The 115,343-nt window shown below is 24.8% G+C and carries 94 protein-coding genes, 1 tRNA gene and 2 other RNA genes (2 of these 97 cut by a window edge); 35 read left to right on the top strand and 62 right to left on the bottom strand.

Annotated elements, in window-relative coordinates; all coding sequences use genetic code 11:
• From dapD to erpA, 7 genes are all read left to right on the top strand, one after another.
• Nucleotides 1-160, top strand: the end of a protein-coding gene (gene dapD / locus EAO23_RS00735; protein WP_158349033.1) for a 2,3,4,5-tetrahydropyridine-2,6-dicarboxylate N-succinyltransferase. It extends 668 nt beyond the left edge of the window; only the last 160 of its 828 coding nucleotides appear in the window; its start codon lies beyond the left edge, outside the window; its stop codon occupies nt 158-160.
• A 154-nt stretch (nt 161-314) separates the two neighbouring features.
• On the top strand, nt 315-2,045 hold the full coding sequence (gene ilvB, locus EAO23_RS00730) for a biosynthetic-type acetolactate synthase large subunit (RefSeq protein WP_158349032.1): 1,731 nt from the start codon (nt 315-317) through the stop codon (nt 2,043-2,045).
• A gap of 3 nt (nt 2,046-2,048) precedes the next feature.
• Nucleotides 2,049-2,528 (top strand): acetolactate synthase small subunit, encoded by a 480-nt coding sequence (ilvN, locus tag EAO23_RS00725; RefSeq protein ID WP_158349031.1) that lies wholly within the window; start codon nt 2,049-2,051, stop codon nt 2,526-2,528.
• 163 nt (nt 2,529-2,691) lie between these two features.
• Entirely contained in the window at nt 2,692-3,615 is a 924-nt protein-coding gene (gene rsmH / locus EAO23_RS00720) for a 16S rRNA (cytosine(1402)-N(4))-methyltransferase RsmH (protein ID WP_158349030.1), read from the top strand.
• Between the two features lie 1,813 nt (nt 3,616-5,428).
• Complete coding sequence (gene ftsA / locus EAO23_RS00715; RefSeq protein ID WP_158349029.1) at nt 5,429-6,685, top strand: cell division protein FtsA; 1,257 nt, start codon at nt 5,429-5,431, stop codon at nt 6,683-6,685.
• Nucleotides 6,686-6,748: 63 nt separating this feature from the next.
• Nucleotides 6,749-7,912 carry a cell division protein FtsZ gene (gene ftsZ, locus EAO23_RS00710; RefSeq protein WP_158349028.1) on the top strand — a complete coding sequence of 388 codons (1,164 nt, stop codon included), beginning with the start codon at nt 6,749-6,751 and terminating at the stop codon, nt 7,910-7,912.
• Between the two features lie 199 nt (nt 7,913-8,111).
• Entirely contained in the window at nt 8,112-8,435 is a 324-nt protein-coding gene (gene erpA, locus EAO23_RS00705; RefSeq protein ID WP_158349027.1) for an iron-sulfur cluster insertion protein ErpA, read from the top strand.
• 445 nt (nt 8,436-8,880) lie between these two features.
• On the opposite strand, the gene lpdA is transcribed toward erpA, so the two are convergent.
• From lpdA to truA, 5 genes are all read right to left on the bottom strand, one after another.
• Nucleotides 8,881-10,302 (bottom strand): dihydrolipoyl dehydrogenase, encoded by a 1,422-nt coding sequence (gene lpdA / locus EAO23_RS00700; protein ID WP_158349026.1) that lies wholly within the window; start codon nt 10,300-10,302, stop codon nt 8,881-8,883.
• 89 nt (nt 10,303-10,391) lie between these two features.
• Nucleotides 10,392-11,645 carry a 2-oxo acid dehydrogenase subunit E2 gene (locus EAO23_RS00695; RefSeq protein ID WP_172575448.1) on the bottom strand — a complete coding sequence of 418 codons (1,254 nt, stop codon included), beginning with the start codon at nt 11,643-11,645 and terminating at the stop codon, nt 10,392-10,394.
• Between the two features lie 16 nt (nt 11,646-11,661).
• On the bottom strand, nt 11,662-14,322 hold the full coding sequence (gene aceE / locus EAO23_RS00690) for a pyruvate dehydrogenase (acetyl-transferring), homodimeric type (RefSeq protein ID WP_158349025.1): 2,661 nt from the start codon (nt 14,320-14,322) through the stop codon (nt 11,662-11,664).
• A gap of 500 nt (nt 14,323-14,822) precedes the next feature.
• Nucleotides 14,823-17,414 carry a preprotein translocase subunit SecA gene (gene secA, locus EAO23_RS00685; protein WP_158349024.1) on the bottom strand — a complete coding sequence of 864 codons (2,592 nt, stop codon included), beginning with the start codon at nt 17,412-17,414 and terminating at the stop codon, nt 14,823-14,825.
• 559 nt (nt 17,415-17,973) lie between these two features.
• On the bottom strand, nt 17,974-18,726 hold the full coding sequence (gene truA, locus EAO23_RS00680) for a tRNA pseudouridine(38-40) synthase TruA (protein ID WP_158349023.1): 753 nt from the start codon (nt 18,724-18,726) through the stop codon (nt 17,974-17,976).
• Nucleotides 18,727-19,698: 972 nt separating this feature from the next.
• Here truA and pcnB point away from each other — a divergent pair.
• From pcnB to thrC, 4 genes are all read left to right on the top strand, one after another.
• Nucleotides 19,699-20,904: a polynucleotide adenylyltransferase PcnB gene (pcnB, locus tag EAO23_RS00675; RefSeq protein ID WP_158349022.1), complete on the top strand. Its 1,206-nt coding sequence runs from the start codon at nt 19,699-19,701 to the stop codon at nt 20,902-20,904.
• 458 nt (nt 20,905-21,362) lie between these two features.
• Complete coding sequence (gene thrA, locus EAO23_RS00670; RefSeq protein WP_158349021.1) at nt 21,363-23,816, top strand: bifunctional aspartate kinase/homoserine dehydrogenase I; 2,454 nt, start codon at nt 21,363-21,365, stop codon at nt 23,814-23,816.
• Between the two features lie 21 nt (nt 23,817-23,837).
• Nucleotides 23,838-24,764, top strand: coding sequence for a homoserine kinase (gene thrB, locus EAO23_RS00665; RefSeq protein WP_158349020.1), 927 nt, complete (start codon nt 23,838-23,840; stop codon nt 24,762-24,764).
• A gap of 8 nt (nt 24,765-24,772) precedes the next feature.
• Nucleotides 24,773-26,065 carry a threonine synthase gene (gene thrC, locus EAO23_RS00660; protein WP_158349019.1) on the top strand — a complete coding sequence of 431 codons (1,293 nt, stop codon included), beginning with the start codon at nt 24,773-24,775 and terminating at the stop codon, nt 26,063-26,065.
• Between the two features lie 84 nt (nt 26,066-26,149).
• Here the strand turns inward: thrC and ychF are convergent, their stop codons facing one another.
• Complete coding sequence (gene ychF / locus EAO23_RS00655; RefSeq protein WP_158349018.1) at nt 26,150-27,238, bottom strand: redox-regulated ATPase YchF; 1,089 nt, start codon at nt 27,236-27,238, stop codon at nt 26,150-26,152.
• 65 nt (nt 27,239-27,303) lie between these two features.
• Complete coding sequence (gene pth / locus EAO23_RS00650; RefSeq protein ID WP_158349017.1) at nt 27,304-27,876, bottom strand: aminoacyl-tRNA hydrolase; 573 nt, start codon at nt 27,874-27,876, stop codon at nt 27,304-27,306.
• Nucleotides 27,877-28,415: 539 nt separating this feature from the next.
• On the opposite strand from pth, the gene rnt reads away from it, so the two are divergent.
• On the top strand, nt 28,416-29,081 hold the full coding sequence (gene rnt, locus EAO23_RS00645) for a ribonuclease T (protein ID WP_158349016.1): 666 nt from the start codon (nt 28,416-28,418) through the stop codon (nt 29,079-29,081).
• A 33-nt stretch (nt 29,082-29,114) separates the two neighbouring features.
• Here rnt and grxD read toward each other — a convergent pair whose 3' ends face one another.
• Nucleotides 29,115-29,444: a Grx4 family monothiol glutaredoxin gene (gene grxD / locus EAO23_RS00640; protein WP_158349015.1), complete on the bottom strand. Its 330-nt coding sequence runs from the start codon at nt 29,442-29,444 to the stop codon at nt 29,115-29,117.
• A 240-nt stretch (nt 29,445-29,684) separates the two neighbouring features.
• Here grxD and ssrA point away from each other — a divergent pair.
• Together ssrA and grpE are read left to right on the top strand one after the other, a co-directional pair.
• Nucleotides 29,685-30,061: a transfer-messenger RNA gene (ssrA, locus tag EAO23_RS00635) on the top strand.
• Nucleotides 30,062-30,334: 273 nt separating this feature from the next.
• A complete protein-coding gene (grpE, locus tag EAO23_RS00630; RefSeq protein WP_158349014.1) occupies nt 30,335-30,859 on the top strand; it encodes a nucleotide exchange factor GrpE in 525 nt (174 codons plus the stop codon).
• Between the two features lie 41 nt (nt 30,860-30,900).
• Here grpE and ung read toward each other — a convergent pair whose 3' ends face one another.
• On the bottom strand, nt 30,901-31,578 hold the full coding sequence (gene ung / locus EAO23_RS00625; RefSeq protein WP_420021824.1) for a uracil-DNA glycosylase: 678 nt from the start codon (nt 31,576-31,578) through the stop codon (nt 30,901-30,903).
• Between the two features lie 220 nt (nt 31,579-31,798).
• On the opposite strand from ung, the gene EAO23_RS00620 reads away from it, so the two are divergent.
• Nucleotides 31,799-32,401 (top strand): peroxiredoxin, encoded by a 603-nt coding sequence (locus EAO23_RS00620; RefSeq protein WP_158349012.1) that lies wholly within the window; start codon nt 31,799-31,801, stop codon nt 32,399-32,401.
• A gap of 232 nt (nt 32,402-32,633) precedes the next feature.
• On the top strand, nt 32,634-35,132 hold the full coding sequence (gyrA, locus tag EAO23_RS00615) for a DNA gyrase subunit A (protein ID WP_158349011.1): 2,499 nt from the start codon (nt 32,634-32,636) through the stop codon (nt 35,130-35,132).
• Between the two features lie 92 nt (nt 35,133-35,224).
• Here the strand turns inward: gyrA and pta are convergent, their stop codons facing one another.
• The 5 genes from pta to prfA all read right to left on the bottom strand — a co-directional run bounded on the left by pta (nt 35,225) and on the right by prfA (nt 40,423).
• Entirely contained in the window at nt 35,225-36,211 is a 987-nt protein-coding gene (gene pta, locus EAO23_RS00610) for a phosphate acetyltransferase (RefSeq protein WP_158349010.1), read from the bottom strand.
• A 79-nt stretch (nt 36,212-36,290) separates the two neighbouring features.
• On the bottom strand, nt 36,291-37,499 hold the full coding sequence (locus EAO23_RS00605; protein ID WP_158349009.1) for an acetate kinase: 1,209 nt from the start codon (nt 37,497-37,499) through the stop codon (nt 36,291-36,293).
• 121 nt (nt 37,500-37,620) lie between these two features.
• Entirely contained in the window at nt 37,621-38,430 is an 810-nt protein-coding gene (locus EAO23_RS00600; RefSeq protein ID WP_158349008.1) for a tetratricopeptide repeat protein, read from the bottom strand.
• A 63-nt stretch (nt 38,431-38,493) separates the two neighbouring features.
• On the bottom strand, nt 38,494-39,330 hold the full coding sequence (prmC, locus tag EAO23_RS00595) for a peptide chain release factor N(5)-glutamine methyltransferase (protein ID WP_158349007.1): 837 nt from the start codon (nt 39,328-39,330) through the stop codon (nt 38,494-38,496).
• A 13-nt stretch (nt 39,331-39,343) separates the two neighbouring features.
• Nucleotides 39,344-40,423, bottom strand: coding sequence for a peptide chain release factor 1 (gene prfA / locus EAO23_RS00590; RefSeq protein ID WP_158349006.1), 1,080 nt, complete (start codon nt 40,421-40,423; stop codon nt 39,344-39,346).
• 212 nt (nt 40,424-40,635) lie between these two features.
• On the opposite strand from prfA, the gene EAO23_RS00585 reads away from it, so the two are divergent.
• Nucleotides 40,636-41,574 (top strand): ribose-phosphate pyrophosphokinase, encoded by a 939-nt coding sequence (locus EAO23_RS00585; protein ID WP_269460655.1) that lies wholly within the window; start codon nt 40,636-40,638, stop codon nt 41,572-41,574.
• Nucleotides 41,575-41,754: 180 nt separating this feature from the next.
• On the opposite strand, the gene EAO23_RS00580 is transcribed toward EAO23_RS00585, so the two are convergent.
• The 13 genes from EAO23_RS00580 to EAO23_RS00520 all read right to left on the bottom strand — a co-directional run bounded on the left by EAO23_RS00580 (nt 41,755) and on the right by EAO23_RS00520 (nt 56,805).
• Entirely contained in the window at nt 41,755-43,218 is a 1,464-nt protein-coding gene (locus EAO23_RS00580) for an NADH-quinone oxidoreductase subunit N (RefSeq protein ID WP_158349004.1), read from the bottom strand.
• A gap of 8 nt (nt 43,219-43,226) precedes the next feature.
• Entirely contained in the window at nt 43,227-44,738 is a 1,512-nt protein-coding gene (locus EAO23_RS00575; protein ID WP_158349003.1) for a complex I subunit 4 family protein, read from the bottom strand.
• Between the two features lie 74 nt (nt 44,739-44,812).
• Nucleotides 44,813-46,696 (bottom strand): NADH-quinone oxidoreductase subunit L, encoded by a 1,884-nt coding sequence (locus EAO23_RS00570; protein ID WP_158349002.1) that lies wholly within the window; start codon nt 46,694-46,696, stop codon nt 44,813-44,815.
• Entirely contained in the window at nt 46,693-46,995 is a 303-nt protein-coding gene (nuoK, locus tag EAO23_RS00565) for an NADH-quinone oxidoreductase subunit NuoK (protein ID WP_158349001.1), read from the bottom strand. Before nuoK ends, EAO23_RS00570 begins: the two co-directional genes overlap by 4 nt.
• Nucleotides 46,996-47,013: 18 nt before the next feature.
• A complete protein-coding gene (locus tag EAO23_RS00560; protein WP_158349000.1) occupies nt 47,014-47,523 on the bottom strand; it encodes an NADH-quinone oxidoreductase subunit J in 510 nt (169 codons plus the stop codon).
• Between the two features lie 11 nt (nt 47,524-47,534).
• Nucleotides 47,535-48,080, bottom strand: coding sequence for an NADH-quinone oxidoreductase subunit NuoI (gene nuoI, locus EAO23_RS00555; protein ID WP_158349264.1), 546 nt, complete (start codon nt 48,078-48,080; stop codon nt 47,535-47,537).
• Nucleotides 48,081-48,096: 16 nt separating this feature from the next.
• Nucleotides 48,097-49,041: an NADH-quinone oxidoreductase subunit NuoH gene (gene nuoH, locus EAO23_RS00550; protein ID WP_158348999.1), complete on the bottom strand. Its 945-nt coding sequence runs from the start codon at nt 49,039-49,041 to the stop codon at nt 48,097-48,099.
• A 24-nt stretch (nt 49,042-49,065) separates the two neighbouring features.
• On the bottom strand, nt 49,066-51,810 hold the full coding sequence (nuoG, locus tag EAO23_RS00545) for an NADH-quinone oxidoreductase subunit NuoG (protein WP_158348998.1): 2,745 nt from the start codon (nt 51,808-51,810) through the stop codon (nt 49,066-49,068).
• A gap of 97 nt (nt 51,811-51,907) precedes the next feature.
• Nucleotides 51,908-53,230: an NADH-quinone oxidoreductase subunit NuoF gene (gene nuoF, locus EAO23_RS00540; protein WP_158348997.1), complete on the bottom strand. Its 1,323-nt coding sequence runs from the start codon at nt 53,228-53,230 to the stop codon at nt 51,908-51,910.
• Entirely contained in the window at nt 53,205-53,696 is a 492-nt protein-coding gene (gene nuoE / locus EAO23_RS00535; RefSeq protein ID WP_158348996.1) for an NADH-quinone oxidoreductase subunit NuoE, read from the bottom strand. The genes nuoF and nuoE overlap by 26 nt, the downstream gene beginning before the upstream one ends.
• 32 nt (nt 53,697-53,728) lie before the next feature.
• On the bottom strand, nt 53,729-55,519 hold the full coding sequence (gene nuoC / locus EAO23_RS00530) for an NADH-quinone oxidoreductase subunit C/D (RefSeq protein ID WP_420021825.1): 1,791 nt from the start codon (nt 55,517-55,519) through the stop codon (nt 53,729-53,731).
• 122 nt (nt 55,520-55,641) lie between these two features.
• Nucleotides 55,642-56,319, bottom strand: a complete 678-nt coding sequence (locus EAO23_RS00525) for a NuoB/complex I 20 kDa subunit family protein (protein ID WP_158348994.1) — start codon at nt 56,317-56,319, stop codon at nt 55,642-55,644.
• 114 nt (nt 56,320-56,433) lie between these two features.
• Nucleotides 56,434-56,805: an NADH-quinone oxidoreductase subunit A gene (locus tag EAO23_RS00520; protein WP_158348993.1), complete on the bottom strand. Its 372-nt coding sequence runs from the start codon at nt 56,803-56,805 to the stop codon at nt 56,434-56,436.
• Between the two features lie 371 nt (nt 56,806-57,176).
• Here EAO23_RS00520 and dnaK point away from each other — a divergent pair, with 371 nt between their 5' ends.
• On the top strand, nt 57,177-59,093 hold the full coding sequence (gene dnaK / locus EAO23_RS00515) for a molecular chaperone DnaK (protein ID WP_158348992.1): 1,917 nt from the start codon (nt 57,177-57,179) through the stop codon (nt 59,091-59,093).
• Between the two features lie 148 nt (nt 59,094-59,241).
• Nucleotides 59,242-60,381: a molecular chaperone DnaJ gene (gene dnaJ / locus EAO23_RS00510; RefSeq protein WP_158348991.1), complete on the top strand. Its 1,140-nt coding sequence runs from the start codon at nt 59,242-59,244 to the stop codon at nt 60,379-60,381.
• A gap of 75 nt (nt 60,382-60,456) precedes the next feature.
• Here dnaJ and rpsT read toward each other — a convergent pair whose 3' ends face one another.
• Nucleotides 60,457-60,717, bottom strand: a complete 261-nt coding sequence (rpsT, locus tag EAO23_RS00505; RefSeq protein ID WP_158348990.1) for a 30S ribosomal protein S20 — start codon at nt 60,715-60,717, stop codon at nt 60,457-60,459.
• A 515-nt stretch (nt 60,718-61,232) separates the two neighbouring features.
• Here rpsT and ileS point away from each other — a divergent pair.
• The 4 genes from ileS to carB all read left to right on the top strand — a co-directional run bounded on the left by ileS (nt 61,233) and on the right by carB (nt 69,597).
• Nucleotides 61,233-64,070 carry an isoleucine--tRNA ligase gene (gene ileS, locus EAO23_RS00500; protein WP_158348989.1) on the top strand — a complete coding sequence of 946 codons (2,838 nt, stop codon included), beginning with the start codon at nt 61,233-61,235 and terminating at the stop codon, nt 64,068-64,070.
• 236 nt (nt 64,071-64,306) lie between these two features.
• Nucleotides 64,307-65,161, top strand: coding sequence for a 4-hydroxy-tetrahydrodipicolinate reductase (gene dapB, locus EAO23_RS00495; RefSeq protein WP_158348988.1), 855 nt, complete (start codon nt 64,307-64,309; stop codon nt 65,159-65,161).
• Between the two features lie 64 nt (nt 65,162-65,225).
• A complete protein-coding gene (gene carA / locus EAO23_RS00490; protein ID WP_172575458.1) occupies nt 65,226-66,365 on the top strand; it encodes a glutamine-hydrolyzing carbamoyl-phosphate synthase small subunit in 1,140 nt (379 codons plus the stop codon).
• Entirely contained in the window at nt 66,358-69,597 is a 3,240-nt protein-coding gene (carB, locus tag EAO23_RS00485; protein ID WP_158348986.1) for a carbamoyl-phosphate synthase large subunit, read from the top strand. Before carA ends, carB begins: the two co-directional genes overlap by 8 nt.
• 521 nt (nt 69,598-70,118) lie before the next feature.
• Here the strand turns inward: carB and rsmA are convergent.
• The 3 genes from rsmA to nfo all read right to left on the bottom strand — a co-directional run bounded on the left by rsmA (nt 70,119) and on the right by nfo (nt 72,720).
• Nucleotides 70,119-70,934 (bottom strand): 16S rRNA (adenine(1518)-N(6)/adenine(1519)-N(6))-dimethyltransferase RsmA, encoded by an 816-nt coding sequence (gene rsmA, locus EAO23_RS00480; RefSeq protein WP_158348985.1) that lies wholly within the window; start codon nt 70,932-70,934, stop codon nt 70,119-70,121.
• 490 nt (nt 70,935-71,424) lie between these two features.
• Nucleotides 71,425-71,721 carry a 50S ribosomal protein L25 gene (gene rplY / locus EAO23_RS00475; protein WP_158348984.1) on the bottom strand — a complete coding sequence of 99 codons (297 nt, stop codon included), beginning with the start codon at nt 71,719-71,721 and terminating at the stop codon, nt 71,425-71,427.
• A 123-nt stretch (nt 71,722-71,844) separates the two neighbouring features.
• Nucleotides 71,845-72,720, bottom strand: coding sequence for a deoxyribonuclease IV (gene nfo / locus EAO23_RS00470; RefSeq protein WP_158348983.1), 876 nt, complete (start codon nt 72,718-72,720; stop codon nt 71,845-71,847).
• A gap of 228 nt (nt 72,721-72,948) precedes the next feature.
• Here nfo and EAO23_RS00465 point away from each other — a divergent pair, with 228 nt between their 5' ends.
• Together EAO23_RS00465 and glyS are read left to right on the top strand one after the other, a co-directional pair.
• Nucleotides 72,949-73,830, top strand: coding sequence for a glycine--tRNA ligase subunit alpha (locus EAO23_RS00465; protein ID WP_158348982.1), 882 nt, complete (start codon nt 72,949-72,951; stop codon nt 73,828-73,830).
• Nucleotides 73,831-73,833: 3 nt separating this feature from the next.
• The gene (glyS, locus tag EAO23_RS00460; RefSeq protein ID WP_158348981.1) at nt 73,834-75,924 is read left to right on the top strand and encodes a glycine--tRNA ligase subunit beta; all 2,091 of its coding nucleotides are present in this window, start codon (nt 73,834-73,836) and stop codon (nt 75,922-75,924) included.
• A 313-nt stretch (nt 75,925-76,237) separates the two neighbouring features.
• Here glyS and EAO23_RS00455 read toward each other — a convergent pair whose 3' ends face one another.
• The 8 genes from EAO23_RS00455 to EAO23_RS00420 form a co-directional block, all read right to left on the bottom strand.
• On the bottom strand, nt 76,238-76,558 hold the full coding sequence (locus EAO23_RS00455) for an integration host factor subunit alpha (RefSeq protein ID WP_158348980.1): 321 nt from the start codon (nt 76,556-76,558) through the stop codon (nt 76,238-76,240).
• A 5-nt stretch (nt 76,559-76,563) separates the two neighbouring features.
• Nucleotides 76,564-78,969, bottom strand: a complete 2,406-nt coding sequence (gene pheT / locus EAO23_RS00450) for a phenylalanine--tRNA ligase subunit beta (RefSeq protein ID WP_158348979.1) — start codon at nt 78,967-78,969, stop codon at nt 76,564-76,566.
• A gap of 18 nt (nt 78,970-78,987) precedes the next feature.
• On the bottom strand, nt 78,988-80,010 hold the full coding sequence (gene pheS, locus EAO23_RS00445) for a phenylalanine--tRNA ligase subunit alpha (RefSeq protein WP_420021823.1): 1,023 nt from the start codon (nt 80,008-80,010) through the stop codon (nt 78,988-78,990).
• Nucleotides 80,011-80,108: 98 nt separating this feature from the next.
• Complete coding sequence (rplT, locus tag EAO23_RS00440; RefSeq protein WP_158348978.1) at nt 80,109-80,471, bottom strand: 50S ribosomal protein L20; 363 nt, start codon at nt 80,469-80,471, stop codon at nt 80,109-80,111.
• A gap of 50 nt (nt 80,472-80,521) precedes the next feature.
• Nucleotides 80,522-80,719 carry a 50S ribosomal protein L35 gene (rpmI, locus tag EAO23_RS00435; protein ID WP_158348977.1) on the bottom strand — a complete coding sequence of 66 codons (198 nt, stop codon included), beginning with the start codon at nt 80,717-80,719 and terminating at the stop codon, nt 80,522-80,524.
• Nucleotides 80,720-80,773: 54 nt separating this feature from the next.
• The gene (infC, locus tag EAO23_RS00430) at nt 80,774-81,310 is read right to left on the bottom strand and encodes a translation initiation factor IF-3 (protein WP_158348976.1); all 537 of its coding nucleotides are present in this window, start codon (nt 81,308-81,310) and stop codon (nt 80,774-80,776) included.
• Nucleotides 81,311-81,313: 3 nt separating this feature from the next.
• Nucleotides 81,314-83,248, bottom strand: coding sequence for a threonine--tRNA ligase (gene thrS / locus EAO23_RS00425; RefSeq protein WP_158348975.1), 1,935 nt, complete (start codon nt 83,246-83,248; stop codon nt 81,314-81,316).
• A gap of 139 nt (nt 83,249-83,387) precedes the next feature.
• Nucleotides 83,388-84,434, bottom strand: coding sequence for a 3-deoxy-7-phosphoheptulonate synthase (locus EAO23_RS00420; protein ID WP_158349262.1), 1,047 nt, complete (start codon nt 84,432-84,434; stop codon nt 83,388-83,390).
• A gap of 577 nt (nt 84,435-85,011) precedes the next feature.
• On the opposite strand from EAO23_RS00420, the gene EAO23_RS00415 reads away from it, so the two are divergent.
• The gene (locus EAO23_RS00415) at nt 85,012-85,374 is read left to right on the top strand and encodes a HesB/IscA family protein (RefSeq protein ID WP_158348974.1); all 363 of its coding nucleotides are present in this window, start codon (nt 85,012-85,014) and stop codon (nt 85,372-85,374) included.
• 37 nt (nt 85,375-85,411) lie between these two features.
• Here the strand turns inward: EAO23_RS00415 and tyrS are convergent, their stop codons facing one another.
• From tyrS to EAO23_RS00405, 3 genes are all read right to left on the bottom strand, one after another.
• The gene (gene tyrS, locus EAO23_RS00410; protein WP_158348973.1) at nt 85,412-86,698 is read right to left on the bottom strand and encodes a tyrosine--tRNA ligase; all 1,287 of its coding nucleotides are present in this window, start codon (nt 86,696-86,698) and stop codon (nt 85,412-85,414) included.
• A gap of 263 nt (nt 86,699-86,961) precedes the next feature.
• Nucleotides 86,962-87,096, bottom strand: a complete 135-nt coding sequence (locus tag EAO23_RS02085) for an endonuclease III domain-containing protein (protein WP_269460654.1) — start codon at nt 87,094-87,096, stop codon at nt 86,962-86,964.
• 48 nt (nt 87,097-87,144) lie between these two features.
• Nucleotides 87,145-87,417, bottom strand: coding sequence for an endonuclease III domain-containing protein (locus EAO23_RS00405; protein WP_158348972.1), 273 nt, complete (start codon nt 87,415-87,417; stop codon nt 87,145-87,147).
• A gap of 191 nt (nt 87,418-87,608) precedes the next feature.
• Here EAO23_RS00405 and EAO23_RS00400 point away from each other — a divergent pair.
• Together EAO23_RS00400 and tilS are read left to right on the top strand one after the other, a co-directional pair.
• Nucleotides 87,609-87,681 (top strand) — tRNA-Val (locus EAO23_RS00400).
• 20 nt (nt 87,682-87,701) lie between these two features.
• A complete protein-coding gene (tilS, locus tag EAO23_RS00395; protein ID WP_158348962.1) occupies nt 87,702-89,033 on the top strand; it encodes a tRNA lysidine(34) synthetase TilS in 1,332 nt (443 codons plus the stop codon).
• Between the two features lie 3 nt (nt 89,034-89,036).
• Here the strand turns inward: tilS and metG are convergent, their stop codons facing one another.
• From metG to smrB, 11 genes are all read right to left on the bottom strand, one after another.
• Nucleotides 89,037-90,680, bottom strand: coding sequence for a methionine--tRNA ligase (gene metG / locus EAO23_RS00390; RefSeq protein ID WP_158348956.1), 1,644 nt, complete (start codon nt 90,678-90,680; stop codon nt 89,037-89,039).
• A gap of 255 nt (nt 90,681-90,935) precedes the next feature.
• Nucleotides 90,936-92,348, bottom strand: a complete 1,413-nt coding sequence (gene gnd, locus EAO23_RS00385; RefSeq protein ID WP_158348954.1) for a decarboxylating NADP(+)-dependent phosphogluconate dehydrogenase — start codon at nt 92,346-92,348, stop codon at nt 90,936-90,938.
• Nucleotides 92,349-92,412: 64 nt separating this feature from the next.
• A complete protein-coding gene (gene hisIE, locus EAO23_RS00380; protein ID WP_158348953.1) occupies nt 92,413-93,027 on the bottom strand; it encodes a bifunctional phosphoribosyl-AMP cyclohydrolase/phosphoribosyl-ATP diphosphatase HisIE in 615 nt (204 codons plus the stop codon).
• Nucleotides 93,021-93,797 carry an imidazole glycerol phosphate synthase subunit HisF gene (gene hisF / locus EAO23_RS00375; protein WP_158348951.1) on the bottom strand — a complete coding sequence of 259 codons (777 nt, stop codon included), beginning with the start codon at nt 93,795-93,797 and terminating at the stop codon, nt 93,021-93,023. Before hisF ends, hisIE begins: the two co-directional genes overlap by 7 nt.
• The gene (locus EAO23_RS00370) at nt 93,776-94,519 is read right to left on the bottom strand and encodes a 1-(5-phosphoribosyl)-5-[(5-phosphoribosylamino)methylideneamino] imidazole-4-carboxamide isomerase (RefSeq protein WP_158348950.1); all 744 of its coding nucleotides are present in this window, start codon (nt 94,517-94,519) and stop codon (nt 93,776-93,778) included. Before EAO23_RS00370 ends, hisF begins: the two co-directional genes overlap by 22 nt.
• Nucleotides 94,520-94,523: 4 nt before the next feature.
• Nucleotides 94,524-95,114, bottom strand: a complete 591-nt coding sequence (gene hisH / locus EAO23_RS00365; protein WP_158348949.1) for an imidazole glycerol phosphate synthase subunit HisH — start codon at nt 95,112-95,114, stop codon at nt 94,524-94,526.
• Nucleotides 95,114-96,184, bottom strand: coding sequence for a bifunctional histidinol-phosphatase/imidazoleglycerol-phosphate dehydratase HisB (gene hisB / locus EAO23_RS00360; protein ID WP_158348948.1), 1,071 nt, complete (start codon nt 96,182-96,184; stop codon nt 95,114-95,116). Before hisB ends, hisH begins: the two co-directional genes overlap by 1 nt.
• Nucleotides 96,159-97,250, bottom strand: a complete 1,092-nt coding sequence (gene hisC, locus EAO23_RS00355) for a histidinol-phosphate transaminase (protein ID WP_158348947.1) — start codon at nt 97,248-97,250, stop codon at nt 96,159-96,161. The genes hisB and hisC overlap by 26 nt, the downstream gene beginning before the upstream one ends.
• A 25-nt stretch (nt 97,251-97,275) precedes the next feature.
• Nucleotides 97,276-98,580, bottom strand: a complete 1,305-nt coding sequence (hisD, locus tag EAO23_RS00350) for a histidinol dehydrogenase (protein ID WP_158348946.1) — start codon at nt 98,578-98,580, stop codon at nt 97,276-97,278.
• A 7-nt stretch (nt 98,581-98,587) separates the two neighbouring features.
• The gene (gene hisG, locus EAO23_RS00345) at nt 98,588-99,487 is read right to left on the bottom strand and encodes an ATP phosphoribosyltransferase (RefSeq protein ID WP_158348945.1); all 900 of its coding nucleotides are present in this window, start codon (nt 99,485-99,487) and stop codon (nt 98,588-98,590) included.
• A gap of 487 nt (nt 99,488-99,974) precedes the next feature.
• A complete protein-coding gene (smrB, locus tag EAO23_RS00340; protein WP_158348944.1) occupies nt 99,975-100,517 on the bottom strand; it encodes an endonuclease SmrB in 543 nt (180 codons plus the stop codon).
• Nucleotides 100,518-100,820: 303 nt separating this feature from the next.
• Between smrB and aroC the strand changes: the two genes are divergently transcribed.
• The gene (aroC, locus tag EAO23_RS00335) at nt 100,821-101,882 is read left to right on the top strand and encodes a chorismate synthase (RefSeq protein WP_158348942.1); all 1,062 of its coding nucleotides are present in this window, start codon (nt 100,821-100,823) and stop codon (nt 101,880-101,882) included.
• Between the two features lie 314 nt (nt 101,883-102,196).
• Complete coding sequence (gene dapA / locus EAO23_RS00330; RefSeq protein WP_158348941.1) at nt 102,197-103,081, top strand: 4-hydroxy-tetrahydrodipicolinate synthase; 885 nt, start codon at nt 102,197-102,199, stop codon at nt 103,079-103,081.
• Between the two features lie 247 nt (nt 103,082-103,328).
• On the opposite strand, the gene dapE is transcribed toward dapA, so the two are convergent.
• From dapE to EAO23_RS00310, 4 genes are all read right to left on the bottom strand, one after another.
• Nucleotides 103,329-104,462, bottom strand: a complete 1,134-nt coding sequence (dapE, locus tag EAO23_RS00325) for a succinyl-diaminopimelate desuccinylase (RefSeq protein ID WP_158348940.1) — start codon at nt 104,460-104,462, stop codon at nt 103,329-103,331.
• 84 nt (nt 104,463-104,546) lie between these two features.
• A complete protein-coding gene (gene tkt / locus EAO23_RS00320; protein ID WP_158348938.1) occupies nt 104,547-106,544 on the bottom strand; it encodes a transketolase in 1,998 nt (665 codons plus the stop codon).
• A 98-nt stretch (nt 106,545-106,642) separates the two neighbouring features.
• Nucleotides 106,643-107,599 (bottom strand): transaldolase, encoded by a 957-nt coding sequence (gene tal, locus EAO23_RS00315; RefSeq protein ID WP_158348937.1) that lies wholly within the window; start codon nt 107,597-107,599, stop codon nt 106,643-106,645.
• Nucleotides 107,600-107,807: 208 nt separating this feature from the next.
• The gene (locus tag EAO23_RS00310; protein WP_158348935.1) at nt 107,808-109,019 is read right to left on the bottom strand and encodes a beta-ketoacyl synthase N-terminal-like domain-containing protein; all 1,212 of its coding nucleotides are present in this window, start codon (nt 109,017-109,019) and stop codon (nt 107,808-107,810) included.
• 297 nt (nt 109,020-109,316) lie between these two features.
• On the opposite strand from EAO23_RS00310, the gene rsmI reads away from it, so the two are divergent.
• Both rsmI and rnpB read left to right on the top strand, forming a co-directional pair.
• Complete coding sequence (gene rsmI, locus EAO23_RS00305) at nt 109,317-110,144, top strand: 16S rRNA (cytidine(1402)-2'-O)-methyltransferase (protein WP_158348934.1); 828 nt, start codon at nt 109,317-109,319, stop codon at nt 110,142-110,144.
• Nucleotides 110,133-110,511, top strand: an RNA gene (gene rnpB / locus EAO23_RS00300) — RNase P RNA component class A. The genes rsmI and rnpB overlap by 12 nt, the downstream gene beginning before the upstream one ends.
• A 55-nt stretch (nt 110,512-110,566) precedes the next feature.
• On the opposite strand, the gene pmbA is transcribed toward rnpB, so the two are convergent.
• On the bottom strand, nt 110,567-111,913 hold the full coding sequence (pmbA, locus tag EAO23_RS00295; protein ID WP_158348932.1) for a metalloprotease PmbA: 1,347 nt from the start codon (nt 111,911-111,913) through the stop codon (nt 110,567-110,569).
• A 273-nt stretch (nt 111,914-112,186) separates the two neighbouring features.
• Between pmbA and ppa the strand changes: the two genes are divergently transcribed.
• The 3 genes from ppa to rpmG are packed head-to-tail and all read left to right on the top strand — an operon-like array spanning nt 112,187 to nt 113,192.
• On the top strand, nt 112,187-112,738 hold the full coding sequence (gene ppa / locus EAO23_RS00290) for an inorganic diphosphatase (RefSeq protein WP_158348930.1): 552 nt from the start codon (nt 112,187-112,189) through the stop codon (nt 112,736-112,738).
• A gap of 53 nt (nt 112,739-112,791) precedes the next feature.
• On the top strand, nt 112,792-113,013 hold the full coding sequence (gene rpmB / locus EAO23_RS00285) for a 50S ribosomal protein L28 (protein ID WP_158348928.1): 222 nt from the start codon (nt 112,792-112,794) through the stop codon (nt 113,011-113,013).
• Between the two features lie 11 nt (nt 113,014-113,024).
• On the top strand, nt 113,025-113,192 hold the full coding sequence (gene rpmG / locus EAO23_RS00280; RefSeq protein ID WP_158348926.1) for a 50S ribosomal protein L33: 168 nt from the start codon (nt 113,025-113,027) through the stop codon (nt 113,190-113,192).
• A 109-nt stretch (nt 113,193-113,301) separates the two neighbouring features.
• Here rpmG and EAO23_RS00275 read toward each other — a convergent pair whose 3' ends face one another.
• The 4 genes from EAO23_RS00275 to EAO23_RS00260 form a co-directional block, all read right to left on the bottom strand.
• Nucleotides 113,302-114,090 carry a flagellar biosynthetic protein FliR gene (locus EAO23_RS00275; RefSeq protein WP_158348924.1) on the bottom strand — a complete coding sequence of 263 codons (789 nt, stop codon included), beginning with the start codon at nt 114,088-114,090 and terminating at the stop codon, nt 113,302-113,304.
• 9 nt (nt 114,091-114,099) lie between these two features.
• Nucleotides 114,100-114,390: a flagellar biosynthetic protein FliQ gene (locus tag EAO23_RS00270; RefSeq protein WP_231996031.1), complete on the bottom strand. Its 291-nt coding sequence runs from the start codon at nt 114,388-114,390 to the stop codon at nt 114,100-114,102.
• Nucleotides 114,391-114,409: 19 nt separating this feature from the next.
• The gene (gene fliP / locus EAO23_RS00265) at nt 114,410-115,036 is read right to left on the bottom strand and encodes a flagellar type III secretion system pore protein FliP (protein ID WP_269460653.1); all 627 of its coding nucleotides are present in this window, start codon (nt 115,034-115,036) and stop codon (nt 114,410-114,412) included.
• A gap of 112 nt (nt 115,037-115,148) precedes the next feature.
• Nucleotides 115,149-115,343, bottom strand: partial view of a flagellar biosynthetic protein FliO gene (locus tag EAO23_RS00260; RefSeq protein ID WP_158348920.1) — the 3' portion only. 210 nt of this gene lie beyond the right edge of the window; the window shows 195 of its 405 coding nt (coding positions 211-405); its start codon lies beyond the right edge, outside the window; it ends in the stop codon at nt 115,149-115,151.

Below are 115,343 nucleotides of genomic sequence, written 5' to 3'. Positions count from 1 at the left end.
CTACGGGCGAATTCCTTCTAGATCTGTTGTAGTCTCTGGAACTTTACCATCTAAAAAAAATAATGTGAATCTTTATTGCGCAGTTATTGTAAAAAAAGTTGATTCAGGGACGTTAAAAAAAACCGAAATAAATACTTTACTTCGAAATATAAAAAATTAATTTTATTAAATAACCTTCAAGATTAAACTAAAAATCATTATCCGCCTAAATAGGCGGGTATTTATAAAATTTAAACTTTATAAAATGTAGTAATATATACTAAACATTAAAATTTATTTAAAAAATTAAATTATAATACAAGGATCACAATAGAATGGCATTATTATCAGGTGCTGAAATGGTTATACAATCATTAATAGATTTAAAAATAAATGTAATATTCGGTTATCCTGGAGGAGCTGTATTAGATATCTATGATGCTATTTACACTATCGGACATAAAAAAATAAAACATATACTAGTTCGACACGAACAAGCGGCAGTTCATATGGCAGATGGGTATGCACGATCTACTGGAAAAATAGGAGTAGTATTAGTAACTTCTGGTCCTGGAGCAACTAATGCAATTACAGGTATTGCAACAGCTTATATGGACTCTATACCAATCATTGTCATCTCAGGACAAGTTCCTGTAGAGTTAATTGGATTTGATGCATTTCAAGAATGCGATATGATAGGTATTTCTAGACCAATTGTTAAACATAGTTTTTTAGTTAAAAAATCTGAAGATATTCCAGTTATTTTTAAAAAATCATATTTCTTAGCATCTACAGGACGACCGGGGCCTATAGTAATCGACTTGCCTAAAAATATCCTTGATCAAAAAATAAAAAAATATTATGTTTTTCCAGATAAAATTGATATAAAGTCTTATAAATCTGAACAAAAACTTAATACTAAAAATATAAAAGATTCCGTAAATATTTTGCTTGCCTCTAAAAAACCTATCATTTATGCTGGAGGAGGTGTAATTAGCTCCAATAGTCATATAGAATTGTACAAATTAGCAACAATACTTAATATACCAGTTACAATGTCGTTAATGTCTTTAGGATCTTTTCCAGGAAATAATTCTCAAAACTTATCTATGTTAGGAATGCACGGTACATATGAAGCTAACATGGCTATGCATCATTCTGATGTAATATTAGCTATTGGAGTAAGATTTGACGATAGAACTACCAATAATGTAGAAAAATATTGCCCTAAAGCAACTATTATTCATGTTGATATTGACCCAACATCTATATCTAAGACTATCACTGCAGATATTCCTATTATCGGGGATGCAAAAGAAATAATAACTTATATGTTGAATTTAATTAAAAAAAATAAAATAAATAGATCTCCAATATATTTAAAAAAATGGTGGGATAAAATTAAAAGTTGGAGAAATATAAAAAAAAATAATCAACAAAATTATGGAGAAAAAATTAAACCTCAATACTTTATTAAAAAACTATACAAATTAACTCAAGGGAATGCATATGTCACATCAGATGTTGGACAACACCAAATGTTTACAGCTCTATATTATACCTTTATAAAACCACGCCGATGGATTAATTCTGGAGGATTAGGGACAATGGGATTTGGCCTACCTGCTGCCTTAGGTGTAAAAATTGCATTTCTAAACAAATTAGTAATATGTATTACAGGTGATGGCAGTATCCAAATGAATATACAAGAATTATCCACAGCTAAACAATATGGATTGGCAATACTAATTATTAATCTAAATAATCAATCGTTAGGAATGGTAAAACAATGGCAAGACATAATTTATTCTGGAAGACATTCTCACTCATACATGCAATCACTACCTGATTTTAAAAAACTTTCTGAATCATACGGACATATCGGATTAAAAATTAAAAAAACTAATGAAATAATTCCAAAATTAACAAAAGCTATTAAAATAGTTCAATCAGGATCATTAGTATTTGTAGATGTATACATAGATCCCCTCGAACATATTTACCCTATGCAAATTAAAAATGGCGGTATGAATGACATGTTATTAAAAAAGATAGGATCAATATAAATTATGCGCCGAATTTTATCAATTTTATTAGAAAATGAATCAGGAGCTCTATCCAGAGTTGTAGGTCTTTTTTCTCAAAGAGGGTATAATATAGATAGTCTGTCTGTAGCTCCTACTGAAAATCATAAAATATCTCGATTAACTATTCAAACTTTTGGAAATAAAAAAACTATTGAACAAATAGAAAAACAGTTACAAAAATTAATTGATGTGCATTATGTTGTAGAAATAACTAATAAAAATTATATTGAAAGAGAAATTTTATTGATAAAAATACAAATCAAAGATTATAAAAAAACTCATAAAATAAATCAATTAATAGAAATTTATCAAGGTGTTATTATCGATTGTTCTTCAGAACAATATATAATTCAAATTTCTAGTACAAATCATATAATCGATTCTTTTTTAAATATTGCAAAAAAATCTTTTGTTATACTCGAATCTTCTAGATCTGGGATTCTTTGTATTAGTTATCAATAATGATATTCAGAAAAATGTTTTTATTAAATAAAAATTTTTAACTTAATATAATTAATATCATCATTTATACATTTTCTATTCAATATTTAGAAAAATATTTTTTATTTTTTAATAAATAACATTATAGAGAATGTATAAATATTTACTCAAAGAAATATAAACTATGAAACATATACCTGTATTATTAAAAGAGTCTATTACAGCTTTAAAAATAAAAAGAACTGGAATATACGTCGATGGAACATTTGGAGCAGGGGGGCATTCATTAGAAATATTAAAAAATATAGGAAAATCTGGAAAATTATATGCTATAGATCAAGATCTGTCAGCTGTTAAATTAGGAAAAAAAATATATGATCCAAGATTTTTTATTAAACATGGAAGTTTTTCTGAAAGAATAAAAGATATATATATTAAACATTGTAATAATAAAATTAACGGGATCTTATTAGATTTAGGTGTTTCATCAATACAGCTAAATACAGCTAATAGAGGTTTTTCATTTATGAAAGACGGTCTACTAGACATGCGTATGAATACTTCAACTGGAATACCAGCTTGGTTGTGGTTAAAAAAATCTAATCAAAAAAAAATAGAATTTGTTTTAAAAAATTTCGGAGAAGAAAAATATGCAAAAAAAATTTCTTTTTCTATTATTGAAAGAAATAAACAAAAAACAATCACTCGAACACTTGATTTAGTAGACATTATCAATAAATCAATACCAAGAAAATATCAACATAAACACCCTGCTACCCGAACCTTTCAAGCAATACGAATTTATATTAATAATGAAATACAAGAACTAAAAAAAATACTAAAAATTTCAATAAAAATATTAGCAAATAAATCAAGATTAGTTATTATATGCTTTCACTCCATCGAAAATAGAATTGTAAAAAATTTTTTTAAAAAATATAGTCAATATCCCTTTTTCCCTAAAGGTTTTCCAATTACTCATAAAAAAATGCAAAAATATAAAAATAAAAAAATAAAAATCATAAAAAAAATTAAACCTAATCAAATAGAAGTTAAAAAAAATCCGCGATCTCGTAGTGCTATTCTACGCATTGCAGAAATATTATAATATAATTTAGAAAAAAATATGCAATCATAGATTCATTATTGAAATAATTTATTTAAAGATGCTATATGCAATATTCAATAAATTTTTTTAATCAATACTATAAAATATAGTAATTATTAAAAATAATAAATAATATTTAATTATGATAAAAAAAATAAAAGATATACAAGAACTATTAAATCCTTGGATTATTAATGTTCTACAAAAAAAATATATAACATGAAAGAAAACAATAAAAATAAAAAATGGAGATCTATTTGTAATTCTTTTTAGAAAAAAAAATAAAATTTTCCTTTTTAAATGATGAATAAATAAAAACAATTATTGTCAATAGACATTGATAATGTAACTAATCACTAGATAAAAAAATTAAACAATAAAAAAATAATCTCAGTGACTCTTTTAAAACAAGATAATATTTTTAATACTCAATACTAGATCAATACAATTAAAATTGTTTATAAACTCTCAATAACAAAAATTTTTTTCAATTCCGGCTGGGGTTAGGGAATTTATACATCACACTATTAAGTGATTTTAATATTACAAATATACTATTTTCTATAGCTACGATATTATCTATGAATCATTCTTTAAAACAACTCGTTCCAAATAGTCAATTCTTAAGACCTATACAGGAAAAAATGGAAAAAATTCTAATAAAAAAGAGACCTTAACTAATTTTCAATAATATTTACTCTTCACAAATATTATATCGTATATTATATTCTTTAACTACCAATTATAACTATCAAAAAATATGATATATTTTAGGGTATAAAAAAATACAAGGAATAAGTGAAAGAAAAATTATCGGGAATATTATCGAAAAATTTTGTAATTTTATTATATTAATTAATAAATATAAAAAAGAAAAAAATAAATCTATTATACAAGATATAATTCAAGATTGTAGAAAAAAAATAAATTCTTTATATTCTTTAATACTAAAACAGCTATACAATTTATTTTTTCTCAAACTAACAAATATGATATAATTATAGAATTAGGACAAGAAAAAAAAAAACTAAAACCCTTATAAAATTTACTAAAAATTTTAATTTTAAAGACAAGGACACAAGTAAGGATGCCTCTCTATTAAAATAATAATTTATTTTAAATAAACCATTAATCTTCCAATAAAATTATTTTAAGCTAACTACAACATATATATTCAAATATATGTATCTTATCAAATAAATAAAAATATATTTACTCTAAATATTTCAAACAATTTATTAATTGTTATTGATCTATATAAAGATTCTTTTTTTATTCTCTAATATATTAGTGATACAAAAATCTTATTTCCTATCTAGAAATATATAAAGTAATAATATTATATTGAAATATAAACGAATATATTAAAAATAAGTTTAATATATAGCTTAGTATTAATAAATAAAAATATCAATAATCTAACTAAAGTCACTCTAATAATTTTTAAATATAAAATTTATAATTTTTAACATTAAAAATAATTACTTAAAAATTACTGAATATTAAATTTAAAAATTATCTATTAACTATCATATAAAATTATGTTTTTAATTTAAAATATCCAAAAAAATTAATAAATTTTTAAAAAATATATTAGTATTTATTTTGAATTCCAATTTACAATTCAGTCTAATGATTATATTTTGAAGTATAAAGTCTATCTCTACAAAAAAATAAAATAAATTTAGTCCTATTTATTATATTTCATATCACAATTTATACTTTAAAGTACTATTCATTTTTAAAAAAATATGTAATATAAAATTATTACATAAAATCGCAAAAATTATAATAAAAATCTAGTATAAATAATATGAACCTTTCAATAAAAAAAAAAATAACTGTCGGATTAGAAATAGGGAGCACTAAGATAATCACATTAATAGGAGAGATTCTTAAAGATGGAGTTATTAATATCATTGGGTTCGGTAAATGTCAAACTAAGGGTATAGAGCAAGGAAATATTAATAACTTAGAATTATTAACTAAGTGTATTAATAAGTCTATTCAACAAGCGGAAAGTATGGCAAAATGCAAAATTTATTCTGTTTATCTATCTATCTCCCATCAAGATATTCACTGTTATAATGAAATTGGAATCACTCCCATTAAAAATAATGAAGTTACAAAAAAAGACATCGAGACTGTTATTAAAACCGCGAAATCTGTTAAAATAAAAAATGATCATAATATCTTACATATTGTTCCTCAAGATTTTTGTGTAGATAAACAATCAGGAATTAAAAATCCAATTGGATTATCAGGAATAAGAATACAGGCTAATGTGCACTTAATCACAGGTAACCAAAATATTCAAAAAAACATTATTAAAGCTGTTCAAAAATGTGGAATTTATGTAAAAAAAATAATATTCTCCGGATTAGCATCTGGATTATCAGTTTTAACTGAAGAAGAAAAAAATACAGGAGTATGTTTAATTGATATGGGTGGAGAAAATATGCATATCAGTGTATATATAAAAGGATTATTATATCATACTTCCGTTATCCCATATGCTGGAAATATTGTAACTAAAGATATTGCTTACGCATTTTCTTTGTCTTATTCTGATGCAGAATTTATAAAAAAAAAATACGGATATACAATAGAAGATATTTCAATTACATGTAAAAACTTAGCAATTGTTAATAAACAAGGGAAAAAGATTGCTTATTGTAATCATTCTGAATTAGTTAAAGTTATTCAACCGCGATATAATGAACTACTTCGCTTAGTAAATCAAAAAATTTTAAAATTATATGAACAATATAATACTAACAAAAACAAAAAACAAATACTATCAAATATTATACTTACCGGTGGATCTTCTAAAATAAAATATTTATCTGCATATGCAAAAAAAATATTTCATGCCAACGTTACAATAAAAAAACCATGCAGTATCTCCAAAATACCTGATTATCTCTCTAAACCAGAATACGCAACAATAATTGGATTATTAAGTTATAGGAAAAATTATCAAAATTATTCTTTTAAAAAAGAAAAAAAATATAGATTTTTAAAATATTTATTAAAAAATTTTAAAAAAGTAGTTAAAAAAATAATTTAATTAAAAATAATATATACAAAAATATATAAGATTCTTACTACTCAAATTTTATGGAGTTATTGTATGTTTGAACCTTCTGAATTAAGTAATGATGCAGTAATTAAAGTTATTGGTGTAGGTGGTGGAGGTAGTAATGCAGTAGAACATATGGTTCGTGAAAAAATAGAAGGAGTAGAATTTTTTGCTATTAATACAGATGCTCAAGCATTAAGAAAAGTGGCTGTAGGACAAACAATACAAATTGGAAATAACATTACAAAAGGATTAGGTGCTGGGGCTAATCCTGATGTAGGAAAAAATTCTGCTGAAGAAGATAAAGAAATATTAAAATCAGCATTGGATGGTGCTGATATGGTATTTATAGCTGCAGGTATGGGTGGGGGGACTGGTACTGGAGCAGCTCCAGTAGTGGCTGAAGTAGCGAAAGATCTAGGTATATTAACTGTAGCGGTAGTTACTAAACCGTTTAGTTTTGAAGGAAAAAAAAGAATGAACTTTGCTGAACAAGGTCTTAATGAACTATCTAAATATGTTGACTCATTAATAACTATTCCTAACGATAAATTATTAAAAGTATTAACTCGAGGGATATCTTTATTAGACGCTTTTGGGGCTGCAAATGATGTATTAAAGGGGGCAGTTCAAGGGATAGCTGAATTAATTACACGTCCGGGTTTAATGAATGTAGATTTTGCAGATGTAAGGACAGTTATGTCAGAAATGGGTTATGCTATGATGGGGACTGGATCAGCTTCAGGTGAAAATCGAGCAGAAGAAGCTTCTGAAATTGCTATATCTAGCCCATTACTAGAAGATATTGACCTTTCTGGAGCACGTGGGGTATTAGTAAATATTACAGCTGGATTTGATTTAAGATTAGATGAATTTGAAACTGTTGGAAATACTATTCGAGCATTTTCCTCTGATAACGCAACGGTTGTTATAGGGACATCGCTTGACCCTCAAATGGATCATGCGTTACGTGTAACTGTAGTAGCAACTGGTATTGGAATGGAAAAACAATCTGAAATCTCTTTTATGAGAAATCAGTCATCCAAGGAAATTTTAGTTAACTATAGAAATCAATCTTTGCAAAGACATAGAGTTATCAGTAATACTGAAAAAATTAAAAAAAATATCAATAATCATCAAAAAACAAATAAAATTAAAAAATACGAAAGAAATTTTTTAGACATTCCTGCTTTTTTAAGAAAAAAAGCAGATTAACAACGTTAATAATAATTACTAATATAAAAATATAAAAATAAATTTATAAAATTTAAACTTTAAAAATTAAAAAAAAATTCTGTTTATCCATTAAAGATTAATATTTATAGAAAACTTTAAGTAATTAATAATTTTTTTTTGATAAAAAGTTTTCTAAATATTATTTTTAGACAATTTTAAAAATAAGTATATATACTCTATGTATCCAATAAAGATAACAATTAATGCTATTAACCAAATTAAAAAACTGGTAAAAAAAAAAAAATTAAAATTACGTATATACATAACAGGAGGAGGTTGTAGTGGTTTTCAGTATGGGTTCAAGTTAGAAGAAAAAAGAAAAAAGGATGATATTTATTTTGTAGATAAAGGAGTAGGTGTAATTGTCGACCCTATTAGTCTTCAATACTTAACTGGAGGGAAAGTAGACTATATAGAAAATCTGGATGGATCAAAGTTTATAGTTATTAATCCAAATGCTCAAACGACATGCGGATGCGGGCTATCTTTTAGTATACAATAAGTCAGTTACCATAACCATATTTAATTGAATAATTTTATATTTTTTAAAATATATAATTTATTTTTAGAGCAGGAATCTGACCTGCTCTTTAAAACGTTATATGCATACCAGTCGGTTAATGTTGCTTTAATAAAATTAAAATACTATTTACTTCCTAAAGATTAGTAAAAATTCAATATATTATTTAATAAATATAAATATATATATATGAAAATTCATTCATATCAAATACTTAAAAAGTATATTACATATCTAATCAATAGGCTTATTTAATAACAACAAAGCATATAATACGAATAAACTTATTTATAAGATTAAATATAATAATTAATTTCAAAATTAAAAATATTGTTACTTAATATCAAAATTTTTTTAAATCAAATAAAACTTATACATAAAAATCATTTGTAATAAAAATATTTCTTTTTCGTAAAAATCTAAATCACTACTTGTTGTTTATCATGTCTGTAGTAGTTCCATTAAATAATTGAGCAGCTATATGAAGAGATTCAGATAATGTTGGATGAGCATGAATTGTCAAAGCTAAATCGTCAATATCACATCCCATTTCAATAGATAAACTAATTTGAGATAACATTTCTCCTGCATGCTTACCAACAATAACACCGCCAATAATTCGATTCGAATTAGTATCAACAATTAATTTAGTGATTCCTCTATCGAAACAGTTCGAACTAATTGCTTTACCTAAAAATTTCCACGGAACAGTTACTGATCGGCAACTTATACCACTGTTTTTAGCTTGATCTTCCATCATTCCTGTCCAAGCAATTTCAGGATCACAATAAGCAACACAAGGAATTACAATTGGTTCAAAAAAATGCGACTTACCTGAAATAACTTCAGCAGCTATATGAGATTCATGAATACCCTTATGCGCTAACATTGGCTGACCAACTACATCACCTATTGCAAAAATATTTGATACATTAGTTCGCATTTGATTATCAGATTTAATAAATCCTAAAGAATCTTGTTCTATACCAATAGCAGATAAATTCAAACTATCAGTATTTGCTCTTCTTCCTATAGAAATCAATACATTCTCATAAATCTGATCATATACAGAAGAATCATTATTATTTTTAATTCTAACGGAAACACCTGTAGGTGTAGAATTTAATTTTATCAACGAAGTATCTAATTTTATAGAAAAATACTGTTTTGTTTTATCAAGAAAAAAATTACTGATATCACGATCCATTGATGGAAAAAATATTTTTGAACTATCTATAATATCTACAGATGATCCAAAAGAGCTATATATTGTAGCCATCTCTAGACCGATAATACCAGCTCCAATAATTAAAAAATTTTTTGGAATCCTAGATAAATTTAAAGCTTTAGTAGAATCTAGAATACGATTATCTTCATAAGATATTCCAGGATATTTTATTGACTTAGACCCAGTAGCAATAATAGCATAGTTAAACTGAATGTTGTAAATAGAATCATTGTGTGTCACCTCTAATAAATTTTTATTTATAAATTTAGCCATTCCCTGTAATATTTTTACTTGTCTTGATTTGGCCATACACTTTAATCCATGAACTAGATTAGAAACAATATTTTCCTTCCAATTCATAACTTTCAAAATATCTAATTTTTTTGTGTTACCTAAATTAATATTATATCGAGAAAAATCTTGTATTTCTCTTATCAAAGAAGCTAAATGTAATAATGATTTAGATGGAATACAGCCAACATTTAAGCATGTTCCACCTAAAACTCCATACTTTTCTACAATTAAAGTCGATAACCCTAAATCAGAACATCGAAACGCAGCAGAATATCCGGCGGGCCCCCCGCCAATGACTACTACATTTATATTAATATCTTTTTTCATAAAATACTCTTTTTATTAATAAAAAAAAAATTTTATTGAAATGAATTAAAATAACATGATAAATAAAATAAAAAAATATTTTTCAAAAATTATATCAATAAATTTCTAATATCTGATAAAAGTTGACTAAAAAATGTTGTAAAACGCACACCATCTGCTCCATCAATAATACGGTGATCATATGATAAAGAAAAAGGAAGAATTAAACGAGGAGAAAATTTTTTTTTATTCCAAATAGGTTTGATACTTGCCCTAGATACACCTAAAATACTTGATTCAGGGGAATTAATTATTGGAGTAAAACCAGTACCTCCAATTCCACCTAAACTAGAGATAGTAAAACTACCATTACTCATGTCCAAAGAACTCAAAGTATTTTTTTTAGCTCTATTAACTATGGTTTGAATATCACTAGATATAGCCATAATATTCTTGTGAATTAAATTTTTTAAAACTGGAACTAATAAACCTTCAGAAGTCTCTACAGCTATACCAATATTAATGTCTTTTTTTAAAATAATTCCTTTTTTACTAGTATCTAAGATGCTATTAAATCTAGGATATTTTAATAATGTTGCAATAGCAGCTTTTACTAAAAAAGATAAAAGTGAAATTTTACAATAATTTTTATCTGTAGATTGCTTAGAATTATATAAATTTCTAAAATTTTCTAAATCAGTAATATCAGCTTCATCAAACTGAGTAACATGAGGAATATTCTTCCAGTTATTTAATAAATTCTTTCCAGAAATTTTTTGAATATTTGTTAATTCCTTATATTCATGAATATTTTTAATCATAGAAATATTATCTTTTTCTGAAGTAGATACTATCTTTTTTTGAGTATTAGTATTTTTATTTAATTTAATATAACGGTTTATGTCTTCTTTTGTAATTCGCCCTTTAGAGCCACTACCTGAAATACTCAATAAATTAATATTTAATATTCTAGCTATACGACGAATATTTGGAGAAGCATAATAATTATTCTGAATTTTTTTTCCATCAAAAATACTTTTTTTATCATAATTAATGTATTTATTATCTGAATCATGCAAACTTTTTGAAAAAAAATTATTTTCTAAAACTTCTTTTTGAGAAGCAATTATCTCGTTTTCATCTACAATTAAAATTAATTTATTAACTGATAATATATCACCAACTTTAACAAAAATTTTTTTCACAATTCCAGAAACCGGGGATGGAATTTCTAATACAGACTTATGACCTTCAACAGAAACAAGGCTATCTTCTTTTTTAATTGTATCACCTATTTTAACTAAAACTTCAATTACTTCAACATGATCTACTCCAATATCAGGAACACAAACTTCAACGTCCACTATATATATCCTCTCTTTATGCAAAACGTGGATTTAATCCATCTAAAACAATATTAAAATTCTTTAAAGCAGTAAAAAGTACTCCGGGATCTATTGTCCCTTCTTCAACTAATACATGTAACGCCGCGCTTACAATATAAAATTCATCTATTTCAAAAAACGTACGCAATTTCGCGCGGCTATCAGATCTACCATAACCGTCTGTCCCTAACACATAAAATTTCTTAGATGGAACATAAGCTCTAATTTGATCTGCAAAAACTTTCATATAATCTGTAGCAGCTACTGCTGGAGCATTATTCATAACTTCAGAGATATATGGTATTTTTTTATTTTTTAAAGGATGTAGCATATTCCATCTAACACAATCTTGACCATCACGAGCAATTTCTGTAAATGATGTAACACTATATATATCTGAACCGATATTATAATCTGAAAATAGAATTTCAGCTGCTTTTCTAACGCAGCATAAGATGGATCCTGATCCTAATAACTGTACATGACCTTGTTTTCCAGAATAAGTCTCTAACTTATATATTCCCTTACAAATCCCTTCTATCATTTTTTCATTCATTCCAGGCATAACATAATTTTCATTTAATGTAGTAATGTAATAAAAAATATTTTCTTGCTTAACTCCATACATACGCTTTAAACCAGATTGAATAATTACAGCTAACTCATAACTATAAGTAGGATCGTAAGAAATACAGTTAGGAATCGTTAAAGATAAAATATGACTATGTCCATCAGCATGTTGTAATCCTTCTCCATTTAAAGTACTTCTACCTGAAGTAGCGCCAATTAAAAAACCTCTTGCCTGTTGATCACTGCAAGACCACAATAAATCGCCAATTCTCTGAAAACCAAACATAGAATAATAAATATAAAAAGGTATCATAGGAAAGTTATTAACACTATAAGATGTAGCAGCAGCTAACCAAGATGAACCAGCGCCTAACTCATTAATTCCCTCTTGTAAAATTTGACCTTTAAAATCTTCTTTATAATAAAACAACTGATCCTGATCAGCTGGAGTATATTTTTGACCTTGATGATTATATATACCTATTTGACGAAATAAACCTTCCATCCCAAAAGTACGTGCTTCATCTGCTACAATAGGTACTATACGATCCTTTAAAGAAATATTTTTTAATAAAATATTTAGTATACGAACAAAAGCTATAGTAGTAGAAATAGGTCTTTCTTGATTAACTAGTAATGAATGAAATGTATGTAACTCTGGAATAATTAATTCACCAGAAAATCTTTTTAAACGCGTTGGCACATAACCTTTCAATTTTCTTCTTTGATTGTGAATATACTTAAATTCTGGGGAATCAATGGAAAATTTTATATATGATAATTTTCTTATGGATTCTGAATCTAATGATATATTTAATTCTCTTTTCAAGTTTTGAATATCTAAAATATCCAAATTTTTTATTTGATGAGCAATATTTTTTCCTTCTACTGAATTTCCTAAACCATAACCCTTAACTGTATGAACTAATATAACAACCGGTTTATTCTTTATTAATTTAGCAGAATAAAATGCAGAATATAATTTTTTAAAATCATGACCACCTCTTTGTAACTTCCAAATATCATCGTCTGTCATATTTTCTACTAGTTTTTTTGTTTCAACATACTTACCAAAAAAATGTTTTCGAATATATGCGCCATTTTTCGATTTAAAAGTTTGATAATCTCCATCTAGAGTTTCATTCATTAGGTTTTTTAAAAAATTACCATAATCTCGTTCTAACAAATAATCCCATTGACTACCCCAAATTACTTTAATAACATGCCATCCAGCTCCAGAAAAAATACCACTTAATTCATTGATAATCTTTCCATTTCCAGTTACAGGTCCATCTAAACGTTGCAAATTACAATTTACTACAAAAATTAAATTATCTAATTTTTCTCTTGCAGCAATAGTAATTGCTCCTTTCGATTCAGGTTCATCCATTTCTCCGTCACCTAAAAAAACATAAACAGTTTGCTTAGAAGTATCCTTTAAATCCCGATTTTTTAGATATTTTAAAAATTTTGCTTGATAAATTGCTGAAATAGCACTCAATCCCATAGAAACAGATGGAAATTGCCAAAAATCTGGCATAAGTTTAGGATGAGGATATGAAGGAAGCCCTTTTCCACCAACCTCTTGCCTAAAATTATCTATCTGCTCTTCTGTTAAACGGTTTTCTAAAAATGCTCGAGCGTAAATCCCTGGAGATACATGTCCTTGAAAATAAATTAAATCACCTCCATCAAATTCATTTCGAGCTCTAAAGAAATGATTAAAACATACTTCATATATCATGGCTGCTGATTGAAATGAAGAAATATGACCACCTAAATCTAAATTTTTTTTAGAAGCACGTAAAACTATCATAATTGCATTCCAGCGAACAGCAGAACAAATCTTGTTTTCTAAATCAATATTTCCTGGATATTGAGGTTCATTATCAACATCAATGGTATTAACATAATCTGAAACAATATATCGGTAAAAGTTAGTATTTTTTAAAATTTTTGTATTTAAAAGTTTATTTATTAAAAATAAAGCTCGTTTTACTCCATGTCTTTCTACAACTGAATTAATAGAATCTATCCATTCAGCAGTTTCAATAGGATCAAAATCACTAAAAATATTTTTTGACATTGCTTCTAATCCTTTAAGGTATAAATATTATCAAAGTTAATAAATTCATTTTTTTAATATTATCTTTAAAATCGTCACAATACACTAAAAATTCTAATTCATACGTCAAAATACTATATATATAAAAAAATATATTTTTGTATATATCAATAATAATTCATAAATAAAAAAATAACCATATTATATAAAAATATATTTTCAATTATCTAAACAAATATATATTAAAAATTAAATCAAATCTACATATCTATGTAATAAAAATTTTATTTTCTAAAAAAATTATTTCAAATATACAAGTAATGTATAAAAACTTTACTAAAAGTACATAACTAATGTATGTGGCTAAAGAATTATAAAATAATATTTATTTAAGAATAATACTTAAAATTTATTAAAGATATTTTTTTAAAAAAAATTAAATAAATAAAATTAAAAATATTTTATAAAAATTTTTAACACTTAATCTTTATTGAAAAATTTTAATAATAAAATTTCTATTATTAAGTTATATCTATTGACTTCATTACTAATAAATGAAAAGAATCGTAATCTTTTTGATCAAAAATATCAATATATATACTTTTTTTTTGCTCAAAATCTACAAAAAAAATATTAATTAAACTTTTAATTACATTATTTTTAATTGCCTCCAGCATGGATTGAAACATAAAAAATGATTCTCGTTTATATTCCTGTTGTGGGTCTTGTTGAGCATATCCACGTAAATTAACACTATACCTTAAGCATTCAACTGAATTTAAATGCTCTATCCAAAAAATATCTAATATTTGTAACATTACTGACCTTTCAATCATATTTGAATATTTTTCAGGAACTATAGAAGTATTTTGATTATAATTAAACTGTATAGTTGTAACAATTAAATCAATTAATTTATCTACATTTTCATATAAAGTAGAATCATGTTCTAAAAATTTATTTATTGATTTAATAAAATAAAAATTATTTTTTAATTCCTTTTCTAGAGCAAAAAAACTTCCGATATTTACTGAATTCCCAGACATATATTGTTTAATACAAAATCGAACTCGATCTTTCAAAATACGTAAAATATGACTATGAATATTTGACGTACTAATGAGTTTATTTCTCTCATTATATATCACAGATCGCTGTTCATTAACAACATTATCAAATTCTAATAATTGCTTTCTAGAATCAAAATTTTGATTCTCAACTTTTTTTTGAGCCCTTTCAATAGCTTTACTTAACCAAGGATGTTCAATAGACTCTCCTGACTTCATTCCAATTTTCTTCATAAAACTAACAATATTATCTGAAGAAAAAAGACGTAGCAACGAATCTTCGAGTGATAAATAAAACCTTGAAGAACCGGGATCCCCCTGCCTTCCAGATCGTCCTCGTAATTGATTATCAATTCTACGTGATTCATGTCTTTCAGTGCCTATAATTCGCAATCCACCTAATTGAATAACTAATTGATTTTTTTTTCTCCAAGATTTTTTTAGTAAATCATTTTTTTTCATTAAATATACTTTATTCGATAAATCTTTTACTAAACCTCCTAAAACAATATCAGTACCTCTTCCTGCCATATTTGTTGCAATAGTTACAGCTTTTGGTTCTCCAGCTTTTGCAATAATCTCTGCTTCTTGAAAATGATATTTTGCATTTAAAACGTTGTGTTTAATTTTTAATTTATTTAATAAAATTGAAATTTTTTCAGATTTTTCAATTGAAACTGTTCCTACTAAAACCGGTTGCTGACGAGTCACGCAATCACGTATATCTAAAATGATAGCATTAATTTTATCTTTTTCTGAAAGATAAATCAAATCAGACAGATCATTACGAATCATAGGTTTGTTAGTTGGAATGATAACAGTATCTAAATTATAAATAGAATAAAATTCACAAGCTTCTGTTGCAGCTGTACCGGTCATTCCAGATAATTTTGAGTATAAACGAAAATAATTCTGTACAGTAATAGTAGCTAGTGTTTGATTATCATTCTGTATAGAAACCTTTTCTTTAGCCTCTATTGCTTGATGTAATCCATCAGACCATCTTCTACTAGGCATAATACGTCCAGTATGCTCGTCAACAATAATAATTTTTTTATTCTGTATAATATAATCTATATTTTTAAAAAAAATATAATGAGCTTTAAGCGCTAAAAGAATATGATGGATAAAATAAATATTTTTAGATAAATACAATGACTCTTGTTTTGGTAAAAAATTATATTTTACTAACATTTTTTCTATTTTTTTTAACCCAATTTCAGTTAAATGAACTTGACGCTGCTTATAATCTATATAAAAATCTCCTACTACACAAATGGTATTTGAATATTTTTTGTTTTTTGGTATTAAATAAGGAATAAGAGAATTAATTTGATTATATAAAATATTACTGTTTTCTACAGGACCAGAAATAACCAATGGTGTACGAGCTTCATCAATTAAAATAGAGTCTACCTCGTCAATAAGAGCAAAATACAATTTTCTTTGAACTTTATGGGTACCACAAAAAACCATATTATCTCGTAAATAATCAAAACCATACTCATGATTAGTTCCATATGTAATATCTGCTAAATAAGCCTTTTTTTTATCCTCTCGTGACATACCTGAAATATTAATACCAACTGTTAATCCTAAAAATTCAAATAAAACACGATTTTCATTTGCATCTCTTTGAGCCAAATAATCATTCATTGTAACAATATGAACTCCTTTACCTAAAAGAGCATTAAGATAAGCTGGTAAAGTGGCTGTCAAAGTTTTTCCTTCCCCTGTTCGCATTTCCGCAATGCATTTTCGATGCAAAATAATTCCACCTAAAATCTGAACATCAAAATGACGCATACCAAATACTCTTTTGCTAGCTTCGCGAATTACAGAAAATGCTTCAGGAAGTAAAAAATCTAATGTTTCCCCATATTTTAATCGTAATTTAAATTCATGTGTTTTCTTTTTCAATTCTTGATCAGATAATTTTATAAGATCTTTTTCTAAAAGATTAATTTTAATTACAAGATTACTTAAATTATTTAAAATACGTTCATTACGACTAAGAAAAAACTTATTAATAAATTTTCCTAACATACTAAAATCTCATATTCGCTAATAAAGTATATTAAAAGATATATAAAATGAAACAATAATTCTAAACCTTTAAATATCTATATATTTTTTAATTGGTATATCAATACCCAGGTAAATATTTTTATATGAAAAAATATTCAAAATATAAAAAATAAACTTAACAAATACATTTATTTAAAAATAATTTAATTTAATTATTAAAATTTTTCAATCCTCAATATTAATGATACATCAGTTAAATTAGTATAATTAATTTTATATATTTTTACATATATACTATATTAATTGTAAATAATAATTTATATTTTAATCGTTTTTATTATCATAAAAATTATTATTTTAAATCATCTTAATGATAATATATATTTTAATAAATAAACAATCAATAAAAGTTTTTATATCAACATAATTAATTTCTATATCAATTTATAACTATATTATAAGATGTATCTCTTAATAAAGATTATTCATTAATATTCTATATTATATAAGTACGTATATCAAAAATAATTACTGAAAACTTTACAAATAAATTTACGTGATGTAAAAAATAAAATTTCTAAGGTAAATGATAATGTCTAGAATACTGTGCATATAAAAAATATAATCCCTGTGGGGGCGCTGTAACATATTTTTTTTTGAGATCTGCGTTATTTACAAATGTATTAGGATAACTGATAGTACCTTTAGATAAACCTATAGTAATTAAATAACCTACTATATTTCTTACCATATGATATAAAAAAGAATTTGCGGTAATATCAATAATTATAAAATTATTATTAGAATATATTTCTAATGAATACACATGCTTAATAGAAGTTTTAGACTGACATCCACTGCTTTTAAACGCAGAAAAATCATGCCAACCAATTAAAAACTTTGACATATACTTCATATTATTAATATTTAACTGATCCCTTACATGAAAGTAATAATTTTTTAAAAAACTAGATTGATATTTTTTATTTAAAATTAAATAACGATATGACCTAAATACAGTAGAAAAACGAGCATGAAATTCAAAAGAAATTTCTTGTATCCATAAAACAGTTATATCTTTAGGTAGCAAAGAATTTAATCCATTTAACCAAGATTGATTATTTCGTATTGCATGTGTATCAAAATGAATAATTTGCATAACAGCATGTACTCCCCGGTCAGTTCTTCCAGAACAAACAGTAAATACTGAATGATTAGCAATTGTAGATAACGCTAAATCCATACATTCTTGTACAGTAATAACTGATTTCTGTTTTTGCCAACCAAAATACACGGTACCATCATATTCTAACCCGCAAACAAACCTCATCAAATTTTCCTATTATAAATAATAAATAAAAAACTAATTATCACTCAAATAAATCTGTTTAATATAAAAATATTAACTAGTATTTAATTTAAAAATGTTTTTATTATCAAAATATTTCTTAAATAAGATATAAAAAATATTAAATTTTCTATATGTAAGATTTACGACATAAAAATTTTTATCAATAATATTCTTTATAGTTTAAAACTTATGGTATATCAAATACGTTCTATTCGCTAAAATATTAAAATATTAAAATTCATAATATTATATTTAATAAAAATATAACCTTCAATTTTACCAAGAGTAAATCATATAAAAACCAAAATATAAAAAATTCAATATATTAAAAATAATATAATTTAACTTTTAAACAGATAATAACAATATTATATAAAATTATATATCATATTTAAAATACATTATAAAACACTTTTTTAAAAAAATAACTCCTTAATTAAATAAATCTTAAAAACTTATAAAGTTATTATGCAAAAAAAAAAAAATAATTTATATAAATAATATAATTTTAAAAATGATTTATTAATCTAATAAAATTTATATACTCACTATCTATAAAATCTAATAATACCCCTGAAAAACTATTTTTTTATCTAAAAAAGTAAACATTCATTCAAAATAATTTATTAAATAATAAAAATTATTATATTTATCTCTTAATTTTCATTAATTTCACTAAATTTCAAATTACTCTAAACAAAGAAATATTAAAATAATAAAAATTTTTTATCTTAAGCATATTTTATAAAACATCATAAAATATATGGTGACAAGATACCCTATATGTGCCAATATAATGTTTTAAGTTATTGTATAATTTATATATTTCATATCAGTCAAATAAATAGAACAAGCGTCATGTTTTTTAAAAAATCACATTTTATTTTATTAGAGATAATTTTTATTTTTTAAAAATTGATACAAACATAACAATAACATCGATGTTAACATATGAATCTTATTATAAAAAAAAATCATAATATATCCCAAAAAAAAATTAGTAGAAATGCCATGAAAGTATTATACAGACTGAACAAGCTAGGATATGAAGCATATTTAGTAGGCGGAGGGGTTAGAGATTTATTACTAGGAAAAAAACCTAAAGATTTCGATATTGCTACTAATGCAAGGCCTAGTGAAATTAGAAAACTATTTAAAAATTGTCGATTAATAGGGCGTCGATTTATTATTGCTCATCTAATCTTTAAAAGTGAAATTATTGAAGTATCGACATTTAGAGCTCATAATCGAAATATTGAAAATAAACTTTTATATAACTATTCAAGAAAAAAAAAAAATAGAATTTTATTACTTAATAATACATTCGGAAAAATTGAAGAAGATGCCTACCGAAGAGATTTAACAGTTAATGCATTATATTATAGTATTCAAGATTTTGGAATTCGCGATTATGTTGGAGGAATTAAAGATATAAAATCAAAACAAATACGACTTATTGGTAATGCAGAAAAACGGTATAAAGAAGATCCCGTACGTATGTTACGAGTCATTAGATTTTCAGTAAGATTACGCATGAATATAGATAAAAAAACTGAAAAACCAATTATACAATTATCTCACCTTTTAAAAAAAATACCATCTGCTAGATTATTTAATGAGTCAATAAAATTGTTTTGTTTTGGACATGGCTATTTAACGTATATTCAGTTACAAAAATATTATTTAATCTCTTTCTTGTTACCTTTTTTATGTAAAACTCTTAGTAAAAAAAACTCAATATTTCTAAAAAATATTATTATATACGGACTAAAAAAAATTGATTCTTCTATGAAAATACGTTGTCCATCATTTTTATTTTCACTATTTCTATGGTATCCTTTAACTGATAATATAAAAATATTATCAACTAAAACTACACTGAATTATTTTAAAATATATTCTCTTTCTATGCACTATATTCTAAAAAAATATTCAATTTCTATAGGAATACCTAAAAATATTTCATTAAAAATTGAAAAAATCTGGAACTTACAAATAGAAATAGAAAAAATAAAAAAAAATAAAACTAAAAAAATTATAAAAAACAATATATTTTATTATTCACTCGAATTGCTATACTTGCGGTCCAAAATAGAAAATCAAATAAAACTAAAAAGAATTATACTTTCTTTGAATAAAAAATACATTTTTTCTTAAATATATATTTATATAAACTTTATTAAAAAAATAAAAATAAATTTCTATACAAATTAAGAAACATAAACCCTTTCTAAAAAAATATTTATAATCTTGAAATATCATTACAAATGAACGCTTAAAATTTCTAGATAAAATTTTTACAAATAAATACCTACCTGAAAATTAAAAAATTATTAACTCTTGCATATAAAAATTATTCTTATTTAATTATTTTAATGTAAATTTATTAAAAAAAAAGAAAAATATTAGAAAATATGATACAATTTATTAAATTTCTTAACAATATATTTATTTATCAAGAATATCATTGAAAAATAAAAATACTTTATTCTAAAATTTTCACATATCACTTAAAAAAATCAAAATACTATCACTATTATAGTAAAAATTGGTTAATTTAACATTAAAAACATTAAAAAAAAATCTAAACAATCATTTTAAATGAGATTAAATGCATGAAAACATTAAAATTTGGGGGGACATCGCTTGCAAATGCAGAAAAATTTATACAAGTATCTTCTATAATTATCAAAAAATTTAAAAATGATCAAGTATCAATTGTATTATCAGCCCCAGCAACTATTACAAATAAATTAGAAAAATCCATAAAAAAATGTATAAAAAAAATAAAAAATCCAGTTGATGAACTTATTTATATAAAAAATTTTTTTTTAAAATTAATAAAAGACATTCATAAATCATACAATCAATACCCCCTAGAAACGATATACAAAAAAATAAATAAAAAATTTCATAAACTACATGATATTTTTGATAAAATAAAATTACTTAAAAAATGTAACCAAAATATTCAAGCTCAAATAATTAGTACCGGGGAAATTATATCAGTAATTTTAATGAAAGAGTTATTAAAAACAAAAGGATATAGTATCACCGAAATTAATCCTATAACATCAATAGTAGCTACCAACGATTACCTTAATGCTATCGTCAAAATAGAAAAATCAAAAAAAATTTTTAAAAAAATAAATATTTCAAAAAAAAATATTATTCTAATGCCCGGATTTATTGCAGGAAACCAAGCAGGAGAACTAGTATTATTAGGACGAAATGGATCTGACTATTCTGCAGCAGTATTATCAGTCTGCATGAATTCTGAAGTATGTGAAATATGGACAGATGTCAATGGTATTTACACAGTTGACCCTAATATCATATTAACAGCCAAAATTATATCAGAAATAACATATAGGGAAGCTTCAGCTTTATCATGGCTAGGAGCTAAAGTCATACATCCATTTTCAATAAAACCTCTGAAAAGCAATAATATTCCATGTATTATTAAAAATACTAATAATCCAAATTATCCTGGAACCATCATTAGAAATAAAAAAATAGATAGATCGAGCGTAGTCCAGGGGATTACATATATTAAAAAAATTGTTTTAATTAAAATTTTTGGAACTAAAAATTTTAATATAAACAATATTACGTATAAAATACTTCAATGCTTATCTTCAAATAACATTATTACATATTTATTTAATAATTCTATTGCAGAAAATACTGTTAGTTTTTATATAAAAAAAAATTTTTTAATAATTACTCAAAAAAAAATAGAAAATACTCTTCAATTAGAATTAGATAAAAAACTCTTAAAACCTATTTTTACTTTAAAAGGTTTTAGTATTATATCTATAATTGGATCTAATATAAAAAAATATTACTCTAGTATTTTAAAAAAAATATGTTTAATCGTACAAAGTTTTAACACAAAGATATTTTCTATATCACAAAATGTACCTGATATATCATTATCGATAGTATTAAAAGATAAAAAAATTATTCCTATAATAGAAAAAATACATAACTTGATTATTCATAATATTAAATTAATTAATATTTTTTTAATCGGAGTTGGAGGAGTAGGGAAGGAATTATTAAAAATATTTTCAAATCAATATTATATACTTGAAAAAAAATCCATACAACTCAATATTAATCTTATAGCTAATTCAAAAAATTATATTCTAAATAAAAATACTATTGATTTAAATACATGGGAAAACAGGCTGAACCAATCTAAAAAATTTTTTAATCTAGACAAAGTTTTAACTTTTCCAAAAAAATATGGTCTGATAAACCCTATTTTAATAGACTGTACTGCTAGCCAAAACATTTCGAATCAATATAGTTACATTCTTAAATCTGGATTTCATATTATAACAGCTAATAAAAAATCTAATGCATCTATCTTTTCTAAATATCTTCAAGTTAGAGAAACAGCTAAAATATATAAAAAAAAATTTTTTTACGAAACTCACGTAGGAGCTGGATTACCGATTATTCATAATCTAAAGAATCTACTGGATTCTGGAGATAAATTAATTAAATTTCAAGGTATTCTTTCAGGATCCATGTCATATATATTTGGGCAATTAGATCATGGAAACACATTATCTGAATCAGTTCAAAAAGCTCAAAAATTAGGATTTACAGAACCTAATCCAAAAGATGATCTCATTGGGACAGATGTTGCAAGAAAACTACTGATTTTAGCAAGAGAAGCTGGATATAAATTAGAATTATCAGATATAAAAGTAGAAAAAATATTACCTGACTCTTTTAAAGAAATACGTAATAAAAAAATATTTTTATCAAAATTAAAAAAACTAAATAATTTATTTTTTGAAAAAGTCAAAAAAGCTAAAAATGAAAAAAAAGTATTACGATTCATTGGTACTATTGAAAAAAATGGAGCTTGTAGCGTTACAATACATGCTGTAAAAAAAAATAGTCCTTTATATCATATAAAAAATGGAGAAAATATATTTGTTTTTTATACAAAATATTATAACCCAATTCCTTTAATACTACGCGGATATGGAGCCGGGAATATTGTAACAGCATCTGGTATTTTCTCTGATTTATTACGTATTATATTATAATATTGCGAGTTTAAAAAAATAATGATAAAAATTTATGCACCTGCGTCTATTGGAAATGTTGGTGTTGGTTTTGATATTTTAGGGGCTGCTATTATGCCAATAGACGGTTCTTTGTTAGGAGATTGTGTATCAGTACAATCATCAAAAACTTTTAAAATAAAAAATTATGGAAATTTTTCCAATCAATTACCTATCAATATGAAAGATAATATTACCTGGAAAGCATGGAATATTTTTAATAAAAAAATAAAAATCATTAAACCTGTATTAATAACGTTAGAAAAAAATATGCCAATCGGATCGGGTTTAGGATCAAGCGCCTCTTCTATAGTAGCAAGCGTTCTAGCACTTAATAAATTTTATAAAACAAAACTAACCCAAATAGAATTAATAAATATTATGGGAAAAATAGAAGGATTTATATCAGGTGGAATTCATTATGATAATGTAGCTCCATGTTATCTAGGTGGATTACAATTAATTGCAGATGATACAACACCAGTAACGCAAAATTTGCCTATATTCAATCATTGGTTATGGGTTATTGCTTGGCCTGGAAGCACGGTATCTACTTCTATAGCAAGAAAAATTTTACCACTAAAATACAAAAAAGAAATATGTATTAAAAATAGTCGCAATTTATCTACTTTTATTCATGCGCTACATACTAATAAATCTGAATTAGCAATTCAAGTCATGATTGATGAAATTGCAGAACCGTATAGAATTCCATTAATACCAAATTTTTTAAAAATAAAAAGCGAAATAAAAAAATTAGGAGCACTTTCGTGTCATATATCAGGTTCTGGACCTACTTTATTTTCAATATGCTCAAACCTAAAAATCGCAAAAAAAATAAAAATATGGTTAGAAAAAAATTATATTAACAATAAATCTGGATTTGTATATATTTGCAAAATTGATAAATTAGGAGCTAGAAGAATCTAGGTTTAATTATGAAACTATATAATTTAAAAGAAAAAAAAGAAGAAGTTAGTTTTTTAGATGCTATTCAGTACGGGTTAGGAAAAAAACAAGGATTATTTTTTCCAAAATATTTACCAAAATTTAACTCACAGGTATTACATGATTTAATAAAAATGGATTTTATTACAAGAAGCACACATATACTATCACACTTTATATCAGATGAAATATCATTTACAAACCTTAAAAAACAAGTAAAATTAGCGTTTAATTTTAAAAAACCTACTATTATTCCTGTTACTAATAACATTTCTTGTTTAGAGTTATTTCATGGTCCAACTTTAGCTTTTAAAGATTTTGGAGCAAGATTTATGGCTCAAATGCTATCTTACTGGAAAAATAAAAACTCTACCATGACAATATTAACAGCTACTTCGGGGGACACTGGAGCAGCAGTAGCTCATGCATTTTACTGCATGAATAATATTCGTGTTGTTATTTTATATCCCAAAGGAAGAATTAGTTCATTACAAGAAAAATTATTTTGTACATTAGGAAAAAATATACATACAATTGCTATTGATGGAAGTTTTGATGACTGCCAGTGTTTAGTAAAACAATCTTTTAATGACAAGCAATTAAAAAAAAACATTGGATTAAATTCCGCTAATTCAATTAATATTAGTAGATTATTAGCCCAAATTTGTTATTATTTTGAAGCATTTGCATTAATACCTGAAAAATATCATAATAAAATTGTAATTTCTATTCCATGCGGTAATTTTGGAAATTTAACTGCAGGATTAATTGCAAAATCACTAGGATTACCCATTCAATCCTTTATTGCTGCTACAAACTCTAATGATACTGTTCCAAGATTTTTAAAAAAAGGTATCTGGGATCCGAAAAAAACAATATCTACGATTTCAAACGCTATGGATATCAGTCAACCTAATAATTGGCCGCGAGTAGAAGAACTATTTAAAAGAAAAAAATGGAATATAAGTAATTTAATATCTGATAGTGTATCTGATAAAAAAACTATTAAAACACTTAAGGAATTATATAAAATTGGATATATTTCAGAACCACATGCAGCTATAGCATATAGAATACTAAAAAAAAATATTACAAAAGAAAATTTCGGATTATTTCTAGGAACAGCACATCCCTCCAAATTTCAAGATACTGTAGAAAAAGCATTAAATATAAAGTTATCGCTTCCAGAATCCTTACAATCAAGAATTAATTTAAAAAATATTTCATACCATATGAAGCCAAATTTTTTAAAATTAAAAAACTTTCTATTAACTCAAATTTAAAAAATAACCATTTAGAGAGGTAAATATATTTACTCTCTAAATGACTACTAATGAAAATAAAATAAATTATCTTTAAATTTTATTTTAAATATTAAATAAAAAGTGAATAATATCACCGTCTTGTATAATATATTTTTTTCCTTCACTTCGCATTTTTCCACACTCTTTAATAGAGCGAATACTCTTCATTCGTATAAAATCATGATACGAAACAACCTGAGCCCTAATAAATCCTCTAAAAAAATCAGTATGAAGAAATCGAGCTCCTTGAAGAACAGTACTCCCAGACTTAAACATCCATGCTCGTACTTCTTTCTTTCCTGCTGTAAAAAAAGTCTTTAAATTTAAAAAATTACATAATTTTTTAATAATTTCATTACAATCAGTATACTTTATTATATCAATATTATTGACACGTGTTTTTTTATTCACAGTATTACAATTATTACTATCTAGACTCTCTACAAAAATAGGAAAAATAATAGATGGATCTAATTGAGCAGATTGAATAAATTTACTTATATCAAAATTACAATCTAAATTACATTCTAAATTTAAAACATAAATCATAGGCTTAAAAGTTAAGAACCGAAATTGTTTTAATATTTCCAATTCTTCTTCTGTAAACGCTATATCTTTTAGGAATATACCTCTCTGTAAATGAGATATACACAGCTGTATTAAATTAATTGTTAAATCTTTATTTTTTTGATGAGGAGCTTTATTTACTAAAAGTTTCTTAATAATCTTATTACACACAGAAAAATCAGATAATAACAATTCCGAATTAATAATCTCAACATCACGAATTGGATCAACCTTTTCATATATATGAGTAATGTTATTACTTTTAAAAAATCGTGTTACATGTATAATAGCGTGACATTCTCTAATTTTTTCTAAAAATTGATTTCCTAGCCCTTCTCCAGTAGAGGCGCCTTTAACTAAACCAGCAATATCAATTAGTTTAACTAAACTATGAACTATAGTAGTTGATGAGACACAATGTGCAATTTTCTCTAATCTATCATCTGGAACAGATATTATCCCTATATTTGGATTAATAGTACAAAAAGGAAAATTTTTTGACGGAACATTCAATTTTGTTATTTTATTAAATAATGCTGATTTTCCTACATTAGGTAATCCTATAATACCAAATTTATATACCACAATAATTTATACCTATCAAATTAATAAATAAAAACAACACAGAAAATAAAAAATTTTTGATTCTTTTATAGAACAATTTTGCTTTTTAAAAATTCTTTCTTATATATATTTTCTTTAGTAAAAAAAATAAATCTTAATATTAATCGATGAATTTTTTTTGCTTCTATATCATTAGGTTCACTTAAAACATACTTCGAAACATCTTCTTGAAATCTTGGACGACCAATTCCAAGACATAACTGAAAAAAAGAACTACCACTTTTAAGATTATTAATAATACTTTTTATACCATTGTGCCCATTATGATATCTTCCATATTTTATTTTAAAAAATCCAGGTAATATGTTTAATTCATCTCGTACTATTAAAATTTCAGATAATGAGATTTTATAAAATAAAGATACAGCTTTTACTGAATAACCACTAACATTCATAAACAAATTTGGTCGTAATAAATAAATAATTTTATTATGTAATTTAATAGAAGAAATATATCCATAAAATTTTTTTTTAAATTTTAATTCTGTTTTATAAAAATTTGCTATTGCATCAATAAACCAAAATCCAGCACTATGTCGTGTATTATAATATTGATTGGACTTATTTCCTAAACCTACAATCATTTTTATTCTTTTCAAAAAAACCTTCTCTTCAAAATAATCAAAGTAATTAATAAAATTATACATATTAAAAAATATTTTAATAAAATCATATATTCATATTATACTCATAATCTTGATTATGATCATCTTTTATTAACTTATTTTTATTTCTAATATAAAAAATCAATTAATCATCTAATAACGTTTTTAAAAATCTTTATACTAAATAGTATAAAATAAAAATAAATGATTCATAATAACAATATAATAAAAATAAAAGATATATAAAATACCTTTAAAGAATCAATGATTATTTGATTAATATATTCAAATAAATTCTTAAAAAAAAACTTTTATTAAAAATAATATTTACTATAATATTAACATAATTTAAAAAATTAAAAAAAAATCGTATTATTGAATATTTAATCCTAAAATAAAAGTTTTATTTTTCAATAAAAAATAAAAATTATTTAATCTCATAAAATTATATAAATCAAGCTAAACATATAAAATTATATTTTTAAAATACTTACAATACTTAATATTTACTATACACTGCAATTGAGATTCCCATGCCCATAAAAAAAGATACTCGTTTTACTATCAATAATCGATTTAGAGGATTTTATCCTGTAGTAATAGACATAGAAAGCGCCGGTTTTCATGCAAAAACAGATGCATTATTAGAAATTGCTATTGTTACTTTAAAAATGAATCATTTAGGGTGGCTAAAAATAGCTGATACTTTACATTTTCACATCATACCTTTTAAGGGATCAATTATAAAAAAAGAATCAGTAGAATTTAATAAAATCGATCCATTTAACCCTCTCAGAGGGGCTATTAGCGAAAAAAATGCATTGGAAAACATCTTCCGGCTAGTAAGAAAAAAAATAGATGAACATAGTTGCAAGAAAGGAATTTTAGTAGCACATAATGCAAGTTTTGATCATAATTTTTTAATGGCTGCATCCAAGCGATCTGGAATAATCAAAAATCCTTTTCATCCATTTACCACCTTTGATACAGCAACACTAAGTGGATTAATTTTCGGACAAACAGTTTTAGCAAAAGCCTGTCAAATTGCAGGTATTCCTTTTGATATATCACAAGCACATTCAGCTTTATATGATACTAAAAAAACAGCACATTTATTTTGCGAACTAGTAAACCGATGGAAAAGATTAGGAGGTTGGCCACCACAAACCTCTCACCGTAAAAAATACGATGAGATTTAAAATATTTTATGAGTATAATTTAAAAAATTATTTTTATAATGAACTATCTATATTATATTTTTGAATTAATTTTAATAATTCTCCATTATACAACATTTCCAATATAATATCACATCCACCAATTAAGCGTTTATTAATCCATAACTGCGGGAAAGTAGGCCATTGCGAATATTTAGGTAAAGCTAATCTAATATCAGAATCTTTTAAAACATCAACGTAAAAAAAATTTGATGTACAAGATGATAAGGCTTGAACAGCCTGAGAAGAAAAACCACAACTAGGATGTTCAGGAGATCCTTTCATGTATATAACAATATTATTGTCTTGTAATTGTTGCTTTATTCTTTTAATAGCATCTGTCATTAGAAATTACCTGCTTGTTAATCAACATAAATTAAAATAAATAAAAATTTTTATTTTTTATCTGTTCTATAAATTTATAAAAAATAATAATTTAGTCTAAAATTAGACTATTTATATAAAATAAAAATCATTAATTATTTTTTAGAAAAATTAATTTTTTTATAATAAAGTAATTAAATATGTATATAGTATTGTTTAAATTAAATAGATCTACTATAATTAACAGTAAAAATTACATATGGGGCTGATCATGGATTTGACAAAATTTACTATCATTATTGTTGCATGTCGAGGATTGGTTTGCCTCGTTAAAAAACCAAATTAATTAAACGCAAATAAACAAAAATACGCTTTAGCAGCTTAAAAACCTGGATAAAGCCCTTTTTTTTAGTCTATTTTACTCTCTTTTAATAGAATAAATATCTTATAAAAGGTTATATTTAAAAGAGATAACGCTGAAACGTTAATCTTGAAACATCAGAGTTATAAAAAATCAAGATAAAAAATAATACTTTGTTTATTTTAGTATTTATTTTATTAAATAAAATAAACTAAACATGTAGAGCAATACTAATAGTTATTTTTGGACGCGGGTTCAACTCCCGCCAGCTCCATTATAAAAAATGTAAATATATCTATAAATAGATTACAAGTTATTAAATATAATAAATATATTTAAAAAATATTTATTTTTTTTCATAAAATTCTATTCATACTATCCATTGATAAAATAAATATTATTAATATAATTAATTGAAATTATCGGTAAATATCTTTTAAATATAATTAAAATATATTACAATTATTTATAATAAATATGAAATTATTATAACTTTCTTTGTAATTAATACATTATAAATATAACTTTACATTTTAACATAATAAACCAAATGAATAATATAAATAAAAGTAATACTATCAAACTAAATGAAGATAAAAATAAAAAAAAAACAGATTTAATATCTAATGAAATAGAAAAAAAAATTTATTCTATAAAAAAAAAAAAAAAAAATATGCGTTTAAGGTTTTATGCAGAAATAGAAAATATAAAAAAAAATAATTCTAAAGAAGTACTGAACATTCAAAATAATATGTTTTTTAATTTTATTCAATCTATCGTTCCTATTGTTAATAAAATTGACAATTTAGTAAAAAAATCTGAAAATTTCATTGTAGAGAAACATCCTGTAATCGAAGGAATAAAACTTACAAAAAACATTTTTGAAAAAAACCTAAAAATTTGGAATATTAAGAAAATAAACAAACTCAATATACCTTTTAATTCAAACATACATTCTTTAAAAAAAACACAAAAACTAAAAAAAATTACAAACACTACAATTATTAAAAATATTATTAAAAATGGATATACTTTTAATAAGAAAGTTATAAAAAAAGCTATTGTTCAAATATAGTATATAATATTCTAAAACCGTCAATGATAAATAAAAAATACCTAGTGTTCCATTTTATTAAACCAATCAATAGGTTGTTTTTTTTGATTTTTTAATAAAATATTTGTTTTTAAAAAGTGTCTGCATCCAAAAAAACCTCGATGACTCGATAATGGTGATGGATGCGACGACCTCAATATAAAGTGTTTTTTTCGATCAATTAAATTATATTTTCTCAAAGAAAACGATCCCCATAATATAAATATCACTCCAGAACAAATATCACTAACTATTCTGATAACTTGATCAGTAAATATTTCCCAGCCTATTCCTTTATGCGATCCTGGGGAACCTTCAGAAACAGTTAAGATAGAATTTAATAATAAAACTCCCTGTTTAGCCCAAGGTTTTAAACAACCACTCATATTTTTATGAGAAATTAAAAAATTATTTTTTAATTCATAAAAAATATTTTTTAATGAAGGAGGTAAAATACATCCTCGAGGAACAGAAAAAGATAATCCGTCTGCCTGACCAAAACGGTAATAAGGATCTTGTCCTAAAATTACTACTTTAACTATTGACAATGGAGTTAAACGAAAAGCATTAAAAATATGCTCTTTAATTGGAAAAACTACTGTATTTCTTTTTATATTCGTAATCGTTTTTAATAAATTAACAAAATATTTTTTTTTTTTTTCTTCAGATAAAAAATCTGACCATAATGTATTAGAATTCATAAGCATAAATAAAAAACCTATATATAAATATAAAGATAATTATAATAAAAAATAACTGATAATCTAAAAAAATAAAATATATTTAATTTTTTAAAAAAAATTAAAATAATAATTTTGAATAAAACTAAAAAAAAAGAAGAAATATGTTATAGTTTAATATACAATTATTTAATAAGAAATGATTAAATATAAATTTTTAAAAAAAATAGAGGTATAAATAATGATATTAGTATCTAAAAAAGCACCAAATTTTACTGCTTCAGCTATTTTAAAAAACGGAGTAATCATTAATGACTTTAATTTTAAGGAATATACTCATAGAAAAACAGTAGTTTTATTCTTTTGGCCTATGGATTTTACTTTTGTATGTCCATCAGAAATAATAGCATTTAATAAATTATACGATGAATTTAAAAAAAGAAACGTATGTATAATAGGAGTTTCTATTGATTCTGTATATACACATAATGCATGGCAAAATACTAAAATTCAAGAAGGAGGAATTGGAAAAATAAAATTCCCAATGATCTCTGATATTACAAAAAAAATACAACAATCTTATGGAATTGAACATGAAGAATTAAAAATTGCACTACGAGCATCATTTGTCATAGATTCTTCTGGTATTATCAGACATCAGTCTGTTAACGATCTACCTATTGGTCGAAATATAAAAGAAATAATTAGAATCATTGATGCTTTAAAAATATATGCGAAGTATGGTGAAGTTTGTCCGGCTAACTGGGAACCCGGAAAAAAAACAATTCAAGCAAACCCTAATGGAATTAAAAAATATTTAACACAAAGCTTTCAAGAAATATAATGATTTCCCAAAACAACATATATTTTAAAAAATTTAAAACCATGTATATATAATTACATTGGTTTTAATAAACATTCTTTTTTAAAAAGAAAAACAAATATAAATAAAAATAAACAATAATAAAATATAAACTATATAAAATAAAAAACATAAAAATAATTATCAAATAATAAAATTATGATATAATTAAAAAAAATTTTAAATTTTCCATATTTTATTGAGATAAAAATTAATGAAAGACCTTAAACGAGAAATCAAACGGGTCAATATTGAAGAAGAATTAAAAAGATCTTATCTTGATTATGCCATGTCTGTAATAATTGGTCGAGCTTTACCAGATGTAAGAGATGGATTAAAACCAGTTCATCGTAGAATATTATTTGCTATGAATATATTACACAACGAATGGAATAAACCTTACAAAAAGTCTGCCCGTATTGTAGGAGATGTGATCGGGAAATACCATCCACACGGCGACTCTGCGGTATACGATGCTATTGTACGTATGGCTCAACCATTTTCTTTAAGATATACTTTAATTGACGGTCAGGGGAATTTTGGATCAATAGATGGGGATTCTGCAGCAGCTATGCGTTATACAGAAATACGTATGTCTAAAATTGCCCATGAAATGCTAAGCGACCTAAAAAAAGATACGACAAATTTTGTCCTCAATTACGACGGAACAGAAAAAATACCAGAAATTTTACCAACTAAAATTCCAAATTTACTAATTAACGGTTCATCAGGAATCGCTGTTGGAATGGCTACAAATATACCTCCACACAACTTAACAGAGGTGATAAACGGATGTATAGCATATTTAAAAAATAAATCAATTTCCTTAAAGGAATTAATGGTATATATTCCAGGACCGGATTTTCCAACTGCAGGAATTATTTATGGAAAAAAGGGTATTAAAGAAGCTTATCGTACAGGAAAAGGAAAACTATATCTTCGATCAAAGTATTCAATAGAAACAAGTTCAAAAAATAAAAAAGAATCTTTAATTATTCACGAACTACCCTATCAAGTTAATAAATCAAAATTAATTGAAAAAATTGCTATCTTAGTCAAAGATAAAAAAATTAATGGAATAAAAAATATACGTGACGAATCAGATCAAGACGGAATGCGAATTGTTATCGATATTAAAAAAGACTTTAATGCTAAAGTAATTCTTAATCAATTATATACACTCACGTCTTTACAAATATCTTTTGGTATTAACATGGTTGCATTATCATCAGACCAACCAAAAAAAATGAGCTTGAAAGATATCATCAAAGAATTTATTCAACACAGAAAAATTATTATTACTCGAAAATGTTTATTTAAATTAAAAAAATCAAAAAAACGAATACATATCCTAGAGGGATTTTCTACTGCATTAGAAAATATTGATAAAATAATTAATATTATTAAAACTGCAAACAATATTACTACTGCAAGAAAAAATTTAGAAACCATAAATTGGAAAAAAAATATTTTTCTTAATTATAATAAAAAAGATAATAGAAATAAAAAATTTTTTAATTTCAGTAAAAAACAAGCTCTTGCTATTTTAGATATTAAACTACATAAGCTAACAACATTAGAACAATGTAAAATTAATAATGAATATACTCAATTAATTAAAAAAACAAAAAAACTCAAAAAAATATTATCAGATTCAAAAAAATTAAAAAAAATTATTCAAGATGAATTAATATATATACAAAAAAATTTTTCTGATTCACGCCGAACTAAAATTATTAGTACAACATCAGAAATAAACTTAAAAGATATAGTCCTCAAAGAAAGCGTTGTAGTCACGTTGTCACGATCAGGATATGTAAAATACCAACCTATTTCTGATTATAACGCACAAAAAAGAGGAGGAAAAGGGAAGTCCGCCGCTAAAACAAAAAAGAAAGATCATATCGAAAATTTATTAGTTGTCAATTCCCATGATACTATCTTGTGTTTTTCTAGTAGAGGAATATTATACTGGATGAAAGTATATCAACTTCCAGAAACTAGTAGACATGCACGAGGAAGGCCGATTATTAACTTATTACCGTTAACTTCAAAAGAAAGAATTACTACAATTTTACCTATTTCTGTATATCAATCTTCTATTAATATATTTATGGCTACTGCATTAGGATATGTTAAAAAAACACCATTAAGTCAATTTCAAAATCCAAGAAATTCCGGTATTATTGCTATAAATTTAAGAAAGAATGATGAATTAATAGGAGTTGCATTAACAAATGGAGAAAATAATATATTAATGTTTACCTCTAAAGGAAAAGTAGTTCAATTTTCCGAAAAAAACATTAGAAAAATGGGTCGAACTGCATCTGGGATTAAAGGTATGAGTATTGATAAAAGCGATCGATTAGTTTCTCTTTTAGTTCCAAAGACAAAAGATGATATTCTTGTTGTAACTGAAAATGGATATGGTAAAAGAACTAAATTTAATCAATTTCCAGTAAAATCACGTGCCACAAAAGGAGTAATTTCTATACGAGTAACACCGAAAAACGGAGTAGTTATAGGGGCTATACAAGTCAATCATGAAAATCAAATAATGCTCATCACTGATGCTGGAACACTCGTTCGCACACGAGTATCAGAAATTACTGTTTTAAAAAGAAATACGCAAGGAGTTATTTTAATTAGAACGAAAAAGAAAGAAAAAGTAGTCGGATTACAAAAACTCTCAAACAACTCATTAAAATCATAAAATTACTATGCAAATAAAAATATTTATGATAGTAATTTTACGAATTAAAAATTATAATAAAAGCGATCTTAGTGGAATGTTAACTAAAAACCTTAAAAAGACTGAATAACAGTCATAGCTGTAGTATATACTACGTCATCAACTGATGCGCCTCGCGACAAATCATTCACTGGTTTTTTCAAACCCTGTAAAATAGGTCCAATAGATGTAATCTTAGCTGTTTGTTGTACAGCTTTATATGTAATATTTCCAGAATTTAAATCAGGAAAAATTAGCACAGTCGCTTGGCCAGCTACCTGAGATTCAGGTAATTTTATATTTGCTATCTCCTTTGAAATAGCAGCATCGTATTGTATCGGTCCATCTACTAACAATTCTGGTTTAATTTTTTTTATTATTTCTAACGAATGACTAATTCGATCTACTGAAGCACCTGAACTAGAACTTCCAGTAGAATACGATAACATAGCAACGGAAGGAAAAATACCTACAGAACTAGCTGTATTTGCAGATTGTATAGCAATTTTAGCTAATTCAGTAGAATTAGGATACCGATTGATGGCACAATCTCCATATACTAAAACTTTGTCTAAAAAAAGCATCAAGAAAACAGAGGAAACAAAAGGATCTTTACATCCATTTTGTATTATCTGAAAAGTTGGTCGTATAATTTCAGCTGTAGGACGTGTAATTCCAGCTACTACTCCATCTACATCATTTAAATATAACATCATAATAGATAATATTACATTATCATTTAACTTATTTAATGCTTGATCTCGATTAAAAATATCTTTATTTTTTCTTAATTTAAATAAATCATCCACATAATTTTTACGAATACTATCTGGATTAATAATTAAAATATTATCATTTAAAACAATATTATTCTGAACAGCCATATTTTTAATATAAGAACTATCTCCCAATAAAATACACTTAGAAATTTTCAATTTACTGCATATCGATACAGATTTTATAATTTTTAAATTATTTCCTTCAGGGAAAACAATAGTTCTAACTTTTAAACTGGCTTGTTTTTTTAAAAATAACTTAAAATCCCTTGAATAATTTTTCATAAATATTATTTACTAAAATAAAAATAAAGCAGTTTATGTAAAGATATATATAACAATATATCACCATGTATATTATAATTTATAATTTATTTACTAAATCATAAGTTTCTTGAGCAATTACTTGATTTTCATTAGCTAAAATTACTAGTATAGGAATACTATCTTGAAAGTGTATAAATTTATCTTTTTTAGATTTATTTAAATTTTTCTGTAAATCAATAAAAAAACCCAATAGAGACAATTTATCAACAATTTTTTTACGAATAAAAGAAGAATTTTCTCCAACCCCTCCAGTAAAAATAAGGGCATCTAATTGCCCATTCATTAATACAGAATATCCTCCAATATATTTAGACACTCGACGACAAAATAAATCAATTGCTAATTTAGATTTTTTATGTATGCTATATTTTTCTTCTAATTCTCTAAAATCACTAGTAATAGTACTCACGCCTAATACTCCAGAATTTGAAGTTAAAATTTTTTCTACTTCTTGAACAGACATCTTTAATTTATTAATCATATAAAAAATTATAGACGGATCAATATCTCCACATCTTGTTCCCATAGCTAATCCCTCTAATGGAGTCAAACCCATGGAAGTATCTACTGATTCACCTTTAACAATTGCTGTAATAGATGACCCGCTTCCTAAATGACAACTAATAACGTTTAATAGTCTAACTGATTTATTTAATAATAAAGCCGATCGTTTCATAACATAAAAATGATTAATCCCATGAGCACCATATCTACGAATATAATAATCTCTATAAAAATAATACGGAATTGCATATAAAAAAGATTCTTTAGGAATAGTTTGATGAAACGAAGTGTCAAATACAGCTACATTATTATTTTTCAATTTTTCAAACCTTGAAAAGGATACCTGAATAGCTAATAAATGAAAAGGGTTGTGAAGCGGAGCAAAAATGGATGATTTATTAATTTTTGATATAACATCACTATTAATAATCATAGATTTTTTTAAATATTTCCCTCCATGAACAACTCTATGTCCAATTCCAATTATTTTTTCTAAATAATTTTTATATTCATTATCTAATGTATCAAAAATCATCGAAATTAATTTTTTATATTTCTTTATTTTATCGAATCGTTTAAAAATTTTTTTTTGGTTAATTAAATTATATACATAAATTGACGTAACACTATTAATCGTCTCTACTACTCCGTTCAAATAAGTTATTTTTTTAGTTGGATTAATAATTGAAAACTTAACAGATGAACTACCACAATTTAATACTAAAATTAATTTTTCTACCATAAAATATCTCTTTTTATATATCCATTATTATTAAAAATTTATTACTTATCTATTTAAGAAAATTTTAAAAAATCAAAAAAACAATTTTTCTGTTATAATTTTATCAATAAATATAATCTTATTAATGAAAAGTAATTTTCTTTTGTTCAATAGAATGAATTTGAATTTTTATAATATCACTAATAGGATCCTCTGGACATCGCTCAACAAAATATAATAAATCTGATATAGCTGCTTTATAACAATTTAGCTGAGAAAAAATTAACCCTCGATCTCGCATTTCATAAGGATCTTTTGGTTTTAAAGTTAGTAATATATTACTAACATTTAATGCTAATTCTATATTTTTCTCTTCAATTAATGCTATTTTTAGCATATCCAGTATTTTGTGTATAATTAATAATGATTTAGATCTTTTTAAATGATTTTTATTAAGCTTAATTGATGGACTAATATTACATTTTAACCAAACATCTAAAATATGTTTAGTAAGTATATCTCCATTTAACGGATTAAAATAAAGATAATTATCTTCTGATAGTTTCATTGTTAAAATCAATTGCGTAGGAAAAATTATTGGCTCTATCAATAAATTTAATTGATGAGCAATATACATAAAAATTATTCCTAACGAAAAAGCATTACCTTGATGAGATAGCATTACTTTATCTAACCACAACATTTGAGATAACTTATATTTTTGAATAGAACAACTAAAATTCCATTTTTTATAAAATAAAATTAATAATTTCTTTAATTTGTATTTTTGAGACACTTTATTTTTAATAACTAACAAAGATTCTTCTACTTTACTATTGCATAATATCATTACATTTTCTTGAGAAAAATCACTACGAATTTTCGCCATTATGGTAATCATTGTCTCAAATAAAGAGACCTTAGAAAAATCAATATTATTTATATCTATCATATCTTTCCTTAAACAATTCAAAATAAAATAAAATATAAACAGTTTATTATAAAACAATTAGATTTATTTATTCAAATAACCAAAAGTTACCCTATTACGATTAGAATAATCCATGACAGAAGAAACTTTAGTATAAAAATTTTTTTGGAACAAAATCTTTACTTTCAAAGCTTGCTTATGACAATGTTCTATGTATAACCATCCTGAAGAAATAAAATAACGAAAAGAATTTTCTATAATATACTGTATACATTCAATTCCATGCTTTCCTGAAACTAAGGCATGACGTGGCTCAAAAAAAAGATCTCTGCTAGAAGCTAGCGATAAATCGTCTTCAGATAAGTATGGAGGATTACTTACAATTATATGAAATCTTTTAACAGGGACATTTGAAAACCAATCACTATAAATAAATTTAATATTTTTAATATTTAACTGAATAGCATTATATCTTGCTATCGATAAAGATGGTAAACTAATATCGGTTCCTGTAATTTTACATTTAGGAAATTCTGAAGCTAAAGCTAAAGATATAGCTCCACTACCAGTTCCTAATTCTAGGATATTCTTACAAACTGAAGAAACTTTTAATAATACCTGTTCTACTAAAATTTCTGTATCTGGTCGTGGAACTAAAACATGTCGGGAAACGAATAAGGGAAGTGACCAGAATTCTTTTTTTTGCAAAATATAAGCAACTGGTTCCCCTAAAATCCTTCTACGTAAAAAAGTATTTAAAATATATAGATCATTTTCATGAATTATTTTATTTTGTTTTAAAAATAGTTTTTCTTTTGATATTTTTAATACAAAACATAATAATAACTCTACATCCAGTTTAGGTGTAAAACTTCTAACTAATTTTTTTTGAGAAGTTAATAGCCATGTTAAAACATTCATTATGTATACCAGTCTATTTTTTTTCCACTGTTAATAACAAATCTGCTTGATGCTCCTGTAATAAAGGTTCTATTAATAAATCTAACTTACCAGATAAAACTTCATTTAAACGATATATCGTCAAATTAATACGATGATCTGTCACCCGATTTTGAGAAAAGTTATATGTTCTATTCCTATCTGTCCGAGATCCTGTTCCTAGTAAATTTCTTCTCATTAAAGAACTTTCTAATTCTTTTTTTGCACAATGTTCAGAATAAATTTTTGCAGATAAAACTGATAATGCTTTTTCTTTATTTTTATGTTGTGAACGTTCATCTTGACATTCTACTGTATATCCAGTAGGAATATGTGTAATACGAACGGCAGAATCTGTTGTATTAACATGCTGCCCTCCGGCACCAGAAGAACGAAAAGTATCTATTTTTAAATCTACACTATTTAAAATAATTTTTTCTGATATAGACGGCTCAGGCATAATAGCTACAGTGCACGCAGAAGTATGAACACGTCCTTGTGATTCTGTTTTTGGAACACGCTGTACTCTATGTCCTCCAGATTCAAACTTTAATCGTCCACATACTCCAGAACCAGAAACCTTTAATACAATTTCCTTATAACCGCCTTTTTCACCTATATGAAAATTAATAATTTTTACTTTCCAGGATTTTAAATCAGCATACCGCATATACATTTTACACAAATCTCCAGAAAAAATAGCAGCCTCATTTCCCCCTGTAGCTGCCCGTATTTCAATAAAACAACTATTTTTATCATATGGATCAATAGGTATCAATAAGATTTTGATCTTTTTTTCAATAATTTTTTTTTTTTTTTTCGCTAAAAATAACTCTTCTTCAGCTAATTCACCAATCACAGAATCATTTAACAATAATTTAATATTTTTTATTTCTGATTTTACTTCTAACCAAGAAACAAAAATTTTATGTAAATCAAATAAACTAGAATATTCTTTTGATAACTTTAAAAATTCTTCTTTATCAAAAACTGTATCATTACTTGATAACAATAATTCTAGTTCTTCATATCTTTTTATTAAATTTTGCATTTTCGTAATTATAGATTTTTTCATAAAAATAAATCCTTTTTCTATAAAAAAATAAGAAAATTAAAAAATCTATATCAATAAAAATATATTAATATATAATTTATAATATCATATTATAGTTAAAGATATTATATAAAATATTTTTAAAATATTTAAATTAAAAATAATATATGTATCATAAAAAACTATTTAAAAAAAATATTATATTATTCTTTATAAGAGGAACTATGAGGGGAATTAAATTATTTTCTGGAAATTCTGTTTTAAATTTAGCTAATAATATCTCTAAACATTTAAAAATTAAATTAGGTGATGCTTCTGTTAGTAAATTTAGTGACGGGGAAGTTAGCGTACAAATAAATGAAAATATAAGAGGATCAGATGTTTTTTTAATACAATCTACTTGCTCTCCTGTAAATGATAATGTTATGGAGTTAATAATTATGATTGATGCATTAAGGAGAGCTTCTGCTGGAAGAATTACAGCTGTAATTCCTTATTTTGGTTATGCTCGACAAGATAGAAGAATTAGATCTTCACGAGTACCTATTACTGCAAAAGTTATTGCTGATATCTTGTCTAGCGCTGGAGTAGATCGAATTTTAACAGTTGATTTACATTCTGAACAAATCCAAGGATTTTTTAATATTCCTATAGACAATATTTTTACTAGTTTTATTTTTCTAAAAGATCTTAAAGCAATGAATTTCTTAAATCCAGTATTTGTATCCCCAGATATTGGGGGAATTATACGAACAAGAATTATTGCAAAATTATTAAATGATTCTGAAATGGCTATTATTGACAAACGCAGGCCAAGCATAAACATTTCTCGAGTAATGCATATTATTGGAAATATAAAAAATAAAGATTGTATCTTAATAGATGATATGATTGATACCGGATCAACATTATGTAAAGCTGCTGAAGCACTAAAAAAATATGGATCACGTAATATTTATGCATATGCAACTCATCCTATTTTTTCGGGTCAGGCATACTATAACCTAAAAACATCATGTATAGATGAAGTTATTATATGTGATACTATTCCTCTCTCTCAAAAAATAAAATTTTTAAAAAATATTAGAGTAATAACTGTATCAGAAATAATAGCAGAAGCTATTCATCGAATCCATCAAGAGCAATCAATTTCAGAAATGTTTTTTAATTAAAAAAAAATAAAAAAAATTATATTATGTAATAAATTCTTATTATTTAAATAAATTTTTTTTTATAATAAATGTTGGAAAAAATTCCAACATTATATTATATATAATTTATAATTTAAATTTTTATTTTTTAAAATATAATTTTTATATCATTATATTATATCTATAATCATTAGAAATTATTTAAAAAAAATTAAAAATTACTTTAGGAAATAATCCTAAAATTACTAAAATTAAACCAATACATACAATTAAAATTTTTTGCAATTGAGTAATACAAAAATTAAATTTTTTATTTATCTGTTCATTTTGAATTTTTTTAAAGTATAAACTTCTAAGAACAAACAAGTAACTTTGAGTCCCAATTATACCGCTAGTAATAATCACTAATACTGTAAAAAAAAAATTCTTTTGAATTAAATACCTTAAGAAAAAAAATTTTCCCCAAAATCCTAAAGTAATAGGAAAACCAGATAAAGAAAACAAAATGATTGTCATTGTAATCCCTAAAACAGGATCTATCCAAAAAAGACCAATTAAAGAATTATCTGTAGTAATAAAACAATTATTTTGAGAAAAAAAACTTAAATCAACAATACTTTTAATACTAAAAAAACCAATGATGCTTAATACATAGTTAAATAAATAAATTGATAATAACTTAGTTAGTAATAAAGAATTACTATAAGAAAATGTTAATATAATTAATATTAATATTCCAAGATTAGAAATTGATAAGTAACCTATTATTTTTTGTATATTAGTTTGAATAATAGCTGCTATACTACCAAATATCACAGAAGCTAAAGCAAAAAATTTAATAATAAAATATAAGGAAGATGTTTGAAATAAAAATGGAACATATAAAAAAAGATGCATTAAAAATGACAAAATCGCAATTTTGGTTACTGTAGAAAAATAAATCAACGAACAAGAATTAACGTTTTCATATATACCAGGAGACCAGGTATGTAAAGGAAATAGGGATAACTTAAAAAAAAGAGATAAACATAATATCCCTATTCCTGACAACATAATGCTTCCTAACATTAAAGAAGGATTAAATATAAAAAAATACGAAAAATACGAAAAACATAACCGTCCAGAAACAAAGTAAATAAAAGAAAAACCTAATAATAACAAAGTAGAAGAAAAAATAGATAATATCATGTATACCATTAAGGATAATAAATTCTTTTTAGATTTAGGAAAAAACATCAAAATACCCAATAATGGTAAAAATAATAATTCTATTCCTAAGAATAAAGTAAAAAAATGAAATGATATAGAAACTATAATACCACCAATAGTAGATAAAAAAATAAAAAAATAAAATTCAATAGAACGTTGAGTTTTAAATAAAAACCATGGATGAGAAAAAATACAAGTATAAAAACTTGAAATTAATAAAATAAAAATAGAAAAATAAGAATATTGATCAACTTTAATTAAATCAGAACAATATTCTGAAATTAAATTTCTTAAATATAAGACTGTTAAAATACTAAAAAAGATGCTTAATATAGAAATTATATATCCCCAATACATACTTTTTTTTAAATAAATGCTATAAAATATAGCAACCATAGAAAAAATAAATATAAAAATTGGTAATATAGATTTAATGTTATAAAATAATCTAATCATAACTGAAGTTACCTAGTAATCAAAAAAATATAATTTTGATATAATTTCTCTGATATATCATGAGAAAATTGTAAGATAAAATTAGGATTTAACCCTAAGGCTATTAACAATATAGTGAAAAAAGTTAATAAAATTATATCAAAGACAGTTAATTCATTTTTAACTACACAATGATTAGTAGTACCGTAACAAACCCGTTGTATCATCATTAACGAATAAATAGAAGAAAAAATCAAACCAAAAATAAATAAACAACTAATAATAGGAAAAGATGAAAAAATCCCATAAAACATCATAAATTCACCACTAAAATTCCCAGTAATCGGAATATTTAAATTAGCAAACGAAAAAAATAAAAAAAATGAAGGAATAAATTGCATACACGACCACAATCCACGAATATGACGTATATTATGTGTTTTCATGTGCTTAAAAATCTTATTAATAAGAATTAATAAAGCAGTAGTAGATATCATATAAGATAATAAATATATAATCATCCCTTGATAAGCAAAGATATTTTCACTATGCAAAGCTGAAAAAATAATACCCATACTAGAAATAGAAGAAAACGCTATTAATCTTTTAAGATTACTTTGAGAAAAAGCCATTATAGATCCATACCACATAGAAAACAGTCCCCAACACATTAAAAAAAGAGAAAATTTATGTAATGAATGAGGAAAAAATACTAAATTAAATCGCAATAATCCATATATCGCTGGTTTTAGCAATATTATAATTAAGTCAACTGAATTAGAAAAAGGCAAACATTCTTGAAGATCTGGCATCCAACTATGAAAAGGAACTAATGGAATTTTTATTACAAAAGCTAATAATATACTAAACATTAAAAAAACTTCAATGCGATCTGATAAAATAATATTTTTTAAAATAAAATAATTAAACGTCCAAATTCCCGAATAATTATGATAAATACAAGATAAACTTAAAATAGAAAATAATAAAATAAAACCAGATAACTGTGAATAAATAAAAAATTTATTAGCAGAAAAATAAACATAATTTTTATTTCTATGAAAATTACCCCAAAAAAAAATTAAAAAATAAATAGGAATCAATATCATTTCCCAAAACAAAAAAAATATTATCATATCAAAGGATAAAAAAATACCAAATATACCTGCAATTACCAGCAATAAAAAGAAATAAAACATCCCTGAATGATCATGAACAGAATTCCATTCACAAAAAATTGCAACTAAACCTAGTATAGATGTTAAAAAAATCATACACCAAGATAGCTTGTCTATACCAAAATAAAAAGAAATTCCATATTCAGGAAACCAGTTACAATAAAAAATAGAGTATAAATTAACTGAAGAGGCTACAATTTTCGTAAAATAAAAATTATTAAAATAAAAAAATAAAGAAAGAACAAAACAAAAAAAAATAGAACAAAAAGCTACATAACGAGGGAATGTATTTTTAACATAGGATATTAAATATGATAATACAGCTCCAAAAACAGGTGTTAAAATAAAAATCAGAAGAATCATAAACTATGTTATCCTTATTTTATTTACTTTATCTTGAATAAAAGTCAGTCCATTATATTTTTAATAATACTTATTTATAAAAAACGCCATCTACTTACAAGTATTTTTTCTAAAAACATCAAAATTAAAACTATTTCTAAACAATAGATATACCATTTAATATGGTAAACAATATTTATTAATTCTATTTTAAATATTTCTTTTTTAGAAAAATTGATAAAATTTAGAAAATATTTTTCTATATTAAAATAATTCTTACTATTAAAATATTTTATAATATTTAAATATGATCGTACAAAAAAATAAGAATAAAAAATATCAAAAAACCAATCATTGAATACTAATGAAGTTAACGGAAAAAATATAATCTTTAAACAATGTCCTTTAAAAAAAATAGGCTGTTTTATATAAAATATGTATACACACATTAATCCAACCAATGTAACCCCAAAAGAAATATATTCTATATACCAATATTGAATCCTAATAATCTCAGGAATATAAATCATATTTAAAAAAATCTTAGAAAGAATATACCAAGTACAAGGAGTACAGCCTAAACATAAAAAGATCATGGAAAGGTAATAAAAAAAATTTTTTTGAATGGACAGTATAATAGATTTATTATAACCATGAAAAACTAAAAATATCATTCTAAATGAATATATAGAGGTTAGAAATACTCCTAAAAGACTACATAAAAAAAAAATATTTTCTTTCTTTGCGAGAAGATTTAACAAAATTTCTCCTTTACTGTAACAACTAGAACTTAAAAATGGAAATGAAGCTAGAGAGCTACATCCAATAAGAAAAACAACATATATAAACGGCATTTTCCTATATAACCCACCCATTTTTAAAATATTTCTTTCACCATTCATATGTTTAATAATTGATCCTGCAGATAAAAATAATAACGATTTAAAAAATGAATGGAATATTAAATGATAAAAAGCACCTAAAACATTATTAGTTCCTAATGCTAAAAACATATAACCAATTTGACTGATAGTAGAAAACGCTAAAATACGCTTAATGTCTTTTTCAAAAATAGCTGAAATACTGGATATTATAATAGTAATACAACCAATACTAGATAACAAACGCATTATATATAAGTTATATAAAAATAAAGCATACAATCGAATAATCAAATAAACGCCCATAGTTACTAATGTAGCTGCATGAATTAATGCAGATGCTGGTGTAGGCCCACACATAGCACTAGTTAACCAAGTATGAAAAGGAACTTGAGCAGATTTACCTACTGCAGCAAGAATCAAGAAAAAAGCAATAAAAAATATATAATATGAACAACTATTTAAATAAATTATTTCTCCTCTTAAATGATTTAAAACAAAAAAATCTAATGTACGAAATTTAAAAAAAATTAAAAAAATAGATATTAAAAAAAATACATCACCTATGCGTGTCATTAAAAATGATTTAATTGCTGCATATCCATTTTCTTCTTTTTTAAAATAAAATCCAATTAATAAGTATGAGAAAATACCAACTATTTCCCAAGTAAAAAACATACTAACCAAATTTTCAGTTAATATAAATAACATCATAAAAAAAATAAATAAATTCGTATACATAAAATATTTAGAGCATTCTAAAGAATTGTTCATATACCAAAAAGAAAAAAAATAAATACACAAACTAATTAACAATACCATTCCTAACATTGATAAAGAATATACATCTACTAAAAAATTAAATTTAATACTATAATTTTTTATAGTCATCCAATGAAAAAAGGGTATATGAAAAGTTATAGATTTATAACATAGATAGTAGTAATCATATGCAACATAAATAAATGACAATAAAGAAATAAACATAGAAATAATACTAATTATTGCAACCTGCCTATTAGAAATAAATTTTTGAAAAAAAATTAATAAAAAAAAACTAATTAAAGGGGAAAAAATAACAAAATAAATTAAATTCATTTATAAATCTCACTTAATTTATATATATCTAACGTACCATAACGTTGATATATTTTTAAAAAAATCGCCAATATAATACTTATTTCAGCTGCAGACGAAGTTACAATAAAAATATACATTACTTGGCTATCCCGTTGATTCCAATAATGTCCAATTAATACTACTGCTAATATTACTGAATGAGTTAATACCTCTAAACTAATTAATATAAATATTAAATTTTTTCGAATTAATAAAGAAAAAAGACCAATAAAAAATAAAATAATAGACAAAATAATCCCGTGATTTAATAAAAACATAATTTTATATATCATCCTTTATGAAGAATTAAAAATAAACTTTATCTTTTTAAAAAATAAACATACTAATATTATAGAAGACAACAATAATAAAGAAGATAATTCGACTAAAAAAATATATTTACCGAATAAGCATAAACCAATTTCTTTAATACAAATATTCTGAAACATTAAAAACTTCTTCTTATGAAAAACTAATTGGATAATTAAAAAAAATAAACTTATCAATAAACTAAAAATAGAAATAATATCAAAAAATTTACTAAGATTTTTCAATGGAATATTAAAATTACGTTCATTTAAATCAATTAACATTACCACCAAAACAAATAACACCATAATCGCACCAGCATAAATAATTATTTCTAATATTCCAATAAAAAAAGAACCTAAAATAAAAAAAATTCCAGAAAGAGAACATATTAATAAAATTAAAAATAACAAACAATGAATTGGATTATCTCCTACGACTATCCAAAATGAAGATAAAATAGAAAAACTACTTAATAAATAAAATATGAGAACCATAAAATTATTCCTTATGGTAATAAAGAAGTAACATCAATGCAATTTAATATTTTTTTTGAAGAAGCATCATTAAATACTTTTTTTTTATTAACCCCTGAAATAGAATAAAAATTATATTTAGGAAATTTTCCTGGACCGGAAATCAATAAATTTTTTTTTTCATAAATTAATCTATTTCTTTTAATTTCGCTTAACTCTACATCTGGAATCAATTGAATTGCTGCTGTCGGGCAAGCTTCTTCACATAAACCACAAAAAATACAACGCGAAATATTTATCCGAAAAAATTCAGAATACCAACGACCATCTTTATCTTCTGATTTTTTTAAAGAAATGCAGTTAACAGGGCAAACTACCGAACAAAGGTTACATGCTACACATCGCTCTGACCCATCAGTATTTCTAGTTAAAATAATTCGTCCACGATACCTTAAAGATAAATTCAACGGTTCTTCGGGATACATTCTTGTTTCTCTAGGGGAAAATATGTTGCAAAATATTAATATACAGGTACGTATACAGCTAAAAAACCCTAAAATAATATTCTTTATACTCATCATCTATAATTTTATCCTATAAATATAGCAATACTTTAAAAGACGTATATATCAAATTTAACAATGAAATTGGTAAACAAAACTTCCATGCAAACAACATAACGTGATCATATCTTGGCCTAGGAAGAGATGCTCTCAATAAAATAAATAAAAATATAAACAATAACACTTTTAAAATAAACCAAATTCCTGGGTAAAAAAACGGACCTAACCAGCCTCCAAAAAATAAACATACTATTAATGCTGATACTGTAATAACAGAAATATATTCACCAATAAAAAACATACCAAACTTCATTCCAGAATATTCAATATGATATCCATCTGCTAACTCTTGTTCTGCTTCAGGTTGATCAAAAGGATGTCTGTGACAAACTGCAATACAAGCAATAAAAAAAGTTATAAAACCAAAAAACTGAGGAACAATATTCCATACTTTTTCTTGCGAATAAACAATATCTACTAAATTAAAAGATCCACACTGAATAACTGGACCCATACAAGATAAACCTAAAAAAACTTCATAACTCAACATTTGAGCTACTGCACGAAGAGATCCTAATAAAGCATATTTGTTATTACTAGACCAACCAGCCAATAAAACCCCGTATACAGATAAAGAAGACATCATTAAAAAAAATAAAACTCCAATATTTAAATTAATAACCATTAAATTCGAAGTTACAGGAATCACTGAACAAACCAATAATAGCGATACAAAAGAAATAACCGGGGCCAACAAAAATAATATTTTGTCACTAAAAGGAGGAATCCAGTCTTCTTTAAAAAGTAACTTGATTCCATCAGCAAATACTTGCATACATCCCTTCCAACCCACTCTATTTGGACCATATCTATTTTGAAATAATGCTAATAACTTTCTCTCTATTAAACTTAAAATACTTGCACTAAAAATTATAAAACCTACAGAAAAAAAAGCAAAAAAAACCTTGTTTTTCATATGATAGAACCTAGTTTAAAATACTTATTTACTATATTTTATTAAATTTATAGCAAATTTATTGACAAAATCCATTGGAAACTCTATTAAACCTACTGGAATTCCAATGTGGTGTGAACTAATATTTTTAGAAAATTTTACAGAAGCGTTATAAAACTTATTATCTACTTGAAATTGTAAGATATCACCCTGATCAATTTTTATTTTTTGGGCATCTACAGGATTTAGCTTAACATATACATGACTTATTCGCATAATTTTTAAAAAATAATTTTGACTCATTTCCTCACTTCCTAATAACTTATAATACGGAATAATTTTAAATAATAAAAAACTTGACCGTTTATCTGAAAACGAATTTTTAGTAAAAAAACTTAGAAAATTTTTTTTCTGATTCAACCTAAATAATAAAATACCTTCATAAGGTATAGGTTTTTTAGAATAGGGGATTAATGATGACTTAAAAGAAGATTGATTAGAATTCCAATTAGGAGACCAAGAAAAAGGAGAATAAAAAAAATTATCATCAGTCTGCTGACTCCCTTCTGAAGAAGAAGTAAACATACTATCTACATCTACTTCAGATTTTAATTCATGTACACTTTTATCTGCATGAATAGCCGCTCTACCACTAAATCGAGAGGAACGTCTAGCAATTTTTTGCCCGTCAATCCTAAAAGATGCAGAAGGGGCTGCATTACACAATTTTTCAAAAATAGTACTCCATGAAGAGCATAATTTCATCATCTCATCTATAGTAAAATTTTTAATCATCGAAAGTGATTGAATATTATTATGCACTGCATATATCCAACGCCAACTATCCAGTTTAACTTGATCTGAGTTATTTAAATTAGGATCATAAGCTCTAAAAAATCTTTGTAAACGAGCTTCATAGTTAATAATATTTCCTGAACTTTCCAAAAAGTTTGTACTTAATAAAAATACATCAGAGCGTCTAACTGTTTTATTAATTTGATGATCTAAAACAATTACTTTTCTAATTTTTCTAAAAATATGATCAACAAAACCTGATTCATATAATCGATATAAATTATTTTCTAGGATAATTAGAACATCTATTGGTTCAGAATATATTATTTTTATAAGAGAATCTATAGAAATACTAGGAATTAAAGATACACCTACACTGTTTGCTGAAGGGGGAAATAAAGCTAAACCAACAGGTAAACCCATTTTTTTCAAAGACTGAGCAATATTAAACGATATTTTAATAATATCAACACTATAATAAGAAGTTCCAGAAATAATCAATGGTTTTTTTGCACTACATAATTTTTTTACAATAAAATGTATTTTATCTAAACTAGAAGAAGAATTTATATTTCTATTTTTAAAATTACTTTTAATACCATCTAATATTAAAGCGCTAAAATTCAATTGTTTTTTTAAGGATCCATAATAACTATAGCTACTAATATCATCTAATTTAGTTTTATCATCACAAATAATAAATAAAGTATTTTTTTTATCACAAGCAATATTTTTTATTGCATTAATATTCCAAACTGGAATATCATAATTTTTTGAAATAGAAGAATAAAATCCAGATCCTTGTATTGCCTGACGTACAGATAATGCCGCCAGGGAAGCTGTCTGTGTAATATCTTCACCTATTATTAGAATAACATCATAACTTTCAATTTCAGGAATAGAAGGAATATGGATATTACTTTTTTTTATAATCTGTGTGATAATACGCATACAAGCATCTAAACTAGATAACATTCCATTCGAAAAATTTTCAGTTCCAACTAAATTAGATAATGCCATATTACTTTCTATGCTAGCACGAGGGGAACCAATTCCTAATATTCGATAACTTGATTTTTTTAAAATCTTTTTAACTAAAATAATAGCATCTTTATAATTTAAAGGTTTACGAATATTATTCTTACGTTTAAACGAACCGATAAAATTTTTTTGATTTACATAATTACAACCAAATCGTCCTAAATCACATAGGAAATGTCTATTTACTTGAGAATTATATCTATTGTCAACACGAGATAAAATTCCTGATCTCTCACCTAATCGGATATTACAACCAATACTACAGTTATGACAAATACTAGGAGTATACTGTAAATCCCATTTACGATAGAAGTTATTAGCATTAGATTTATCAGTAAAAACTCCTGTAGGGCATACATCAATTAAATTTCCAGAATATTCGCTTTCTAATAAACCGTCTTCTAAACGACCAAAGTAAATTTTATTGTTAGACCCAAACACACCAAAATCTTTCCCCCCAGCATAATCTGAATAATATCGAACACAACGATAACATGTAATACACCTATTCATTGTATGCGAAATTAAGGGCCCCATATATTGATTCTTAAAAACTCGCTTACTAAACCTATAGCGACGAAGAGAATGTTGATTCAAAACTGTCATATCCTGTAAATGACAACTACCCCCTTCTGCACAAACAGGGCAATCATGCGGATGATTCAACATCATTAATTCAGTAATACTTTTTTGAAATATTTTTAAATCACTATCCATAACTGAAATTCTCATTCCCTCGTGGATATCCGACATACATGCCATTACTATATAACCAACATGATCTTCTTCATTTCTATATACTTTGACTGAACATTGCCTGCAAGAACCAATGCTTCCTAATGCTGGATGCCAGCAAAAAAAAGGAACATTACAACCAGAGGATAAACAAGCTTGCAATAAGTTATCCGTTGATTTTACAAAAAATATCTTATTATCAATATAAATTTTAACCATTTTAAAATTACTCACTTCAAAGTTCATTATGAAACTTATAAAAAATACATTTATAAAAATAAAACACTGAATGTAAAAGTAAAATTATTTATAAATATTATTCATGCAGCGTAAGAACATTTATATTATTTTTATTTAATTTAGTTTCACTGATACCCTCTTTAAATTCGTTTCGAAATAAATTTATCGCACTTTTTAACGGAGATATAGCCCCTGGGGCATGAGCGCAAAATGTTTTTCCAGGCCCTAAATAATCACATAATTCTTCTAATATTTTTATATCATTATAAAACCCTTCTTTTTTTTCTAAACTATTCAATATATTTACTATCCAGGGCAAGCCTTCTCGGCAAGGTGTACAAAAACCGCATGATTCTCGAGCAAAAAATATTTCAATATTAGCTAATAAGGAAACAATACTGGTTTTGTTGTCTATTGCCATAGCAAGACCCGTTCCTAATCTACTACCTCGTTCTTGTAAACTAGTAAAATCCATCTTTACATCTAAATCTCTCTCAGATAATAGACTAGTACTAGCTCCTCCTGGTTGCCAAGCTTTTAAAGTTAAATTATCTTGCATCCCCCCTGCATATCTCTCTAAAATTTCACGAGCAGTAATACCTAATGGCAACTCCCATAAACCTGGATTTTTAACTCGACCAGAAAACCCTAATAACTTAGTTCCAGAATCTACACCATAAGATAAGCTATTATACCAATCTGGACCATATAAAATAATTGAAGGAATATTTGACAATGTTTCAACATTATTTACGCAAGTGGGCTTTCCCCATAAACCGTGACAAGCTGGAAAAGGAGGTTTATATCTAGGGTTTGCGCGTCTTCCTTCCAGTGAATTAATTAAAGCCGTTTCTTCTCCACAAATATAACGACCTGCTCCGGTATGTAAAAATAAATCAAAATTAAAACCACTATTTAATATATTTTTTCCTAAAAAACCTGCCTGATACGCATCTTGAATAGATTTATTTAAAACTTTTTCAGAAATATAATAATCACCTCTAAGAAAAATATAACCACAAGAAGATTCTAAAGCAAAAGCACTTAGTATCATGCCTTCAATTAACTGATGCGGTAAATACTCCATTAAAAATCTATCCTTATATGTTCCAGGTTCCATTTCATCTGCATTGCAAATTAAATACTTGATATCTGACTTAGAGACTTTAGACATCAAACCCCATTTAATCCCGGTCGAAAAACCAGCACCCCCTCTTCCCTTTAAACCAGATTTTTGAATCAAAGAGATAATATCTCGAGGGCATAGATTTTTTAAAGATTTCTTTAAAGATTGATACCCTTTAGTATTGCAATATTCAGATATTTCTACTGTTTTTGGAAAAGAACTTAATCGCCAAGTTAATGGATGAGTTTCAGAATTTTTTTTTAATTTTTTCATTTATATTATCCAATATATCAATTATTATTTCAGAATTAAGATGAGTATATAATTTTTTATTAATTAAAATAACAGGCCCTTTATCACACGCGCCTAAACAACAAGTTGGTAATAATGTAAAAGTAAAATCCTTAGTAGTTTCACCTAAATTTATATCTAAAATAGACATTAGTTGATTCTTAATATCATTACAACCATTAATAAAACAAACCATACTATCACAATAACGAATAACATATTGACCTACTGGTTTTCGAAAAATATGACAATAAAACGTCGCTACACCTTCTACCTCACATGCTGAAATAGACAATAATTTAGAAATAGAAATAATCGCATCTCGACAAACCCATCCTCTATTTTTTTGTACAATTTTTAAAGCTTCAATACATGCAGCTCTTGAATTTATATAACATTTTTTTTTTAATAAAATTTCAGAAATCTCTGATTGACTTAAATGAAACACGCTATTTTCCTAATAATATGCATTAAATAAATTTAACGATCCACGTCAGACATAACAAAATCAATACTACCCAGATAAACTACTAAATCAGATATTGAATATCCTTTAATAACAGATGGGATTTGTTGTAAATGAGCAAAACTAGGAGTACGAATACGAGTTCGATAACTTGTAGAACCCCCATCACTAATTAAATAATAACTATTAATTCCTTTAGTTGCTTCAATCATTTGTAAACTTTCATTAAAAGGAATAACAGGGCCCCAGGACATTTGTAAAAAATGTGTAATCATACTTTCAATATGAAATAAAGATTTACTTTTTTTTGGCGGCGTTGTTAATGGGTGATCGGATTTAAATGAACCAGACGGCATATTTAATAAGCACTGATTCAGTATCTTTAAGCTTTGCCTGATTTCTTCAACTTTCAGTAAAACACGAGTATAAGCATCACTCAAATGATCGCCAATAGGAATTTCAAAATCAAAATTATGATAACCAGAATATGGTCTTTTTTTTCTTATATCAAAATTAACTCCAGTAGCTCTTAAACCAGCTCCAGTAACACCCCAGGACAACGCTTCACTTTTATTATAAGATGCTATACCTTTAGATCTCGAAATTAAAATTTTATTTTTTAATGCTACTTTAACATAAAAATTTAACCTTTTAGGCATCCAAATTAAAAATTTTTTTAATAAAAAAGACCAATTTGTAGGTAAGTCTTTAGCAACCCCTCCAATTCGAAACCAAGCTGGATGCATTCTTGCTCCAGTAATTTTTTCAATTAAATCATAAATTTTCTGACGATCTGTAAAAGCTAAAAAAACCGTACTCATGCTTCCTGTATCTTGAATAAACGTCGAAATAAATAATAAGTGACTATTAATTCTAAATAATTCTGATAATAAAATTCTAATGATCTGTGCACGATCAGGTACTAAAATTCCAGCTAATTTTTCTATAGCTAATATGTAAGGCATTTCATTTATGCACCCTCCTAAATATTCTATACGATCCGTATAAGGTATATAACTGTGCCATGATTGTCTTTCAGCAATTTTTTCTGCACCTCGATGGTGATAACCAATATCTGGAACACAATTTATTATTTTTTCTCCATATAATTGTAATATGATACGAAATGCTCCGTGCGATGAAGGATGATTCGGTCCAAAGTTTAAAAACATATACTCTAAACCATCCATACTATTATCCTTTAATCCCCATGACTCAGGGCAAAATCTCAAAGATTCCATAGCTAAAGCTTCTTTTTGTTTAGTAAAAAAAAATTCATCATGTTCGGTAGCATATGAAGAATAATCTTTTCTTAAAGGATGTCCTACCCAATTTTTAGGCAAAAGAAGGCGAGTTAAAGATGGATGTCCGATAAACTCTATGCCAAACATATCCCAGATTTCGCGTTCATACCAATTAGCATTTAAAAAAATAGTAGTAATTGTTGGTAATTGTAATTTTTGTTTTAACAATGATACTTTAATAAAAAGATCACTATTATGAGCAATAGAAACAAAATGGTAAAATACAGTAAAATCAGAACAAGGAATTTTATCCTTATTTTTACGGAAACGCTCATCAACTCCATGTAAATCAAATAACATCTCATAAGAACATATATCATTTTTTTTTAAAAATAAAACTAATTTTTTCAAAATAGAACGATTAATCCATAAAACTGGGCAAGTTAAACAAGTGTCTTGTATAAAAAAATTTTTTTCTCCAAATAAATTAAATAAAGCGTAAATAATTGGAATATTACAATCACTTTTTTTACTCTTTAAAAAAAAAATTTTTCTGTAAATATGATTCACACATAATATAATCTCTAAATAGTTAGTATTGAATAAATTCAAGAATGTAATAATCAAAATATATAGACGTATTACGGGATAAATAATAATAAAAAAATATATTACAAAAGAAATTAAAAATTATCTTCACAATCAATATTTACTACAGAAATTCGTTTATTATTTTTTTTTTTTTTTTCAGAATCAACATTAGAACGATAAACTCCTTGGTCACCTAATAACCATGACAATGGTCTACGCTCTTGAGAAATAGAATTCTGCAATAATGTTAAAGCATGTATATATGCTTCAGGTCTAGGAGGACAACCAGGTATATAAATATCTACAGGAAGAAATTTATCTATTCCTTGAACTACAGAATATACATCATACATTCCTCCAGAATTAGCGCAAGAACCCATAGAAATTACCCATTTAGGCTCTAACATTTGATCATATAAACGTTGTATAACAGGAGCCATTTTTATAAACGGCGTTCCTGCAATAACCATAAAATCAGCTTGTCTTGGAGAAGTTCTTAAAACTTCTGAACCAAATCTAGCAACATCATGAACAGAAGTAAAAGAACTGACCATTTCAACATAACAACAAGATAAACCAAAATTATATGGCCATAAAGAATTTTTTCTACCCCAATTTACAAGAGAATGCATAAATTTTGAAATAGTTCCAAAAAAAACATTATTTTTAAATTGATCTTCTATAGGATCTGATACAAAACGAGTCGAATATAAGGGATATTTATCAGATGAATGACTATTTTTATTTACATGAGTCAAAGTATATTTCATTTTTAAAATCCTTTTATTTTGAAAAAATTTTTTATTCAAAGATATCAATATATAAAAAAATTAAATAATATAATTTATTAGAAATAATAAAAAATATAATATTTACATAGACAATTATTTTAATACTATTTCCTCTAAAATATTATTCTGAATTATATAAAATAAAGTTATTAATAGAAAAAATATAAAACAAACAATTGAAAAAAAACCCATCCATCCTAGTTCTCTCACACAAACAGACCAAGTATATAAATATAAAGCTTCTACATCAAAAATGACAAATAAAATAGCAACTAAAGAAAATTTAATTGGAATATGTAATCGAGCTGTCCCTAAAGAAATAATACCCGATTCAAACGGATTAGGTGTATTCTGAAAATACGATCTACCTCCCAATAAATAACCAAACAATAACATTATAAAACAAGCAAAAAAACTAAAAAATATAAAACAAAAAAAACTTAAATATTGATCAGGTATCATCATAAATAGTTAAAACTCAAGAAGGTTAATAGATTAAAAATATCCATAAACATGAAAAAAAATAAAAAATCTTAAAAAATAAATATAAATAATTATAACATTTTATGTATAAAAAAGTCATATTTTTACTAAAACTTACTTAACTCTCTATCAAAAAAATTTCATTTAATATCATTAAATTTCAACCTAATGTTTAAAAAAAAATAATTATATTCTCTCCCCCCCTTGATGCAGAAAAAACTGACCCCATTTAATTAATATTATCTATTTTATAAAAATTTTCATAATTTTTCAAAAAATATTATTTTCTTAAAATAAAAATTTTAAAAAAAATAATAAAAATTTTTATATATTCATTATCAAAGGGGGATTCAATGGGAAGAATTATTGGAATAGATTTAGGGACTACAAATTCTTGTATTGCAATCATGGATAATAATAAAGCAAAAGTATTAGAAAATTCAGAAGGAGAACGTACTACACCTTCTGTTATTGCATATACAAAAGAAAATGAAGTATTAGTAGGGCAGCCAGCAAAAAGACAATCTATAACTAACCCTAAAAATACATTATTTGCTATAAAAAGATTAATGGGCCGAAAGTTTCAAGATGAAGAAGTACAACGTGATATTAAAATCATGCCATATGATATTATTAAATCAAAAAACGGGGACGCTTGGATAAAAATAAAAAATGAAAATATAGCTCCGCCACAAATTTCTGCAGAAATCCTAAAAAAAATGAAAAAAACAGCTGAAGATTATTTAAGTGAAAAAGTAACTGAAGCTGTTATTACAGTCCCAGCATATTTTAATGATGCTCAAAGACAAGCTACAAAAGATGCAGGAAAAATAGCTGGATTAGAAGTAAAGCGCATTATAAATGAACCTACTGCAGCAGCATTAGCATACGGTTTAGATAAAGGGCAGGGAAATCGAACAATTGCTGTATATGATTTAGGCGGTGGAACATTTGATATTTCTATTATTGAAATTGATGATGTAGATAAAGAAAAAACTTTTGAAGTGTTATCTACTAACGGGGACACTCATTTAGGAGGAGAAGACTTTGATAATCGATTAATACATTTCTTAGTATCAGAATTTAAAAAAGAACAAGGAATCGACTTAAGTCGAGATGCATTAGCTATGCAAAGATTAAAAGATGCAGCTGAAAAATCTAAAATCGAATTATCTTCTGCTCAGCAAACAGACGTTAACTTACCTTATATTACCGCTAATGAAACTGGACCTAAACATTTAAATATTAAAGTAACACGAGCAAAACTAGAATCTTTAGTAGAAGATTTAGTTATTAAATCTATTAAACCTCTAGAAATGGCATTAAAAGATGCAAAATTAAAAACATCAGATATCAATGACATCATTTTAGTTGGCGGGCAAACACGAATGCCCCTTGTTCAAAAAAAAGTAGCAGATTTTTTTGGAAAAAAACCAAGAAAAGATGTTAATCCAGATGAAGCTGTAGCAATAGGAGCTGCTGTACAAGGAGGGGTTCTATCAGGTACAGTCAAAGATGTATTATTACTAGATGTCACTCCTTTATCTTTAGGTATCGAGACAATGGGTGGGGTAATGACTCCATTAATTAATAAAAATACCACTATTCCAACCAAACATAGTCAAATATTCTCTACAGCTGAAGATAATCAATCAGCAGTCACTATACATGTATTGCAGGGAGAAAGAAAAAGAGCGATAGACAATAAATCATTAGGACAATTTAATCTTGATGGAATTCAACCATCCCCCAGAGGGATTCCTCAAATAGCAGTTACATTTGATATTGATGCTGATGGTATTTTACATGTTTCTGCTCAAGATAAAGCAACAGGAAAAGAACAAAAAATTACTATACAAGCCTCATCAGGATTAAATGAGGAAGAAATTAAAAAAATGATTGCTGAGGCTCAGGAAAATTCAGAAAAAGACTTAAAATTTGAAGAATTAATTAAAACTCGAAATCAAGGCGATCAAGTTTCTCATAATACTAAAAAACAATTAAGTTCATGCAAAGATCAGATCGATCCTGATACTAAATCGAATATCGAAAAATCTTTACAAGAATTAGATTTATCTTTAAAAGGCGAAAATAAAGAAGAAATTAATACTAATATACAAAAAGTATTGCAATTAAATTTAAAATTAACTGAAATGTTAAAAAATAATAATCCAGAAAATACATCAAATCAACAAACAAATCAAAAAGATAATAACGAAAATATAGTAGATGCTGAATTTGAAGAAGTAAAAGATAAAAATAAAAAATAAAGAATATAATTAAGTAACTATAAAATTAACTATATTTATGAAAATAAGATAAAATTATTATACTATATCTAATTCAAAATACAGGGTGTAGAATATTTCATCTACACCCTATTCAAAAAATTCATTCCAGGAATCTACATAAAAAACTATGGAAAAACAAGACTACTATCAAATTCTGGGGATCCAGAATACTGCAAATGATCGTGAAATTAAACGAGCATATAAAAAACTTGCTATGAAATTTCATCCTGACCGAAACCCAGGAAATAAAATTGCAGAAGAAAAATTTAAAGAAATAAAACAAGCTTATGAAATTTTAAGTGATAATCAAAAAAGAACAGCATATGATCAGTATGGACATGCTGCATTTGAACAAAATAATAATACAGATGGTTTTCAAAGTAGCTTTACAACATCTAGCGCAGATTTTAATGATATATTTGGTGATGTTTTTGGAGATATATTTGGAAATAATCGAAATCACAAAAAAGAAAAAGGATCAGACTTACAATATAATATCAATCTTACTTTAGAAGAAGCTATTCAAGGTGTAAAAAAAGAAATAAGAATTCCAAAATTTCAATCATGTCAATCATGCAGTGGATCTGGTTCAGCTTATGGAAAAAAACCTAATATTTGCACGGCATGTAATGGAAACGGGCAAATACATATGAGAAAAGGTTTTTTTAGTGTACAGCAAACATGCCCTACATGCAGAGGATCTGGAACTTTCATTCAAAATCCATGTAAACAATGTTATGGACAAGGAAGAGTTAAAAAATCTAAAAAATTATCCATTAAAATTCCTGCAGGAGTAGATAATAATGATCGAATTCGATTAAACAATGAAGGTGAAGCCGGAAAAAATGGAGCCGCTTCTGGAGACTTATATATTCAAATATCTGTTAAAAAACATCCTATTTTTAAACGAGATGCAAATAATTTGTATTGCGAAGTACCTATTAATTTTGTTGTAGCTGCTTTAGGTGGAGAAATAGAAATTCCAACTCTTAAAGGAAGAATTAATCTAAAAATACCCTCTGAAACACAATCTGGTAAATTATTTCGAATACGAGGGAAAGGTGTAAAATCAATTCAAAAAGGATATCCAGGAGATTTACTTTGCAAGATAATAGTCGAAACACCTGTTAACCTCAACCAGTTTCAAAAAAAATTATTACAACAACTAGGGTCTAGTTTTGGAGATTTTAAAGAAAAGAATTACAGCCCGAAATCTAAACGATTTTTTGATAGTCTAAAAAAATTCTTTGATAGTCTTACTAAATAAAATATGTAAAGAGGGTATTGCTATCTATATACCAAAAATAGAAGCAATACTTATTACGTAATATTATAAAAAATGTTAAATTTTAAAAATATCTTTCATTATTTTTGATTTGTATCTAGCAGCTTTATTAGCATGCATTACTCCTTTTAAGGAATATCTATCAATAATTGATTGTAATACATAAAAAATTTGAATAGCTTTTTCTTTTTTTTTTTCTTTAATAAATTTATATATTTTTTTCATAAATGTTTTTACTTGAGATCGTTTACTAGAATTATTTTTTCTACGTTGTTCTGATAAAATAGCATGTTTTTTAGATGAATTAATATTTGCCAAAATAATTATAACCTCCAGTATAAAATACTAAAAAATAATTTCTATAAAAATTATAGAATAATTAATAAGATGTCAAATTAAATATATCAATTATGATATATAAAATATATATAATATATAATATATTTTATATAAAAAAAGTACATAAAAAATTGATATAATCTCATCTAAATTAATTAAATATATAATTTTTTTTTAAAAAACACTTTTATATATAAAAAAATACTATATATATTGAAATATATAAATAAATATACTTGTAAAAACTAATATTTTTAAAAACCATATTCAAATTTTCTAAAAACAGAATTAGTAATTTACTAATTAATTCTATAATTTTAATTTAAAAAATCATATAAATATAATACAATATATTTTATAGAAGATTTAATAAAATAATAATTATTAAAAATTTTAATTGTAATAAAATAAAATGCTTCTTGTAAAAACTAATCATGCACAATACTTTTTTATTATGTATTAAAATACACCGTCTTATTTAAGAATAGCGACATATGAAAAATATTAAAAATTCTTTAAATTTACCTAAAACTACTTTTCCAATGAAAGCAAATCTGGCTATAAAGGAGCTGGAAATACTAAAACAGTGGAAAAAAAATAAGCTATATAATTTATTGGAAATAAAAAATAAAAAAAATAAAAATTTTTTTTTATATGATGGACCCCCATATGCTAACGGGGATATCCATATAGGGCATGCCGTTAATAAAATTTTAAAAGACATTATTTTAAAATTTAAACGTATGTCTGGTTTTTTCGCTCCATATATTCCGTGTTGGGATTGTCATGGATTACCAATTGAACAAAAATTAGAAAAAAATATTTCTAATCAAATTAGAAATATTAATAAAAAAAAATTTCGATCTCAATGTCATCAATATGTCTTACAGCAAGTTAATCAACAAAGAAAAGATTTTATCCGATTAGGGGTATTAGCAGATTGGAAAAATGCTAATTTAACAATTAATTACAATAATCAAGCAAATACAATTTTGATGTTAGCTAAAATCATTAAAAATGGTTATCTATACCGAGATTTAAAACCTATTTATTGGTGTTTTGAATGTCAATCTTCTTTAGCAGAAGCTGAAATAGAATATAAAAAAAAAAAATCTACTTCTCTATATATTTCCTTTAAAATAAAACATTACCCTAAAAAAATATTACTATGTGACAAGCAAGTAAGAAAAAAAATAAACCCTTTTAAAAAAATTTCAATCGTTATATTTACTACAACCCCTTGGACTCTTCCAACTTGTCAAGCTATCGCTGTTAATCCGAATCTAAACTATCATGTATTAAAAATACAAAAAAAATATTATATATTTGAACGAAAATTAATGTTTCAGATTATTAAAAATAATAACATACAAAAATGGAAAGTTATTGAATCTATTCAAGGAAAAGAATTAGAGCACATTCAATGTGTGCACCCTATTTTTAAAACTTCAATTCCAATCATTTTGTCCCAACATGTATCAAGTGACTTAGGAACTGGGGCGGTACATATGTCCCCTGATCACGGATACGAAGATTTTATTGCATGTAAAAAATACAATATTGCCCCTAATCAAAAAATAGATAAATTAGGGTTCTATTGTTTGAAAAAATATAAATTATTAAATAACATACATATTTTTAATAAACAAAATATAATTTTAAAATTATTACAAAAAAATAAAAAAATTCTCTTCTCAAAACAAATTAAACACTCTTATCCTCATTGTTGGCGTCATAAAAAACCAGTTATTTTTAGAGCTACCCCTCAATGGTTTATTAAAATATCTGATTCTAATTTAAAAGATAAAATAAAAGAAGAAATTAAAAATGTTTCATGGATTCCTGGGTGGGGAAAAAATAGAATGAACAAAATGCTAAAAAATAGACCCGACTGGTGTATTTCACGGCAAAGAACTTGGGGGGTCCCGCTTCCAGTTTTTATACACAAAAAAACCAAAAAACTACATCCAGATACTACTTTAATAATAAAAAAAATTGCTCAAAAAATTCAAAAACATGGATATAAAATATGGTGGGAATCTAAAATAAGCGATTGGATTAAAGATAATCCTGATATGTATCAAAAAATTGATGATATTCTTGATGTTTGGTTTGAATCAGGATCAAGTCATCAACTAAATATCTATCAATGTAATTTAGATAATAAAAAAAATCATAAAGCTGATTTATATTTAGAGGGATCTGATCAACATCGCGGATGGTTTATGTCATCATTAATTACATCTGTAATTACTAAACAGCAAGCGCCATACTTATCAGTTATCACACACGGATTTGTAGTAGATAAAAACGGTCAAAAAATGTCTAAATCCCTAAATAATATCATTAAACCACAAAAAATTATTAAAAAATGGGGGGCTGATATTTTAAGATTATGGGTAGCATATACTGATTATACTAATGATATGTCTATTTCTGATAAAAAGTTAAAACAAATTACAGATCATTATAGAAGAATAAGAAATACTATAAGATTTTTATTCTCTAATATTTTTGACTATAATTCACACACAAATAAAATAACATATAAAAAAATGTTATTATTAGATAAGTGGATTATAGATGTTACGTATAAATATCAAAAAAAAATTATCAAATATTATTCTTGTTATAATTTTCACAAAGTAGTACAAAAAATTATTAATTTTTGTTCTATCAAATTAGGGTCTTGTTATTTAGAAATAATAAAAGATCGTCAATATACTATGCATTCTAATAGTATAGAGAGACGTAGTGGGCAAACAACCATATTTTATATCTTACATTCCTTAGCAAGATGGATTGCTCCAATATTATCTTTTACTGCAGAAGAAATATGGAACCAATTAAAAGAAAAAAAAGATAAATCTATATTTACTAAAAAATGGTTTAAAAAAATCCAACCTTTTTCAAAAAATAACTCATATCATTCTATTATATGGAAAAAAATATTCAAAATAAGAAATGAAGTCAATAAAATAATTGAACAAGAAATAAAAAATAAATTCATAAATCACTCATTAGAAACAATATTAATATTGTACGTAAATAGGAAAACATTTGATTTGTTATTATCCTTTAATTCTGAATTAAAATTCGTTTTTTTAGTATCTGAAATACAGTTAAAGCGCTATTCAAGCGCACCTAAAATAGGCTATAAAAGTAAGAAAATAAAAAATTTAAAAATAATAATAAAAAAAAGTAATAAAATAAAATGTCCTCGCTGCTGGAATTATTCTAAAAAAATTAACTATCTTGAAAATAAAAGCGAAATATGTAATAGATGTATTGAAAATACAACACAAAAAAACAAAAATCATATTTTTTTATAAGATATTAATTTTGTAATATAGTTTTACCCTCTAATATCTCATTATAACTATAATATGTACTTTTATACAATTACTTGAAAAAAAGCAAAAAAAATTATCTAGATATTTAAAAATAAATTATATATAAATATTAAAATTTTCTTTCAAAATTATAATTAATTTTAAAAAATTAACAACTTGTACTCAATTATTAAAATTTTATAAATAAATAATAATCATAAAATAAACTCAAAAAAATGAAAAAAGAAAAAATGAGAATTATTATCTCCGGAGCATTTGGACAAATGGGGCAAATGCTAATAAAAGAAATAAAAAAACATGAACAAATTCAATTAGTCCATGCATTAATTAATAATATTCATAAAAACAGTCATCAATTAAAAAATTCAGCAGATTTTTTAAATAAAAAAAATTTTCTTCTTACACTAGAAGATCTAAAAAAGAATACTAATATTCTTCCATTTAATACATTTATTGATTTTAGTATACCTTTTGTTACTATGAAAATAATAAAATACTGTATTGCATACAAAAAAAAAATGATTATTGGAACGACTGGTTTTAATAAAAAACAAATGAAAGCGATTAAAGATGCTTCTTATAGCATACCAATATTATTTTCTCCTAATTTTAGTATTGGAATTAATATTTTACATCAACTATTAAAATATGTGTCATATATGTTTGATAAAACCTGTGATATTGAAATTATAGAATCTCATCATAGAAACAAAATAGATTCTCCTTCTGGGACTGCTTTACAATTAGGAAAGATAATTTGCAAAAATATGAAATGGGATTTTAATAAATCTGCTATATTTTCTAGAAAAGGTAATACTGGAATTAGAGAAAGAAAAAAAATCGGATTCTCTACTATTCGAGCTGGAAGTACAATTGGAAAACATACAGTTCTATTTGAAAATAGATATGAAAAAATTTCTATTACTCATAACGCTTCAAATCGATCTATTTTTGCCAAAGGAGCTCTTGAAGCTGCTATATGGATTCAAGATAAAAAAAATGGTCTTTATAGCATGAAAGATGTTTTAAGCGATACACTGAAAAAACGAAAAAAATATTTCAATAAATAAAATTTTATTATTAAATTCAAATAATATAGATATGTATATACATACATATATATATCAAACTAACATGCAGGAGAAAATTTTGTCTATAAAAGCAAAATTAATACTAGAAAAAGGAATTATTTTTACCGGGAAAACTATTGGTATAGAAGGAGAAATAGCTGGAGAAATTGTTTTTAATACAGCTATGACTGGTTATCAAGAAATTTTAACCGATCCGTCTTATCACAGCCAAATTATCTCATTCACTTGCCCACATATCGGGAATGTTGGTACAAACAAAAAAGATGAAGAATCTAATAAAATTCATGCCAGCGGAATTATCATAAAATCCATATCAACTATTAATAGTAATTTATATAGCACTCAAGATTTCAGTCAATATATTATAAAAAATAAAATTATTGTAATTTCAGAAATAGATACAAGAAAACTGACTCGAATTTTAAGAGAACAAGGATCACAATATGGATGCATTCAAACCAATCGTTATATAAACAAAAAAAATGCTTTCAAAAAAATTAAATCAGCTAAAGAAAAAAGTAAAAAAAATGTCCCTATGTCACAGGGAACAAAAATAATACATATATGGGATATTAAAAAAACAAAAACTACACAAATAAAAAAAATATTTCATGTTGTAGTATATGATTTCGGAATAAAAACAAGTATATTAAAAATATTACAAAAAAAAGGTTGTAAAATTACATTAGTTCCTTTTGATACTTCTGCAAAAACTATTTTATCTCTTCATCCATCTGGGATACTGTTATCTAATGGACCTGGAGATCCTCGATCATACCTAGTTTCCATAAAAAATGTTAAAAAATTATTAAATTATTCAGTACCTATTTTTGGAATTTGTTTAGGACATCAAATTTTAGCTCTATCGTTAGGGTCAAAAATTATAAAAATGAAATTTGGCCATCACGGATCTAATCATCCTGTTCAAAACGTATCAACAAAAAAAGTATTTATTACATCACAAAATCATAACTTTACAATTGATCCTGATACAATAAAAAAAAATATGTTAATCACACACATATCTTTATTTGATAAAACTATCCAAGGGATTTCCTTAAAAAATCATCCTTCCTTCAGCTTTCAGGGACATCCAGAATCTCATCCGGGTACTAATGATATCCAAGAATTATTTAATATTTTTATTAATAACATGCTAAATAGAGAAAATTTATATGCCTAAAAGAAATGATATACACTCCATATTAATTATAGGTTCAGGTCCAATTATAATTGGACAAGCCTGTGAATTTGATTATTCAGGAGTTCAATCATGTCAAGCGTTAAAAGAAGAAGGTTATAAGATTATTTTAATTAATTCAAATCCAGCTACGATTATGACAGATCCCGAAATAGCTGATATTACTTATATAGAACCTATTAACATTAAGATTGTTACTAAAATTATAGAAAAAGAAAAGCCAGATGCTATTTTACCTACTATGGGTGGACAAACAGCCCTTAATTGTGTATTACAATTATATCACACCGGAATTTTAAAAAAATATCAAATAAAACTATTAGGTACTACAATTAAATCTATTGAAAAAGCAGAAAATAGATTTTTATTTGAAAAATCTATGAAAAAAATTAATCTCAATACAGCCAAATGTGGGATTGCTCATACTATTAAAGAGGCAAACTCTATTGTTGAAACCATTGGCTTCCCTTGTATTATTCGACCATCATTTACTATGGGAGGGAGCGGAGGGGGAATCGCATATAATTATAAAGAATTTCAAAATATCTGCTTTCAGGGGCTTGAGCTGTCCCCGACATCTGAATTGCTAATTGATGAATCGTTAATCGGATGGAAGGAATATGAATTAGAAGTAATTCAAGACTCAAAAAAAAATTTTATCGTAATATGTACAATTGAAAATATAGATCCAATGGGGATACATACTGGTGATTCAATCACGATTGCACCAGCTCAAACTTTACGTGATAAAGAATATCAAAAAATGCGTAATGCTGCTATTTCTATTATGAAAGAAATCGGAGTAAAAAGCGGGGGGTCTAATGTGCAATTTGCTGTAAACCCAAAAACCGGGCGCATGATAGTTATTGAAATGAATCCAAGAGTATCGAGATCATCTGCTTTAGCCTCTAAAGCTACTGGATTTCCTATTGCTCGAATTGCTTCTAAATTATCTATCGGATACACTTTAGACGAATTAGAAAATAATATTACAGGAAAAAATACTCCAGCAGCATTTGAACCTTCAATTGACTATATTGTTACAAAAATTCCAAGATTTGATTTCAAAAAATTTCACGGATGTAATGATCGATTGACTACTCAAATGAAATCTATAGGAGAAGTGATGGCAATTGGTCGAACATTTCAAGAATCATTACAAAAAGCAATTAGGAGCCTAGAAATTGGATCAACCGGATTTGATATTGAACTTAATCCAAAAAAATTAGTAAAAAAAAATATATCTAAAGAAAAAAAAATAAAATATGAATTAAAAGAAGCTGGACCTCATCGACTATGGTATATAGGAGAAGCTTTTAGGATAAACTGGTCTATTGAAAAAATAAAAAACCTTACAAATATAGATCCATGGTTTCTAAATCAAATAAAAGATTTAATTTCTACTGAAGAAAGCGTTAAAAAAACCAAATTATCACATTTAAATTTTACTAGATTAAAAGAATTAAAAGCAAAAGGATTCTCAGATTTAAGAATTTCTCAATTAATAGGTACCAAAGAATCTGATATACGAAAAAAACGATATGCATTAAAATTACATCCTGTATATAAACGAATTGACACATGTGCTTCAGAATTTTCCACAGAGACGGCCTATATGTACTCTACCTGGGAAGATGAATGCGAATCTTTACCTACTAATAATTTAAAAAAAATAATTATATTAGGAAGCGGGCCCAACAGAATTGGACAAGGAATTGAATTTGACTATTGTTGCGTACATGCATCAAAAATATTAAAAGAAGATAAATATGAAACAATTATGATTAATTGTAATCCTGAAACTGTATCTACAGATTATGATATTTCTGATAGATTATATTTTGAGCCTATTAATTTAGAAGAAATATTAGAAATCGTAAGAATAGAAAAACCTAAAGGAATCGTTATTCAATATGGAGGACAAACTCCGTTAAAACTCGCTAGATCTCTTCAAAAAGAGGGAGTAAACATACTAGGAACTCAACCAAAGTATATCGACATTGCTGAAAACAGAAAAAAATTTCAAAATATAATTAAGAAATTACAGTTAAGGCAACCAATCAACGAAACAGCAAAAAATATAAAAGAAGCATTAAAAAAATCTAATTATATTGGATATCCTGTTATTGTTAGGCCGTCTTATGTTTTGGGCGGGAGAGAAATGGAAATCATTTACAATGATGAACATTTATGTAAATATTTTTTAAATCGTGAAAAACAATCAGTTAATCAAATAATTTTATTAGATCAATATCTAGAAAATGCTACCGAAATAGATGTAGATGCAGTATGCGATAAGAAATCAGTATTTATTGGTGGAATTATGGAGCATATAGAACAAGCGGGGATACATTCAGGGGATTCAGCATGTACCTTACCTGTTTATACTATAAATAAAAAAATACAAAAAAAAATAAAAGAACAAACAAAAATTTTAGCTCTTAAATTAAAGGTATATGGATTAATAAACATCCAATTTGCTATTAAAAATAAAAAAATATTTATTTTAGAAGTTAATCCACGTGCCTCAAGAAGCATACCATTTGTATCTAAAGCTATTGGAGCCCCACTAGCAAAAATCGCAATGCGGGTCATATGCGGGAAAAATTTATTTCAACAAAAATATACAAAAACAATAACACCCAAGCAATATTTTGTTAAAGAAGTAGTATTGCCATTTAATAAATTTCCAAATACTAGTCCCTTTTTAGGTCCTGAAATGAAATCTACTGGAGAGGTAATGGGTATAGGTAAAAATTTTTCTTTAGCCTTTTATAAAGCCATGCTTGGAATTTATATTAAATTAAAAACAAAAGGAACAATATTACTCTCAGTAAAAAATTCAGATAAAAAATCTATCATTAATTTAGCTATACAATTAAAAAAATTAAAATTCAATCTAGAAGCAACATCAGGGACATACTTAAAATTACAATCTGTAGGAATTAAAGCCAAACTAGTTAATAAAATTCATGAAGGGAAACCTAATGTTCAAGATTTTATAAAAAACAAAAAATATATTTATATTATTAATACATCTACAGACAACCATACAAACAAAGAAACACAAGAAATACGAAATAATGCACTAAAATATAGAATACATTATGACTCTACACTAAACGGAGCTTTTGCAACTATTTCTTCTTTTAGAAATATTGGAAAATATCCAATTACTTCTTTACAGGAAATTCATAGGAAAATAAAAAAATAATTTTCGTTAAAATACCTCATTTAATGAAAAATTTAATTTTTATATTAACAAAATAGTACATTATAAACATAATAACAATTATGTTTATAAAAATTCTTCTGTTTGTTATAAACATGATAACATCATCAATAAAATATCTAACTAAAAAATATATTGTATAAATATAATTAATTTTTATAAATATACTTTAAATAATCAAAAAATTATATTTATATTTTTATTTCAAATAAATAAAATTTATTTAGGTATTTGTTTTAATACAACGATATATATATTAAAAATATTTAATAAAAAAATATTTCAAAAAACTCATATTTCTATAAGCTCTTAGAATCTATTAAAAATAAAAATAAAAAAAAATAAGATTTTATTAAAATCACGTTATTAATAAATTTTAAATTTAAAAAATAAATTTATATTTTTTAAAAAAAATAATATTTTTACTAAAAATATAATTAATAATATATAAAATTTAGTTTATTTTAATAAAAATCTATTAAAAATCAAATAATTATTTAATTCTATAGTTTATTTTTAAGAAAAATTTTTGCTAACTGTATATATTGAGAAACTGGAATATTTTCTGCTCGAGCATAGGGATCTATATTTAGACTTAATAACTCTTTTTTAGAAAATAATCCAGATAAATTTTTATACAATAATTTACGTCTATGACTAAAAGATATTCTAGTTACTATTCCTAAAGAAGTATAATGACTTAATAAATCTTTAGAATCAATAAAATTATTCGGCCTAAATCTCAAAAAAATAGAATCTACTTTAGGTATTGGAAAAAAATTAAGTTTATTTACACTAAGTAACGGAACAATTCTGTAAAAACACTGAGCAATAATACTTAATCTTCCATATGATTTAGTATCAGGAGATGCTAATAATCGTTCAGCTACTTCTTTTTGAAACATAAAATGCATATCATAAATATTATAATAATATTTAGTAACTAATAAAAAAAAACTAGTAGAAATATTGTATGGTAAATTACCTACAAATCGATATATAACATTTTTTTTTAACGAAAAAAAATATTTAAAATCAAACCTCATTGCATCTGTTAAAATAATATTTAATTTATCATGAAGTAAACATTGAGATAAAAAAAATACAATTTTTTCATCTATCTCTAAAATAGTTATTTTATCTACTATATCACACATAGGAAATGTTAAAGCCCCGAACCCAGGTCCGATTTCAATAACATGATCAGTATAATTTAAATCTATTAAATTGATAATTTTACTAATAATTATTTTATTTTTTAAAAAATTTTGACCCAATTTTTTAATTGGAGTATGTTGATTAAATATAAATTTATTCATCTTATATAACCAGAATATTAATTATCACTGAATAATCAATGCAATAATAAAATTTTAAAAAATATAATATATTAATATCTAATAAAATATAAAAATTAACTCATATTTATCTATTTAAAAGAAAATATTTAGAACATATATTCTACAAATATATCATCATTAATAATGATGTATATTATTTATAATACAAAAATAATTATCTTACATAAAAACCATAAAATACCTTTAAATATTTTATTATTTAATTTTATCGAAAAATTTTACATATTTGTATTTATAATAATAAAACTTCATTATATTAATTTACAACTATATTTATGTTTAAAATTTATATCTTTTTTAAAATGTCGGCACGAAAATTTTTTCTAAACTTAAATTTTATCTATTAAATTACAGAAATAAAAATACGTGCCAACATAAATATTTTATAAAAATAAAAAATATTGACATTACTATCTAGATAAAATAAATTCCCTTTATTATAACATAATTATCCAATACATAAGAAATCTATATGTAACAAAATAGGTTTAAACGCATGATATTGAATATCTTTAACTATAACTAAAAATTTTTTATTTTCTAAAAAAATAGACATTTTTTTAGAAAAAAGTATATCTTTTTCTTGTAAGTTAAATATTTTATCATGATCTAATAAAATCAATAACTCATTTTTTAAAAATTTTTTACCATATATGATTCCAGGAACTTTTCGCTGAACTTTTCTAACATATCGACTATTATTAGTTCCTCGCTTAATTCTAAGAATTGCATTTAATATTATCATATCTTCTAATCCTATTAAAGTAAAAAAAAATACATTTCAAAAAATAAAAAAATATTTTTAACTTTTAAATATACATTTAAAAATATTAATTATCTTAATTGCTAAAAAGAAAACCGATAAAATTTATATGTTTAAGAAACTAGCTGTATATAATAACGATTCTTGTTTTAACCAACGTATTTCACTTTTCCACAAAGACTTATCTTTTGTTTCTAAAATTAAAGGTATATCTTGAAATTCTTTTGTCTGAACAATATTAGAAAAAACATATTTTTTTATTTTCCCATAACCTAAATTATGATGACGATCTAATCGACTATTAAAATTTCTTTTAGAATCATTCATATGAATTCCGTATAAATATTTTAGTCCTATCAAATTATGAAATTTTTTAAATGTGAATATAAAACTATTTATATCATTCAACTGATAACCAGAAGCAAATAAATGACAAATATCTAAACAAACTCCAATTCTTAATTTATTTTTAATATGTCGAATAATAAAAGCTAAATGTTCGAAACAATAACCAACATTACTTCCTTGACCTGCTGTATTTTCTAATACAATAATTATATGCTCTGTTTTACTTAAAATAAAATTAATAGAATCTATAATGTTTTCCAAGCATTTCTTTTCTGTAATCTTATATAAATAACTTCCAGGATGAATATTAATCATCATTAAACCTAATTGATAACAACATTTAATTTCTTGAATAAAATAATAACACGATTTTTCTCTCATGTTTTTGTCAGGATGCCCTAAATTAACTAAATAACTGCTATGTGGTAAAATACTTTTAGAATGATAATTATATTTTTTACACAATCGAACAAAATTATTTATTGTTTTTTCTTTTAAAATTGGAATACGCCATTGCAATTGATTACTTAAAAATAAAGAAAAAGCCGTTGCTTCTAATTCATGTGCACGTAGAATAGAATTTTCTAACCCGCCAGCTGAACTAACATGAGCCCCTATATATTTATGTATCATAAAAAAACTCTCAATTCAAAACATATTGATAATAATAAAAATAAGTATGGTATACAAATACTACTTTGATTATAATTATCAAAAAATTATTCTCATAATTATTTTATAACAACTGAACATTAATTATTCAAAATAATAACCTAATTAAGTTTAATAAAAATTCTGAAATATTTTTTTAAAAAAATTCTAAATAATAAAAATTCTAATAACAAACAAAGAGTTGCTGCTATGTCACAAATTACACCAACATTTTATAATATCATACAAAATTTAAAAAATTTCTGGAATAAACAAAAATGCATAATCTTGCAACCACTAGATATTTCTGTAGGTGCTGGAACATTTCACTATCATACATTCTTTAATGTTCTTAGAAAAAAACCAGTATCTATTGCTTATGTTCAACCATCTAGACGCCCATCAGACGGAAGATATACAGAACATCCTAATCGACTACAACATTATTATCAATTCCAAGTTATTATTAAACCAGCTCCTAAAAATATTCAAAAAATATATTTATCTTCTTTAAAAAAAATAGGTATTGACATAAAAAATAATGATATTAGATTTATAGAAGATAATTGGAAAAACCCTACCCTAGGAGCATCAGGTTTAGGATGGGAAATATGGTTAAATGGAATGGAAATAACACAAATTACATATTTTCAAAAAATGGGAGGTATTCATTGTAATGAATCTACTATTGAAGTAACATACGGGTTAGAGAGAATAGCCATGCATATTCAAGATTCTAAAAATATATACAATATAATTTGGGATAAATATCTAGATAAAAATATAACATATTCCGATATATTTTTAAATTATGAAAAGGAAAATTCGTCTTATAATTTTAAATTCTCTAAAACTTTAATCCTATTAAAATTATTTAAATTACATATGAAAGAATCAGATCGACTAACCAGCTTACATGTCCCGCTACCAATACCTGCATACGAACATATGTTACATTCCATTCATTACTTTAATTTATTAGATTGTAGAAAAAAATTATCTACTACTGATCGAACTGATTATATATTAACAATACGAAAAAAAATAAAAAAAATTGCTATACAATACATCCAAAAAACCAATAATGAGTAAAAAATGAATCCAAAAATCTTACTAATTGAAATACAAACAGAAGATTTACCAAGTAAGGAATTAAGCAATATAGCTAAATTTTTTTATTCTTTTATTAAAAAAGACTTAAAAAAAAATCAAATAAATTATCAATCTATTTCTTTATTTTATACTACTAAAAAAATAGCATTAAAAATTTTTTCTTTATCATATATACCAAAAATACGTTATATTAAAAAAATAGGACCATTAGTAGAAAAATCATTTAATAAAAAAAAAACCTTTACACCATTAGCTTTGAATTGGATAAAATCCAATAACATTCAAAAAGAAAAAGTAAAAAAAATTACAATAAAAAAAAAAAAATATTTACTTTATTTAAAAAAAAAAGAAAATGTTTCTCTAAAAAAAGTTTTAAAAAAAATCATACCTAATGCAATTATACATATACCATTAAAAAAATCTATGTCGTGGGGGGTTAATACAATTCGATTTTCACGCCCTATACGAAATATTATGGTTTTATTAAACGAAAAACTAATTTCGTTAAATCTAGTTAATATTTCTTCAAAAAATATTTCTTATGGTCATTTTTTACTTTCTCCTAAAAAAATTTTTTTTAATCATGCTAATGAATATAGCGTAGAGTTATTTAAAAAAAAATACATTATGATTGATTATTTTGAAAGAAAAGAAAATATATTAAATCAAATAAAAAATTTAGAAAAATCTTCTATTACATCTGTAAATATTAATGAAAAACTATTACATGAAATAACAGCATCAATAGAATGGCCAAAAGCTTATTTAGGGAAATTTAAAAAAAAATACTTAAATATACCAGAAGAAATAATTACTTATATTATAGAAGACAATCAAAAATATTTTCCATTATATGAAAAAAATACAAAAAAAATAACAAATAATTTTATTTTTATCAGTAATATTGAAACAACTAACTCAAAAAAAATTATTCAAGAAAATGAGCAAGTATTATGTTCTAAACTAGATAATATAAATTTTTTCTTAAAAAAAGATCAAAAAATATCATTTTCTAAAAGATTAATATTACTAAAAAAAATTTCTTTTCAAAAAAGAATTGGAACAATGTATGATAAAACACTCAGAATAATAGAAATTAGTGAATACATTGCAAATATTATACATGCTGATATTTTATTAACAAAACGTGCTGCACAATTATCAAAATGTGATTTAACAACAAATATAATAACAGAATGCACAGCGCTACAAGGAGTAGTAGGAATGCGCTATGCATTAATGCATCAAGAAAAAAAAATAGTAGCCATAGCCATTAAAGAACATTATTTCCCTAATTTTTCTGAATCTAAATTACCTAAAAGAAATATTTCATGTGCATTAAGTATCGCTGATAAAATAGATACAATTACTGGAATTTTTACTATAGGTAAAATTCCTAAAAAAAATAAAGATCCGTTTGCACTACGAAGAGCTGCAATTGGAATTATTCGAATAATAACTAAAAAAAAATTCAATATAAATTTACCAGATTTAATTGAAAAATCTCTGAATTTGTACAAAAATTCACAAGAAAACCCAGAACTAAAACCATTAATTTTAAATTTTATTTACTCAAGATATAAATCACTATATTTAAAAAAAAATTATGATAAACAAGTAATTGATTCTGTTTTATCGCTAAAATTAGTAAATCTTATTGATATAAACAAAAGAATTAAAACTATTAATAAATTTAAAAAAAAAAATAATATAGAAAATATTTTATCTACATATAAAAGAATTAGTAATCTTCTCTCTAAAAAAGATAAAAAAATTAAAATTATTAAAATTAATTCATTTAATTTACAGTACACTCAAGAAATAACTAAATATGAAAAAATATTAATCAAATTAATTAAAAAAATTCAAAAAAAAATTCATCCAGTAAATAAAATAGATTACTTAATTTTATTAAAAGACATACAAGAATTATGTTACCCAATAGAGAAATTCTTTAAAAACTCTTTTATTTACGATAAAAATATAAAAAAACGTTCATTTCGTATTTTTTTACTAAAAAAAATACAGAAAATATTTTTATATATAACTGATTTTTCTTATTTGTACTATTGATATGTTAATCAAAAAATTATATCAAAATATATATTGGTAAAAACTAAAATATTAAAATTTATATATAAAGAAATTTTTAAATATATTTAAGTATATATTTAAAAATTCTTTCTATAATAAGTCTATTTTAAAAATAAAAAAATTTAAAAAAACCAACATTAATATAAAGACATAAATTAAATTTTTATATAAAATTAAAATCTATTATTTTATAAATACCATAAAAGATTTATTAATACTAAAAAAATGATAAATCTATTTTCTTACTATAAATACAGCAAATAACATCTCTACTATAAAAATAATATTATGACTAATAATTATATAATATTTTTTTTTTTTTAACATATTTTAAAGATTCTACCCGATTTCTTAATTTTTGACCAGGCTTAAAAACTACTACTCTGCGAGCAGAAACCAAGATATTTTCACCAGTTTTTGGATTTCGCCCTGGTCTTTGTTTTTTATTACGAACATAAAAATTTCCAAAACCAGATAACTTTACCTCTTCACCTGCTTCTAAAGATTTTCGAACTTCTTCAAAAAAAATTTCTACTAAATTTTTTATCTTTTGTTTGCTGAGTTCTAACTTATTAAATAAGTAATCTGAAATTTCTGCTTTAGTTAATACCATATAATTTAATCTCTTAAAATCGCTCCAAATTTATCCTTAAGAGCAGTAACACATTGCGAAATGTTTAAATTAATATCAGATTCTATTAACGTATTTTTAAAACTATTGAAAGTAAAACAAATAGATATACTTTTTTTCCCAACAGGAATATTTGAACCTGTATAAACATCATATATATATATATCAGTATTTTTTATACTAATATTATTACGACAAACATCAATAATATCTTTACTAAGTATATTACTGGAAACAATTATAGAAATATCTCGTTGACTACTCGGTAGTACTGATATATATTTTATCTTAATGGACCTGCTATCACAAATTTTTTTCCACATTATTTCAAATAAAATTACTGAATCGTGTAAATTAAAAACATTATAAAAAGAAGGATCGAGAACCCCGATACGACCGATAAATTGGCCATTCAAATATATTCCAGCACTTTGTTCTGAGCATAAACCAATAAAATTTTCAGGAGAAAACTCTACACAATTCATTTTTCCACAAATATTTAAAATAGACTCAACATCTCCTTTTAAATCATAAAAATCAAATTTTCTATTTTTTAAATACCATGAACGATGACTATAAAAACCACTAATAGCTAAAGCTAAATAGTCATTTTGAAAAACTTTTTTAATCTTCCCCTTTTCTTTTTTAGAAAAAAAACATAAACCTGTTTCAAATAGTTTAATAGACTCATTTTGTCGTTTTTGATGATAAGAAACACAATTTAGAAGTCCAATCCATAATGATAACCTCATTTCAGACATATCACTAGAAATTGGATTTATAATAGATAAAGAATTAGATTGTGTTATAAAAAACTTTTGTACTACAGGATCAATAAAACTATATGAAATAATCTCAAAATATCCACGATCTATAAGAAATAACTTTATTCTCGAAAGAGAGATACGTTCTTTTGTATGCTTAAAACTTAAATTCCAATTTTTTGGAGGAGAGGATTGAATTTTCTCAAAACCATAAATTCGAATAATCTCACTAAATAAATCCTCTATAATTCGAATGTCAGTACGCCAATATGGGGGAGTAATAAAAAAATTGTCTTTTTTACTAAAAAATTTAAAATAACAAATTTTTAAAATTGATAAAATATCTTTTTTGGTAAATTTGATTCCTGATACTCTATTTATTCTATTAATATTTAAAGACAAAAGGTTAGATTCAGAATAATCTTTTTCTATCTTATATTTTTTTAATGTAGTCGTTTCCCCGCCACAAATATCTAATATTAAATTTTGAATATATTGAAAAATATTTTTTTGTGTACTTGGATATACATTATATTTTAAATATTCTATTTTTCTTTCAACACCAATAATTAAATTTCTAGATTGAATAAATTCAGCTTCAAAACAAATAGATCCTAAAAATAAATTCTTCGTAATAGAGTTAACAGAAGAATAATGAGAATATTCCATATCTTCAAAAGAAAGAATATTTTTCAGATCTGATAAAATAACTGTTCCTTTTACTAAGGAAATACTTTTGTTATTCTTATCTTGAATAACCTGTTTTTCTTGTAATTCTTTTATATATATCTCTTGTTTTAAGTAATCTAAATCAAAAACATGAAACCAATGTCCAGTTTCTATAAAAATATAATTTATAATGTTTAAAATAATATTATCACTTAATAAATTCGATACTCTTAAACGTTCTTGCATTCGAAAAGGAAAAACAGATGGTACTTTTAATGAATAAAATTCACAAAAAATATATTGTATATTAGAATTCTTTATATCAATGTTAATATTAATTCTTGGTTCACTTAATACTTTTTTTGGAATAAAGCGTGATTTATATTTTAATTTTGGTAAAGGTAAATGATTTAATACAGCAATTTCTCGAGATATCCCCCAAACAGAACGTAAATCTATTCGATTAAAAGGTATAAAAAATTTCATAATATCATTATATGAACATAAATAATGATTAAAATCAGACCCTACTTTCAATTTTTTAGAAATAATAATTACTTCTTTATTATTTTTTTCTATTCCAGCCAAATGATAGGAACAAAATACACCGCTTATCTTATTTTTATATAAATAACAAGATAATATTTTCATATCCTTTATTAAAGAAGATTGAGGTAAAATAACAGGTATTTGAACTCCTGCTGATAAATAGTTTTTTTTTTTATTTATAATATAAATTTTTTTTGTTCTTGAAATACGTACTCTATATAAAATTAATCTTTTATCAGGAAAATATTTTTTTTTTGAAACGATTCGACCAATTACTGTATTAGAAAAATATTTTTTTTTTTCTTGAATATAATTCACTTCACAACCAAATATTGTTAGTTGTTTACATAAATTTATATTTGAAATAGGTAGATCGATCCATTGACGTAACCATTCTGCTCCAATCTTCATTTACCGTATCTCGTTATATTAAACAAATTGTTTTAAAAATCGTATATCGTTTTCAAAAAAACAACGAATATCAGATATTCCATATTTTAACATAGCTATCCTTTCTACACCAACACCAAACGCACAAGCAGAATAAACGTTACAATCAATATCAAAATTCTTTAAAACATTCGGATGAACCATCCCGCATCCTAAAATTTCTAACCAATCCCCAGATTTATTTTGAATATCCATTTCAGCTGAAGGACAAGTAAAAGGAAAATATGAACTTCTAAAACGCACTTTTACATTTTTTTGTAAAATTTTAATAATAAAATTCTCTAAAATCCACTTTAAATTAGAAAAGGAAATTGATTTATCTACTATTAAACCTTCAATTTGATGAAACATTGGAGTATGTGTATTATCATAATCACGTCGATAAACTTTTCCAGGAACAATAGCTTTAATAGGATAAGAATATTTTTCTAAAATCCTAATTTGCACACTAGACGTTTGTGTCCGTAAAACAAAATTCGGGTCTAACCAAAAAGTATCATTTATACTTCTAGAAGGATGATTTTTTGGTATATTTAAAGAATCAAAATTATAATATTTATTTTCTAACTCCGGTCCAGAATATGTCAAAAATCCCCAATAATGAAAGATATCTTGAATTTGACTAATGACTAAATTAATAGGGTGTACACTTCCTCGTTCTACTCTTCTTCCTGGTAACGAAGAATCTAAAAAAAATTCATTATTTTTACTATTTAATAAATTATTTTTTATTTTTTGTTTTTTTTTAGTAATTATTTTTTGAAAGTCTCTTTTAAAACTATTTAATATTTTTCCACATTTAATTCTTTCTAAAGAATATATCGTATTTAATTTTTTAAAATAAAAAAAAACCAAACTATTTTTTCCTAAATACTTAGATTTAAAGTTATTCAATTCTGAAATATTATCTATATTTTTTATTTCTTTAATAGCAGATATAGTAATTTTTTTTAAAGATTGTTGTATTTCTTTTAGTATTTTCACTGGTGTTCCAGGATTCAATTATAGATAATTAATAAATATATTTTTTCAATTATTTTAAAATCATATCGGGGAGATTGGTTACTCCCTCTAATAAAAAACTTAACAAGTTATTCAAATCAATTATTAAATAAAACACGTTTCGAACAATCTACTAATTTACTAAATGCATTTTTATCAAAAATTGCAGTTTCCGCTAAAATTTTTCGATTAATATTAATGAATGATTTCTTTAATCCATACATAAATTGGCTATAAGATAAATTATAAATTTTAGCTGCAGCATTAATTCGTATAATCCACAATTTTCGAAAATTCCTTTTCTTATTACGTCTATCTCTATAAGAATATTGTCCTGCTTTAATTACTGCTTGCTTTGCTACTCTATATACACGAGAACGCGCTCCATAATACCCTTTAGCTAATTTAATTATTTTTTTATGACGAGCATGCGCTGTTACTCCTCGCTTTACACGAGCCATTTACAATTCTCCCTTATTAAATATAACCTATAAATACATTTATTTGCTGATCAAAGATATGGAAGAAGCTGGGATACTGAACGATAATCAGCTGATGAAATAATAACTTTTTTACGCAAAGGACGTTTATAATTAGTATTTTTTTTTGTTAAAATGTGACGTAAATTAGACTTTTTATATTTAAATAAACCAGAAGCAGTTTTTTTAAATCTTTTTGCTGCACTACGTAATGTTTTAATTTTAGGCATAAAAATTCCAAAATAAAATATTTTTTTAAAAATAAAAAATAAATAAGAGCAAATTTATTTTCTAGGAGATAAAATCATTACCATCTGACGACCTTCAATACGCATAGGGAATGACTCAATATTTGATAAATCAGACAAATCTTTTTTTAATCTATTTAACATACTTACTCCGATATGCTGATGAGCCATTTCTCGACCACGAAATCTGACAGTAATTTTTACTTTATTTCCATCTCTTAAAAATCGAATTAAATTTCTTAATTTAACTTGATAATCCCCTTCATCTGTATTAGGTCTAAATTTTATCTCTTTTATCTGAATAATTTTTTGTTTCTTTTTTTGTTTTTTAAGTGCTTTGCTTTTTTCATACAAGAACTTACCGTAATTCATGATACGACACACTGGAGGTTTAGAATTCGGACTAATTTCCACCAAATCAAATCTACAATTTTTAGCCTTCTCTAAAGCATAATTCAGATTTACTATTCCTAACGGTTCCCCTTCCAAACCCATTAATCGAACTTCAATAGAACGTATTTCATGATTAATGCGATGAGGGTGAGATAATTTGTTTTTTTTTCCAACTTTAATACTCTAGTCCTCCATATAGAAATCTTCTATACAATAATTTTGAATATTTCTAACAATATTTCTAATAAAACTATCAATATCTTGTGTATATTGTTTTTTACAAAATCGATTACGTATAGTTAAATAATTATTTTTCATTTCATTATCACCATATATTAAAATATATGGTATTTTTCTTTCAAAAAATGAACGAATTTTTAAACTAATGCTATTACTTGTAAAATCTGAAATAACTCGAATTTTATGAAATAATAGCTTTTGTACTATATTTTTTGCAGATAAGACATTTTTTTTAGAAACACTAATTATAGAAACTTGAACAGGGCATAGCCATAATGGTAGCTGACCATTATATTCCTCAATTAAAATTCCTATAAACCGTTCTATGGAACCTAAAAAAGCTCTATGAATAATAATTGGGTTTTTTTTAGAATTATTTTTATTAATATAAAATGCATTTAATTGTTTTGATAAATAAAAATCTAATTGAATAGTCCCGCATTGCCAAACTCTATTTAAACTATCCTCTAAAGAAATTTCAATTTTTGGTCCATAAAACGCACCTTCCCCCGATTGATACTGAAACGATAATTGATTTTCCTTTAAAACAGATTCTAAATCCTGTTCTGCTTGATCCCAAATATAATCTTGACCAATTCTATTACTAGGACGCGTTGAACAAAAAATATTAATTTTTTTAAATCCAAAAGTATTATATAAATCTAATAATAAAATAATACAACTATTTAATTCAGATTTTATTTGTTCTTCAGTACAAAAGATATGAGCATCATCTTGCGTAAATCCACGAACACGCATTAACCCATGTAAAGAACCAGAAGGTTCTTTTCTATAACAACTTCCAAACTCAGCCATACGTATCGGTAAATCTTTATAAGATTTTAAACCATATTTAAAAATTTGAACATGTGCCGGACAATTCATTGGCTTAATGCAATATTCTCTATTTTCAGAGCTAGTAGAAAAAATAGATGATTGATAATACTTCCAGTGACCACTGTTTTCCCATAAAGATTTATCAATAATAACAGGACTCTTAACTTCAATATAATTATGCTTATTTAATTTATTACGAACAAAATCTTCTAAAGCTCTAAAAATAACATACCCGTCGTGATGCCAAAATACCATCCCAGGGGATTCTTTTTGAATATGATATAAATTTAATGATTTTGAAATTTTTCGATGATCACGTTGTTCTAATTGATTGATTTTAAATATAAATTTAGACAATTTTTCTTTAGAAGCCCTAACAATTACATGTATTCTTTGAAGCATTTTATTAGTCTTATTATTCTTCCAATACGCTCCAGAAATATCTCTTAATAAAAAATATTTACAAAACTTAATATTAGAGACCTGAGGGTGGAAACAGAACTCAAAATATTCTTCATGGTAACAAATATTAATTTCATCTTTTCCAACAGCTTGTTTCTTAATTATTTCTAATTGATAAATATCATTATTTTTTTTTAAAATATCTAAAAAAAATTTTTTGCAAACTGTTTGACTGACTATACCATATGCAGAAGATATTTTTTGTAACATTTTTTCTGAAATATGATTGAAATCATTTTTTTTTAAAACATAATTCATATCTATATCACAATAAAAACCATATTTTGTTATATGTCCATCAGCAAATTTAACATCTGGCCATATAGATCTTAATACACGACGTAGTAACTGCATACAAGACCGTTTCAACATTTGAAGAAAAACTGAATTTCTATCATCAATCATTACAATATTTGAATTCCTAAAAACTAATTCGTTTAAACTAATCAACTGGTCATTAACAAACCCAGCAATAAAACGTGCTGTATGATTAGGATAGATATCTTTAAAAACTGTCTTTAAAGTAACCGGCCTTGTATATGTTTTTTTTAATCCATCACATGTGATAATAACATGCATATCTGATCCCTAATAAAATTTATTTTAAAAACAATATATGTATGCTAATATAAAAATTATTTATAAACAAAACTAGCCGTAAAAATTATATATTTTATATATGAATAAAACAAGAACATCTATATTTGTATTAAAAAAATTAAAAACGAATTTTTACAGCATCTACTAATTGTTTAATTATTATACAACTATCTTCTAATCCTAAACAAGAATCAGTAATAGATTTCCCAAAAACTAAATTAGGAGTATTATCTATATTTTGAGATCCTTCTTTTAAAAAGCTTTCAATCATAACCCCTGATATAGAAGTAGATCCATTATAAATTTGACGAGAAATAGAATAAGAAACATCTAATTGTCGCTTATGATTCTTTAAGGAATTAGCATGACTAAAATCAACTATTAAATGTTCTGGTAAATGAAATTTTTTCAACTCTTGAATAGCAGAATGTATATCTTGTTTATGATAATTTGGTAACTTTCCTCCACGCATAATAATATGAGCACAATTATTTCCTGTAGTATGATAAATTTTCATCCTTCCGTCTTTATTAGGAGCTAAAAATAAATGATTCGCTTGAGCAGAACGAATAGCATCAATAGCAATTAAGATATTCCCGTCAGTTCCATTTTTAAATCCTATAGGACACGATAAATAAGAAGCTAATTCTCGATGTACTTGACTTTCAGTTGTTCTAGCTCCTATAGCCCCCCAGCTGATTAAATCAGAAATAAACTGACTTACCGTAGAATCTAAAAATTCCGTTGCAGTAGGAACTCCTATTTGATTTATTTTTAATAAAAGCTTTCTTGCTATTTTTAAGCCTGAATTTACTTTTAAACTTCCATCTAAGAAAGGATCCGAAATTAAACCTGTCCAACCTAAGACTGTTCGAGGTTTTTCAAAATATGTTCTCATAATAACTTCTAGATATGAAGAATACTTTTGACGTAAAAATTGTATTTCCTTTGCATATTCTAATGCAGCTACAGGATCATGAATAGAGCAAGGGCCGATAATTACCAATAATCGTTTATCTTGACCAGACAAAATATTTCGTATATTATTTCGCGTTAATTGAATTAGATTATATACATCAGAAGTGATTGGATAACATTCTGATAAAAATTTAGGAGTTATTAATAACTTATCTTTCATACTATTCAATTGATTAATATTATTCATCTTTCTCTCTATATTATAGTTGTCAAACATTTTCGTACTTCAAAAAACAGTGATTCTGTTGGAATAAATATATATATATTTTAGTAAGGATCATAAAACATAAATAATATTTTATGGTATATGTTTTCCTTTTCATTTATGATCGATAAATATTCACTTATTTATGAGATATTAAATATCATACCATATTAAAATCACGTAATTAAAATTTAATCAAATTAAACAGTGAATATAATTAAAAATTATTTTTATAAAAATAACTTTATTATAAAATAATTTATTATTTAAAACAAAATTTTTCTATATATTAATTATTTTAATCAAGTTATTACATAATTTTTTTAAAAAAGAGAATTACAGCAATTAAGTTGAAAAATTTAAAACTTACAAACTTCATAATATTTGATATAAATAAAATCAGATTCAATAAAATTATTATATACTATAAAAAATAAAAAATTATTATAATCTCTAATAACAATGTATTCAAATAATTATATACTTACTCATAAAAAAACAATATAATATTTGAATATAAAAAATACTAATATTTTTAAATATTTATTGGAAAAATATTATGAACAATCAGAAAAAAAACAAAAAAAAAAGTGTACCAATAACCATTAAAATAACAGAAAAAGCAAAAAAGCAAATTTTATTTTTAATAAAAAAACAAAAAAAAAATAAACATATAAAAATAAAGATTAAAAAATCAGGATGTGCCGGAATAAAATATCAATTAATTTTATCTAATAAAATAAAAAACTCTGATTATATATTTTACACTGAAAATATTACCTTCATTTTTTCTAAAAAATGGATTACTCTTTTAAATAATATAAAAATAGATTTTTTAACTAAAGGATTGACATCTTCTTTTATTTTTATTAATCCAAAACACACTTCAACCTGTGGTTGCGGGGAAAGTTTTAAAATTTAAAAGATATTATTATTATAGCAATATTTTTATCAAATATTTAGTTTTCCCATTTTACCAAAACATAATTTTTCCTTCCTCTACATAATAGAGTATATTGATTAAACAATTTATCTGATGAAATAAAATTATAATTTTTTTTTGTTTGAACTATTCCATTAATCTTAATGGCTCCGGATATAATCATATTACGAGATTGAGTTAAGGAACTGGACAAACTGGATTTTACTAAAACGTTAGATAAATCAAAATAAAATTTACAAGTAATAAAAGGTATTCCATCTTGAAGCAATTGAAGAAAATCATCTTCCTTCATATTATTAATAGATCCACCGCCAAATAAAATATATACAATTCGTTTAACAGATAGAAGAGATTTCTTTCCATGAACTAATTCAGTTAAAAAATCTGCTAAAAAAATTTTTTTGTTAATACAATTTTTTATATCATCAATGTCATTAAATTGTACATGCATCATATCTGTATTCATACGAGTAAATAAAGAAATATAATTATTTACTTCTTGATCTGTTATATTTATCCAAAATTGGTAAAAAGTATAGGGACTAGTACGACTTTTATCTAACCATATTGTACAATTCTCAGTTTTTCCAAATTTTTCACCATTAGGTTTTGTTAGTAAATGAGTAGTTGCTCCAAAAACTTTTTCGTTATATAATTTTCGAACCAAGCGTATTCCAGATAAAATATTACCCCACTGGTCTGACCCACCTATCTGTAACTTTACACCATATTTTTTATATAAAATTGAAAAATCATATGCCTGTAACAGGCTATACGTAAATTCTGAAAAAGACATTCCAGTTTTTTTTTCAAATAATCGCTTTTTTACTGATTCTTTATGAATCATTTGATTAACCGGAAAATAAATTCCTACTTTTCTCAAAAAAGATAATATTGAAAGATCTTTTAACCAAGAATAATTATTTAAAATAATAACTCTATTTTTATTAGAATTATTATTTTTAAAAAAAACTAATAATTGTTTCTCTAAACACGACTGGTTGAAACGCAGGAAATCTAGTGTATGTTTTTTTCTTTCATACATTTTAAAACTAGGATCTCCTACTATACCAGTAGCCCCTCCAAGCAAAATAATAGGTCTATGACCAAAGTCCTGAAAATATTTTAAACATAAAATAGGCAATAAATGTCCAACATGCAAACTATTACTGGTAGGATCAAACCCACAATATACAGAAATATGTTTATTTTTTAAACTCATGTATAAATCTTCTCTATCGAAAACTTGAGAAAAAAAATTTTTTTTATCTAAAAAATCTAGAATATTAATATCACTCACCATTGAATTAACCTATTAAAGTAATAAATTTATAGAAATAAACTACAACACACAATAATTAAAAACTGCTATATATTTAATAAATTTTACTAATAGTTTTTACATGAATATTCACAGAAATTAATAATATTACATTTAGAACATTCTGGACGCAATTATTTACAAAAATAACGACTATGAAAGACAAACCAATGATAAACACGAGACTGAAATTGAATAGAAACATAATAAAATAATTTTTTTTCTACTATTTTTGTTACAGATCCTTAAGCAAATCCAGTTCTATTAGATACTCTAAATACATGCGTGTCTACTGCTATAAAATTTTTATTTAATGCAATATTTAAAAATAAACTAGCAGTTTTTCTACCAATACCAGGAAAAGATAATAATGTCTTCATATTCATTGGTATAACTTTATTATATACATTCGATAAAATTCTACAAGCTTACATAATAAATATAGTTTTCTTATTAAATAAGCCAATAGTACGAATAATATTTTTAAGCTTATTTAAACCCAACTTAAGTATATCAGTAGAATTAGATACCTTTAAAAATAATTTTTTAGTAACTCTATTAACCTGAATATCAGATGATTTAGCAGATAACATAATAGCAATAAATAATTCAAAATATGTATTATACTTTAAACCAATACTTAAATTTAGATAATCTTTTTCAAATTTCTTTAAAATTAAAAGTCGTATTCTATTATTCATATATATTTCAAAAATTATTGAAAATTCATTAAAATGATTTATAAATTAAAAAAAATAAAAATATTATATTATTTATTTTAAATAAAAAAAATATTACTAATATTCATTAATATTAAAAATATAAATATTTTTTTTAAAAAAAATAATATTTTTATTGATCTGCATCAATATATAATATAAAATGTTTAAACACGTTCGTAACTCAATGGTTAGAGTGCTACTATGACATAGTAGAAGTTAGTGGTTCAAATCCACTCGAACGTAAAAATTAAGTAATACAAATTATGTTGATAAAAAAATTATTTTCAAAATATCCTAATCAAAAAAAATTTTTAATTGCTTTAAGTGGTGGCGTTGATTCCACAGTATTATTACATCAATTAATTATATGGAATAACAAATATAATAATATAAAAATACGTGCAATACATATTAATCATAATTTACATCCACATGCTCTTTCAGCGCAAAAACATTGTGAAAATATTTGCAAGAAAAATAAAATTCATATTACTCTTAAACAAATACAAATATCTCAAAAAAACAAATACGGAATCGAAGGGTCTGCTAGAAAAAAAAGATTAAAAATTTTTAAAAAAAACTTATTACCAAAAGAAGTACTTTTAATGGCACATAACCTTAATGATCAATGTGAAAATCTATTTTTATCTTTAAAAAGAAAAAGAGGATCAGATGGATTATCTGGAATGAAATTTGTTTCTATTTATAAAAAAATAATTATCATCCGACCTCTGCTTCATATAAAAAAGGAAAAAATTATATCATGGGCCACAAGTAATAAAATTATTTGGATAGATGATCCATCTAATAAATACCTTCAATATGACAGAAATTTTTTAAGAAATATAATTTTATCTAAAATACATGAACGATGGCCATATTTTTTAAAAAATTGTATTCATAGTATGAAAATACTAGCTAGTAATCAAAAATCTTTGAACTTTTTTGTTCAAAATTTTATTAAAAAAAATAGTTTTTTAAATAAAGATTTATCGTTATTAAATTTTCATTCTCTACCAATAGAAGCAATATATTCTATTTTAAAAGAATGGTTAGAAAAAAGAAGTAGCAAATCTATAAAAAAAAATATAATTAAAAGATTACATCAAGAGATAATTATAAATAAAAATTATCATAATAAAAAAATAATTTTTAATAAAAAAGAGATTCGAAGATTTCAAAATACTATATATTATATACATCCTTACAAAAATATCAAAAAAACTATTTTATATTGGAAGAATATTCTTATACCTTTAAGATTACCAAATAATTTAGGAGAGTTAACTTATAAACAAGAGAATATTCTAAATAATAAAAAAAATATTTATTTACCAGCTCCTAAAAAAATAAATTCTATCAGTATTCGATTTCATATTTCAAGAAAATATATTTGTCACAAAACAAAAAAAAGAATCAATATTAAAAAAATTTGGCAAAAATATAATATCCCTCCTTGGATGAGAAATAACATCCCATTATTATTCTATGATGAAATATTTATTGCTGGAATAGGAGTATTCTCTATGTATAAGCCTCCTTTTAAAAATAAAAAATATATTAAAATAATATGGACAACAAATATTATTAAATAAAAATTATTTATATTTTTTCAAAAAATAATCAACTTTACTTCTTTCAATACGATGGTAAAGAATAGAGAAATTATTAATTTTATGACTTAATAAAGGTTGATCAATTTCACTCCATAATAATGGTTTATTCAAAAACAATTCAGTTTTTTCTGCTAATACCGGCATAATTGGTTTTAAAAAAATCATTAATACTCTAAACAAATGTATTCCAAAAGAACAGATATTGTGAACCTTGTCTTTAAATAAATGATTTTTTATTAATATCCATGGTTTTTTTTGACTAATATACTTATTAGCAAGATCAGATAAAAATCTGATTTTTTGTATAATTCTAGAAAATTTCCTTTCTTCAAATAAATCTTCAATTAATATAGCTTCACGGGTAAATTGTTGATATAAAGAAGAATTAACTAAAACATTCGATAAAGTATTAAAAAAATATTTTTTTAAAAAAGAAGCGCTCCTAGATGCTAAATTCACAATGTTGTTAACAATATCTGAATTAATTTTATTAGCATAATCATATAAATTCATTTCTAAATCTTCAATATTATTAGATAATTTAGAAGAAAAATAATACCGTAAAGAATCAGAATCAAAACATGATAACCATTTACGTCCAGAAATCATGAATCCTTTCGACTTAGATAATTTCAATCCTTGAAACGTTACATAACCATGAGCAAATATTTTAGTAGGTTTTCTATAACCGCATGCTTCTAGAATAGCCGGCCAAAATAAACCATGAAAATAAGTGATATCTTTTCCAATAAAATGATATAACTCATATTTAGAATCTATTGACCAAAAATCATTAAAATTTATTTCTTTTTTAATATCACATAGTTCTTTAAAACAACTCATATATCCAATCGAAGCATCCATCCAAACATAAAAAAATTTATCTATATATCCAGGAATTTTAAAACCAAAATAAGGATAATCTCTTGAAATATTCCAAGAACGTAAACCTAAAGATAACCATTCCTTTAATTGATTTGAAACCGGAAGTTGCAAAGATCCAGAAACAATCCAATTTTTTAAAAATGGTGAAAAATAAGATAATTTAAAGAATAAATGTTTTGATAATCGTATACAGGGAGTAGTATGTGATATTTCCGAAATAGGATTTAATAATTCTATTGCATTATAAACAGCACCGCAAGAATCACAATTATCACCATATTGACTAGAAGCTTTACATTTTGGACATGTTCCTTTAACAAAACGGTCAGATAAAAACATATCACATGATATGTCATATAACTGTGAAATATTTTTTTCTATAATGAATTTTTTTTTTTTTAAAAGATAGTATATTTTATTACATAAATTTTTGTTTTCTTTTTGGTGAGTCGATGAATAATTGTCGTAAATAATAGAAAACTTAAATAAATCATCTTGATGTCGATCCTTCATGCTAGAAATTAATTTTTCTGGATTCATGTTCATACTTTTAGCTTTTAACATAATAGCAGTCCCATGAGTATCATCAGAACAAATAAAAACAACTGAATGTCCTTTCATTCGAAGATATCTAACCCAAATATCCGCCTGAATATGTTCTAATAAATGCCCTAAATGTATATCTCCATTTGCATATGGGAAAGCGCAAGTTACTAACATTGTACGATTAGGATTATTCATAAAATGACCGCTTTTAAATAAAAATATTTGTTAAAAAGAATTTCATTTATCAAAAAGTAGCTTACTATTTATCTAAATTAATAAAAATTTATTAAGAAATAAATATTCTATCAAGTTAAAAATAAGCTATTTTTTAAAAAGTACCTATCAACTAATATAACATATGTATATAACTATATACACAAAAATCAAAATATTCAAAATATCTATAAATTTATATCGACCACTCTATATATGATATATAAAAATTTTATTCTAATAATCTATCCAGTTTGTATGAAAAGAACCAATTTTATCAATTCTTTCGTAAGTATGAGCTCCAAAATAATCTCGTTGGGCTTGTATTAAATTTGCTGGAGAATCAATAGTTCGATAAGAATCGTAATATGATAAAACACTAGAAAACAATGGAACAGCAATTCCACAACCAATAGCTGTAATTACAATATTTCGTAGAGAAATTTGATAAACATTAATAATATCTTTAAATTGAGGCGCAAATAATAAATCAATTATATTATTGTTACTCGAATAAGCTTGAACAATTTCATTTAAAAAATCTGCTCGAATAATACATCCAGCACGAAAAATTTTAGAAATATTCGAAAAATTTAAATTCCAATCGTAATATTCAGAAGCCCGCTTCATTAAAGAGAAACCTTGAGCATAAGAAATAATTTTTCCTAAATATAAAGCTTTTCGAATATCTTCAACAAATACTATTTTATTAAAATTTTTAATTTTATTTACTAAAGGCCCTGATAAAATTGTAGATGCAATCATCCGGTTTGCTTTTAAAGAAGAAAGATATCTTAAAAAAACTGATTCTGTAATCACCGAGCATGGAACATTTAAATCTAATGCGCTTTTAGCTGTCCATAGACCAGTTCCTTTACTAGAAGCTGAATCTAAAATATAATCAATAATAAAATTATTCTCAATATCTTTTTTACGTAAAATATTTCCAGTAATCTCAATAAGATAACTAGATAATTCCCCTTGATTCCACTTATCAAAAGTATTAGATAATTCAATGTTTCCCATACCAGCTATATGTTTTAACAAAAAATACGCTTCTGAAATCAACTGCATATCACTATACTCAATACCATTATGAACCATCTTAACATAATGCCCTGAACCATTTGGTCCAATATATTTTACACATGCCTCTTGATTATACTTAGCTGAAATAGTTTTTAAAATTGGAGAAATTATCTGATATGCCTTTTTATCTCCTCCAGGCATAATAGCCGGTCCTGTTAAAGCTCCTTCTTCTCCTCCTGATATCCCTACTCCTAAAAATTGAATTTGTTTTTTTTTTAAAAAATTAAATCTTTTAATAGTATCTTTATAAAAAGAATTTCCCCCATCTACAATAATATCACCTTCCTGTAAGAATGGTAATATCGTTTCTATCATGATATCAATTGGAGTACCAGATTGTATCATTAATAAAACACACCGCGGTTTTTTCAAAGAATAAATAAATTCTTTTATAGAAAGATATGGAAATAAACGATCTATCGATTTTTGAAATAATTGTTTCATTGTCTCACTATCAGATCGGTTAAATACAGAAACAAAATATCCATGATTTGCTATATTAAGAGCTAAATTTTTTCCCATCACACCCATTCCGATAATACCAACACTACTTTTAGCCATATGTTCCTCACTAAAAATTATTTTTATTGACATAATAATTTAATAAAAAGATAAAATTAAAAAATTAATCATGAGAACGATTTTTTAAATTTAAAATAATTGATTTAAAATCTATATTCATATCTTGCAATAAAATTAATACATGAAATAATAAATCAGATACTTCATTGATTACATTAACGCGATTATTTTCTAGAAAAGCAATTATTGACTCTATTGATTCTTCACCAACCTTTTGAGCAATACGGTTTCTTCCAAGAGTAAATAAATTTTTAATATAAGATTTATTTAAATAATTATTTTTTCTAATTTTAATTATCTTTTCTAATTTATATAAAAAAGAATGAGCTAGTTCAGAGGAATCAAAACAACTAAATTTATTTAAATGACAAGTTTTTCCATCCGGTTTCACTTTTACTAGAATAACGTCATTGTCACAATCAGTTGTAATGTGCTTAACATGTAAAAAATTTTTCGATTTTTCCCCTTTAATCCATAATCTGTTTTTCTTTCGAGAATATAACGTAAATAATTTATTATTGATGGTTTGTGCGCAAGCATTCTGATTCATATATCCAAACATTAATATTTCGCCAGAAATATAATGTTGCGCAATAGCTGGAATCATATTATTCATTTTATTCCAATTAAGATGATTTATATTTTTTGATATCAACATTTTCTAACTATTACTCCTTTTTGGGCTAAAAAATTCTTCAAACTAGAGATAGAAATTAATTTTTTATGAAAAACAGAAGCAGCTAAAGCACCATCAACATCGGTCAATCTAAATACATCAAAAAAATCATTTACACTACCAGCTCCTCCAGAAGCAATCAGCGGGACTGAACAAATTTTTCGTATTTCTTTTAACTGGTTAATATCATAACCTGTCTTTTTTCCATCAGTATTCATAGTGTTTAAAACAATTTCTCCAGCACCTAACTTTTGCACTTCTTTAACCCAGTCCATAGTTTTCCAAGATGAAGAACTACATTTATATTGATTACCTGTATACTTAAAAACTTGATAATTTTTATTAATTTCATCATACCATGAATCTATCCCCACAATTACACATTGAGTTCCAAAACGATTAGCTAATTTACTAATTAATGTTGGATCATTGAGTGCCGGGGAATTAATAGATATTTTATCTGCTCCTAATGATAAAATTAATCTAGCATCTTCAACAGATCTAATACCTCCAGATACAGAAAAAGGTATGTTAATTATTTCTGAAATACTAGTAATCCACTTAATATCTAAAATTTTTTTTTCAGGTGAAGCTGAAATATCATAAAAAACTAATTCATCAATACCATTATCAGAATAATATTGAGCTAGTTCAAGAATTTCGCCTACAATTTTATGATCACGAAATTGAATACCTTTAACCACTACTCCATTTTGAACGTCTAAACAAGCTATAATACGTTTTGCCAACATTGTATAGCCTCCAAAACAGTAAATTTACTTTCTAAAAGAGCGCGACCTATTATAACATGTTCTATATTATTTTTTTTTAATTTATCTAAATCTAGCAACGAACTAATTCCACCAGAAGCTTGTAATATAATGTGAGGAAAATATTTTTTTAAATATTTGTATAAATATATATTTGGTCCTGAAAAAGTACCATCCCTAGAAATATCTGTACATAATATATACTTTAATCCATACGGAAGAAATTCATTTATTATCGAATCTAATGTAATAGTAGTAATTTTTTTCCAACCATTAATTGCTATTTTATATTCTTTTTGATTATTAATATGTACATCGACTGCTAATACAAAATTTTCACAACCATATTTTTTTAACCAATACTTAAACTTATCAGGATTTAGAATTGCTAATGTTCCAATAACAATTTTTTTAGTACCTGCTCGAAACAAGTCTTCTATATCACTTTTTGAGCGAATACCTCCACCTACTTGAAAATTAACACGATCACGAAAAAAAGAAATAATTGTTAAAATTTCTTTCTGACGATTTTGAGGGCAACTAGATCCATCCAAATCAACTAAATGTATATTGTTAGCTCCTTGCTGTATATATTCATCTATTTTTTGATAGATATCAACTTTATAAAAAGTTTTTTTATTATAATTTCCTTTATATAACCGTACAATTTTACCTTTAATAAAATCTAATGAAGGAATAATCATTTGTTTATATCTCTAAAAAATTTTTAATTAATTGTTCTCCAGGACGTCCTGATTTTTCTGGATGAAACTGTACTCCAAAAAAGTTATTCACAGCTACTGCTGAACAGAAATTAATACCATGTGTAGTAAAAGAAATTGCATAATCGTTATCTGGCATATAATAACTATGTAAAAAATAAAACTGAATATCATTATCAATATTTTTAAATAAAAAATGATAATTATTATATCTTACAGAATTCCAACCAATATGAGGTACAGAACAATTAATATTCGGCAATTTTTTTATAGAACAGGGTATTTTATTTAATAAATTAAATTGATTCCCTTCATAACTATACGATCCTAATATCTGCATTCCCAAACAAATTCCTAGTATAGGTTGATTAGTATTTTTTATAAAAGATAATAAATTTTTTTTATTTAAAAAAAATAAAACTGAAGAAGCCGTTCCAATTCCAGGTAAAAAAATTTTTTCCGCTTGCTTAATATCACATAATTGATCAGTAATACTTGCTCTATAACCTAATCTTTGCACAGAATTTTTAATAGAATATAAGTTAGAACAACCTGTATTAACAATTACAATAGACATTATAATAAACCTTTTGAAGTAGGTAAAAAATGATTCCCTTTTAAAAAAATAGCCTGTCTTAAAGCACAACCAAATGCTTTGAACATACTTTCTGCACAGTGATGATCATTCTTACCATAAACATGAAGATGTAATGTAATCTTCATAGACTGGCTCAGTGAATAAAAAAAATGCTCGATCATACAAACACTTAAATCACCTACATATTTATTTTTAAAAACAGCATAAAATTCTAAAAAAGAACGACCAGAAATATCAATAATACATGAACAAATACTTTCGTCCATAGGTAAAGTAAACCCATATCTAGAGATACCTAATTTATTTACAAGAGCATTTTTTAATGCCTCACCTAAAGTAATCCCAATGTCCTCAACAGTATGATGGTCATCAATTAATAAATCCCCTTTAACATCAATATACATAAAAATACCACTATGTATTCTAATTTGATCTAACATATGATCAAAAAAATTAATACCAGTATTGATATAACTCTTTATTGGATTATCTAAGCTAACCTTAATAAATATTCTTGTTTCCTTTGTACTCCTAAATACTTCTGATGATCGGTTAGGATATTTTAATTGAGAAACAATATTTTTCCATGAAAAAGATTTAGAATTATACAAAAAACTGTTAATACCCATATTTCGAGCTAACTGAATATCTGTATTTCTATCTCCAATCACATAACTATTCTTTTTATCAATATTAATATTATTTATCCAATGTTTCACTAATTCAGTTTTAGGTTTTCGACAATTGCAGTTATCATATTCAAAATGTGGGCAAATTAAAATACTTTTAAAAAAAATATTTTGTGAAGAAAAAATACTTAACAATAATTTTTGTATTTTTCTAAATTTACTTAAAGGAAAGGAATTACTACCAAGCCCATCCTGGTTAGTGATCATAACCAATTGATAACCTAAATTTATTAATTCTAATAAAGAAACAATTACATCTTTTTCTAAAAAAAATTTGTCAATACAATCTATTTGAAATGTTTCTTTTGGTTCTCGAATTAAAGTTCCATCACGATCAATGAATAAAAATTTTTTTTTCATTGTATATTTTTTTTCCTTTAAAAAGAGATAAAACAGTAAGTAATTCTCTACATTCTTTCATAGTTCCAACAGATATTCTTAAACAATCTTTTAAACCTGACTTATGTGATTGATCACGAATAATAATCCCGTGTGATATAATATGTTCAAAAACTTTTCGTGATTGAAAAAACTTAATTAACAAAAAATTAGTTTGACTCTTAAAAATAAATTGTATAAACGAATAAAATGATAAATTTTTAATTAAAAATTTTTTATTTTTTTTGATTTTTATTATATTATTTTTTACTCTTTCAATATTTTTAAAACTTAATGCGTTTATAGCAATTTCTGATACAGGAGTAGCAATTGGATATGGTGCTATCACTTTTTTTAATATATTAATAATATTAATATTTGAAATTACAAAACCGCATCTTAATGATGCTAGTCCAAAAGCTTTAGATAATGTTCTTAAAATAACTAAATTATTAGATTTCTTTAATGCAATTAAAAAGCTATTTTTAATAGAATATTCAATATATGCTTCATCAATAACAATTAGTGTGTTTTTTGTAATAATAGAAAAAATCTTAATAATATCTTTTTTTGAAATTAAGTTTCCAGTTGGGTTATTGGGATTACAAAAAAAAATTAATTTAACATCATTAATATTTTTTTGAATCTCGGGTAAATTTAATTGAAAATTTGAAAAAAGCGGAATATTAACAACTCTTATATTAAAGATATTAGAAACTACAGAATACATATCATATGTAGGTTGAAAAAACATAACTTTATCATGAATAGGATTACAAAATGCCTTTACTAAAAGCTCAATTCCTTCATCAGCTCCTCTTGTAATCAAAATTTGATTTATTGAGACACCTGAATATTGAGAATATAACTGTAATAACTTATATGGTTGAAATTCTGGATATCGATTTAAATGATTATGTTTACATTGAATTGTATTATTCCACGGTGACTCATTAGCATTTAACTGTATGCCCCCCTTTAAGCCAATCCGCCCCGCTGACTGATAGGGTTGTAAATTATATATATACTTAGGAATTAATTTTTTCATATTACGTTAACTCATTATGTAAAATTTATTTTTTTAAAAAATCAGTCCGAATTAGTATAGATTTATTGTGAGCATCCATTCCTTCTGTTAATGATAATTCTGAAATATATTTTGATAAATTGATCAAAGATTTTTTTTTCATTTTTTGTACTGTAATGAATTTCTGAAAATCAGATACACAAAGTGTAGAATAAGTGTTAGAATATCCATATGTTGGTAAAACATGATTAACTCCAGTAATATAATCACCAGCAGCACCTGGCGTCCATTTTCCTAAAAAAACCGATCCTGCATTTTTTATATTGGGTAAAAATTTCCTTGAATTTCGAATATGCAAAATTAAATGTTCTGGAGAATAAAAATTTGATATTTTAAAACATTCTTGCAACGATTTGGCATAGATAACTCTACTATTATTCCATGAATGTAGAATAATATTTTTTTTGGATAAAGAGGAGAATTGATTTTTAATTTCATAGAGAACTGCAGATAAAAGATCTTGACTTGAACTTATTAATATTACTTGTGAATTATTATCGTGTTCACATTGAGATAATAAATCAGAAGCAACAAATACTGGATTAGCATTCTGATCAGCAATAATTAACATTTCTGAAGGACCTGCGGGCATATCAATAGAAATACATGGAATACATTGACTAACTTGACGTTTAGCTTCTGTAACAAAAATATTTCCTGGTCCAAAAATTTTATCTACTTTATGTATTGTCTTTGTTCCAATAGCTAAAGCTGCAATAGCATGTGCTCCCCCCAACTCAAGAACTCTATGAATTTGAGATATTTTTGCAATATATAATATCTCGTTACTAATAGGAGGAGGGGAACAAAGTGTAATATTTGGACATCCAGCTAACTTCGCTGGAATCGATAACATTAAAGCTGTTGAAATTAAAGGAAAAGATCCTTTTGGGACATACAATCCTACTGAATCAATAGGTCTTTTAATTAACTGACAAAAAACTCCGGGATATGTTTCAATTTCTAAGTCTGAATAAAGTTGTTTTGAATGAAATATTTCAATATTTTTTTTTGCTATTGCAACTGAATTTTTAAAAGACCTGGAAACCAAAAGAGAAGAACGATCAATTTTTTCTTGTGGAGTATAAAAATTCTCTATACTTATTTGATCAAATTTTAAACTATAATTAAGAACAGAAGAATCACCATATTTTTTAATATTATTAATAATTTTTGAAACAGATTTTTTAATTTTAGCATTAGTATTAATACTAGGTCTGGACAGTAAAACTAATTGTTCTTTTTTTGTCAATAAATGCCAATTAACAATATTTTTATTAATATTTAACATAATTATATTATTCCATCATCTTTTCTATAGGTAATACTAATATAGAACTAGCGCCTAATAATTTTAATTTCTCCATAGTTTCCCAAAAAATAGTTTCGCTGCTTACCACATGTAATGCAACTTTACTAGAATTTCCTGACAATTCTAAAATAGTCGGTTGTTCTGCACCTTTCAGTAAGTCCGTTACCTTTTTTAGTTTATTTCTTTCAATATGCAACATAATATATTTAGATTCTCGAGCTTTAATAACGCCTTGAATTCGATTTAACAGTTTCTGAATAATTTTTTTTTTTTCTGGAAACATATATTGTTCTTCACGCGATATTAAACAAGCTCGAGAATTATAAATTGTTTCTACTTCTCTTAATCCATTTGCTTCTAATGTCGCTCCTGTAGAAACTAAATCACATATTGCATCTGCCAAACCAGAATTATATGCCACTTCTACAGAACCATTTAAAACAAAAGGCTTAAAAGGAATTCCTTTTTTATCAAAATATCTTTTTAATAAATTAGGATAAGAAGTTGCAATGCGAGCATTTTTTAAACACTCTATATTAGAATATGCCATATCTAATGGAACAGATAAAGATAAACGACAAATTCCAAAATCTAAGTTTTGTAAAATAGTATAGGGAACACTAGTTTTAGAACAGAGTCTCGTTAAACATTTTTCTTCCAAAACATTCGATCCTATGATTCCCAATTCTACTACACCATCCATAATTAAACCTGGTATATCATCATCTCGAACCAACATTAAATCAATTGGCATATTTTCAGCAAAAGCGATAAGACTAGATTTTTGTAAATTAATTTTTAACCCACAGCTTTTTAATAAATTTTGCGAATCATAACTTAATCGCCCTGATTTCTGTATAGCCAAACGTACACGTTTTCTATTCAATTTTTTAATCCTATTTCGCTAAGAAAAATCTTAATAAAAAAAACTAACTGTATAAAAATATATATTTAAAAAACAATAATAATACCAATCTAATTAGATTACAATTACATAATCTCGTAAATACATCACTATTATGAACTATATGTTCTATATTAATAGATATTAATCTAAATATTTCTAAACACAATATTCTTGTTTTATTATAAAAATAATCGATATTATAATATCGACAAATAAAATTTTAAAAAATTAATTGTAATGAAGCATTAAGGTTTATATTAATAATAATTTTTATATTTCCATATAAAAAATAAAATTTTTATTAAAATAATATTATTATACAATAATAATATATATAAGCTATTTATTATAAATAAAATCACAAAAACTCTTATTTTTACTCTAAAAATAATAAACCTTTTTATAAAGTATAAATACTAATATTATAGTGTTTTTAAAAATTCCCTAAAATTTATCAATATAATTATTAAATATGATCGTTTTTTATAAAAACTAAAATTGCAGCATCATAACCAAATGTCTTTGGAGCTTGATGAAAAGCAATAATATCAGGATGTTTAGAAAGCCAAAATGGAATATGTTTTTTTAATATTTTTTTTCCATGTCCGTGCAAAATGCTAGCACAAAAAAAATTTTTTTGATGACAAATTGTAATTAACTTTCCTAACTCTGTTTTTACTTGAAATAAATTCATTCCATGTAAATCTAAAATAATCTCAGGAAGATATTCACCATTTTTTAATTTCTTTAAATCTAAATTATAACATGGATTACGAACAAAACAGGTCGGGTTATTAGTTAACAGTAACGAATTATCATCTGAAATATCTTTAAAATAAAAACTATGCGCTTCCTGTTCTAATATACCTTTATTATACAATTTCTGTCTTCTGGTATTCTCTGTTTGATTCACCGGATAAATTTTATCTTGCATTATTTTCTTTACCCCTTTCATGTAATATAGAAATATTCTTTTTGCATTTACGTTAATAAAATTATTTTTTTTCATATCTAAATCTTCCAAAATATTTACAATATTAATAAAATTGAAAAAAACTATAACCTCAAATAAAATAAATATTATTTAAAATAAGTAATACAAATAAACAAATAATTTTTCAAAAAATACTTATTTCAAATAAAATACTTTATTATACAAAAAAATAACTTTATATTCATATATAAATATATATACATATATAGCGTATATAGTTATTTATTTATTTATTTTAAATAGAGAAGATATTATAATAGAAATTGTTTTAATAAGAATAGAAACCTATATAATTTATATATAAAGGAAGATAATACGATGCCAGGAAATACTATTGGTAAAATATTTAAAGTTACAACCTGCGGGGAATCACATGGTCCATTACTAGCAGGAATTATTGATGGGGTACCACCCGGACTTCCTTTAAAAAACGATGACATACAACACGAATTAAACAAAAGAAGACCGGGGTTTTCTCCCTTCACTACACAGAGAAGAGAACTAGATACTATCGAAATTTTTTCAGGCACATTTAATGGAATAACTACAGGAACAAGTATTGGAATATACATCAAAAATACAGATATACGATCTCAAGATTATTCAAATATTAAAAATATATATCGTCCCAATCATGCAGATTTTACATACGAAAAAAAATACGGAATTAGAGATTACAGAGGAGGAGGACGATCTTCCGCTCGAGAAACTGCTATTCGAGTAGCAGCCGGGGCAATTGCAAAAAAATACTTAAAACTAACATATAATATTATTATTAGAGGATATTTATCTCAACTAGGTCCTATTCATTGTCCATTTTATTCATGGAAAGAAGTAAAAAATAATCCATTTTTCTGTAGCGATCCTAAAAAAGTCGATAAACTAAAAAAATTTATTAAAAATATAAAAAAATCTGGAAATTCTATCGGTGCTAAAATAACTATCATTGCAGAAAATGTCCCTATCGGTTTAGGGGAACCTGTCTTCGATCGACTAGATGCAGATATTGCTCATTCAATTATGAGTATTAACGCTTCTAAATCTGTAGAAATAGGTGACGGAATAAAAGTTGTAGAACAAACTGGAGATTTACATCGAGATGAAATTTTAAAAAATGGATTTTCTAGTAATCATTCTGGAGGAATTTTAGGCGGAATTAGTAATGGAGATAATATAATAGTACAAGCAGCATTTAAACCTACCTCTAGTATAAAGATTCCAGGAAAAACAATTAACAAATCAGGCGAAGAAGCTATCATTATCACTAAAGGAAGACACGATCCATGCGTAGGCATTCGAGCAGTACCTATCGCAGAAGCAATGCTAGCAATTACATTAATGGATCACGCTTTACGTTTTCGAGCTCAATGTGGAAAATAAAAATATAAATACTAACAAAATCAATAAAAAAACAAGACTTATAAAAATAAAATTAGCTTAAAAAGCTATTTGATAAAAAAATTTAAATAAATAAAACAAATAAACTAAAGATTTTAGTTTATCAGATTCTTCAATATTATTTAATATAATTCAAAAAAATTTAATAAAATTTATCCTAATAAGATAAAAATAATTTTCCGCATTATCAATATATTCAAATATATCATTATTCTAGCAAAAACAATATTTTAATCGCTATAATAGCATTATCACATTAATTATACATATTCTTGTTTTTACAAGGAATCATAAAAATGTTTAAAGGAAGTATTGTTGCTCTAATTACACCTATGGATGATAAAGGAAATCTTTGCAAAAAAAGTTTAAAAAAGATTGTTCATTACCATATTAAAAATAAAACAAATGCCATAGTTTCTGTAGGAACCACTGGGGAATCAGCTACATTGAATCAAAATGAACATACAAATGTCATTATGAATACACTAGAATTTGCTGATGAAAAAATACCAATTATAGCTGGAACAGGATCAAACGCAACAGCAGAAAGCATTATTTTAACTAAAAAACTTGAAAAATCTGGTATCGCTGCATGCTTAAATGTTACTCCATATTATAATCGCCCAACTCAAAAAGGATTATACCTTCACTTTCAAGCTATTGCGGAAAATACAGATTTACCACAAATATTATATAATGTACCTAATCGTACAGGATGCGACTTATTACCTCAAACTATTATTAAACTTTCTAAAATAGAAAATATTATTGGATTAAAAGATGCTTCAGGTGATTTATCACGAATTAATCAAATTAAAAAACTAGCAAAAAACAATTTTCTGTTAATAAGTGGCGATGATACAACTGCTTTAGATTTTATTCAATTAGGAGGGAAAGGAGTAATATCTGTTACAGCTAACATTGCGGCATATGACATGACAAAAATGTGTAAATTAGCATTAGCTGGGAATTTTGCCCAAGCAAGAAATATCAATAATAAATTAAGTATCTTGCACCATCTGTTATTTCAAGAAACTAATCCAATACCTATAAAATGGGCCGCAAAATATATTGGGTTAATAAAAACATCTTCATTAAGATTGCCTTTAACTCCGTTATCTTGTAAAAATAAAAAAATTTTAAAAGAAGTAATCAGTTCAATGAATTTATATACTCACTAATAATTAAAATTATCTTTAATGAACCATCTAATCAATAAAAAAAAATAATAAAATATTTATAGCTAAACTATTAACTATAATAAAGATTATTATATTATTTTATTTTATAGATACCTTTTCTTATGCAATGATAAAATTGTCGTATATCATTGCATAAGAATATTTTGTTCTAAAAATAACATATTAATATAATTAAAATAACTGATTAAAATATTTATTAAAAACTTTTTATAATTTTAAAATATAATTATTTGTAAAATAATTTATTTAAAATGTCATAGTAGATTTTTTGTAATCTAAATAAATCTAAAATGTTAACACACTCATTTTCTTGATGAATCGTCAAATTTAATAACCCAAATTCAGCTATCTCTTTAGCCCAATTAAAAAAAAATCTACCATCAGATGTACCTCCATTGGTCTTTTGAGTAGGTCTTATATTAACATTCTTATATATACTCTGAGTAAGTACACTACAAAGTTTACGAGGAATAGAAAAAAATGGCTTAGCATGTAATTTCCAAGAAATTAAGTATTTAAAAGAATATTTAAAAAGAATTTTTTGAACTATGTCAATAATTTCTTTATCTGTAACAGAACTACCAAAACGAATATTAAAAGAAACTTGTAACTCTCCAGGAACCATATTAGATGTATAGTTTGCCCCCGAACATATCTTTGAAATTTGTATGGTAACAGGATCAAAAAAATCGTCTTCATAACCAAAGGAAAAACTAGATAAATCTAATAAAAATGGCAAAGCTGAGTGAATTGGATTTATGACTTTATTAGGATAAGCCACATGACCTTGTTTCCCATATATTGTTAAATCTGCTGATATTGATCCTCGACGCCCAACTTTTATGCAATCTCCTAATTTTTTTTCACTAGTAGGCTCTCCAACTAAACAATAATCAATATTTTCTTTTCTTTTTTTCAAAATAGAAACAATTTTTTTTGTTCCATTTTTACCGGAAGACTCCTCGTCTGAAGTAATTAAAAAAGATATACGACCCTTATAATTAGGTTTTTGTTTAATAAAATTTTCTACAGCAATGAACATAGCGGCTATTGAACCTTTCATGTCTACAGCCCCTCTACCAAAAAGCATGCCATTTGATATGGTAGATGTAAATGGAGGGGTATTCCAATTATTTTTATTACCCGCAGGAACAACATCGGTATGACCAACAAAAGTAATGGTTCTCCCAACTCCTCGCCAAGCCCAAAAATTTTTTGTATCCTTAAAATTCATTCTTTCTATAAAAAATCCATTAGATTTTAATCTATTTATTAAAATTTCTTGACAACCTAAATCTGATGGACTAATAGAAGGTATATTAATTAACTCTTGAGTTAAATTCAAAACTGTAGTATACATATATTATCCAGGTATTACTTTATACATAATTTTAAAATTGAAATATTTTTAAAAAAATATTATTTATCAGATATATAAAAGTCTTTAATTAAAAAAACTCTCTTTAATACGTGTAATAATTTTATCTACAGTAAATCCAAATATTTCAAATAAATTTATTCCAGGACCAGATTCTCCAAAAGTATTAATTCCAATATTAACTCCATTTATTCCAATATATTTATACCAATAATCACTTATACCAGCTTCAATAGATACTCTTTTTATAATTTTTTTTGGTAATACTGATTCACGATATTCAATATCCTGAAGATCAAAACAATCAGTAGATACCATCGAAACAACACGAATTCCATAATGATATGTTTTATATAATTTCTTTGCTACACTAATAGCTAGCGGTATTTCTGATCCTGTTGCAATAATAATTAAAAATATTTTTCGACCATATTCTTTAAAAATATAACCTCCTTTAAAAACATTAACTATTTGATTTTCTGTTCTTGAAAATTGAAGAATATTTTGTCGAGATAATATCAATGCAGTCGGACCTGTTTTTCTATTAATTCCATAAAACCAAGCAACCGAAGTTTCTATAGAATCACAAGGTCTCCAAACACTTAAGTTAGGTATATATCTTAAAGTAGCAACTTGTTCAACTGGTTGATGTGTAGGTCCATCTTCACCTAACCCAATAGAATCATGTGTATATATAAAAATATGTCTAGTTTTCATTAAAGCTGACATACGTACAGCGTTACGAGCATAATCAACGAAAACTAAAAAGGTTGCAGTATATGGAATAAAACCTCCATGATGATAAATTCCATTTGCTATAGCAGTCATTCCAAATTCACGTACGCCATAATGAATATAATTTCCCTTAAAATTATCTTTAATTGATTTAGACCCGGACCACATAGTTAGATTACTAGGAGCTAAATCAGCAGATCCTCCAATCAACTCAGGTAATAGATTTCCAAAATACTCTAAAAAATTTCTAGATGCTTCCCGTGTAGAAATATTTTTTTTAGTTGCATTTAATTCTAATAAAAATTTATCTAAAGTAGAGCGTAGACGAGGGGACAGCTTTCCTTTAAGACGACGCTGGTATTCTTGAGATAAATCAGGATATTTTAACGTATATTCAGAAAACAGAGAATTCCATAATAATTCATCAGACCTACCTTTCTCACTATGATTCCAAGCGGAATAAATATTCTCTGGTATAAAAAAGGGAGGATGTTCCCATTTCAATTGTTTACGAGTCAAGAATATCTCTTCATCACCTAACGGTGCTCCATGAGAAGATGATTGACCGGACTTATTAGGGGACCCAAACCCAATTACTGTATTACATATTATCAGTGATGGTTTCAAAGTATTATTTTTAGAAATTTGAATTGCCTTTTCAATTTCTTCTGAATCATGACCATTAATTTCAATTACATGCCAGTTATATGATAAAAAACGTTCTTTTGTATTATCAGTAAACCAATTAATTACTTCACCATCAATTGAAATACCATTTTTATCATAAAAAACAATTAATTTACTTAAACCTAACGTTCCAGCTAAAGAACATGCTTCATGAGAGATTCCCTCCATTAAGCATCCATCACCAACAAAAACCCAAGTATAATGATCAACAATATTAAAATTTTTTCTATTAAAAAATTGAGCAAATAATTTTTCAGCAATAGCCATACCTATTCCTGATGCTAATCCTTGGCCTAAAGGACCTGTAGTTAACTCTACACCTGGAGTACAATATAACTCAGGATGACCGGGCGTTTTAGAATAGCATTGCCTAAAATTTTTTAAATCTTCTATAGAAAGATTATATCCTGAAAGATGTAGTAGGCTATATAACAACATAGACGCGTGTCCATTAGATAAAATAAATCTATCTCTATTAGACCAATTTGGATTATCAGGATTATATTTAAGAAAATCACGCCATAATACTTCTGCAATATCCGCCATCCCCATAGGAGCCCCAGGATGACCTGACTGTGCTTTTTGAATTGCATCTATACTTAAAATACGTAAAGCATTTGATAAATCTTTTCTAGACAACATACATCTTCCTTTTTCCTAAATATTTTTTTATAAAGATTACATTTCTAATAATGAAAATTTTTATATTTTTTATTTCCTATTAAGTTAAAATATTAAAATTATAATTTATCTGAAAAAAATAATTCTAATTTCATTTGATCCGAACTGAATTGCCTAATACCTTCAGATAATTTTTCAGTAGCCATTGCATCTTCGTTATGTAAAAATCTAAATTCAGATTCTAATATAGGAGTTGGCTTAACATTAGTTATTGAAACTTGACAACTATCTAACTTTTTAATAATTTTGTACTTGCTTATCTTAATTTGTTCTAATATATCAGGAGATATAGTTAAACGATCACATCCAACTAATTCCAGTACTTGCTCTAATGTTCGAAAACTAGCTCCCATAATAATGGTTGAATAACTATACTTTTTATAATAAAAAAATATTTTTTTAAATGCCACAATTCCGGGATCTGTAGCAACACAATAATTAGAATTATCATTAAATTTTTGATACCAATCATAAATTCGACCAATAAAGGGAGAAATAAGAAAAACACCAGCATCAGCACACGCTCGAGCTTGGGAAAATGAAAATAATAATGTTAAATTACATAAAATTCCTAATTTTTTTAACTCATAAGCAGCTTGAATACATTCCCATGTTGCTGCTAATTTAATTAATACTCTAGAGGAATCTATCCCATTATCTTTATATAATTGAATTATTTTTATGGCTCTTTTAATACATAAATCCTTATCAAACGATAAACGAGCATCAATTTCTGTAGAAATATAACCTGGTATATATTTTAGAATTTCAATACCAAACCCTACTGCAGTCATATCACAAGCATTTTGTATTTTTTTTAATCGAGATCCACCGTTTTTCTGTGCATATTGAACTGCGTTATTAATAATATAATCATATTTTTTAGATAAAACACTTTTTAAAATTAATGTAGGATTTGTAGTTGCATCATTAGGACGATATTTCTTGATACAATCTATATCCCCGCTATCTACTACCACTATGGTATGTTTCTTTAAACATTCTAGTTGATCCATAATAAATCTTTCCTTTTAAAAATAATTAATAATAAAAATTATTAGAATAATATACGAATATAAAAAATATAAATATTTATTTTAATTATAGAATTAAATAAAATTCATGACAAAAAGAATCTTAAATATTATACAGGTAATTCATCAAACTAAATAAAAATATTAAAAAATACTCATAACTTATATAACAGAGAATATTCTCCTATTATTAAGGATATCTTTTAATAACTAAACTTACATTTGTACCCCCAAAACCAAAACTATTAGACATAGCAATTTTAATATTATAATTTGTACTATTACGAACAATATTCATATTTTTAGCAATCGGATCTAAAGATTCAATATTCATACTAGGAGCAATAAAATTATATTTTAACATTAACATAATATAAATCATTTCCTGTGCCCCAGAAGCACCTAAAGAATGACCGGAAATAGATTTAGTAGACGATATATACGGGATTCCATATTTTTGAAAAACAGTTTTAATAGCAATTAATTCTTTAATATCTCCAATTTTAGTAGAGGTACCATGTGCATTAATGTAATCAACTGAACCATTAATATTTTTTATAGCTTCACTCATACAGCGAACAAATCCATCTCCAGATGGATGCACAACACTTTCTCCATCACAAGTCGATCCATAACCAATTATTTCACCATAAATATTAGCTTTTCGTGATAACGCACAGTGAAGTTCTTCTAAAACTAAAACTCCACTACCTCCAGAAATTACGAATCCATCACGATTATTATCAAAAGGACGTGAAGAAAAATTTGGCTGTTGATTAAAATTTACAGATAAAACTCTCATTACATCAAATTGATGAGCCAAATTCAAGCTTAATTCTTCCCCTCCTCCTGCAAAAATAATATCCTGCTTTCCAGATAAAATTAATTCATAGGCATTTCCAATACAATGAGCCGAAGTTGCGCAAGCTGAACTAATAGAATAATTTATTCCATAAATTTCAAAAAAAGCACCTAAACAAGCTGAAATAGATGAAGGCATACTCTTAATTAAGCTATATGGAGTCACTGGATAAAAATATTTTTTTTTTTTTATAAAAGACGAATCAATTGGAATAAAACTGCTTCCTGATCCAATAATAACTCCTACTCTAGGATTTTTCATATATATATTTTTACATAAACCACTATTACTAATAGAATCTTTCATAGCAATATACGAATACATAGACGAAAAATTCATGAATCTCAATAACCTGTAAGGTATCTCATTAAATCTATTTTTAGAAATATTTCCCCATACATGACTACGTAAACCATACTCTTTCATTTCATTAGAAAAAGATATACCTGAAATTCCTTCTTTTAATGATTTTACAATATCTGATTCTACACAACCTAAACTTGAGCAAACTCCAAATCCAGTAATCACTATTCTTCTCAATCAAATTCTTCCTATTTTAAATAAAAAAATCAATATTTATAAAAAATATGTTTTTTATAAAATATATAAAAAATTATAAAAATTTTTTATGTAAAAGTATATTAACTATATCAATAAAATAATAAAAACCTTTAAATTAAAAATCAATCATATTATATATATAAAATATACAATATAATAAAAAATATTATATACATTTTATTATAAATATATATAATATTTTTTTATATGTTTAAACAATTTAATAAAAGAAAAAATAAATATGTATAAAAAAAAAATAAAACAGGACTCTTATATATTGTTCCAACCCCAATCGGTAATCTTTTAGATATAACATACCGATCTATTGATATTTTAAAAAAAGTAGATTACATTATCACAGAAAACAAAAAACATACTTCTATATTATTAAACTATTTTTTTATTAAAAACAAATTATTAACTTTAAATATTATTAATGAAAAAAAAAAAACTCAAGATTATATTAATATACTTAAAGACGGAAATAATCTTGCACTTGTTTCTAACGCAGGAACTCCTGTTATAAATGATCCTGGATTTTTATTAATTAAATATGCATATGATAATAATATTCGTGTAGTTCCACTTCCAGGATCTTGCGCAGCTATAACAGCATTAAGCGCTTCTGGATTGCAATCTAATAAATTTTGCTACGAAGGTTTTTTATCCAAAAAAAAACAATTATGTCAAAATCAAATAAAAAAATTAAGTGAAGAAAAACGTACTATTATTTTATATGAATCACCCAAAAGATTAATTAATACTATTAAATTAATTAAAAAAATTATGGGAAAAAAAAGAAAAATATTAGTTGCAAAAGAAATAACAAAAAAATGGGAAAATATTCAAAGAGGAGCAGCAGATAAAATACTAGATAAAATTAGCAATGACGATAACTGGAAAAAAGGTGAAATAACAATCATCATTAACGGTATAAAAGAAAAAAAAATTCAATCTATACCTAAAAAAATATTTAAAATAATCAATATAATAAAAAAAGAAACTTCCGTAAGTTCAGCAATTAAAATTGTCTCAAAAATATATGGATATCCTAAAAATATTCTGTATAATGCAATTATAAATAAATTTAAAAAAGTTGATTGAACAGTCGCTATTTAATATTTTTATATTAAAAAGAGGAAAGTCCGGGCTCCGTAGGGACATAGTGCCAGGTAACACCTGGGAAGAGAAATCTTACGACTAGTACAACAGAAAATAAACTACCTATTATAAAATCATATTAATATTTACAATATTGTAGTAGGAAAAGGTGAAACGGTGCGGTAAAAGCTCACCGCAAAATTGGTAACAATTTTGGCACGGTAAACTTCCACTAGGAGCAAGGCCAGATAGAAGGATATAGTCCCTTATAATATACCCCTTCGGGTAGGCTGCTTGAATTAATGAGTGATTGTTAATCTAGATAAATGACTGTTTTAAACAGAACCCGGCTTATAGATCAACTTTATAATCTGTAAAAGATATAATCATTATCAAATTGATTATATCTTATAGATAAATTTTATTTAATTACCAGAAATTTGCATTTTATCTATTAACACAGATGAACTATGAATATTATTTTTTTTATTAACATCATTAGACATTAAGGAAATATTATTCCACATATCTAATAAGTTACCAGATATAGTAATTTCATGAACAGGATATTTTATTTTTCCTCCTTCTATCCAGAAGCCACAGGCTCCTCGAGAATAATTTCCTGTAACAATATTAACTCCATCACCTAATAATTCAGTAACTAATAAACCACGATTCATTGTTATTAAAAGCTCGCTAAATGAACAGTTCTCTTGAAAACCAGATACGATCCAATTACAAATTCCACCAGAATGACCAGTACTATTCATTTTTAATTGATTTGCTGTATATGTATCTAATAACCATGTTTTTAAAATACCTTTTTCTACAATTTTTCTTCTAACTGTAGCTACACCCTCGCCATCAAATAAACGAGATGATAGACCTTTTTCTAAAAAGGGATTTTCAGAAATATCTAACCAACTAGGAAAAATTTTCTTATTTAAAAAATTTAATAAAAATGTTGATTTTTTATATACGGAATAACCTTGAATAGCGCTAACTAAATAACTAAATAACTTGTATGCTATATCTGAAATAAATATTACTGGAGAAATTTGAGTGTGTATTTTTCTAGAGTGTAATTTAGATAAACTCTTTTTAGCACTAGAACAACCAACACGTTCTGGGTCATCTAAATCATAAAAATCTCTAGAGACAGTATAAAAAAAATCTCTTTCCATAGATTCATTATGACCCGCAACAACACAACTTGATAAACAATAATATGTTGATAAATATGTACCAATCCATCCAAAACTATTCCCTAAAACTCGCACATTAATAAAATATTCAAAAGTAGATCCTTCTGTATTAATTATTTTAGAATCAAATCTTAAAGCAGATGAATCAACTTTATTTACTAAATCCTTAATTTCATCTAAATTAAATACATGTGGAAAAAATAAATTTATTTTTTTTTTATTTTTAAATAATAAATCATAATGAGGTAATCCAAAATTTTTATCAATTTGTGTATATTTAACTATATTAACTGATTGATTAATAGATTTTTGAATTCCGTTAATAGAAATATCGCTAGAAGAAACAATAGATTGACGCCCATTATCATAAGTAGTGACTAAACTATTTACATAATTATATAATTCTATATTATCAATAATTCCATATCGACTTGATAAAATAAAACAATATGTTTTTTTTATTTCAATCATTCCACTGGATACAATTTTATTTAAATATAATAACATATCTTGAATATTGTTTTTTATAACAATTAAATCTTGTTGCGCATGATAAGAAGATAACATTGATAAACCCCTATAAATTCATATATTTCAAAATAAAAATATAAATAAAGTAATCCATATAAAATTATAAGACATATAATACTTATATATGACATGGAATAAAAAAATACTTTTTATAAAAATAAAAACATATTTTTAAAGATAATTTTTATCATTATGACTATACTGTAGTATAGTACTATAAAATAGTAATACGAAAAAAATATATTTTTAATAAACTGAGTATAAAAATATAGTTATTATAATATTCAGAACGGAAAAAATAAAAACAAAATGAATAACATAAATAATATACCATCTGGAAAAAATGCTCCACATGAAATATATGTAATTATTGAAATTCCAGCTTTCTCTTATCCTATTAAATATGAAATAAATAAATCATTCAAAGCTCTATATGTAGATAGATTTATACCAACAAATATGTTTTATCCTTGTAATTATGGATTTATTAATCAAACTCTCGCTTTAGATGGAGATCCATTAGATGTTTTAATACCTACTCCATACCCTATACAGTCTACATCTGTAATTAGATGTATCCCTGTAGGGGTTTTAGAGATGGAAGATGAATCAGGAAATGACGAAAAAATACTTGCCGTCCCGCATAAAAAAATTACAAAAGAATATAAAAAAATTCATGATATTGATCAAATATCAAAATCACTAAAACAACAAATTATATACTTTTTTGAAAACTATAAAAATCTAGAAAAAAATAAGTGGACTAAGGTAAAAGGTTGGAAAAATTTTGAAGAAGCTAAATATATAATCACAAAAGCAATAAATAGATATCATATAAAAAATAATAATAAAAAATATTAATAAAATTCAAAAATATCTCTTAAAAAATAAAAAATACAAGTCATAGGAAAAATATGTCAAAAATATGTCAAATTACCAAAAAAAAAACTATGTTAGGAAATAATAGATCACATGCAATGAATGCTACTAAAAGAAAATTTTCCTTAAATATACAATACCATACATTTTGGCTACCACAAGAGAAAAAAAAAATAAAAATACGAATATCAGCTAAAGGATTACGTATGATTAATAAATTTGGAATTTCAGAAATATATAAAAAATATATATTATAAGAAGATAAAATATGGCAAAAAGTAATAGAGTTAAAATAAAATTAATATCATCTAGTGGAAGTCATCATTATTACACCACTACTAAAAATAAAATTAATCAAAGTAATAAATTAAAATTAAAAAAATATGATCCTATCATAAAAAAACATGTTTTATACGAAGAAAAAAAAATTAAATAAAAAATAGATAAACAAAATAGTATTAATTTTAAGTACTGGAGATCTATCATAAGATCTCCAATTAAATATATTTTTAAAAATACTGAAAATTTAAAAAATAATATGGTTATTAATTCAATTTCGTTTTAAAAAATAAAATACTTAAATAATTAAGTAAATTATTTATTAATAAACTACTGAAAAAATATAAATTATAAATAAAATATCTTAAAATAAATATCCCTACTAATAAAACAAAAATAGAAAAAGAAGAAAATAAAGAAGTATTAGGATCTAAACGATTAAATATCATAAATGCTATATACAAAATTAAAAACAAAAATAATACTGGTATAGAAAAATGTACTGCATTTAAAAAAATAATGTTTGAAAAATTTATTAAAGATAAAAAAACATTCTGATATATATCAATACTATTGAAGAAAGGTATAGAAAAACTTTTAATAAATAAAATTACTAAATATAAATGAAAATTTAAAATAAAAAACGAAAATAAAAAAAAAATATTTAATAAATTGGAAATTAATAAGGAATAGAATTGATTTTTCATATCTAAAACAATAGAGAATGATAAACCAATTTGTGAGCTAATAATTTCTCCTATGCAAAATATACAAGCGGTAACACATTTCCATGCTATACCCATTAACATACCAATAAATAATTGGTGTAATGCAATACCGAGAAAACCTAAAGTACAAAAATGATATTTATTTTCTATAAATATAAATGGAGAAAATAAATTGCTTACTAAGTAAATAAGGAAAAACTTGTAAAAATCATTAATATTTATATAATTCAGTATATTAGAATAAATTAACAATGAAAAAATACGAATCATAATTAAAATAACATCATAACTTAAAAACGGGGCAAACCAAAAAAATAAATTATTCATGATAATACTTTATTTTAAAATCGATATTATATAAAAAATATTTTTTATGTAATCTACGGTTACCTGCAACATCCATGGACCAAAAAATATACATGATAAAAAAACAGAAATAATTTTTGGTATGAAAGACAGTGTCTGTTCACTAATCTGCATAGAAGATTGAAAAAAACTAATTAAAATTCCACTAAATAAAGATGCTAGTAAACAAGGAGCTGATAACAAAAAAGCAAATTTTACTGAATCTTTAAATAATATAAGAAAAAAATCTTGACTCATATACACACCCATTTTATTCATCATAACAACCAAAAATATACTTTTATATAATAAAACTCTTTGAGAGAGATAATACCAATAATCTCCAACCATCTGATAAAACAAAAAGAATCAACTTAAATGGCAAAGAAATAGTTGCTGGAGGGATCATTACCATACCTAAAGACATTAAAATACTAGCAATAACTAAATCAACAATCAAAAAAGGCAAAAAAATTGTAAATCCAATTTGAAAAGCAGTTTTTAATTCACTAATAATAAATGCTGGAATTAAAATCTGAATCGGAATATTCTCTTTGTTCATAGAATAAGGTATTTTTGCTAACCCCCAGAAAATAGAAATATCAGATTTACGAGTTTGCTTTAACATAAAACTACATAAAGGGTTTAAAGTTTTTTTTATCGCCGAATTTAAAGTAATTTCATTTTTATATAAAGGAATACATGCTGTATGATAGATTTTATCTATTACTGGAGACATTACAAAAAATGTCAAAAATAAAGACAATCCGATTAATACTTGATTAGGAGGAGAATAAGGGACCCCTAAAGCATTTCTTAAACAACTAAAAACTATAATAATACGAGTAAAACATGTCATCATTAACAAACAAGCAGGAACGAAACTTAATAAAGAAACTAAAAGAAACGATTGAATGGAAATATTCAATAGGATAAACTCCACTTTAAATTAAAGTTAATCATTTAATTAATGAGCCTGATTTAAAAAAAAATCAAAAACATAATAAAAAAAATTGTATATATTGATATATATATACCTTTTATCTAAAAAAACCTAAAATTAATCGAAAAATATTCAAAAATAAAGTAAATATAAAATATTGTTTTTGCTTTTTAATAATGATATTTTCATTTGGAGGTAAAATATGTATTAAATTAATTGCACTATTAGTAACGCTCAATAATAATCGCATATTATTGATATTTAATATACAAACATACTGAGTAGAATTTAA

It is taken from the genome of Buchnera aphidicola (Cinara strobi) (assembly GCF_900560745.1).
In the GTDB taxonomy this organism is placed as follows: domain Bacteria; phylum Pseudomonadota; class Gammaproteobacteria; order Enterobacterales; family Enterobacteriaceae; genus Buchnera_F; species Buchnera_F aphidicola_AJ.
This window is presented reverse-complemented; position numbering and strand designations above follow the sequence as displayed.

Excerpts from the sequence above, each read along its gene's own strand:
- EAO23_RS00605 (WP_158349009.1), bottom strand. The coding sequence starts at position 37,499 with ATGGTAGAAAAATTAATTTTAGTATTAAATTGTGGTAGTTCATCTGTT.
- thrS (WP_158348975.1), bottom strand. The coding sequence starts at position 83,248 with ATGCATGTTATTATCACATGTGATGGATTAAAAAAAACATATACAAGG.
- ileS (WP_158348989.1), top strand. The coding sequence starts at position 61,233 with ATGAAAAATATTAAAAATTCTTTAAATTTACCTAAAACTACTTTTCCA.
- EAO23_RS00370 (WP_158348950.1), bottom strand. The coding sequence starts at position 94,519 with ATGATTATTCCTTCATTAGATTTTATTAAAGGTAAAATTGTACGGTTA.
- rpmI (WP_158348977.1), bottom strand. The coding sequence starts at position 80,719 with ATGCCTAAAATTAAAACATTACGTAGTGCAGCAAAAAGATTTAAAAAA.
- rsmH (WP_158349030.1), top strand. The coding sequence starts at position 2,692 with ATGAAACATATACCTGTATTATTAAAAGAGTCTATTACAGCTTTAAAA.
- nuoG (WP_158348998.1), bottom strand. The coding sequence starts at position 51,810 with ATGGTTAAAATTTATATTGATAATAAGATATTTTTTGTAAAATCAACG.
- tilS (WP_158348962.1), top strand. The coding sequence starts at position 87,702 with ATGTTGATAAAAAAATTATTTTCAAAATATCCTAATCAAAAAAAATTT.
- thrA (WP_158349021.1), top strand. The coding sequence starts at position 21,363 with ATGAAAACATTAAAATTTGGGGGGACATCGCTTGCAAATGCAGAAAAA.
- hisF (WP_158348951.1), bottom strand. The coding sequence starts at position 93,797 with ATGTTGGCAAAACGTATTATAGCTTGTTTAGACGTTCAAAATGGAGTA.
- hisIE (WP_158348953.1), bottom strand. The coding sequence starts at position 93,027 with ATGTTGATATCAAAAAATATAAATCATCTTAATTGGAATAAAATGAAT.
- EAO23_RS00570 (WP_158349002.1), bottom strand. The coding sequence starts at position 46,696 with ATGAATTTAATTTATTTTGTTATTTTTTCCCCTTTAATTAGTTTTTTT.
- dapA (WP_158348941.1), top strand. The coding sequence starts at position 102,197 with ATGTTTAAAGGAAGTATTGTTGCTCTAATTACACCTATGGATGATAAA.
- dapE (WP_158348940.1), bottom strand. The coding sequence starts at position 104,462 with ATGTATACTACAGTTTTGAATTTAACTCAAGAGTTAATTAATATACCT.
- carB (WP_158348986.1), top strand. The coding sequence starts at position 66,358 with ATGCCTAAAAGAAATGATATACACTCCATATTAATTATAGGTTCAGGT.
- dapB (WP_158348988.1), top strand. The coding sequence starts at position 64,307 with ATGAAAAAAGAAAAAATGAGAATTATTATCTCCGGAGCATTTGGACAA.
- tal (WP_158348937.1), bottom strand. The coding sequence starts at position 107,599 with ATGGATCAACTAGAATGTTTAAAGAAACATACCATAGTGGTAGTAGAT.
- rpmB (WP_158348928.1), top strand. The coding sequence starts at position 112,792 with ATGTCAAAAATATGTCAAATTACCAAAAAAAAAACTATGTTAGGAAAT.
- EAO23_RS00455 (WP_158348980.1), bottom strand. The coding sequence starts at position 76,558 with ATGGTATTAACTAAAGCAGAAATTTCAGATTACTTATTTAATAAGTTA.
- carA (WP_172575458.1), top strand. The coding sequence starts at position 65,226 with ATGCAGGAGAAAATTTTGTCTATAAAAGCAAAATTAATACTAGAAAAA.
- tyrS (WP_158348973.1), bottom strand. The coding sequence starts at position 86,698 with ATGGTGAGTGATATTAATATTCTAGATTTTTTAGATAAAAAAAATTTT.
- thrB (WP_158349020.1), top strand. The coding sequence starts at position 23,838 with ATGATAAAAATTTATGCACCTGCGTCTATTGGAAATGTTGGTGTTGGT.
- nuoK (WP_158349001.1), bottom strand. The coding sequence starts at position 46,995 with ATGTTTTTATTAAATCACGGGATTATTTTGTCTATTATTTTATTTTTT.
- pcnB (WP_158349022.1), top strand. The coding sequence starts at position 19,699 with ATGAATCTTATTATAAAAAAAAATCATAATATATCCCAAAAAAAAATT.
- smrB (WP_158348944.1), bottom strand. The coding sequence starts at position 100,517 with ATGAAAAAAAATAATTTTATTAACGTAAATGCAAAAAGAATATTTCTA.
- rsmA (WP_158348985.1), bottom strand. The coding sequence starts at position 70,934 with ATGAATAAATTTATATTTAATCAACATACTCCAATTAAAAAATTGGGT.
- EAO23_RS00560 (WP_158349000.1), bottom strand. The coding sequence starts at position 47,523 with ATGGTTCTCATATTTTATTTATTAAGTAGTTTTTCTATTTTATCTTCA.
- truA (WP_158349023.1), bottom strand. The coding sequence starts at position 18,726 with ATGAGGTTTGTTTGCGGGTTAGAATATGATGGTACCGTGTATTTTGGT.
- metG (WP_158348956.1), bottom strand. The coding sequence starts at position 90,680 with ATGAATAATCCTAATCGTACAATGTTAGTAACTTGCGCTTTCCCATAT.
- EAO23_RS00405 (WP_158348972.1), bottom strand. The coding sequence starts at position 87,417 with ATGAATAATAGAATACGACTTTTAATTTTAAAGAAATTTGAAAAAGAT.
- EAO23_RS00525 (WP_158348994.1), bottom strand. The coding sequence starts at position 56,319 with ATGAAATATACTTTGACTCATGTAAATAAAAATAGTCATTCATCTGAT.
- secA (WP_158349024.1), bottom strand. The coding sequence starts at position 17,414 with ATGTTAGGAAAATTTATTAATAAGTTTTTTCTTAGTCGTAATGAACGT.
- EAO23_RS00580 (WP_158349004.1), bottom strand. The coding sequence starts at position 43,218 with ATGATTAGATTATTTTATAACATTAAATCTATATTACCAATTTTTATA.
- pmbA (WP_158348932.1), bottom strand. The coding sequence starts at position 111,913 with ATGTTATCTTCTTATCATGCGCAACAAGATTTAATTGTTATAAAAAAC.
- EAO23_RS00575 (WP_158349003.1), bottom strand. The coding sequence starts at position 44,738 with ATGATTCTTCTGATTTTTATTTTAACACCTGTTTTTGGAGCTGTATTA.
- lpdA (WP_158349026.1), bottom strand. The coding sequence starts at position 10,302 with ATGAAAAAAGATATTAATATAAATGTAGTAGTCATTGGCGGGGGGCCC.
- glyS (WP_158348981.1), top strand. The coding sequence starts at position 73,834 with ATGAATCCAAAAATCTTACTAATTGAAATACAAACAGAAGATTTACCA.
- ilvN (WP_158349031.1), top strand. The coding sequence starts at position 2,049 with ATGCGCCGAATTTTATCAATTTTATTAGAAAATGAATCAGGAGCTCTA.
- EAO23_RS00520 (WP_158348993.1), bottom strand. The coding sequence starts at position 56,805 with ATGATGATACCTGATCAATATTTAAGTTTTTTTTGTTTTATATTTTTT.
- ung (WP_420021824.1), bottom strand. The coding sequence starts at position 31,578 with ATGAATTCTAATACATTATGGTCAGATTTTTTATCTGAAGAAAAAAAA.
- rplY (WP_158348984.1), bottom strand. The coding sequence starts at position 71,721 with ATGATAATATTAAATGCAATTCTTAGAATTAAGCGAGGAACTAATAAT.
- hisD (WP_158348946.1), bottom strand. The coding sequence starts at position 98,580 with ATGTTAAATATTAATAAAAATATTGTTAATTGGCATTTATTGACAAAA.
- ftsA (WP_158349029.1), top strand. The coding sequence starts at position 5,429 with ATGAACCTTTCAATAAAAAAAAAAATAACTGTCGGATTAGAAATAGGG.
- EAO23_RS00600 (WP_158349008.1), bottom strand. The coding sequence starts at position 38,430 with ATGATAGATATAAATAATATTGATTTTTCTAAGGTCTCTTTATTTGAG.
- nuoF (WP_158348997.1), bottom strand. The coding sequence starts at position 53,230 with ATGAAAAAATTAAAAAAAAATTCTGAAACTCATCCATTAACTTGGCGA.
- EAO23_RS02085 (WP_269460654.1), bottom strand. The coding sequence starts at position 87,096 with ATGAAGACATTATTATCTTTTCCTGGTATTGGTAGAAAAACTGCTAGT.
- erpA (WP_158349027.1), top strand. The coding sequence starts at position 8,112 with ATGTATCCAATAAAGATAACAATTAATGCTATTAACCAAATTAAAAAA.
- pheT (WP_158348979.1), bottom strand. The coding sequence starts at position 78,969 with ATGAAGATTGGAGCAGAATGGTTACGTCAATGGATCGATCTACCTATT.
- rpmG (WP_158348926.1), top strand. The coding sequence starts at position 113,025 with ATGGCAAAAAGTAATAGAGTTAAAATAAAATTAATATCATCTAGTGGA.
- gyrA (WP_158349011.1), top strand. The coding sequence starts at position 32,634 with ATGAAAGACCTTAAACGAGAAATCAAACGGGTCAATATTGAAGAAGAA.
- nfo (WP_158348983.1), bottom strand. The coding sequence starts at position 72,720 with ATGATACATAAATATATAGGGGCTCATGTTAGTTCAGCTGGCGGGTTA.
- hisB (WP_158348948.1), bottom strand. The coding sequence starts at position 96,184 with ATGAAAAAAAAATTTTTATTCATTGATCGTGATGGAACTTTAATTCGA.
- EAO23_RS00420 (WP_158349262.1), bottom strand. The coding sequence starts at position 84,434 with ATGAATAATATTAATCAATTGAATAGTATGAAAGATAAGTTATTAATA.
- rnt (WP_158349016.1), top strand. The coding sequence starts at position 28,416 with ATGCCCATAAAAAAAGATACTCGTTTTACTATCAATAATCGATTTAGA.
- gnd (WP_158348954.1), bottom strand. The coding sequence starts at position 92,348 with ATGGCTAAAAGTAGTGTTGGTATTATCGGAATGGGTGTGATGGGAAAA.
- hisC (WP_158348947.1), bottom strand. The coding sequence starts at position 97,250 with ATGAAAAAATTAATTCCTAAGTATATATATAATTTACAACCCTATCAG.
- dnaK (WP_158348992.1), top strand. The coding sequence starts at position 57,177 with ATGGGAAGAATTATTGGAATAGATTTAGGGACTACAAATTCTTGTATT.
- EAO23_RS00270 (WP_231996031.1), bottom strand. The coding sequence starts at position 114,390 with ATGATGAATAAAATGGGTGTGTATATGAGTCAAGATTTTTTTCTTATA.
- thrC (WP_158349019.1), top strand. The coding sequence starts at position 24,773 with ATGAAACTATATAATTTAAAAGAAAAAAAAGAAGAAGTTAGTTTTTTA.
- prfA (WP_158349006.1), bottom strand. The coding sequence starts at position 40,423 with ATGAAAAAATCTATAATTACGAAAATGCAAAATTTAATAAAAAGATAT.
- ftsZ (WP_158349028.1), top strand. The coding sequence starts at position 6,749 with ATGTTTGAACCTTCTGAATTAAGTAATGATGCAGTAATTAAAGTTATT.
- EAO23_RS00620 (WP_158349012.1), top strand. The coding sequence starts at position 31,799 with ATGATATTAGTATCTAAAAAAGCACCAAATTTTACTGCTTCAGCTATT.
- ilvB (WP_158349032.1), top strand. The coding sequence starts at position 315 with ATGGCATTATTATCAGGTGCTGAAATGGTTATACAATCATTAATAGAT.
- dnaJ (WP_158348991.1), top strand. The coding sequence starts at position 59,242 with ATGGAAAAACAAGACTACTATCAAATTCTGGGGATCCAGAATACTGCA.
- ppa (WP_158348930.1), top strand. The coding sequence starts at position 112,187 with ATGAATAACATAAATAATATACCATCTGGAAAAAATGCTCCACATGAA.
- nuoI (WP_158349264.1), bottom strand. The coding sequence starts at position 48,080 with ATGAGTATAAAGAATATTATTTTAGGGTTTTTTAGCTGTATACGTACC.
- grxD (WP_158349015.1), bottom strand. The coding sequence starts at position 29,444 with ATGACAGATGCTATTAAAAGAATAAAGCAACAATTACAAGACAATAAT.
- hisH (WP_158348949.1), bottom strand. The coding sequence starts at position 95,114 with ATGTCTATTGTAATTGTTAATACAGGTTGTTCTAACTTATATTCTATT.
- EAO23_RS00275 (WP_158348924.1), bottom strand. The coding sequence starts at position 114,090 with ATGAATAATTTATTTTTTTGGTTTGCCCCGTTTTTAAGTTATGATGTT.
- grpE (WP_158349014.1), top strand. The coding sequence starts at position 30,335 with ATGAATAATATAAATAAAAGTAATACTATCAAACTAAATGAAGATAAA.
- rplT (WP_158348978.1), bottom strand. The coding sequence starts at position 80,471 with ATGGCTCGTGTAAAGCGAGGAGTAACAGCGCATGCTCGTCATAAAAAA.
- aceE (WP_158349025.1), bottom strand. The coding sequence starts at position 14,322 with ATGTCAAAAAATATTTTTAGTGATTTTGATCCTATTGAAACTGCTGAA.
- EAO23_RS00415 (WP_158348974.1), top strand. The coding sequence starts at position 85,012 with ATGAACAATCAGAAAAAAAACAAAAAAAAAAGTGTACCAATAACCATT.
- prmC (WP_158349007.1), bottom strand. The coding sequence starts at position 39,330 with ATGAATGTTTTAACATGGCTATTAACTTCTCAAAAAAAATTAGTTAGA.
- aroC (WP_158348942.1), top strand. The coding sequence starts at position 100,821 with ATGCCAGGAAATACTATTGGTAAAATATTTAAAGTTACAACCTGCGGG.
- nuoH (WP_158348999.1), bottom strand. The coding sequence starts at position 49,041 with ATGAAAAACAAGGTTTTTTTTGCTTTTTTTTCTGTAGGTTTTATAATT.
- pta (WP_158349010.1), bottom strand. The coding sequence starts at position 36,211 with ATGAAAAATTATTCAAGGGATTTTAAGTTATTTTTAAAAAAACAAGCC.
- tkt (WP_158348938.1), bottom strand. The coding sequence starts at position 106,544 with ATGTTGTCTAGAAAAGATTTATCAAATGCTTTACGTATTTTAAGTATA.
- EAO23_RS00465 (WP_158348982.1), top strand. The coding sequence starts at position 72,949 with ATGTCACAAATTACACCAACATTTTATAATATCATACAAAATTTAAAA.